Source organism: Natrinema sp. SYSU A 869, assembly GCF_019879105.1.
Taxonomy (GTDB): Archaea; Halobacteriota; Halobacteria; order Halobacteriales; family Natrialbaceae; genus Natrinema.
In genome coordinates this window covers 1,414,697-1,527,028 of the sequence record NZ_CP082249.1, presented here as the reverse complement: position 1 = coordinate 1,527,028, position 112,332 = coordinate 1,414,697, and the positions used below count along the sequence as shown (strand labels likewise).

Sequence of the window (112,332 nt, the reverse complement as noted above, 5' to 3'; positions counted from 1 at the left end):
TCGGCACGACGATGCTCACCGGGCCGAGCGCGAGCGCCCGATAGTAGGTCAGCAGCCCGACGGTCAGCAACACGCCCATCGCGGCGATATGGGGCGTTCGCGGATGCCGGAGGTACGGCCGCACTGACAGCCCGCGATAGCGGATCACCAGCCCGACGGTCACGAACATGACGGCGTTCGAAAGGAAGACCGCCACGGTACTGGGGAGGTCAATCATCGCGATCGAGAGCAGCGGCGCGACGAGACTGTATGTCAAACAGGCGACGATCGACAGGCCGAGATACCGCCGCATCACTCCTCACCCCCGGCGGCGAGATAGATCGCGACTGCCGCGACGACGATACCGGCGGCTCGAGTCGCCGTCAGCTCCTCACCGAGAAACACGATCCCGATGATCGAACTCCCGACGATGAAGAGGCCGTAGATCGGCACGACGACGCTCACCGGCCCGTTCTCGAGGGCCTGATAGTAGGCGAGAATGCCGGACGACAGGAACAGACCGGCGACGTAGACGATTCCCGCGGACGGCGTCACCGCGTCGGCGGGGTGGCCATTTCCCGTCGCGACGAGGACGATCGCCGTCAGGCCGAGAAAGATCGTCGTTGATAGGAAGAGCGCAACCGCGGGCGGCACATCCGATGTCACGACGCTCGTCAGCGGTGCCATCAGCCCGTAGGCCACGAGGGCGACGATCACCCAGAGGAGATACTCCATACCCACTCTTCGGGTCAACGACGACTTTTACTGCCCGGATCGGTCTCGCTCCCATCCCGTTTCCATCCCGTCCGCGTTACCGGCGGCGTCGAGCGGCGAGCCGTCCGCGCTCAGTCTCCGAACGGTTGACCGCACTTTTTTACCGGTCTGCCGTCTGTCTCGAGATGAACCGTGGTCGTTACGAACATCGCCCTCACTGCCCCGATACGCACGGTCGCCGTGACGCCAGCGAGCGCTTTCGATACGCTCGTCGGATCGCCGCTCTCACAAGCGGCGTCCGTTACGCTCGTCTGGACGGCTATTACCCTGCTCGTCGCTCCCGTCCTGTTAGCCGGGCTCCCACAGTCTATGCGGGGACTTCGTGATGACCTCATTACTGAGCCGGACACGACGTTCGCCGTCGGGTTCGTCGCCCTCTTCGGCCTGCTCATCTGTTCCGTACTGCCGCTGTTCGTCGGCACGTCGCTCGAGCACTCGGCACTGATCACGCTCGGCCTGATCGTGGCCACGCCGGGGCTGATCGCGTGTATCGCGTTGCTGATAGTCGGCGGCTGTGTCGGGACCGTCGCGGTTGGTGATCGACTCGGCGACCGACTCGGATCGGGGTCGCCGTCATCGCGGCGGTCGCTCGCGCTCGGACTCCTCGCGCTGGGTGGGAGTCAACTCGTGCCGATCGTCGGGACGATTGCGACGATCGCGGTGGCGAGCGTCGGCAGCGGCGCGATCGTCAACCGCGGCAACGAAGCATGGCGCGGCGAGCCGTTGCTGGCGGCGTCGTCAGACGTCAGCGTTGACCAAGGGACGGCCGATCGGTCGACGGCGCCACTGGGACGAGACCGACCGGAACGGCACATCTCGAGTGGGCCCCGCGACGACGGTGAGACGGGTCCGATCCCGACCGTCCCCGGGACTCGAGTGGGAGGCGAAGACAAGGAGGGCGCAGACCGCCTCGAGGATGCGACGTGGCGTCTCGAGGGTGACTATCTTGACCTCGAGACCGACGAGCAGTCGTCCGACGAGCGCGTGCAGAGCGCTGACGAGGCATCGCAGGAAGACAGGAAAAGCGATCGCCGGGACGAGATGAACTGAGTTTCGACCGGCACCCAGGCGTCTCGTGTATCGGATGATCGTTACGCGTATGTCAGATAGTTCGTGAGATAGACGGTCGCGTTGAAGCAGCCGTGGATCAGCGCGGGGACGACCAGATTACTGCTGCATTCGTAGAGAACACCGAAGTACAGCCCCAGCGTCGTTACCGTGCCGAGACTGACGACGACCGCACTGGGTTCGGAACCCATGTAGACGGGCAGGTGGACCGCCCCGAAGACGAGCCCGGTCAGCGCCACCGCGGCCACCGTCGGAAACGTCTCTTTGAGCCGCGATTGGAGGACGCCCCGAAACAGGAGTTCCTCACCGGGCCCTGTCAACAGGAGCGCGAGCGGAATCCCGAGGAGGAGTAAGGCAGGATACTCCCGGCCGGCCTCGATCCCGGAGTGTGTCGTCCCCTCGCTGCCGCCGAGCGGTTCAATCAGGTCGACCATCATTTGATAGGCGACGACCACGATGAACGCGCCGACGAGACCGGCGACGATCCAGCCGAGATCCCAGCGGTCCGGCCGCCGGATCCGGAGGAAGTCGACGATGAACTCCCGATCGAACCCGTGACGGCGGACGATCAGATAGGACAGCGCCGTCCCGCCGGCCCCAACGACGTTGAACGCCACCGAAAGCCCGATCTCGTCGATCGTTTCCGTACTGTACCCCAGGACGGAGAGGTGGCTGATCGTCCCCAGTCCCGCGGCCGTGCCGCTGAGATAGCCCAGCAGCCCAACCGCGAGACAGACGCCGATCGCTCGGCCGCCGCGCTTGACTCGCGACCCGATCTGTCGGCTCCGTTGGCTCGAGGACACACGATCACGTTGCCGGGAGACACAAAATAGGTACTGACACGTCCGGAACATCGACGATCGCCGCAGTAGCGGCCCTACTCAAGGTCGTCGACCAGTTCGCTCGCGACGCCGGTGTAGTCCGCCGGCGTCAGTGCGTGGAGTTCCTCGCGCACGCCCTCGTCAACGTCGAGGTCGTCGAACATCTCGCGGAAGTCCGCGATGGTGACGTCCTTGCCGCGGGTGACGGCCTTGACGCGCTCGTAGGCGTCTTCCTGTCCCTCGCGTCGGAGGATCGTCTGGACGGCCTCGCCGATGATCTCGGGGGTGTCCGCGAGGTCGTCGCGCATGACCTGCTCGTTGGGGACGACTTTGGAGAGCCCTGAGGCGGTCTTCCCGTAGGCGATCAGGCAGTGGGCGAAGGCGCCGCCGATGTTGCGCTTGACCGTCGAGTCCGAGAGGTCTCGTTGGAGTCGGGAGGTGGTGACGTAGTCCGCGAGGAAGGTCAGATCCGAGTTCGCCTTCGAGAGGTTGCCTTCGCTGTTTTCGAAGTCGATCGGGTTGACCTTGTGGGGCATCGTCGACGAGCCTGTCTCGCCCTCGACGGCCTCCTGTCCGAGATAGCGGTCGGAGACGTAGAGCCACACGTCCAGATCGAGGTCGAGCAGGACAGTGTTCGCCCCGCGGAACGCGTCGAACAGCGCCGCGAGGTCGTCACAGGGGTTGACCTGCGTCGTCAGCGGTTCGAACTCGAGACCCAAGCCCGTGACGAAGTCCCGTGCGAAGGTCTGCCAGTCGACGTCGGGGTAGGCGGCGGCGTGGGCCGCGTATGTTCCGGATGCACCACCGAGCTTGCCTCGTAGTTCGTCGGTCGCCTGCCGGATGCGACCGGTCGCTCTGCCCAATCGCGATGCATAGACGGCCATCTCCTTGCCGAAGGTAGTCGGCGTCGCGGGCTGGCCGTGGGTGCGGGCAAGCATCGGGAGATCGCGGTGCTCGCGAGCCATGTCGGCCAGCGTGTCCCGCACGTCGTACAGTTCGGGGAGAAGCACGTCGTTGACGGCATCGCGGACGAGTAGTCGGTGAGCGAGGTTGTTCACGTCCTCGCTCGTCAGCCCGAAGTGGATCCAGGGCGAGGCGTCGCTGCTCTCGGGGAGCCGGTGACGGACGAAGTACTCGACGGCCTTGACGTCGTGGTTCGTCGCCTCGAACTCGGCGTGGCCCTCCGTCTCGAGTTTCTTGATCAGCCGGGCGTCCTCCTCGGCGAAATGCTGGTAGAGCCCTCGCAGGTGGTTGCGCTCGTCGAGATCGAGTTCGAGGGGCGTCGCCTCGAGTTCGGCCAGCGCGACGAGGTACTCGACTTCGACGCGAACGCGGGCGCGCATGAGCGCTGCCTCGCTCGCGTACGGCGACAGCGGTGCGGTCCGGCCGTCGTACCGGCCGTCCAGCGGCGAGACGGCGTACAGGGCGTCGGTCTCGGTCATGGTTCGAGCCTGTCCAGCGCGGTGCAAAAGCGTATCGAAACCCGGAGCGGCCGACGCCACGAGCGTGCATACCTCCGGGTATCAGGTCGCGAATACCACCATATCAATGCACACATATGCATACTTTCCCCACCGAGACCGCAACCACTTTGCCGCTCGCGGTCGGGAGTCCGATCATGACGCGAATCGCCGGGATGGCCGGCAACCGAGGGCGCAACCTGTTGAACATCGCCGACCGCGAACCGGGCGGAGCCGAGTTCGCCGTCGTCTTGACGACCGACGCGGACGCGCCGGTGCTCGAGGCCGCCGCCGAGCGCGGGATCCCGACCGAAGTCGTCCCGCTTGAGGACGAGATGAGCCGTAGCGAGCACGAGGAGGCAGTGCTCGAGGCCCTCTCGAGCTACGAGTTCGACCTCGTCTGTCTGGACGGCTACATGCGGATCCTCTCCGACACCTTCCTCGACGAGGCTCCAACCACGCTGAACGTCCACCCTGCACTGCTGCCCGCGTTCCCCGGGATGGACGCCTGGGGCGACGCGCTCGAGGCGGGCGTCTCGGTGACAGGCTGTACGGTCCACGTCGTCACGGACGCGACCGACGAGGACGGGAACGTGGTCGAGGAGGACGTCGACGCTGGCCCGATCGTCACGCAGGAGCCGATCCCCGTCTACGAGGGCGACGACGAGGAGACCCTCAAAGAACGAGTCCTCTACAAGTGCGAGTTCTGCGCCTATCCGCGGGCCGTCAAGTGGTTCGCCGAGGGCGCGATCGATGTCGACCTTGAGGCGGACGAAGTGACAATTGACGCGGATGTCGCGACGGTTGGAGACGACGACCACGACGGACTGCCGACGCGCAGACTCGTTTCGGACGACCGCGCGGACACGCTCCGGTACGGGGAGAACCCTCATCAGGACGCCGCAGTCTACACGGATTACACTACGGACGAGGCTAGCGTCGTCCACGCCGACCAACTCAACGAGGGCGCGAAGGCGCTGTCGTACAACAACTACAACGACGCCGACGGTGCGCTCAACCTAATCAAAGAGTTCGACGAGCCCGCAGCGGCGGTCATCAAGCACACCAACCCCGCGGGCTGTGCGACCGCCGATTCGCTCGCCGACGCCTATGAGAAGGCCCTCTCGACGGACCCAATGAGCGCCTTCGGCGGCATCGTCGCCCTCAACCGCGAGTGCGACGCCGAGACCGCCGAACAGGTCATCGACTCGTTCAAAGAGGTCGTCGTCGCGCCCGGGTACACGGAGGACGCCCTCGAGGTGCTCTTCGAGAAGGACAACCTGCGCGTGCTCAATGTAGGCGAACTCGGCGAGCGGACCGAGCGCTTCACCGAGAAACCGCTCGTCGGCGGGCGACTCGTACAGGAACGTGACCTGCAATCGATTTCTGCCGACGATCTCGAGGTCGTTACCGAGCGTGAGCCGACCGACGAAGAACTCGAGACGATGGTCTTCGCGTGGCAGACGCTCAAGCACGTCAAGTCGAACGGGATCTGCTTCGCGGACGGCACCGAGACGGTCGGCATCGGGATGGGACAGGTCTCCCGCGTCGACGCGGTTCGACTGGCTGCGATGAAGGCCGACGAGCACGCCGAGGGGAAGGACTCCCAGGGTGCGGTCATGGCCTCCGACGCGTTCTTCCCGTTCCCGGACGGCATCGAGGAGGCCGCCGAGGCGGGCATCGAGGCAGTGATCCAGCCTGGCGGCTCGGTCAACGACGAGGACGTGATCGAGGCCGCGAACGAACATGGGATGGCGATGGCGTTCACGGGTCAGCGGTCTTTCAAACACGACTGAGCGAGAGCGAAGGCGTGTCTGAAACTCGAAAGACGAGCGAAGTGACGTCTTTCGTTGCTTCCGACACGATTAGGACCGCGAGCGAACGCAGTGAGCGAGCGGCTTTTTGGTCCAGATTTTTGCGTGAAGGGTGAACGAACACAGTGAGTGAACCCGAGCGGAAAAAGGTGGATGCCGCGATAGCGTTCACGGGCCAGCGGTCCTTCCGGCACGACTGAACGAAACGACGACGTGGCTGAAACTCGAACGACGAGCGAGGCGAGACGGCTCGCTATTTCGAAACGGCGACCAGCGAAGCCGTGAGCGGCGCGCCGTCTCTTGTTGGGCCCACACGACTATGCTGCGAGGACGATCGCGGGCACGGTCGCCGGCGTTCCGTGGGACAGCGGTTCAGTGCGCGACGCCGGGCACTTGAATTCGACCGAACTTCCCGGCCAGCCAGTCGCCGACCCACGCACCGATCATCGCGACGATGACGGCCAGCCCGAAGCTGAGCGCCGCGAACCCGGCCGCGATCGCGACGGCGAACGCACGAAACCACGGCGACGAGACCGTTTCGGTGACGACGTACAGCACCATATCGCCGAACTGCCAGAGGACCGGCAACGCACCGATAATCCCGACTCGAGTAGCGACTCGAGAGCGATCGGTCGAGCCCGATCCGTAGAGGTAGCCCACGAGGAGGCCGGCGTAAAACACCGGTCCGAAATCGATCTCGCTCCCCGTCTGCACGTAGCTGGCGGTCGTAAACGGCAGCGCGGCGATACCGGCGACGAGCGCGACTCGCCATGCGTCGTCTTCGAGCAGGGATCGGAGGATCGGAGTGCGACTCACGGCCGACCGTTGTGTGAGACGGACTATAAATACAAGCGGTTAACAGTTCGTCCGTCGGCGACGGCGAGTTCACTGAACCGCGAGCGCGAGCGCACGGTAGCGAGCGAGCGGCCGCCGTTCGAACGCGGCAGCTTTCGGAGAGAGATGCCATAAAACTATCAGAACCGTCCCCGTTCGTAGGGACATGATAGAGGACCGCGACCGTCTCGCCTCGAGTGAAGCCCGCGAGACCGCACTCGACTGTCTCGAAGCCGGCATCGAGGCCGGACATCCACGAACGGTCGTCCGCGATGCCGTGACGCTCGAGGACGACACCCTCCGCGTTGCGGACGCGACGTACGATCTCACCGCGTACGACGAGGTCGTCGTCCTCGGCGGCGGAAACGCCGCGGCACACGTCGCCACAGCGCTCGAGGACATCCTGGGCGACCGAATCGACCGCGGCGTCGTCGTCACGGATGATCCCGTCGAAACGGAGCGCGTAACGGTCCGCAAGGGCGATCATCCGGTGCCGAGCAAGCGCGGCGTCGACGGCACGCACGCGGTCCTCGAGGCGGCGGACGCGGCCGACGAGGACACGCTCGTGCTGGCGGCGATTACCGGCGGCGGCAGCGCGCTCATGCCCGCGCCTGCGGGGGACATCTCCCTCGCCGATCTGCAGTCGACGACCGACGCCTTGCTCGCGAGCGGGGCCGACATCCACGAGATCAACGCGGTCCGCAAGCACCTTTCGGCGCTGAAAGGTGGCCGACTGGCGCGCCGTGTCGCTCCCGCGACGGTCGTCTCGCTGATCTTGAGCGACGTCATCGGAAACGACCTGAGCGTGATCGCGAGCGGCCCGGTCGCACCCGACGCGTCGACGTTCGACGACGCGCTCGCGGTCCTCGATCGATACGGGATCGACACATCCAAAGCCGTCGCGGACCGCCTCGATCGCGGCGCTGCCGGCGAGATCGACGAGACGCCCGGGCTCAACGACACAGTGTTCGAGAGCGTCTCGAATCACATCGTCGCCGACGGGATGACCGTGCTCGAGGCGGCCAGCGACGCGGCGGCCGAGCGGGGCTACGAACCGCTCGTGCTCTCCTCGCGCGTTCGCGGCGAGGCCCGCGACGCGGCCGCGATCCACGTCGCGATTGCGGAGGAGGCTCGAGCCACCGGAACGCCGGTTTCGCCGCCGGCTGTGATCCTCTCCGGCGGGGAGACGACGGTGACGGTCCGGGGCGACGGGACGGGCGGACCGAATCAGGAGTTCGCGACGAGCGCGGCGCTCGAGATCGAGGCTGACGGAGGAGACGAGGACAGGGCCGAAAGCGGAATCGAGAGCGGAATCACGGTCGCCGCGGTCGACACCGACGGCATCGACGGCGCGACCGATGCGGCCGGTGCGCTCGTCGACGAAACGACCGTCGCTGACCCCGACGCGGCGCGCGAGGCCCTCGCCGAAAACGACGTCTATCCGTATCTCGAGTCCCGGGACGGCCTGCTTTTCACGGGACCAACGGGGACGAACCTGAACGATCTGCGGGTACTGGTCGTCGACTAGAAGACTCTTCACCAACGTACTCCAAGATTGTCTCCGCGACAACGATCGCCGCACCTTCTCGAGTGGCTCGAGGCAAATTCCGTCTCGACGGGACGTTCCGACGGTACACTCGTGACCTCACGCCGGGGTGATTCAGACGTATATGCGCAATTCGGCGCCTATATCGGGTGGTGTGTTTGTAAGGCGCTCCTTGAGGCGGGCTACTCGCTGCTGATCATCGGCATGGATGGCGAGTACTACGGCCAGAGGGAACAGTACGAGATCCATCAGCTATCACCGACGAATAGGCGGATATCCGCAAGTTCTTGCTGATTCCTTCTTACTCTGGGCATTGTGGCATGAGCCAGCGCGTAATACGGCCTGGATTGTTTTGCTGCCGTATCTGGACGAGTGCCCATTCCATTGTCAGTTTTGCAGTGATGAATAGTGTGAGTACCCTTAGTTCAGTAAATCTGGTTGGAGTAAGTTCTCCTCCCAATGGCCCCGTTATGAGTAACACAAATTGCATGAATACTGTGACTAAGAACCAGTATATTCCTATACGGCATGGAATTTCAGCCAACATTGGGGCCGAAACCCCCTCATAACTCTGGCTAAGAAATTGATATCCGAGGAGTAATTGTACTCCGATTAGTAGCATAGCTAATCCGAGTGCTTTAGGAGAGTAGGCGTATCCAATTACCTCAATAGCTTCTGAGAATGGCCCACGCGAACTGAGAGCGGTCTCAGTAGTAACGAAATCTAGGAGTCGTATCCCAGACGCAAACCAGGCGGCGAGTCCGAATAGAAGGGCCCCAGTAGCATGTGGGGTGTTCTGTCTGTTGATTGGCGGGAGCCACTTAACTAACCGTAGTGAACCGGTACGGCTGGACACAAAAGGAACTGCTATCTCTATTTCATTCTAAAGTAGAGTAATAAATGATGTTGAAACAATCTATGTTATATATCATCTGTGTTATTATATTTTTATAATTGAATTATTCAAAACCATCAGTATATCTCTTAAATCCTCGCTGGTTTTCTTGACGATCTCCCGAATCTGTCGGTTGTTGTCGTCCAAGACGCGCTCGAGGCAGGTACCGATGATGGTGTCAGCGATACGTCGGCCCGATCGAGACGATCGCTGAAGCAGCCCACGAACTAGCGACCGCGGCGTGGTCCATGCGATTTCAGTTCCAGTGATCGACCTCGGGCGCGAGCGCCTCGATCACGCGGCAAGCATTTTTCGAGAACGAGCGTCGAAGCAGGTCCTCCGAGACGTCGAGGGTCAGGATTTCCATGACCGCGACGTTCGGATGGCAGGCGGGTGCGCCGCTGCCGAAGAAGACGCGATCGGGGTGTTCCATGAGTGCCCGCTCGAGTTGCTCGCGATACCGGACGAAACTCGTCTCGAGGTAGCAGTCGTCGTACTCGTCGAGCAGGTCGATCATCTCGTTCATGAACGATTGATTGAGCGGGTGACCGCCGAAGCGGCCGACGACGACCGGGAACGAGCGCTCGAGGAGCACGTCCGCGAGCGTCGCGGGCGGTGCGTCGACGCCGCCGCGAACGATCACCGGCAGGCCGACGTCGTCGAGGGCCGCGAGGACGTCGTCGTCGGGATAGTCGTCGATGGCGGGATCGAGAACGAACCCATGAAAGCGGCCGTCGTACGCGTACTTCTCGATATCACCGGGGGTGGTGTGGCGCTCCTCACGGCTGCTCACTGCATTGCGGAGCCGCCCCGTCGTGTTCTGGCCCGGCGTCTGGGTGCCGTTAATCCGGGCGAAGGCGACGAACGGCCGATCGACGCTGCGCCTGGCGACGCCGTTGTTCGGCGCGAGATAGCTCGTCTCCGCCAGTGCCGGCGGGAAGACGATCGATCTCGTGATTCCCGCCTGATGCATCTCCCGCTCGAGCCGTTCCGCCGTCATCGCTCGGACCTGATGGTCCCCACTGCCGTCAGTCGGCGGTAGTCGCGTCGAGACGTCGACGACGCGGAACCCGTGTTCCAGCTCCAGCATCTCCTACGTTGTTTCGAGCCGGCCCATATTTCCCTACCGGCTCCACCGCTGTCAGCCATGGCGGCCGTTCACATGCGCAATCGCAAGACGGGGAGGCGGTTGGAGGGAAAGAATTATATAGAAGTGCTGACGACATGGTTAGTGAGGATCAACGATGGCACAACAGCGACGCATGGGTGGGCAGCCCATGTTCATTATGAGCGAGGATAGTCAGCGAACGCAGGGTCGCGACGCGCAGTCGTCCAACATCATGGCCGGCAAGGCCGTGGCCGAGTCGGTACGCACGACGCTCGGGCCCCGCGGTATGGACAAGATGCTCGTCGACTCCGGCGGGGACGTCGTGATCACCAACGATGGCGCGACCATCCTCAACGAGATGGACATCGAGCATCCCGCGGCCCAGATGATCGTCGAAGTCGCCGACTCTCAGGAAGAGGAAGTCGGTGACGGGACGACCACGGCGGCGGTACTCGCCGGCAACCTGCTGGGCGAGGCCGAGGATCTCATCGAGCAGGACGTCCACGCGACGACCATCGTCGAGGGCTATCACGAGGCCGCCGGTATCGCTCTCGAGGCGATCGACGAGCAGGTCAACGAGGCCGACATCGACGACGAAATCCTGCGTCAGGTCGCGGAGTCGTGCATGACCGGCAAAGGAACCGGCGGACTCACCGCCGAGTCGCTGGCCGAGACGGTCGTCGAAGCGATCCGTCACGTCGATACTGACGAGGGCATCGCACGCGATCACGTCACCGTCCACACCCAGATCGGTGCGTCCTCGAACGCGACCGAACTCGTTCCCGGAATCATCGTCGACGAGGAGCCCGCCCACGACGGCATGCCGAGCGAGGTTGAGGACGCGTCGATCGCCATTCTGGACGTCGAACTCGGCGTCCGAACCGGCGATGTCGACGCTGAGTACGCCATCGACTCGATCGACCAGCTCAACGCCGCCATCGACGCCGAGGAAGGCGAACTCGAGGGCTACGCTCAGACCGTCGCCGAGAGTGGTGCTGACGTCGTCTTCACGACCGAAGACGTCGCCGACCGCGTCGCCAACGCCCTCGCCAACGAGGGAGTCCTCGTCTTCGAGGGCCTCGGCGACAGCGACGCCCGACAGGTCGCCTCCGCGACCGGCGCACGCCGCGTCGGCGACCTCGACGATCTCGAGGAGTCCGACTTCGGCTCGGCCGACCGCATCCACACCGAGACCTACGGCGACGACGACCTCGCGTTCGTCGAGGGCGGCGCAGCGGCCGAGACGGTCACCGTCTTCGTCCGCGGCGGCACCGAACACATCGTCGACGAACTCGAGCGCGCCATCGGTGACGCGCTCGACGTCGTCGCGACGGCGCTGGAATCCGGCGAAGTCGTCCCCGGCGCGGGCGCGACCGAGATCGCGATCGCGGACAAGATCCGCGAGGAAGCCGCCGGCATCGAGGGCCGCAAGCAACTCGCCGTGACGGCCTTCGCCGACGCGGTCGACATCGTCCCCCGAACGCTTGCGGCCAACACCGGCCGCGACCCCATCGACGTGCTTGTGGATCTTCGTGCCGCCCACGAGTCCAAGGGCCGAGCCGGCCTGATCACCAAGGGCGACGAGGTCACGATCGACGATCCCTTCGACTACGGCGTTGTCGACCCTGCCGACGTCAAGCGCGAAGCCGTCGAGAGCGCGACCGAAGCCGCCACGATGATCGCCCGCATCGACGACGTCATCGCCGCCGAATAACGTCGCTGTTTGCGGCTTTCGTTTCGAACCGCTGCATTTTTGCGGAGTGCGATTTCGACGAACCGGTGGTCATATCGATCGGCCAATAGTGTTAAGTGTTAACACACCTCATTTAGAGGCATTATGTCCGGAACCGCTCCGCGAGAGACACTGACGCCGATCGCCGCCACTGACGGTCGAACGGTCTACTACGACGATGGCCGTGGTACCTACCACACGTGGTGTGACGACGGCACGTACGAACCGGTGAGTACGGCACTCCTCATGACCGTCTCGTCAGTACTCGGTGTCGAACCCGACGATCTCGAGGTCCTCTCGGAGTGTATCGAACCGGACGCGTTGAATGCTCTCTTCGTTCACTGGCGCAGTGAAGAGCCTCGCGTCGGTGACGGATCGATCACCTTCACATTCTCACAGTGTACCGTTACAGTGCGTGCCGACGGTGAGATCGTGATCGATCCGACGCGAACACACGCCGAGCAGGCCGGCGATTGAGGCGGCCTCGGTGCCACCCCCGCGGTTCGCCCGCACACAGTAATGACTACTCGGCCGGTTCGAGGACAACCCGATCGCCGGGCTCGAGGCCGAAGGCCTCGTCGCCGCAGCCCCGATTGACGTCGAGTTCCACGTAGCCGTGGCTCCCGACGGTCGCGAGTCGTTCTCCTACGGAAACGGCCGCGAACGTCTCCCCGACTGGAGCCTGGTCGCTGTTTACCAGCACTTGCTCCCGGCCCTCGAGAAACGACCCGGGGACATTCGTGATTGCGTTTCCGAAGCCATCGACCACCAGCACCTCGCCCGCTGCTCGCTCACCCTCGAGTTCGGCTGCAGGAAGTTCGAGGTCGACGGCGACCGCACCCGGCTCGAGACACGCAAGCGAGCCGAGCGCGTCGGGATCGGCGTCGTGGACGGCGGCAGCGGCGGGGGCAAAGATGTCTCGGCCATGGAAGGTGTTACTCCGCAGTGATCGACGTTCGCTCGGGTTAGCGGCCGGATTCGGCGACGTCGTCGGTTCGACGGGACCGATCGCCTCCTCGTCGATCACGTATGTCTCGAGCCGACTCCCGTCGCCGCCCGCGAGTCGCCGCGCCGCGGGGCACAAGACACCGTTGTCTGGGCCGACGAGCACATGATTACCGGCACGGAGTGCGAGCGCGTCTCTCTCGGTGCCGACGCCGGGATCGATTACGACGAGGTGAGTCGCCGGCGGGAAATACGGCAATACCTCGCGGAGCCAGAACGCGGCCGTCCGAACGTCCTGCCGCGGGAAATCGTGGGCCACGTCAACCAGTCTGGCGTCCGTCCGCTGTAACAGTACGCCCTTCATGGCCGCCGGATACGGCGTGCCGAAGTCGGACGCAAGCGTGATCATGTGTGGCGGTACGACACGAACGGTGAAAGTTGATACGTCTCACGAGGCTACCGGTCGACGCCGCCCTGGCCCCCATACGCGACGCTATCGACTCTCACTTTCGTAATACCGTGTCATAGACAACAGACAGTAGACGATGCTTCCATGATGCGCTCTCAGACGTGAGATGGGCAATCGGATGTGAGGAGACATAACGGCCCATCCGGCGAGAATCGAGACGGCTCGGTATCGTGTGGGCGGCCGTCAGGACTCGACCCCTTACCCCCCGTTCGAATCCGAGTCGCTGACCATCTGAATGCGTTCGATGCCGCCGATCTCCTCGACGACCTCGACGACGGGTTCGGGAACGAGCGATTCCCAGTCGCCACCCGTTATCATCCGCTCGCGAACTTCCGACCCCTCGAGGACCTCACGGTTGAACATCGGCGATTGGCGGATCTCGATGCCAGCCTCGCGAAAGAGCTGGATTACGAGCGGGTTGTTCGAGTAGGCGACGTCGAAGTCGGGACTCATGCTCTGGACGTGGCTGACCCACACCGAGTTCCGTTCTAAGTCCTCGATCGGAACGGCGTAGGTGACGAGATCGGAGTCGACGAGCGACTTCGTGATCATCATAATTCGTTCGCCCGCCGTAAACGGGTTGCGGACGGTATGTGAGTCATCGGCGCTCCCGATCCCGAGGACGAGTTCGTCGACGTCCTCGGCGATTTGCTCGACCATGCTTCGGTGGCCGTTGTGAAAGGGCTGAAAGCGACCGATGTAGAACCCCCGAGTCATGCCGGACACTGCTCGGGCACAGCGCTTAAGCGTGGCGAGTTTACCTCAAGCCGACCGGTCGAACGGCGGTGACACCAACTCCCCGTTCGCTCTGACACTGTTCGATCACGACTGGTCACGCAACTATATATTCCGCTAGTGGTAAATATGGATTAAAGAAACTGTCTCCATCGGCTGATTTCCGCTGTCGACCGCTGTTCCACCCGGTATCAGCGACTGACACCATCCTCCGCATGGAGAAAGTATATCAGTCGCAATCCCTTCGAATCAGGTACCGAACAGAGTTCTATGAGTAACGATACGAACGTTGACGACCCTCCCGAAGACGCTTCGGACACTGCTCCCGACGGGGACGACCCCGCCGAGCAACCCGAGCGTCAGGGAGACCGGTCGCCGCTCGAGGAGGACGGTGACCGTCGTAACGACGTCGACGATCCAATCGACGAGTTCGAGCCGTCATCCGACGAGGAGGAGGACGACATCGAGACCGTCGAGGACCTCGGCAGTACGGTCGAGGTCGATCCCGGCGTCGAGGTCGACGATGAGATCGCCGAGGATGATCTGCTGGGCGGTCTGAAAATTGATTCGACGGCGGACATCGAAGTCCCCGATCGGCTCGTCGATCAGGTCATCGGCCAGGACGAAGCGCGAGATATCATTATCAAGGCGGCGAAGCAGCGACGGCACGTCATGATGATCGGCTCGCCGGGGACTGGCAAGTCGATGCTGGCGAAGGCGATGAGCCAACTGCTTCCCAAGGAGGATCTCCAGGACGTTTTAGTCTACCACAATCCCGACGACGGCAACGAGCCGAAGGTCCGAACCGTTCCCGCCGGAAAGGGCGAACAGATCATCGACGCCCACAAGGAAGAAGCCCGCAAGCGCAACCAGATGCGATCGATTCTGATGTGGATCATTATCGCCGTCGTCATCGGGTATGCGCTTCTGGTAGGCGGACAAATCCTGCTCGGCATTCTCGCAGCAGGGATCATCTGGCTGATCTTCCGCTACACCTCTCGTGGCACGGATGCGATGGTGCCCAACATGATCGTCAACAACGGCGATCAGCGCGTCGCGCCCTTCGAGGACGCGACCGGTGCCCACGCTGGCGCACTGCTGGGCGACGTTCGCCACGACCCCTTCCAGTCCGGTGGCATGGAGACGCCGTCTCACGACCGCGTCGAACCCGGTTCGATCCACAAATCCAACAAGGGCGTGCTGTTCGTCGACGAGATCAACACGCTCGACATCCGGACACAGCAGAAGCTGATGACGGCCATTCAGGAAGGCGAGTTCTCCATCACAGGCCAGTCCGAGCGCTCCTCGGGCGCGATGGTCCAGACCGAACCCGTCCCCTGTGACTTCATCATGGTCGCTGCCGGGAACCTCGACGCCATGGAGAACATGCACCCCGCGCTCCGCAACCGGATCAAGGGCTACGGGTACGAGGTCTACATGGACGACACCATCGAGGACACCCCCGAGATGCGGCGCAAGTACGCCCGCTTCATCGCTCAGGAGGTCGAACGCGACGGCCGCCTGCCACACTTCACCGACGACGCCGTCGAGGAAGTCATCCTCGAGGCGAAACGTCGCTCGGGCCGGAAGAACCACCTCACGCTGCTGTTCCGCAGCCTCGGTGGGCTGGTTCGCGTTGCGGGAGACATCGCTCGCGCCGAGGACCGCGAGAACACTACCCGCGACGACGTCTTGCAGGCCAAGCGCCGCTCGCGATCGATCGAACAGCAACTCGCCGACGACTACATCGAGCGCCGCAAGGACTACGAACTGCAGGTCAACGAAGGCGGTGTCGAGGGACGCGTCAACGGCCTCGCCGTCATGGGCGAGGACTCCGGGATCATGCTCCCCGTCATGGCCGAGATTGCGCCCGCGCAGGGTGGCGGTCAGGTGATCGCTACCGGCCAACTCAAGGAGATGGCCGAGGAGTCAGTCCAGAACGTCTCCGCGATCATCAAGAAGTTCTCCGACGTGGATCTCTCGGAGAAGGACATCCACATCCAGTTCGTCCAGGCCGGTCAACAGGGCGTCGACGGCGACTCTGCCTCCATCACGGTGGCGACCGCCGTCATCAGTGCCCTCGAGAACATCCCGGTCGACCAGTCGGTTGCGATGACCGGCTCGCTGTCAGTACGGGGCGACGTGCTCCCGGTCGGTGGGGTCACCCACAAGATCGAAGCCGCCGCGAAGGCCGGCTGTACGAAGGTCATCATCCCCGAAGCGAACGAACAGGACGTGATGATCGAAGACGAGTACGAAGAGATGGTCGAAATCATCCCCTGCTCGAATATCAGCGAGGTCTTGGACGTCGCCCTGATGGGCGAACCCAAGAAGGACTCGCTGGTCGACCGCCTCAAGTCGATCACCGGCACGGCGTTCGACCAGGGCACTGTCGGCTCCGCCGGCGGCTCGAATCCGAGCCCACAGTAAATGCCCCAGTGGACGACGTTCGTCGGCATAACGGGCGTCGTCCTCGTATTACTGCTCGTTTTATCGCATCTGACGCAATCCGCATTCACCGACGGTGAAACCGATACCAGCGACGGTGCCAGCGGGCCAGTCGACGGTCAGGCCAACGCCGATTCTACTGACCAGACGTCCGACTTCAGCGACCAGACGTCCGACTCGAGCCCGCAGACCCACGAGCCGGCATCTGATTCAGACGGCAACTCTGCCGCACCGACGGGTCACGATTCGCTCCGAGACGCGCGGGCGGCTGACGATCCGCTGAACCCTAACCCGGAGCCAAACGCGGGCACTGCAGGTACCGCCGACGATGACGGGAGCGGCGTCGAACCCACGACCTCGAGCGAAGCGCACGACGCGGCCATCGAGGACGATCGCGAGCGCGTCGATCGGCGACGGCCGACCGACCGCGGCGTCGATCCGGACTCGCTGTCGACCGGGATGGTCCTCGCGAACGTCGCCTTCTCACAGGGCTTATTCGCGCTCGTGTTGCTCGGTGCGGCAGTCTATACGGCGATTCCGCCGTCGGCGCTCGGAATTGAGTTCTCCATCGCGTCCTTCCGAACGGGACTGCTCTGGGGGACGGCCGCCGGGGTCGCCTTTTACGTCGCGAACGAACTCGCCGCAGCGGCCGCGACCCACTTCGGGTTCGACCACGATGAGGACCTCCGGGAACTGTTATCGCCCGACTCGCTCGAGGGGTGGCTCATCCTGTTACTGGGTGTCCTCCCGATCATCGCCTTCTTCGAGGAGTTCCTCTTCCGGGCTGCGCTGATCGGCGTCCCCGCCGCTGGTTACGGGCTCTCGCCCTGGCTGCTCGCGGTCGTTTCGTCCGTCGCGTTTGCGCTCGGCCACGGCATGCAGGGTTCGGTCGGTATCGTCGTCACCGGCCTCCTCGGATTCATCCTCGCGGCCGTCTTCATCGTCACCGGGAGCCTGCTGGTCGTCGTCATCGCTCACTACCTCATCAACGCTCTCGAGTTCGTCGTCCACGAGGGACTGGGTTTCGAGTGGGCGGAAACCCTCGAAGGCTAAGGGTTGGGAGCGGCTGCGTGGGGTATGGACATGACTGCCGGGTCGACGGCCCGCTCTCGAGCGATCACTGCGCTGATTCTGGGCTACTTCGCCGTGTTAGCCTACGCGACGATCACGAACGATCCACTTGCGGCGACTGTCACAGAATTCGGCTTTGGAATCATCGCGATCGCCGTGGGAGCGATGCTGTATGAGCAGCGGTCAGAACCGCGATCTGCGCTGACCGTGGCCGCGGGCTGTCTCGTCGCGGGCGGCGTGTTGACCTTCGGTGCCGTCCTCACGCGATCGGCCGCCGTCGACAGGCTCTCGTCACTGCTGGTCTTTCTCGGGGTCGGCTGCTACATCTATGCGGTCTGGCGTGCGAACTGAACGAGTATGGCAACCTATGGGCTACCGGTCGTCGATCACGCGCTCGTCCGAAGCACCTGTGCTGGGGGAAGCGTCCAGCCGTAGGTGACGGCGACGATGCGCGTTCCGACTGTCACCGCTGCACAGACCGCTGCGGCGACGCTCCCGGAGCCGCCGAGGAGGACGACGGCCCAGTACGTCCCACCGCCGAGCACCGTGCAACTCGCATAGAAGTCCTCGAGCAGAATGAACGGCGATCGGTCCAGCAGGATGTCCGCGAACGCCCCGCCACCGACCGCATTGATCGTTGCGATCGTAACGACGCCGAAGCCCGAGACGCCGACGTCGGTTGCGACGATGGCACCGGCCGTGGTGAACGCGGCGAGTCCGACGGCGTCGAAAAGCAGCGTAATCGGATGGTCGTCCGCCGATTCGAGGGCGACGCTCACTCCGATTGCCAGGGCCACGCCGAACAGTCCGAGGCCGATCTCGATCGGCGATTGGAGCGCTAACGGAACCCGATTGACGAGGATATCTCGCGTCGCTCCGCCGGCGAACGCCGTGACAAGCCCAACGACGGTGACGCCGAACAGGTCGAACTCCTCGCGGATCGCCTTGGTCGCCCCGACCAGGGCGAAGGCGACGAGTCCAATCGCGTTCATCGCGGCGAACGGATCGACGACCGCCGCCACGGCCAACCCTTCTTTCACTGGTTTCGTCCAGACCTGCGAGCGCCTTGAGCGCTACGCATCGAACCGACTCACCGCTAAAATTGCTCGAGCCCGGTCTGTTCGGCCGCGGCGAGCGCGTCTTCACAGGTCGACCACGATTCTCGCGCAAACGGTGGGAGATCGCCGTGTTCGTCGACGTAGGACGCGAGGAACTCGCGGGTAGTCGAATCACCCGGATAGCCGCTACCGATCTCCCCGTACTCGTCGGCGAGGGCGGCGACGTGGGCATCGCGTTCGACCTTGGCAACGATACTGGCCGCTCCGACGAGCGGCGAGTCGTCGTCGGCACCGTGGCGTGCGTCGACGGAGAGGGCCTCGAGCGAGCAGGCGTCGGTAACCCGCCGAGCGAAGCGCTCGGCGTCGGTATCGCAGGCGTCACAGAGTCCTGAAAGCGAATCGGTCGTGTCAGCAGCACGCTTGAGGTCGTCGGCCGCCCCCTCAATCGCCTCGGCGTGGGCCGCGACCGCGAGCGAGTTCATGTCGGTCTCGGGGGCGTCGATCCGCGCCGGTGTAATTTCGGCGATGCCGACCGCAACCCGATCGTCGCTCTGCAGGATCGCCGCCAGTTCTTCGCGACGCTCCGGCGCGAGCCGCTTCGAATCCCGAATTCCGTCGGGGAGTTCGTCGGGTTCCTCGAGATAGACAGCCGCCGCGAACATCGACCCCAGTGCGGGCCCCTTGCCGGCCTCGTCGACGCCGAATGGCATACGCTGTGGGTCGGATGCCGGGAGGAAAGCCGTTGCGACTCGGTTCGATCAGTCGGCCGTCTCCGCGACCTCGTCGTCGCGAGCCGCTCGCGGCTCGTCCAGGAAGAACTCCTCGAGTTCGAACGGCTCAGATTCCCCTTCGACGGCGGTCACGTCCAGCGACGTCACCTCGGCATCGGTCTCGAGCAGGCCCGCCAAGCTCGGCTCGGTTCGGCCGTCGTCGCTGCTGATGAGTTCCTTCACGTAGAGCCCGCCTTCGCCGTGGAGCCGCACTTCGGCCTCGGTCGGTGAGTGCAGGTCGCCGTCGATGCCGTAAACGGTCCGCTCGCGGGTCAGCCCCGCCCGCCGGTGATCGACCCGTTCGGGCGTGTACTGGTCGACGGTCGTCCCCTCGAGTTCGGCGAACGCCGCTTCAAAGGCGTCCTCGTCGACCGGCTCCGCGAATTCGACATCGGCCCGGTACCGTTTGCTCGCGTCGTGTTCCTTGACGCGCTCGACCATCTCGTAGGTTGCCAGACGGAGACTGTCGACCTCGACGGAGCCCTCGGCGGCCTCGTTGATCTCCATCTCGAGCGTTTCGGGGTCGGGGTCGCGCATACGGGGTCGTTTCACTTCGAGGACGAACGGCCGCCCGCCCTCGAGCATGCGGGCATCGACGTCCTCGCGGCCCGCGCCGTGGAAGGTGCCCTCGTCGCCGTCCATGGCCTCGACGACGTGCGGGCGGACGACCTGTTCGACGCTGGTGTCGTACAGATAGCCGGAGCCGCCGCAGTAGTCACAGGGCTCCTCGCCGTCGTCGCCCAGCTGGATCCCGCTGCCGCCACATTCCCGGCAGGGCCACTCCGTCTGGGGGATGTCGCGCTCAAGCTTGCGGTAGCGGCCGTAGACGAACGCGGGGTTGATCTGGACGTCGACCGCGTGGCCCGTGACGCTGCCCGACTCGAGGGTCTCGAGTGGGTCGAACCCCTTGAGATCGACGACAGCAAGCACGTCGGGTCGGTCGAAGTCGACCTCGGTTTCGGTCATCGCGCCGACGCGCCGTCCCACTTCGCGGTTGACCTCGCGCTTCATCGATTCGCCGACATCCGGTTCGAGATCCGCGTCCTCTCGGAGCAGTCGTTCGTTCTCCTCGACCAGCGGCGGGACGCGGCTTCCGACCTGGTAGGTGGCGAAGTCGACGCCCTCGAGGGCATCGACGATCGTCTCGGCGATGGTATCGAATGTGCCGCAGTACCCCTCACAGACCCAGCAGTCCGCGGGGTCGGTGGACTCAAAGTCCTCATCGTCGGCCAGCGCGACCGTCGTCCGCAGCGCTCGGCCACGTTCGGCGTTGGTCAGCCCGAAGCTCCGCTCGGCGAAGGGCCGCCCCAGACAGGAGTCACAGACAGCTCCGGTCGCCAGCAACGCGCGGGCGTCTTCCGTGATCATGTCTCGAGCATCGGGGAGCCGCGGGTAACACGTTTCCCTTCGCGGGGACGATCGATCGTGCTCAAACGCGCCCGCTGTCGGTCCGGAGGTTCAAATGGGACGGGTCCCATCCCCCGGTCATGCACGATTTCCGACTGGATCGACGCTCCGTTCTCGTCGCTGCGAGCGCCGGACTTGCTAGTGCTGCCGCCGGCTGTATCGAGCCACGGGCCGAGAGTTCGATCGAAGGTGACTCCTCGTACAATATTGACCATGAGAACCTCGCGGCTGGCTCGGCCTTCACCGATCTCTACGACGCGATCATCGAATCAGTCACGCAGGTCCGCGTCTTCGGTATCGAGGACCCAAACACTGGTGCCGAGGGTCGTGGCCAGGGCTCTGGCTTCCTCTATGACGACTGCCACGTCGTCACTAACGACCACGTCATCGCGACCGGCCGGGCGGCCGACATCCAGTACATCAACGGCGACTGGACGAGCGCCACGCTCGTCGGTCGTGACTACCACAGCGACCTGGCTGTCCTCGAGGTCGATCACGTTCCGAAAGGAGTGACGCCGCTTTCCCTGACTGAACAGCGTCCCGTCGTCGGACAGCAGGTTGCCGCGATCGGCAACCCCTACGGACTCGACGGCTCGATGTCGACGGGTATCGTCAGCGGCGTTGACCGAACGCTCCATTTCCCCGACCGGGGCTTCTCGTTCCCGAACGTCATTCAGACCGACGCCGCCGTCAATCCAGGCAACAGCGGTGGCCCGCTCGTCGATCTCGAGGGGAACGTTATCGGGGTGATCAACTCCCATGGGGGCGACAATATCGGATTCGCCATCTCGGCAGCACTCGCTGACCGCGTCGTCCCGTCGCTCGTTGACGACGGCTCGTATGACCACTCATACATGGGAATCAGGCTCAGGACCGTCGACCGACTCGTCGCTGAGGCGAATGACCTCTCCGAGGCGACCGGTGTCCTCGTCACGAACGTCTTCGACGGCTCGGCTGCTGAGGATGTCCTAAAACCCCCTCGCGGACTGTCCAGCGCCGCGGCGAATCGATCCCCATCGGCGGCGACGTCATCCTCGCGATGGACGGCGAGCCGATCCCCGATCGCCACGCCCTCTCGACGTATCTCGCGCTCGAGACCAGCCCCGGCGACACGCTCGCAATTCGGCTTCGGCGGGACGGTGAGACGATCACTCGAAAGGTCGTCCTCGGTGCCCGTCCGCCGATCTCGAGGTAGCGGGTGCACCGTGTTTTGAGGGCGGATCTCGTCGGCCGTTGATCCGGATACAAACCGTTCAAAACAAGTCGTTACACTGTCGGTTTCCCGTCTGCAGCCCCGATATGAGCTGTAGCGAGGTCGTACACGTCACCATCTGTTATGTTCTTCTTCGAGTGATTGAACGGTCTGAATCGATTCGAACTCCAACGCTATCGACCGTATTCGCTCCGTTAGCAACTCGATAACAATAGTAGCAGAACCGGTAGCAGTCGTCGACGCGAGTACCCGTCGCCTGATACACCATGACCGACGCTGACTTCCACGCAGCAGACAGCGAGGAATCGACTGCCGAGCTCGATCACGTCACCATCGAGAACGACGATGCACCGAATGAGTGTGCTATCTTCCCCCATGAGGCGAGCGAGGACGAACTGATGAATGCCTGGATCGCGGCTCACGACGACTCCTTCATCTCACTCGAGTCGATGCGCTAGTCAGCCAATGCATCTGAGCCAAACCGTCACGGCCGTTGGCTTCTGGCTCGGTACCCTGTTGCCTATCGTCTATCTGCCCGTCATCGTTGCCGGGATCGACTCGATGGGCCGCTTCTCACTGTTCGTCGGCCTCATGGTGATTCACGCGCTCGCCCTCGTTATCGGCCACGACTATTCGGGGTCGCGATCGCGGTGACGTCCCGCCCTCCCTTTTCCTCGGATCGTCGAACGTCGTGCTCTGAAATCGGTCGAGTCGGTCGTCCGTCTCGATTCGAAACGAGTTAGCGACCGACAACAAAGCTCTAAGTAATGAATTATGGTGGCAATTCACATGAAAGCTCGCTGTCCGCTCTGTCACCGATCGGTTCCCAGCGACGCACAGCACTGGTGTCGCTGCGGAAAGGCGATGGATCCGCGATGTTACGACGCACACGGCGACTGGTGTGCCGTCCGGGGCGACGATAGCTGGATCGGCGCGCTCGAGCGGTAGTGTCGGTTCCGCCCTGACTGATAGCGGGAGCCAAGAGCCGTACACGGGTTTCGTCAGCAGTCAGCAATAGACGAGCGACTAGTCGAGCGGGGGCGACCAGACCTGGACCCGTGGTGTTCCGCAACTGTCACAGAGAAGCGCTCGCTTGTCCTTGTAGCGGCCTTGCTCGAGTTCACCGTCCGGGCAGTGGTGACAGGACCGCCCCTCGAGCATCGTGAGCAACTGCTGGTGACCGCTGGCGTCCGATGACTCTGATTTCGCCATGTAGTCATCCCATACCCGATATCGAGGAAACGGTTTGCCATGCCTATGCAGTGTCGGGACGTGATTCGAGTCGAAGCGCCTATGCCCGTCTCCGGTGTACCACCGCGGGATGTGGCCTTGGGGACACCTCGCCGTCGCCTACCTGTTGTACACCGTCGGTATCCACCGGCGATTCGACCGACCGCCGCGTGCCGCCCCGGCGATTGCGCTCGCCATCGGCTCGCAGACGCCGGATATGATCGACAAACCCCTCGCGTGGAATTTCGGAATCTTACCCGGCGGCCGAACCCTCGCACACTCGTTGTTCGTCGTCGCCCTCCTCGTGCCGGCCGTCCTCCTCGTCGTGGATCGACTCGAGGCCCGCGCGATCGGCGTCGGCTTCCTCATCGGTTACTGCTCGCATCTCCTCGCGGACATCCCGCCAGCAGTCCTCTCCGGGGAGTTCGCTGCCGCCGCCTACTTCCTGTGGCCGGTCCTCGAGCAGCCTCCCGAAGCGCCCGTCGCCGGCATCCTCGATGCGTTCCTTCACTACTACGCGCTGGGGCCCTACGAGTGGATCCAGTTCGGACTGTTTGCCGTCGCCGTCCTCGCCTGGTATCGCGACGGCATGCCCGGTCTCGGACTGATGTACACCTCACTCGAGCGGCGATTCGGGACCAAATCATGATCGACGGGCAGCGGTGAGACGAGGTCGCCGCCGAATCGTGGCGGCTATCCCGTCGGCCACCGTTCCACCGGTATGCGCCAGTTCGTACTCATCGGTCACGACGTGCCCACGGAGCCCGACTTCTCGCTGGACGACCTCGCAGGCGGGGCCGGTCGCCTCGATGCGCTTTGCCGGTCGATCACCGCCGCGTTCGTCACCTCCCACGGCATTCGCGAGGACGTCCGCGTCCACCTGATCGCCCAAGACGAACTCACCATCACCTTCAACGGGAGCGACCTCCAGCGGCTCAACCCCGACGAGCGAAGCACCGCTGCACTGGTCCGTAAGGCCCTCGAGCACCGCGACGAGGCTATCGGCGCGCTCCCCGCGGAGCCGAGTCCGGGAATCGAGGTGTACCGCCGTGGCTTCGAGGGCACGCTCGAGGAAATCGCGGACGACGGCCCGATCGTCCAACTCCACGAGGATGGCGAGGCAGTCGTCGACGTGGGCGCTGACGCGCTTGAGGACGGGATTTTCGTGCTGTCCGATCACCACGACTTCACTGCCGAGGAGGCGGAGTTGCTCGAGGAGTTCGCCGACCAGCGACTTCGATTGGGGCCCGAACTGCTGCACGCTGATCAGGCGATCACCGTCGCACACCACGTTCTGGATACGGACGGCTACGAGCGGTTCTGAAGCCGATTTCGGTGGGGGATGTCTCGAACGATCGGATTCCCGTCGGGCGGTTCGACGCCCGATCCGGAAGCGTTAAACGACCGGACGCGTACACTCAGAATGCGGGCCGGTGGGGTAGCTTGGTATCCTTCGGCCTTCGGGTGGCCGTAACCGCGATTCGAATTCGCGCCGGCCCACTTTTCCCGCATTTCGACTCGAGGGGGAGTGGCGAGTCTGTAGTACTTCTCGAAGAGAATTAGTCAATCTCGCGTCGCCGACTATAGCTTCTTGTCCAGAAAGGAACTGATTCTCGGAAGCTACTTTTCCAAATCGTCGGCATCGAGTTTACCCTCGAGATATGCACAGCCTTGGTCAGTGATTCGGTAGAGGCCACGGTCCTTGTCATCGTACTCGACGAGTCCACCCTCCTGTAGCGCCCGCAACCGTCGTCTTACGTGTGATATCTTGTAGTCGATGTTGGCCTCGACGGTGGACGGATTTGCGATGAGGGGCCGGTTTCCCTCGTTGAGAAGAAACTCGAGGATCGCATCGTCGGCCCGTGTCATCCAGTCCACCCGTGGCCGTCGCATTCGACCGTGAATACACGAAACACCGTGTTAGAACACCCGGTTCGGCAGCATTTGTGCGCTGTTTACTCTTCTAGTACTGTATATGATGCACTAGTTCTACCTGCTGTCTACTCTTTGGTCACATAACGGAGGCCGGACGGAACCGACGCTACCCAGTCGGTCCTTCGAGAGAAATGCGGACCTGGTGCCTGAAACACCGGTCCGATCGGCTTCCGTAACCCCTAGAAGCCATGCACGACGACGATTCGCGGGGCCTTGAAAGCCCTGCTCGAGCAGACGCATCACCCCCGACAGCCGATGGCAGTCGCGCCTGGATCGAACTCACCGGGTTCCAGCGCGACTGTCTCGAGGCCATCGCTCGCCGCGAGCGCGACGATAAGCCGTGCAATAATCAGGGAATTGTCTGGACGCTCGAGCGCCGGTATCCCAGGGTCAGCCGGAACCGAGTGGACCCGAACCTGTCCATGCTTGTCGGGCACGGCCTCCTCGAGACGACCGAACGGTCCACTGAGCCGACCAGGTACGGTCTCACGGACGCCGGGCGCGCGCTCCTGGTGCAACGCGTCGAACGCCTCGCGGACGCCTGCGGAATCAGCGCGATCGACGGCACGTGAACGGCTGCAGCGATCACTCGAGGGGCTGGCGATGGACACAGATAGCGGGCTTGAGGAGTCGACGGTACTCGAGTCTCCGTCTACTGAAATTCGCGAGAACTGTTCGTCTCCGTCGTCGCGTTCCCCTGTACAGTCTCGTTCGACGCGTTTTCCGGCGGCGTCACCGTCGAGACCTCGCTGGGGCCCGTCGTCCACATCGCTGATGTGCCGTTGTACGTGATCGTCACCTGCGGGGTCTCTTCCGCGCCGATGGTACCGATCACCCAGCCCGAGATCGTCTCGTTCGCGTCGATGCTCGGCCGGCTCTTCCCGGCGGGGTAGGTCTCGAAGTCTCGATCGCCCACGCGAAGCGCGTACCGTCCGTTGTCGACCGCCATTCCCAGCCCCATTCCCACGGACGGGAAGTACCCGCTGTCGCCGGAGCCGTCGACCCTGATGTCGTTGAGACCGGTCGTCGTGACCACGTCGGGACCGTCTTCCAAGGCGTCGTAGTTGGACGGATTGATCGTGGGGCCGTCACGGGACGTCTCGTCCGTATTGCGGGCTTCGACCCAGAACAGTGCGTACACCGAATCCGACGGATGAGTGACCGTCTTGCTGTCATCCATCGACGTTCCGACGATCGTGACCTGTCCGGTGCGCATCGCGTCCGTGACGGTGACGTCAACGCTGCCGTAGCTGACCGTGTCTCCGAGCGACTGCGTCTCGTTCGACGTTGACAGCGGCAGTCCCGAGCAACCCGCTCCTAGTATCGTGCCGGCGACCGCCACGAACGTCCGTCGATCCATTGTATTGTCCATTAATATGTAGACAAATAAATGTCTTTTCAGTATCAGTCCGTGGCCGGACCATCGAGTCGATGACCGACCCAATCAAACGTCGGAGTAGCCCTCTTCGCCCGCTCCGACGGACTCGTCTCCGTTGTCGAAGACTTCGTCCTCGTCGACGACTCGGTACGACGGGTCGTCGCATGGACAGGCGTTGTAAGGACTCACCGGTCGAACTGTTCCATCCCGGCGTGCCCATACCGTAAAGAGTTCGCCGCAGTTGTCACAAAGACCGGCCGCCTTCTCTCTGTCTCCATCGGATTGGGTCACTGAAATAAATCCACTCGCAGTACACTGTCAACGACACCCAAACGGAAAGTACCCGGGTTACACAGACCGACGATCGGTCAGCATCAGTCCCGAGACGGTCTGCCTCTCGTCTCGAGACTGCGATCGAACCAGTTAGCGTGGACGACCTCGACACCGACAGTCTACTGCTCCCCGACCCTGAACCCGGCGGCCCGATACCGCCGTTAGAGTTTCTCGGCCCGCCGTGCCTGCTCGGAGCGCCGATTGGCCTGCTCGAGTCGTTTCCCCGTCGCGTTCGAGAGCGAATCCGGAACGTCCTCTCGTGCCTCAGCAAGTCGCTCCTCCGCCCGCTGGAGGCGCTCGAGAACGTTCTGTAGTTGCTTGTCGGTATTTCCATGCTCGTTCGCGCGCGCCCGCTCGGCGGCTCGCTGGGCGGCATCGACGACGGCCGCGAGGGAGCGCTCGAGGCCGGTAACAGCGTTTGACGAGCCGCGACCCTCGCGCTCCGTCTCGTCATCGTCGTCATCGCTATCACTGCCATCATCGTCACCGAGCGCCGCGATATCCGCTCTGGTCTCCTCGGCGACCTCGGCCACGTACTCCGCGAGCGACGCTTTGCCGGTCTCCGGGCGCTCGATGCGGACCGTCGATTCGGATCCTGGGTCCGGGTTGACCCGATAGGCACCGATGGTGTCGTCCCCGTCTCGAACCTCGGTCGTGTAGGCCCCGCCGCGATCGACGTAGACGGCGTCGCTCCCGCCGACCGACGACTCGTAGAGTCGACCGGCGAAGTCGTCTTCGACGGCCACCCTCGAGAGGTCGCTCGCCCCGTTTTCATCGCCGAGTTCCAGTTTCGTCGCACGATTGCGGGCGATCAGCGGAATTTCGCCATCGACGCCTGCCGCCGTTGGGGTCCCGTCGTCCGAGACAGTGACCCGCTCGCTGTGTGGCGCTCGTCCCGCACCGTTGACCGTCAGCCGGTGATCGCCGGCGGGGACGTCCCGTGCGATGGCGACGCCCCCGAACGTCGGGACCGCCTCGGGCTCGCTTTCGAGCAGGACGATCGCCTCAAGGTCGATCTCGGTCGTGGTCAGCCCTTCGTTTTCCGGTGCGTCGTCGCTCGCGATCACGTCCGTGACGCGGCTGACGACGGTATTGATCGGTGCCGCCTCGCCGATGGCATCGTAGCGCTCGGCCAGCGCCGTCCGATGATTGGGCACGGAGATGTCTGCGGCCGGGTTATCGTAGCGGGGCTGACTCCACGGCGTCCCCGTCGCCGTGAGATGGCCGGCGGCGGCGTCCTCGACCGGCTCCGGCACGGAGAACTCGAAGCTCAACTGCGGTCCGGTGAAGTCCGTGATGTGCTCGAGGTCGCTACTCGGAACGAGGTCGTACTCGATGTCAGCGTCGGCCTCGTCCGTCCGCTCGCGGTGCCGGAAGACGAGCCCCGTTTCGCGCGACGGGAGGTCCGTCGGCGGCGACGTCAGCGCGTCGAACGACCGAACGGTCAGGTCGTCGTCGATCAGCGACTCTCGAGTGACAGAGGGCAGCCGTTCGTGCTCGTATATCGGCTCGCCTTCGTACTCCGGGATAAGATAGGGGAGCCGCGAGCCTTCGTCGCGGGGCAGGCCGTACGCCAGCGGCACGTCGGCGAGGTCCTCGATGCCCTCGATTGCCGTGTTCGTGATGTCCGCGAGCAGGTTCCCGGCAGCGACCCGCTGGAAGTGATCGGCCACGTCGTTGACGGAGAGCGCACTCGAGTGCGAGCCGAGTTCCGAGAGGATGCGGGGGATCATGTCGGGGTCCGGATCCAGGAACTCGTTGTTCGGGACCGTCCGCGAGTGGGAACTGGCGACGTACAACTGGGTCTCGTCGGTCTCCGTATCGATGAAGACGTGCAACACTTCCCAGTCGTGCCAGTGGAAGTTAGTCGTGAACTGGTCGAACGCCGAGTAACACCAGAACTGGACGACGGCGAGCGGCGACTCCTCGTACTCGACGGCGTGATAAAAGACGGTCGGGTTCGGCGGGCTCCCCTCGCTGTATCGCTCGTGGTAGCCGTCGACGGCGTCGAAGCCGGTGACGACCGCCTCACCGTCCTGTTCGCTGGTGTACGGCCGCGGATCCGTCGGAAACCACGGCTCGCGGCTATCGAAGTACAGCGTCGGCGCGAACCGTGTCGCCAGCGCTCGAGCCGTCTCGTCGTCGACCTGACTCGTCCGACCGTCGGCCTCCCGTTCGAACGCCGAACAGCCGGCGAGCGCGGCCCCGCCGACGCCGGCGAGCGCGCCGAGGACCGTTCGCCGGTCCACGTCGGCCGCCGTTTCGTCGGTCACGGGGTATCACGATCCGTCGTCGAACCAACGCCTACGACCCGCACGGCCGTTCCTGTTTCGGACATACCCCTCCATGAGCGTATCCGCTCAAGAAACCTTCCGTCCGCGCCCGGTTCTTGTTGTCTGTCGATTGACGTTTCAGACCGGCTCGGTCGATTGCTGTGGATCTCGCGACGAACCCGCACTCGCTCGTCATGCGTGGGCCGGCCACTCGAACATGCGAGCGGCGATCCGCGGCCACCGACGCCGTCCTCACTCGAGTCCGATCTCGATCAGCGCTAACTCGTCAGACGGCACCGCCTCCTCGAACGCCGACTCGATCTCACCCCACGTGTCGGGACGATAGGCGTTGATCCCGAAGCTTTTGGCGAACGTCACCAGATCCGGTGTCGTCAGCTCGGTCCCCGTGTGTTCGCCGCGATGGTCCTCTTGTTTCTCCGAGATCAAACCGTAGTCCTCGTCATTGAACACGACGGTCGTAAAGCTACAATCCAGCCGCGTCGCGGTCTCGAGTTCGGCCGCGTTCATCATGAACCCGCCGTCGCCGGTGCCTGCGACGACGTTCGAATCGACCGCCAGATCGGCTGCGAGCGCGCCCGGGACGGCGATTCCCATGCTTGCCAGCCCGTTCGAGATCACGCACGTGTTCGGCTCGTAGGTCGGGAACGACTGGGCGATCGCCATCTTGTGACTGCCCACGTCCGAGACGAGCACGTCCGAATCGGCCATCGCCTCGCGCAACAGGGGCAGGGCGTTTCTCACCGTGATCGGATCGTCCTCGGCCGGGTGTTCGGTCACCGACTCGAGCAGGCGATCGTGGAGGTCGTCACACCACAGTGAACACGCGCCCTCCGACAGGCGCTCGCCGATGGCCCCGAGCGCCGCGCCGACGTCCGCGACGATCTCCACGTCCGGGTTGTAATGGCGATAGACCTCCGCGGGTTCGTAATCGACGTGGACGATGGTCTTCTCGAGGTCGGAATTCCATCCCGCCGGATCGTGCTCGGCGATGTCATAGCCGACCGCGACGACGCAGTCGGCCCGCTCGATCGCCCGTGCGGCCTCGCCAGCTGGTCCCGAGTCGAGCGTCATCAGCGAGGCTGACTCGCGGTCGGAGATCGCCCCCTTGCCCATGTACGTCTCGACGACCGGGAAACCGACGCTGTCGACGATGGCGCGGATGTTCTCCGAGGCGCGGGTCCGGACCGCGCCGTTGCCCGCGAGGACGATCGGCTGCTCGGCCTCGGCGATCAGCCGCGCCGCGCGCTCGGCCGATTCGTCGTCCGGGTCCGGCCGGCGAACCGGATCGCGGCGCTCGATTGGTTCGGCGTCGACGGTCGCCGCGGCGACGTCCTCGGGGAACTCGAGGTGGGTCGCTCCCGGTTTCTCGTACTCGGCGAGCTTGAACGCCTTACGGACGGATTCGGGCGTGATCTCGGGCTCGGCGATCTGCGTGTTCCACGTGACGATCGGCTCGAAGATGTCGACGACGTCGAGGGCCTGATGGCTCTCCTTGTGGAGGCGCTCACGATCGCCCTGGCCGGTGATGGCGACTACCGGGCTCTTATCGAGTTGCGCATCAGCCACGCCGGTCATCAAGTTCGTCGCGCCGGGGCCGAGCGTGGAACAGCAGACGCCCGCCTCGCCGGTCAAGCGGCCGTGGACGTCGGCCATGAACGCCGCCCCCTGTTCGTGGCGGGTCGGCACGAACCGGATCGAGGAGTCCCGCAGCGAGAACAGTAGGTCCTCGATCTCCTCGCCCGGAACCCCGAAGACGCGGTCGACGTCTTCGGCCTCGAGACAGCTGACGAGCAGGTCGGATGCCGTCTGCATGGTCGTCCCGTCTACACCGCTGTGCATTAATCGCTCGCCATTCAGGAATCCGATACATACGGTGGAGTGGTTCAAGCCGTCAGCGACGATATCGGCTTGTATCGGCCTTCTCTAGCCGGTTCTCGAGGACTGTCGGGACGGCCCCGGGTCGGGTTTCGTATCGCCCATTTCAATTTATGACGGTGAAATCGGCTGACAACGGAGCGCCGGTGCGGCAACGACGGTATTCGCTGGCGAATCGCGGCACGTTGGATGGTCTCGGTTGGAGACTCTCGTACTAGGGCGACCGCTGGTGGCCGGCCGACTGCGAACCCCCTCGAGTCCGATTACAGGACCTGGTCCGCCCGGATCCGAAGAATCACGCGCTCGGTTTCGATCTGCGGCTGATACTCATCGACGTCCTGATATCGCCGGGCGAGTTCATCGATGTGTTCGCGAGCGCCCTCGGTGGTGATCTCCTCGACTTCGCCGATCACCGAGAGGAACCGGTAGGGATCGTCGGGATCGGTCATGCTGACGCCGACGCCGGGGTTGTTCTGGGCGTTGCGTTCCTTCTGACGGCCGCGCTCGGTGTTGACCAGGAGTCGGTCGTCGTCCTCGTCGTAGTCGATCCACACCGGTGTGACGTGCGGGAGTCCATCCTCCGTCAGCGTCGCGACGTGAGCGAACGTGCCCTTCTCGAACAGATCGTGGAAGTCGTTGGGTATCGAGGCCATGTGCATCGCGTTCGTTCGCCGGCCCCGTTCTTGTGTGTGATGCCTACACCCACTGGGAGTGACCGATCTTGATGTCGGCTGGTCCGATCGCTTGCAGACGAGCGTGTTCGCGGCTAAGAGCGCCAGAGACCACGCAAATGTCGGCTGACGGCTTATGCATCTCGACGCTGATTAGTTCCGTATGACTGATCGACAGCCGTCGACCCGTCGGCGAGTGCTGAAACTAACAGGTGCAGCGGCCTCAACAGCTCTCGTTGCCGGCTGTGGCGGACCAGGTGGCGGTGGAGAGGAGGAAGACAACGAAACCGAAGCGGAAGAGGGGACGGGTAACGGACAAGATATGGAAGACGAGCCGACTGGGGAGAACGAGACGAACGAAACCGAAGGCAACGAAACGAACGCAACTGAGAACGAGACGAACGAAACCGGAAACGCGACGAACGAAACCGAAGGCAATGAGACGAACGAGACTGGGAACGCGACAAACGAGAGCGAGTAGCCTCGCTGCAGTCGGCGGAACCGAGTCCGTCGCCGTCTAGCGCAAATGGTCGGATAGCCGTGATCGGGTACCTCCATCACGTTTTCTCGGCCACTGTCGGCGGTGCGTAACCGTTACCGGTCCCCGACCCCTGCCTCGAGTAATGACCGAGGGACTCGAGACGGACGTCGAGGAGATGGACGAGATCGCCGAGCGACGGGATGAACTGGCGGCCCGTGTTCGGACACACGCTGGCGAGATCGCGCGGGAACTCGCCGTCTTGCAGGGCGGGGACTACGGCCAGGAAACGTTCAACACCGACGCCGGCAGTTGGACGCTCAAGTACGAGGCCGGCGACGTGCAATACCTCCGATTCGACCCCAAATCTGGCTCGGAGATCTACGTCGTCTCGAGCAAGCAGCCGCCCGAACCCGATCCCCTCGAGCGGGCGATGGCCGACTACGGCGCGTTCGTCAAGGCCTACAACGAGTACGTCCGCTCGTTCGACGGTATGCTGACGGACGTCACCGACGAGTTCCCCGAGGCCGAATCGACGGCGGAACTGGTCGCCGAACGGGATCGGATCGTCGATCGCATCCGCGATGTCTGCAACGCGATGGCGAGCCAGCTCCACCGCTACGACGGCGAGTACGGTACCTATTCGACGACGATCTCGGGTACCCGCTGGGAGCTGAAATGGGAGGAGGGCCGCGCCTCCTACCTGCGGGTCGGCGGCTCCGACGGCGTCTACCTCCTCTCGCAGTACGGTCCGCCGGCAGCCCCCGAAGTCCGCCGGCTGGCCGATGACGTTCCCGCCTTCGTCGCCGACTTCAACGACCACGTCGCCGACCTCGAGGCGGATCTCGAGGGCATCAGCTTCGACGACGTCTAGACGCCACGCCGCAGCAGCGCCGTCTCAGCGTCTCGGTCGGACTGTACGGTGCCCCTTCTATCGTTTGTCGGCCCCTACACGGACAGCAACCGCGATCGCGTCTCGATTGATGGCACGGAACCGAACCGGGTTCAGCGGCCACCGATCGGAACCATGCCGGGTCAGTACGGGCGGGAATTTCGGAGCAGTACCGAGCGAACCCGAACGCTCTATACCGAAACTAGTAGTCGTTTTGTACCGTCTCGGCCTATCGGACGGTGGCGACGACGCTCGCCTGGACTATCATGGATGGCTCTACCCACGCCGACGAGGGAACTGCCCACGAGTACACGGCCGATACCGACGAGACCGATCCCGCGGGCCCGGTACTGTTCGATGCGATCGTCGTCCGCTACCAGTCCGATAGCGATCGCTGTACGCTCGTCCCCCGCGACGGGACTACCGAAATGAAACTGAACGCCTGGCTCACTGCGAATCTGGAGACGGTCGTCGATCTCGACGACGCCCGCTGATGGTGGCTGCGGGTCCGTCGATGCGGTCGAAGCGAGACGCTCCCGAGCTGGTCGTTCTTGCGAGAGAATACGGCCAGGAGCTACACGTCGACGTACTGGTCGACCCACTCCTGACGGCGCTGCAGTGCGCGTCGGCCTTTCGGCGTCAACGCGTAGTAGTTCGTCCGCCGGTCGAGCTCGCCTTTCTCGACGAGTTCCTTCTCGACGAGCGTGTCGAGATTCGGATACAGCCGGCCATGTGTGACCGGCTGCTCGATGTAGCTATTGATGTCGTCGAGAATTTCCTGCCCTGACGGCCGGTCTTTCCCTGCGATCACGTACAACAAATCACGCTGGAAGCCAGTTAGCTGGTCCATGGATCACCCTCTGAGTAAGGACGTTCACCGTTCCGTGGCTTTGTTATAGAGCTTGTACGGTCGTCTCGCGACTCGGAACGCACCGCGTAGAACCGCGCTGGCCACGGCGCTAGCTCCGCGGCTCGAGGAAGTCCCGATCGTCATCGCTCTCAGTCGACCCTGTCCGCGTGACGCGGCGTTTTTGACAGTGACCGCCGTACCGGCCGGTATGCCAACCGATCCACTCGCCTGGGAGACGCGCGAGCGACGGGTAGCCTACTCCTGTCCGGGGTTCGACGTCGTTAACGAGTCCGTTCGGCTTCCCGACGGGACCGACACCGAGTTCGATTACCTCTCGGAGCCGGCAAGCGTCTGCATTCTGCCGTTTACCCCCGATGGCGACGTCGTCTGCATCGACGAGTGGCGACAGGCCGTCTCGCGGATCAGCCACGGATTCCCCGTCGGCGGCACCGAACCCGAAGACACCGATCTCGAGGCGTCAGCCCGTCGAGAACTCGCCGAGGAGACCGGCTATGAGGCCGAGGAATTGGAACCGCTCACGACCGTCGAACCGGCCAACGGGATCGCGGACGCCGTCTTGCACTTCTTCGTCGCTCGCGGCTGCCGGCCGACCGCCGAGCAGCGACTCGATCACAACGAGAGCATTCGGGTACGGGAGCGCTCGCTCGCGGACCTGACTGACGCGGTGGCCGACGGCGAGATCCGTGACGGCCGGACGGTGCTCGCCCTCTCGTACTATCGGCTGTTCGACGAGGGAGACGGCTCGAGTCAAAAATAGCGAGTCGAAACGCGAAACCGGTGTTATACCGGCAGTAGTCTCGTAATGCCCCGGATCGTCACCCTGTCTCGTTGGTTGCGTTCGTCTCGTTCGTTTCGTTCCCCTGCGATTGCTGCAGCGATTCCTGGAGTCCCTGAGTTTCGCCGAGGGTGACGGTCTGGGCGGAACTGCTCTCGATGGTCATCGAACCCGCGTCGACCGACGAGACCGTCTCGCCCGTCGCCGTTTCGTTCATCGATGTCTCATTGTCGGTCGCGTTATCAGCCGTTACGTTGCCAGTAGCGTTGTCGGTCGCGTTATCAGCTGTTTCGTTGTTAGTAGCGTTGTCAGCCGTTTCGTTACTGGCCTGCGTCTCGAGGCTCCCGACGGTCATGGATTCGAACGTGAGATCGCCGACGTCGAACTGTTCGATGGTGAGCGACTCGATCTCCTGGGTGCTGGCGTTCTCGTCGGTAGCGTTCTGGCCGTCACCGTCACCGCCGTCGCCGCCGAACAGTCCACCGACGAAGTCGGAGATTCCCGAGAGGATTCCACCGTCGCCCTCGTCGACGGTGAGGTCCTCGATCGCCAGCCGATCGGCGTTCATCGTCTCGATCGTCATATTCTGTACCGTCACGTTGTTGGCGTCCTCGTTGATCACGTCCTGAAGCCCTGACGACGCGTTCCCGCCGGCGGCGCTCTCATTGCCGGTCGCGTTGGCACCGCCGATGTCGTCGATCGAGATGTTCCCGAGCGCGAGCGATTCGAAGGCGACGTCCGAGATCACGACCTCTTCGGAGGTCTGGTTGGCCGCAGATTCGTTGGCCGCCGACTGGTTCGCTTCGGACTGGTTCGATTCGCTCTCGTTCAGTTGCTGCTGGAGCTCGTCACCGCCCTGGATATCCAGTTGCTGAACGCTGAGTTCTTCGATCGTGGCATTCTCGATTGTGATGTTCTCGAGTTCGAGTGTGCCGACCTGTACGTTCTCGAGCGTTGCGCTCGTGTCGCCCATGTCTCCGGCGTCGTCCGCGGCTGTGTTCGTGGTCGCTCCACCGACGAGGGCGGGACCCCCGAGAGCAGGACCAACAGCGCGACGAAAGCGACGCCGATTGTTCGCGGTCGTGAAACCATACGCGCCGAGGTAGGGCCGTCGCGGGGCTAAAACGGGCCGACTGTTACGGAATTACCGCGGAGAAAACAGATGTTTCGGGCACGGGAGCGATCGCTTATGGCCAATCCGGTTTTTCCCTGCTCGACGGAAACCCCGACCAGCGCCGGTACCGTGTGGAAACGATGCGCCGGTACCACGGCGTACAGTCCTCACACGGCCGTCTGGCACTCTGGAATACGGCGGCCCGTCCTCTCAGCGATTCGTTACCGTCCTCCCGCCGCGCAAAGCAGCGATTTCCGTGACGAAACGGGAGAACCGTGCGGACGACCGAGGCCGTCTCCGTGGCGGCGGCCCGGAGTACGACCGTCACTGCCGATCGATCGCCAACGCAGTCGCTCGAGAAGGCGTCAAGAGCGCGACCCTGTTTCGTTACCTGAGTCGGAGCTCTCTCGTCTCGACGGCGTCGCAGGTGGGACAGACGAACTGGTAGCGGACTCGCCCACCCGAGGTGGTGACGCGCCAGCCGCCGTCGGTGTCGACGTAGCCACAGGCCGGACAGCGCAGCTCCGACTCGTCGAACTTCTCGCGAAGTCGCTCGAAGGGTGATCGATGCGCTGACATGTGTTATCGTATGTCGTGGTTGTATATAACACTGTCCTTGCTTGTGCCGGCTCGACCGTCAACCGATCACAACGGTTCTTAGGGATCCTTCCGTAGGGTACATATGGACGATGTCGACACGGACCATGGTGGCTCCGTCGGCGACGCCACGGCAGCGGCCCATGCTCTCGAGCACGTGGTCGATCCGGTCGTGGCGGTCGCCGACGGGACGATCACGTACGCGAACGAGGCCGCCCGCGACGCGTTCGAACTCGGCGACGCCGACCGCGAGGCGGCGACCGCACTCGGTGCGAGCTGGGATCGACTCGCAGCAGCGATTGACGAGACAACCGTCGGTACCGCCCGGCGAGTCGACTTCGAGGGCGACCGAGAGAGCGCGCGTCTCCACCGCGGGGCGAGCGGTGCGACGATTACGTTCGACCGCGGTGACGCGGGGTTCGACGCCGACACCGATAGCGCGGCCGACTCGCGATCGGGCGCGAGCGACCGGATAGTGAAAGACCGCGCGCTCAAGGAGGCCCCCGTCGGGGTCACCATCTCCGATCCGGACCGCGAGGACAACCCGCTGGTGTACATCAACGAGGCCTACGAGGAAATTACGGGCTACGGGTACGACGAGGTCGTCGGCCGGAACTGTCGGTTCCTGCAGGGCGAGGACTCCGACGAGACGGCGATCGCCGAGATGGCGGCGGCCATCGACGAGGAGAGACCCGTCACCGTCGAACTCAAGAATTACCGCAAGGACGGCACCGAGTTCTGGAACGAGGTGACTATCGCCCCCGTCCGCGACGGGGACGGCCGCGTGACCAACTACGTCGGCTTCCAGAACGACATTACCGCGCGCAAGGAGGCCGAACTCGCCCTCGAACGCCGAACCGAGGAACTCGAGTACATCCTCGATCGCGTTGAGGGGCTGATTCACGATGTCACCGCTGTCGTCGCGGGCTCGACCGACCGCTCGCAACTCGAGAATGAAGTCTGTGCGCGGATCGCCGCGGAGGACGCCTACGACGGGGTCTGGATCGGCGAGCGCAATCCTGCGACCGGGATGATCGATAGCCGCTCGAGCGCCGGCGACGGGCCGGACGACGAATCCGTCGCGACCGATGCCGACCACCCCGCTGCTGAGGCGCTCGCGACGACCGAACCCGCCGTCGATACCGTCGACGGACGGACCCGAGCTGCGTTCCCGCTGTCGTACAACGGGATCGAATACGGCGTGGTGACGATACGGACGGATCGTGCGATCGACGACCGCGAAACGGTGATCCTCTCCGCGCTCGCCCGCGCGATCGCTAGCGGCGTCAACGCCCGCGAGACCAGCCGCATGCTCGCAACCGACGCCGTCGTCGCCGTCGAACTCACGGTGACCGATCGCGCCCTCGCGCCGGTCACCCTCTCCGCCGACGCCGACTGTCAACTCGAGTACCGCCGGTCGGTCCACCGCACTGACGACGAGACAGCGTCGCTGTTTACCGTTACCGGCGCGAGCGCCGACGAGATCGCCGCCGTTGCCGACGAACTGGCCGACGTGGACTGCCGGATCGTCGTCGAGCGCGACGAGGAGTGTCTCGTGGAACTGACTGGCGGGATCGACCTCGTCGGGTGGCTCTCCGAGCGCGGTGCCCGCACGAAGACGATCGAAACCGAGGCCGGCCGCGCGCGGATCACCCTCGAGATTCCCCGTTCGGCGAACGTCCGCTCGGTCGTCGAGGCCGTCGAGGACCGGTACGACGGGACTGACGTCGTCTCCTTCCAGCAACGCGAACGCAACGGCGAGACTCGCCAGGAGTTCGCCGCTCGTCTCGAAGAGGCGCTGACCGACCGCCAGCTCGGCGCGTTACAGCGGGCTTATCTCGGCGGCTACTTCGAGTGGCCCCGGCCAACGACCGGCGAGGAACTCGCCCAGTCGATGGGCGTCTCGCGGCCGACGTTCCACGAACACCTGCGGACGGCCGAGGCGAAACTCTGTCGCGCCTTCTTCGGGGACGCGTAGCCATCCCATCGCAGTGAATTTCACGGCCTGAGACCTGTAGCCCCAGCTTAGCACCGAGAACGGTCGCGGACGGTCGCCGAGGTTTATGTGGCTCGTCGTGGGAGCCGTTGCTATGTTCGCGTTCGCAACTCCGCTGCAGATGGGCGGCGGTGGGTTCCTGTACTGGGCGATCATCTTCTTCGTCCTCGCAATCGTCGCCGCAGCCGTCGGTGCCCGCGGCGTCGCCGGGATCTCGATGGAGATCGCACGGATCTTCGTCCTGATCTTCATCATCCTCGCGGTGGTCGCGCTGCTGTTATGACCGCTGCGACGCCGAGCGCCGCTGGGGACCGGCCCGCGGACCGTCCGTCTGGACTCCCCGTCGCTCGCCCGCGCAAACGAGAGTACTGACGGTTACGTTTTCGCAGTGCTTGCCAGCGCAGCCGACTGTTCGCCTCGAGTCGCCGTCGGTTCCGTCGAGCGATGAGTAACGTGTCTCCGCCCTAAATAACGTAACCTTTTTTGGTTACGATTGGCTGAGAACGCCTAACATGATAGAGGTTGTATACAAGGGAGAACGGTTACTATGACAGAACTCGGCGGATTTCAAGATAGGGTCGCTCGCATTGATCTCTCGGACGGGGAGGTCGCGTACGAGTCAATCGACGACGAGGACGCGAAGCAGTATATCGGTGCGCGAGGACTCGGGGTAAAGTACGTCTTCGATCAGGGGCCGGATGTCGAGCCGCTCGGACCCGACAACCTGCTCGCGTTCATGAACGGGCCGCTGTCGGGCACGCAGGTAACGATGAGCGGCCGGATCGCCGTCTGTACGAAGTCGCCGCTGACCGGGACCGTCACCGACAGTCACCACGGCGGCTGGTCGGGCGCTCGGCTCAAGTGGTCCGGCTTCGATGGGCTGCTGTTCGAGGGACAGGCCGACGACCCGGTCTATGCCGTCATCGAGGACGGCGAGGTCGAGCTTCGAGACGCCTCCCACCTCTGGGGAGAGGGATTCCACGATACGCGCGACGCGATCGAAGAGGAGGTAGAGGGCTCCTACGGAAAGAACCTCAGCATCATGGGAATCGGCCCCGGTGGCGAGAACGAGGTCAAGTTCGCCTCGATCATGAACGAGGACGACCGGGCCTCCGGCCGCGGTGGCACCGGCTGCGTGATGGGGTCGAAGAACCTCAAGGCCGTCGTCGTCAAGTCTACGACGAAGATGCCGAAACCGGCCGACTCGGAGACCTTCAAGGAGGGCCACCAGCAGGCGATGCAAGCCATCACAGAATCCGAGGTCACCGCACCCAACGAGGGCGGCCTCTCGATGTACGGGACGAACGTCCTGATGAACATCGGCGAGGAGATGGACGGCCTCCCGACGAAAAACGGGCGATACACGTCGACCGAAAGCATGCGCGACGCGGAGGACGTCGACATCGACGCCGAGCGCGTCTCCGGCGAGAACGTCCGCGAGAACATCCTCGTCGACGAACCAACCTGTCACTCCTGTCCCGTCGCCTGCAAGAAGGAAGTCGAGGTACAGAAGATGCACAAGGGCGAGGAGATGAACGTCCGGACCGAGTCCTACGAGTACGAGTCAGCGTACGCGCTCGGACCGAACTCCGGCCACACCGACCGCGACGCCGTCGCGCTCATGATCGACCGCTGTAACGACATGGGCGTTGACACCATCGACGCTGGCAATATGATGGCGATGGCCATGGAGATGACCGAGGAAGGCAAACTCGAGGGTGTCGGCGAACTCGAGTGGGGCGACGCCGAGACGATGATCGACATGATCGAGCGGATCGCCCACCGCGAGGACGACCTCGCGGATCTGCTGGCCGAGGGGCCGCGTCGGGTCGCCGACCGCAAGGAGGCCCACGAGAACTCGCTTGCAGTCAAGGGCCAGACGATCGCGGCCTACGACCCGCGCTGTCTGAAGGGCATGGGCATCGGTTACGCCACCTCGAACCGCGGGGCCTGCCACCTGCGGGGGTACACCCCCGCCGCCGAAATCCTCGGCATCCCCGAGAAGGTCGATCCTTACGAGTACGAGGGCAAGGGCGAACTCACCGCCCAATTCCAGGATCTCCACGCGATCTCGGACTCCTTCGACATCTGCAAGTTCAACGCGTTCGCCGAAGGGATCGAGGAGTATGTCCTCCAGTACAACGGCATGACCGGCCGCGACGTCACCGAAGACGAACTCCTTGAGGCCGGCGAACGAGTCTACAACTTAGAGCGCTACTACAACAATCTCAACGGCTTCGATGGCAGCGACGACTCGCTCCCAGCACGCTTCCTCGAGGACGGTATCCCGGGTCAGGGCGCTTCGGAGGGCGAGTACTGCGAACTCGACGAGATGAAAGCAGAGTATTACGACCACCGCGGCTGGGTCGACGGCGTCGTTCCCGATGAGAAACTCGACGAACTCGGCATCGACCTCGGTCCGGGCACGGGCGTCAGCAGCGAAGGCAGCGCAGCAGCACCAAGCGACGACTGAGCGGGAACGTCGGATTCGTTTTTTCGCGTCCGGTTCGGCAGTGTCCGGCGTACAGGTCGGTACTTGTCGATCGGAAGCCGTGCGGAGGCCGTCAGGCTGTACCGGAGCCCGCGACGAGTTCGCCATCGTCGTTCCACTCGCAGACCGCCTGTAGCCCGACATCCGTATAGCCGCCGACGTGATCTACGTCCCCGTCAGCAGTGAGTCGAATCTCGCCGTTCGACTCCCGTTCTTCCGACATGACCCACGTCACGACCGCGGTTACGCTCGACTCCTCGACCGCCACCGTCTTGATCTCCGCGTCTCACTCCTCGCGGTCGACTTCTGTCCGCCGCCCGTTGAGTGTCGCCGGCGCGAGTCGGTAGAGTTCGATGTTCAGCGCGTCCTTTCCTTCGGCCCAGATCTCGAACAGCGGCCGCTTTGCGTCCCCGTACTGGGCGATTTCGTCGGGCGTCAGCGCCGACGGCTCGATTCTCTGGAGATCTCCCGTCGCGATGACGCTTCGGTAGGCCGAATTGACTTCGTCGTACACGACGAGACGCGCTTCGGGTTTGGACTCGAGGAACTGGCGTTTTTCGCTCTCCGGCGTCGATACCATCCGATCGGCTCGGCTACTCGATGCCGTTCTCGTCGCCATCGCTGGCGGTTTCGTCCCCGTCAGACCCGATAACCACCGGTTCCCGAATCTCGAGCGCTGTGTCGAACTCGTCTTCGCGATCCGTCCGCCGGCCGATCCGCAGTAACTGTTCCTCGTGTGCTCGGCGGACGGCGGACAGATCGCGATCGGTCACGCCGATCTCGTCGCCGATCTCCTCCCAGTGGCCCCAGTCGACGAGGAATATCTCGAGGTCGTCGGCCGCATAGAGCCGCTCGTACTCGCGGCGGTATCGCTCGATAGCTGGGCCCAGGACCGCCTGTGCACGTTCGACCAAGTCAGGCAGCCGGGTCGGCGGGACGCTCGCCTTAGCCGCCGTGAGCACGAGCACCTGCCCCTCGATCGGCTGGCCCGCCATCTATCCACCCGCGCGCATCGCTTTCTGGGCGAACTGCTCGACGAGCGGCTCGAGAGTTTCTTCGTCACCGTCGAAGACGATCGTTACCTCGGTCAGTTTCAGTGAGGGACCGACGTCGACCGTCTCGGAGGAAAATGTCGCCGTCCAGTCGTCACCCGCGACGGTGTCCTCGTCGACCCGTTCACCGCCCAGATTCGTCAGGTAGCGAACGACGAGCCGTTCGGAAATACCGCGAAAGGAGCGCTCGAGACGAGTTTCCATACCACACGTTTGACGGCCGAACGGATAAATTCACGTTCGTCTGTACCGAGTGTAACTCGAATTACACGATTGCCCGGAACAGGACCACAGTCCCGACGCCGCTACACAGCGAGAGCAGGATGCTCTCCGTTCGCCACATGACTAGCAAGACGACGCCCGCAGCGCCCCACTCCGCCGGACCACCGGCGGCCAGTTCCGGCCCGAGGATCGCGATCACGATCGCACCCGGCAGGACCGAAAGCCCCGCCTCGAGGCGCTCGCTCACCTCAATCCGGCGCAGGAGCCAGAGCCCGCCGATTTTCGTGAGCGCGGTCACGAGCGCCATCGCGAGGACGACGCCGACGACGAGCGGGTCGAGTTCGAGCGCCCCCTCACCGATCATGGCGGACCACCTCCACTGCGGCGGCCGCGAAGCCGCCCAGCAGGATGTACCACTGGCCCGGGATCAGTTCCGCCGCGACGACGGCGGTTGCGAGCGCGACGAGCCACGGAACGAGCGTCGAACGGCCCTCCCAGAGTTCGGCCGCGAGCGCGACGAAGACCGCCGCGAGGACGAAGTCGATGCCGTACTGAGCCGGATCGCCGATCACGCCGCCGGCGGCCGCTCCGACGATCGTCGACGCGACCCAGAAGACCCACATCACAATGCCGGTCCCCAGCAGAAACGCGCCCCGACCGCTGCCGGATTGGAGATCGCGCATCGTCAGCGCCCAGTTCTCGTCGGCCATCAACAGGAGGCTCCCGTAGCTTCGCAGTGCCGAGAGCCGCTCGAACCAGGGCCCTAGCGCCGCGCCCATCAGGGAGTACCGCAGGTTGATCGCGAGCGTTGCGAGGATAATCGTCGCGGCCGGGAGCGGCTCCGCCCAGAGCTCCACGGCGACGATCTGGGCGGCACCGGCGAGGACGGTCGCGCTCATCAGCGCCGCCTCGGCGACGCTCAGCCCGGCCTGGCGCGCAAGCATGCCGAAGGCGACCCCGTAACCGCCGACGCCGAGCGCGACCGGGAGACAGGTGAGAAAGCCGGCCCGGATCCCCGCTCGGTCGAACGTGACCGTCTCGCTCCCGTCGCTCGCGGAGACCGGAGTATCGCCGACCGACGCGTCGTCCGTCCGATCAACGGCCGCACTGGAACGCTCATCCGCGTCGCTGCCGTCAGTTCCCGTCACGGTTTTCTCGAGTCGAACGAGGCGTAAAGCGTTCTCGAAATCGCCGGCAGACGTAACGCCGGATATCGTTGTGTCATGTGCCAACGTATGGCTTATGCACCGTACAAGAGCAGTGCCAGTCCGACGACTCCCGCTGCGAATCCGTACAGCGGACCGCTGACGACTGCGAGGGCGATCGCGAGCAACACGAAGACGACGCCGAGGAATAGACAGACCTGTTGGATCGGCGTTCGCTCGTCGTTGTGGCCGATGAGCCGGTCGAACCCCAGGTCCAGTATCAGTTCCGCAACTGCGTCGAGCATACGCGATACTCTTACGGAATTGATAAAAAATACTGGGGTGAGGCCCCTCGCGGGCTGGCGTGGATTTCCGCCGCCGTTACCCGCCGGCGACCGGCGGAAACACCGACACCACGTCACCCTCCTCGAGCGACGTGTCGACGCCCGCCATGTGCACCACGTTGCGGCCGTTTTTCAGCACGCTCAGTTGCGGTCGGACCGCTCCGTCCTCGAGCAACTGCCCCTCGAGCCCGTCGTACTCGGTCTCGAGGCCGGAGAGGACGTCGCCGACGGTCGCATCGTCGTCGACCGCACGTGTTCGCTCCTTCTCCCCAACGGCTTCTCGAAAGGTAGCGAAGAACCGGAGATCGATTTCCATACGCCACAATCGTGTTCGGACGACATAAGTCCGGGCGATGAGTCGGTCGATTTTCGTGACTGCTCCCCGAACGATCGGGATCGGGTCCGACTTAGGCCGCTGACGCTGTTGGCGACGACGTGTACGAGACAGCGTCGACATCGGCGTTGGCGAGCGCCTCGTCGATCGTACTCGCACCGATCTCGGCCGCCTCGTCGGCGTCGTCGGCCTCGACGGTCACCGTCACCGCGAACTCGAGCGTGATCGTGTACGGGTCGAATGGGCCAGTCGGATGTTCGTAGACGGTCGCGTCCCCGATTTCCCAGTCGGTGACCGTCTCCTCGTCGGCGAGGGTCTCGAAGGTATCCGCGAGCGTCGTCGTCGCCTCGTCACGGGCGGTTGTATCGGAGCCACCATGAAGGGTGACGAGCGTCGTCCCCGTTCGGGACACAGCGAATTCCATATCACCTCTAGTCTGGCCCGGAAGTTCAACGCTTGGCATGACGGTGAGTGGCTTGAGCAGTCGATACCGTCGCGACGCTACTCGATCGAAAACGGAACGCCGTGTGTCGACAGCAGTGATCGCATCCGTTTGACACCGCCGCGGACGTCCCACCCCGCCTGCGTATAGTGTTTGTAGGGGTGGCGGAGCCACGAATACTCGCGGTGGGCGAACACCTCGACGACTCCCTCGTCCGTCCGAAACAGCGTGACATGGAGTTGCCACGTCGCCAGCGGTGACTCGCGTCGAACCCAACTGCCCGCCGAGAGCCGCCCGTCGTCGTGGATCTTCAGCGATGCGATCGGCTCTGACTCGAAGGCCAGATCCGCGAGCGCTGTCCGAACCGCGTCCAGGCCGTGTCTGATGGTCCCGACGTACTCCGCCGGGTGTTGCCGACAGATCGCGTAGCCACCGAACGGTTCCTTGAGCCGATGGAGCGCCGGGAGGACGCGACGGCGCACGCGCGTCGTCAGATCAACCGCGCCGGTCTCGTCCGAAGCCGTCCCGTCGGTCGTCGTTGCCACACGTCCATCTCTCGAGTGTGACTACAAAACTGTTTCTCTACTATACATTTCAGTTACTATTGAATCAGTTGGTTAATCGCGATTGCAGGGCTTCCTCGCTCCGGTAGGGCTATTTAGGGATACATAGAGATCTGATATGACGCTCGAGGGACGATCGACGAGTCGCTGACCGGCGACCCTTACAGATCTTGCAATCGAATCCCGTCCTCGACCAGCCGCGCGTTCCGCTCCCGATCGAGGTGCTCGCCCAGTTCGTCGTGGTCGTGCAGCTGTGCGATCACGTCGGCGTACAGGGTCCGCCACGCGATGGCGTAGATCGGTGACTGTCCCCACGCTCGCAACTCGGGGACGAACGCGTCGTACGTCTCGTAGCGCTCCTCGAACCGGTCGATCGCTTCGAGCACCGTCCCGGCGGCCTCGCGCTCGTCGTCGGCCTCCTCGAGGATCCGATTGAACTGCTCCTCCCAGCCCGCGACCGCCTTCTGCATGTCCGCCGCCACGGTCTCGTCGTCGGCCGGCAGTCGATCGAGTATCGGTTCCGGAACACCGAGGGAAATTTCTTCCATACGGTCCGGTATGGGATAGACTGACAAGAAAATGTTCCCGATTCGATCGGCGCTCCGACGGGGACAGCGAGACACAGGCGTTACAGTTGTGCGACAGCAGGCAAGGCAGACTATCAGGCTATACGACGCGTTTCCGATACGACTCGGGGATTAGGGCCACGTCGCCAGCATGATCTCGTCGACGAACTCGCCCTCGAGACGGTACTGTCCCTCGTGCTCGCCCTCTCGCTGCCAGCCGTTTTCCTCGAGGAACTCGATCGCGGCCTCGTTGGTCGCGGGCACGTTCTGGTAGCACTTCCGGTAGCCCGCGTCGGTTGCCCACTCGAGGCCGTACTCGAGCAGTTCGGAGCCGATCCCCTGCCGCCGGTAGTCGGGATCGACGCCGACGGTCACCTCCGCAGTGTGGCGCAGTGACGGGAGCTCGGGTGCATCGAAGTGGAGCCAACCGACGACATCGTCGTCGTCCGACTCTGACGAACCAGCCGCCGTATCACTCTCCGCCGCGTCCTCGTCCGCCGACCGCTCTCCGCGGACCGCGACGAAGAAGACCCGCGATCGCTCCTCGTTGGCCCGGACGAGCGCCGACTCGCGCTCGAGTTCCGTCGCGACGGTCTCGGCGACGACATACGTGCCGTCGGCGACCGTCCGCATCGTCTCGACGACGCCCTCCCGGTCCTCCTCGCGGGCTGGCCGGATGGTGACGACGCAGTCCTCGCAGTCCAGATCAGTCGTCGTCGCCGAGAGCGCAATCCGGTACTTCCCGTCGACTTCGGTCAGATAGCCCTCCGCTTGCAGCGCCTCGAGACACGACTGGAGTTCGTCCGGTTCCGGCGCGACAGTTTCGGTGTAAGTCCCCGATCGGGCGGGTTTCGAGTGCGCGCGGCCGTCGTCGATCTCGATCGAGCGGGCCAACTCGGCCGGCGTGACGGCACCGTTACGCTCGACGTACTCGTAGACACGGCGCTGGATGTCGTTCTCGAGCGAGCCCGTCGGATGCATGCTCATACGACCCTGCCACCGACTGCCGGCATTAGTATGCGATCCGTATCGACCGCCGCTCGCGACCCACCACACCGAAGCGATCGATTGCTCTCGATCTCGAACCGTTTCGGGACACGCTCGTACCCGCCGCGTCCGGCCAATATCCGATTAGTTCGATCCGCCGGTGCGATCGGTGTCGTGATCGAGCTCGGACGGAATTCATATATCGACATATAATTCATGGTGAGGTATGACGGCGGACGGGGATTCGGCTCTCAATCCCCGAATCGGCGGGTAGACCGAATTACGGGCCACATCACACGTCGGTCGCCTCGCTCTCTGCCATGACCACTCGGTATCGTCTCACGTGGTACTCCCGGACGGTCCGAGGGAGGGCTGAACCGAGTCAGCTCCGAAGACCACCGAGTGAGCGGTCGACTCCGATGGGTATGGGAGCGATTGCAAGTACAGTACTACTCAAGGTTCAATCGCGCTCGTGAGTCGGGACCCGATGACTGGATGATCAACGAGACCGAGCGGGAGTGACCGAATCGATTCGAGAGATACAGGTTCCTCGCCGACCGCTCTGGTCTATTGATCGTCATTCCGTTCCCGAGTCTCCTGTCCCCAGTCGTGTCGCGGGACTGGCCTCGGTTCGGGTATCCGGAGTGACGGCAGCAAATCACTATTTCCCCACCGCAAACCCCTGGAGTGAGATGTCAGATTCCCGGTTCCCGTTCGATTTCCAACCGACGCGGTTCTGGTTTTCGGCAGCGCTCAACGGAGCGTGTCGATGGCAGGCGAATTCGCGTCGATCCGCAGTCATCGCTGTTGACTCGGACGGCGACTCAACCGCCTGCGGTCGTGCGGAGTGCTACCACAGACGATCCCAGGCACGGATGAGTCGAACGGGATCGGCGTTGACTTCACGACCGCCGGCTCGAGTGCAAGGGAAGGCGACCGTCCGGACGGCGGAGTGCGGTCCAATCCAGGCCCGTTGGTTGCCGAGCGGGTCGACACAAGCCCGAATCGACGACAGCGGAACCGGGTGGGACCGATGCCAGGGTACCGTCTCGTGAAATCGGCAGCGAACTCGAGTCGGATCGAACGGCTGCCGAAATACGGGTATCCGATGTTCCGTCGTCTGCACAGATTGCTCGTCCAGAAATCTCGGTGCGGTTTCCGATACCCCGTCGCTCTCCCGCGTTGCACGACCCACCCGAGATTGTGCCGTCATTCCGGACGAAACAGGCCCGGTTGTAAACGATAAATTGAATATCGCGATATCGAATTGGGCCGATGTTTCGGAAGTATTGGAACCGCCCCGGCGTCGTTTAATAGCATCGAGACCGAACCGGTCCGGTGTGATCGTCGATGGCCGCGTCCTGCGTGAGGACTTCGTGCCCACCGAGGTGGTCCACCGCCACGACGAGGTGACCCATCTCTCGGAGACCCTCGAGCCACTGCTGTACGACGGACGGCCGGATCCGGCCTTCCTCTTCGGGCCGACGGGCGTCGGCAAGACCTGTATCGCCCGTTACACGCTCGCCCAGTTGTGCGAACAGGAACCAACGGTCCGTGTCGCCTACGTCAACTGCTGGCAGGAGTACACGCGGTTTCGCGTGCTCTATAGCGTTCTCGAGGCGATCGATCGGGCGGTTAACGTCCACCGCTCGACGCCGAAAGACGAACTGTTCGAGCGGCTCTCCCGGGCGGACGAGGGGCCGATCGTCGCCATCTTGGATGAGGTCGACCAGTTAGAGGAGACGGCCGCGTTATACGACCTCCATCGGTTGCCCCACGTCTCACCCGTGTTGATCGCCAACCGCGAGGTGGAACTGTTCGCAGGCTTCGACGACCGCGTTAGATCGCGGCTCCACGCTGGCACCCGCGTCCGCTTCGATCGCTACGGCACCGACGAACTCACCGCAATCCTCGCTGAGCGGGCGGCAAAGGCGCTCGAGCCGGCGGTCGTGGCTGACTCGCAGTTGCGAACAATCGCCGACGCCGCGTCGGGGGATGCCCGCGTGGGAATCGGCATCCTCCGGTCGGCGGCCCGCCGCGCGGAGCGACGGGGGGTGGAATCGATCACCGACAAGACGGTCGAGGCGGCGATCCCGGACGCGCGGACGGCGATCCGTCGGAAGACCGTCGAGGGGCTGATCGAACACCAGCGGGTGCTGTACGATGTGATTGACGAGGCGGGCGAGATCGAACCGGGCGAACTCTACGACGAGTACGAGCGTCGCGTCGAGGAGCCGAAGACGAACCGGACGCTACGGAACTACCTGACGAAGATGGTCCACTACGACCTGATCGAGGCCGTCGGCGAGCGCCGGGGACGGACCTATCGGCTTGTCGACGGGCCCGACGAGGACAGCGATTCGAAGTAACGGCGACGCGCCCCTCGTATTCCCGCATGGCCAAAAGAGCCACTTACGAGGGTCGCTCCCATAGGGAACGTATGAGTCGAGCCCCGGCGCTTCCGGACGACACTCGTCCCGGTCGGACTGCACTCTCCGTCGCCGACCGGGCGGCGATGATCGAGTTCTATTGCGACGTCGTCGGACTCCGCGTCCAGAACCGAGGCGAGACGAGGGCGACGCTCGGCGTCAGTGAGACGCCGCTACTCGTGTTGCGCGAGGACCTGGACGCCGAGCCGCGCGGCGAGCAAGAGACGGGGCTCTATCACAACGCGTTCAGGGTCCCCTCGCGCGAGGCGCTGGGGTGTGCATTAGAGCGGGTTCGCGACCGCTGGACCCTCGATGGAGCCTCCGATCACGGCGTCAGCGAGGCGCTGTACTGTACCGACCCCGAGGGCAACGGCGTCGAGATTTACTGTGACCGACCGCGGGATGTGTGGCCGCGGACTAAGGACGGTTCAGTTCAGGCTGCCGGCGGTCCGCTCGATCTCGCCGCCCTCACGGCTGCGGCCGACGACGCGACGGTTTCGAACGGCCCGCAACTGGTCCCCGACGGAACGACTCTCGGTCACGTCCATCTCGAGGTGTCCTCGCTCGAGGCGGCGCGCTCGTTCTACGTGGAGACGCTGGGTTTCGACGTCTCGATGTCGTTCGCGCCGGGTGCGTGCTTTTTCGCGGCGGGCGGCTATCACCATCATATCGGGGTAAACACGTGGAACCAGCGGTCGACACCGGCCGACGGACTGGGACTAGAGTGGTTCGAACTCCTCGTTCCAGACGCGGACGCGATCGATACGATTCGGGAGCGGCTGGTCGGCGACGACGTATCGGTCACTACAGCCGACGACGGTATCGAGTTCACGGACCCAGACGGGATCACGATTCGACTGCGGGCGGCCGAGTAACGCTGTACGTTCGACTGTGGACGGTCGAGTAACGCTGCACGCTCCGCTCGGAACCGGTTGCGGAAATTCGGACTTAGTTCGAGAGCGTTGTCGCGCTGCTCGGCTGGGACCGAAACTGGATCGCTGAGCGCTTCGCGACGGTCGGACGATTCGGCTATCGACGGAAACGGCTGAGCCACGACCGGTCGTTGACCGCGACCGTCATTGCGACGCGAGCGTTCGCTTCGAGAGAGTCCGGCGCTAGGTTTACACCGTCTGATCGCATTTTGAATCGTACTATGGCTGCCGCCGATCCTTCGTCAGATGCTTCCTGCTCTCGGATCCGGTGTCAGGAAGCCGTCGCCGACCTCGGCCGGATCGCTCTGGAGTCGACCGATCTCGACGATCTGCTGACCGACGCGGCCAGGACTGTCCGGGACGTCCTCGAGGTCGACGGCTGCTCGGTCCTCGAACTGCGTCCGGACGGTGACACGGCGGTGCGACGTTTGGGCGTCGGTCGGGACGGGGACACTGTGGGTTCGGCAACGCTCCCTGCTGACGCCGATTCGTGGGTCGGCCGCGTGCTCGAATCCGCGGAGCCGGTCGTCACCACCCGTGACCGCGACGACTGGAACTGCAACGCGCCAGCGCTCGCGTCGCTCGCCGGTCACGGTGGTGCCGGCGTGCTCGGCGTCAGTATCGGCCCTCCTGCCAGTCCCTGGGGGATGCTCGGCGTTCAGACGACGGACAACCGAGAGTTCGCCGAGCACGAGGTCGAATTCGCTGTGAGCGTCGCGGACCTCCTCGCAGCGGCGATTGAGAACCACCGAGCGCGGCGACAGGAGCCGGCGACCGACACGGTCGCGGACGGCATCGTCGAGACGAGTCCGACGGGAATCGTCGCCGTCGACGCTGACGGGGGCGTCGCGTTCGCCAACGAGCGTGCCGCGGAAATCTTCGGCCGAACGCGGGCAGAGATCACCGCACTCTCCGACGACGATTCCTGCTGGGACGCCAGAACCGAGGGCGGTGAGCTCATTTCGGCGGACGAGTTGCCGTTCGATCGAGTCGTCGACGCCGGGACGGACATCTTTGACCACGAGATGAACGTCCGGCGGCCGGACGGGAGCCGCGTCTGGCTATCAATCAACGGCTCGCCATTGGAGACCGAGGACGGCGAGGTGACCAGTGCCGTCTTCGCCATCGAAGATATCACCGACCGCAAACGCCTCGAGAGCGAACTCGAGACGACGTTCGACCGAGTCGCGGACGCCTTCTTCGGGCTCGATGTGGAGTGGAAGTTCACGTACGTCAACGAGCGAGCGCGAGCGCTGATCGACCCCGAAGACAAGGGACTGCTCGGGGAGAACGTCTGGGATGTGTTTCCGGCCGCCGTGGATTCGACGTTCGAGACGGAGTATCGGCGGGCGATGGAAACGCAGGAACCGACCAGTTTCGAGGAGTACTTCCCGCCGCTCGATGCGTGGTACGAGGTCCACGCCTATCCCTCCGAGACGGGACTATCGATCTACTTTCAGGACGTTACCGAACGCAACGAGACCGAACGAGAACTGGCGGAGACGAACCGCACCTTACAGCGCCTTTACGCGATCACCGCCGATAGCGAACTGAGCTTCGACGAGAAGATCGACGACCTGCTCGCGCTCGGCCGCGAGCGGCTCGGTCTCGAGGGCGGCTTTCTGGCCCGGACCGACGCGGCCAATGACCGCTTCGCGGTGACACACGCAAGCGGCGGTGATGATCGATTCCGACCGGGCTCGGTCACGTCGTTGTCGACCGCCTACTGCAAGCGAACGATCGAATCGGATGACCTGTTCGCGTTTACTGACTCACCGCTCGAGCACGGGGTCAGTGAGGACGCCTACGATGAGTGGGATCTCGATTCGTATCTCGGCGGCCGGGTGGTCGTCGACGGTGACTCCTACGGGACCCTCTGTTTTGAGGACGAGTCGTCCCGTTCGGAACCGTTCACCCCGGCGGAGCGGTCCTTCGTCGAACTCGCGACCCAGTGGGTCAGCTACGAACTCGAGCGCCAGGCTCGCCAGCGTGACCTCGCGGAGAGCGAACAGCGCTACCGGACGCTGGTCGAGCAGTTCCCCAACGGACTCGTCGCGTTGTTCGACGAGGATCTGGAGTACACGCTCGCCGGTGGGCAAATCCTTGATGAGATCGATCTCTCCGTCTCGGAGTTCGTCGGACAAACGGTCCGAGAGCGCTACGAAAGTGAGACGCGCGAGACGTTCGAATCGAACTTTCGGGCCGCGATCGCGGGCGAGCATCGCTCGTTCGAGTTCGCCATGCACGACCGCGAGTGGACGGCCCACGCGCTGCCGGTCGAAGACGACCGAGGCGACGTGTTCGCCGGGATGCTCATGGTGCAGGACGTCACCGAGGCCAAGGCGAAACAGCGCCAACTGCGCGAGCGGGAAGCGCGCCTCGAGCGGTTCAAGGAGTTCACCGACGATGTTCTCGACGCAGTCGACGACGTGTTCTACGTACTCGACGAGACGGGGGACCTCAAACGGTGGAACGAGACTCTCACCGAGGTGACGGGCTATACGGACGCCGAGGTCGAGTCGATGCACGCACTGGAGTTTTCGAGGGCGAGGACGCGAACAGGATCGCGACCGCGATCGCAGACGCCTTCGAGACGGGCCATACGCGCGTGGAAGCGATAATACAGACGAAAGACGGGACTGAAATCCCCTACGAGTTCGTCGCGTCGACGCTCGAGAACCCCGACGGCGACCCCGTCGTGACCGGGATCGGCCGGGACGTGACCGACCAGCGAAAATCCCAGCGCAAACTCGAGGAGTTGGTCGACAACCTCGAGGAGTCCAACCAGCGCCTCGAGCAGTTCGCCTACGCGGCCTCCCATGACCTGCAGGAGCCATTAAGGATGATCTCGAGCTATCTCACGCTCGTCGAGCGACGGTACACCGACGTGCTCGACGACGACGGCGAGGAGTTCATCGAGTTCGCGGTCGACGGTGCCAACCGGATGCAGGAGATGATCGACGGCCTGCTCCAGTACTCGCGGGTCGACACGCAGGGCAATTCGTTCCGGCCCGTCGACTGCGAAGCCGTCCTCGCGGACGTGCTGGCCGACCTCGAGGTGCGGATCGACGAGACCGACGCCGAGATCACGGTCGACTCGCTGCCACAGGTGTACGGCGACCCGGGACAGCTCCGCCAGCTGTTCCAGAACTTACTCGATAACGCGATTACCTATTCGGGCGACGGAACCCCACGTATATCCGTATTCGCCGAGAAAACAGATGCAAAATGGATCGTTTCAGTTCGCGATCGGGGGATCGGGATCGAGTCGGACGATACGGATCGCATCTTCCAGGTGTTCGATCGACTCCACAGCCACGAGGAGTACGCCGGAACCGGTATCGGACTCGCGCTCTGTCAACGCATCGCCGAGCGCCACGACGGCGAGATTACCGTCGTCTCCGACCCCGGCGAGGGATCGACGTTCACGGTCGAACTGCCAGCCATCCCGGAGACGGCGACACCCCTCGAGGGCGATACGGCAACCGATACGGACTTCCCAACCGATGAGTGACTCAGACAGCTTTCGGGCCGAACCGGCACAGATCTTGCTCGTCGAGGACAACCCTGGCGACGTCCGCCTGACCAAGGAGGCGTTCAAACAGGGCCGGATCGAGAACGACTTGCACGTCGTCTCCAACGGTGCCGAGGCACTGGACTTCCTGTCCCAGCGCGAACCGTACGCCGACGTACCGCGGCCGGACCTCGTCCTCTTGGATCTCAATCTGCCCGGCAAGGACGGCGAAGAGGTCCTCGAGGAACTCAAGGAGGATCCGGCGCTGCGATCGATTCCAATCATCGTGTTGACGAGTTCGCGGGCAGAGGAAGACATCGTCAAATCCTACGAACTCCACGCCAACGCCTACCTTACGAAGCCGGTCGATCCCGACGAGTTCATCGAGACGGTCCGTGCCTTTGAGAAGTTCTGGTTCTCGGTCGTGCGGCTCCCGCCGGAGGTCGATAAGTGATGAGCGAGACGAACGCCGAGACCGAGACTGAGCAGAACGCTGAAACCGCCGACACGCTTCGCATCCTCCTCATCGAGGATAACCCCGGCGACGCCCGGCTGATTCAGGAGATGCTCCGGGACACCGAAGAGCTCGCCCAGCGGGTCAGTCCCGTCGAATCGACCGGGCGAACACCGGAGATTTCGCGGGAAACTCGCCTCGAAGAGGGCCTTGAGACGGCCGAGTCCGAGCCCACCGACATCGTCTTGCTCGACCTAAACCTCCCCGACAGCGAGGGGCTGACGACCCTCGAACGGGTCCACGAGGAGATGGGCGAGACGCCGATCGTCGTCCTGACGGGCGTCCGCGACCAGCAGGTCGGCGTCGAGGCAATTCAACGCGGTGCACAGGACTTCCTCGTGAAAGACGAGGTGACGAGCGAGTTGCTGGTGCGGACGATTCACCACGCAATCGAGCGCGCTCGCCAGGAGCAAGAACGCCGCCAGCAGCGCGAACACCTCGAGGCGCTCAACCGACTCAACCGGATCGTCCACGACATCACCCACGCGGTGATCACGACCGAAACGCAGGCGGAACTCGAACAGGAGGTCTGCGATCGACTCGCCGAGTCGGACGCCTACCGGTTCGCGTGGATCGGCGGGGTCAATCCGGGCAGCGACCGCGTCGTCCCGAAGGCAGCGGCCGGCTTCGAGGACGGCTATCTCGACGAGATCGATATCTCCGCCGATGAGAGCAACGAAGCCGGGCGGGGACCTTCGGGAACGGCGATCCGGACCGGGCAGGTCCAGGTCATGAGCGATATCCAGACGAACCCCGAGTTCGAGCCGTGGCAGGAGCAGGCACGCGCTCGCAACTACCGGTCGTCGGCGGCGATCCCGATCGTCCACGAGGACCTCGTCTACGGCGTATTGAACGTGTACTCGTCGTCGCCACGGGCGTTCGAGGGGCCGGAGACCGGCGTCCTCGCCCGGATCGGCGACGTCATCGCCCACGCGATCACGGCGATCGAACGCAGGGACGCACTGGTCAGCGACGCCGTCGTCGAACTCGAGTTCCGCGTCGAGGCGATGGCCGAGGAACTGGTCGAACTCTCTGCGACCGAATCGTGTACGATCGAGGTCGAACAACTGGTCGGTGGTGACGAGGCGCTGCTGGCCTACGGCTCGGCACAGGGCGTCTCGCAGGAAGCATTTGCCGAGGCCATCGACCACACCGACGGGATCGGCGACGTCCGATTCCTCTCGGTCAGACGCGACGAACTCGAGTTCGAACTCGTCGCGCCCGCGGCGGTCTCCCTGTTCGAGGCGATCGCCACCCACGGCGGCCGCGTCGCGTCGGCGACGATCTCTGACGGTGAGTTCCGGTTCGTCGTCGAACTCCCGCGTGGCCGGGACACTCGCCAGATGATCGAACTCATCAGGTCCCAGCGCGACGATATCACCTACCTCGCCCAGCGAACCACCGAACGCAGCGAGCGTAGCGACACCGGCTCGTCGTCGGTCCTTGAGGAGGAACTGACCGAGAAACAGCGAGCGGCACTCGAGACGGCTTACTTCGCGGGCTACTTCGACTGGCCGCGGGGCAGCACCGGCGAGGAGATCGCTGAGCGCCTCGGGATCGCGCCGGCGACGTTCAACCAGCACCTCCGGACGGCCGAACGAAAGTTCTTCACCTCCGTCTTCGGCGAGTGACGAGTTCCGCGTTTTTGCAGCTCCACGCCCCGAGTCAGCCTTAACGCGGGAGCGCCGTTCGAATTCTATCGCTCGATGATGTATTCCGATCACTAATGGGGGAGTCCAGCGGCCGGTGGTAGATCCGAATCATCGCTGCAGGCGCGCATTCGACCGGACACCCCGTCATCGAGGCGACCGCGCTCGAGGTTTAGGTCACACGAAAAAATATAATTAAGTTGAAAAGTTATATGTGGGAGCAGGCCTATCTTTCTCTTGTGATGAACACGCAGAAGACCGTCCAACAGGAAGCCGGCACCGTCGAGGAGAACGCGCTCAGACTCGAGCCCGAGAAGGCCGAGCAGATCGTCGAGGCGCTAAACCGTGACCTCGCGGACGCATACGTCCTCTACCACCAGCTCCACAAACACCACTGGAACGTCGAAGGCGCGGAGTTCCTCGACGTGCACGTCTTCCTTCAGGAGGTCTACGAGGACGTCGAGGCAGCCGCCGACGAGGTCGCCGAACGGCTCCAGGCACTGGGCGGCGTTCCGCACGCGAGCATGACGACGCTGGCCGAGAACGCCACCGTCGAGCCCGAGGACGAGGACGTCTACGATATCCGGACATCGCTCGCGAACGACCTCGAGATGATGGGCGACATTATCGAGAGCTACCGTGACCACATCGAGCTCACGGCGGGGCTCGGCGATCACGCGACCGCACAAATGCTCCGCGAGCAACTCGAGACCATCGAGGAACACGCCCATCACATCGAACACTACCTCGAAGACGACACGCTCGTCCTCGAGTCGGCCACAAACTAACACGGCCGATCGCTCGATGCGAGGGCGCGTTCGCTGATCCGACTAAGATTTTCACTTCTCTCTCGACGGCGTTTGCCGCCTCGGTACTGTTCACCTCGTGAACCATCGTCTTTGACGGAGTTACAGGCCGCGAAACCGGACTAGCCTCGGGTAGAAACGGTCAGACACAGACGTCAACGGATTCCACGTCGGTGGCCTCGAGAAGCGTTTCAGCGACCCGTTCAGTGACGAGCGAGCTGACGTTCCCTGCAAGCGCCATCGCCTCCCGCTCGGGTTCCGCGAGGCCGAGCACATCATTGAAAAACGCCGACAGGACGACGTAGGTCTCATACAGGTCGGCGGCCGTCTCCCGCCCCTGAGCGGTGAGTGTCGCCCCCTCGTACGGTTCGTAGGTGAGATAGCCCTGCGTCTCGAGTCGCTGGAGGGTTTCCGTCGCGACCGCCGGCGATCGCTCGAGTTCGTCCGCGACGTACCCCGGGGAAACCGGCTCGCCACCGTCACGGGCGGCGAGATAGCAGACGAGCAGGTACTGGGACGCGTCCGTCATGCGTCTCGAGTGGGGTGATCGCAGCCGAGTCGCTGGTGGTCCTCGCGAAACGCGTTGAGATGGGAGACGAGCGACGACACGACGAGCGGCCGCATCGGCCTGCGATCCCCTAGCGGATCGTCTTCCATATGTTTTAGGTGGGCCTAAAACATTAAATAGTTGCGACTAGTCAGTTCCTCGGAATCAGTCTCCCGTCGACGGACCCGAAGGTTGTGACTCGATTGGCGCGGCCGGCGGCCGAAAAGAGATTACACACCGCGAGGTTTGGTCGCGGGCGAGGTCGCGTCATCGATCGGGCGGGCGGCTACGGCGACGGTCACCATCGAGAGGCCGGTCACGAGGAGGTTCGCGCCGACCAGAAGGCCGATCGCCCAGGCCGCGGTCGCCGGGAAGCCGACCCAGAGGAGTCCGGCGAGAACGATCGCGATGACGCCGCTGACGGCAATCGAGGTTCGACCGGCGGACCCGGGCATCCGCATCGCCATTGCGAGTTCGGCGAGACCGTGGACAGCCAGATACGCCACAAGTGCCAGTGTCAGGGTGACGAGCGCGACGGTGGGTGCCGCGAGCGCGGCCAGCCCGGCGAGCACCGAGACGATCGCGAGCGTCGTCTGCCAGACCGAGCCGCGCCAGCCGCGCGCGGCGAACGCGTGGATGCCGTGGACGAGTCCGCCCGCGACGAGGAAGATCCCGAGCATGAGTGATACCGACAGTCCGGTGACCACCGGCGCAGCCATCGCGAGTAGCCCGATCAGCCCGACGATCCCGCCCGCGATTGCGAGTGTTCGCCATTCGTTCTCAAGGGAGTAGCCCTCGGCGTGTGCAGTGTCTGCTGAAATACCGTTCATCGAACTCACCAGTACTACGTACGTCGTCTAGGTATATAATACAAATATACGATTTGACAGTAAGTCCCGGAAACGGACCGGTCCGAAACCGGGATGAACGGCGGCTCTCGGCCGTCAGAGACGGTTCAGAAGAGCAAAGCGCACAGATCAATCGGCAAATCGCGGCCGTTATTTCGGTGCAGGTGGCAGGTCCGCTCGTGACGGACGAGAGCGACGACCACCGCGACTGTGAACTCTGCGGGGAGCGGGTTCCGGCGGCCATCTATCACGAGCACCTGCTCAAGGAGTGTCCGGGTCGGTGACCCGGCCGTCGGTGCTCGGCGAAGAGCGGTCGACGCCCCGCTCGAACGAATCGGGACTCTGAGGGCGGACGGCGTCTCTCGCCCGCTACTGAGCGACACCTCGCGTTGCTTTCTCGCCTTGAGACACAGGGAAACACCTTTCAGCCTAGTCGGAATCACGGAGAGACAGTGATGGGTGGATTGCAATCGAGAATCTGGCAGTGTCCGGAGTGTGGGCGCTCGGTCAACGGGTTCGTGAACGGCTGTCGGTGTCCGTCCTGTCGGACGGACGTCTCAGAGGACTGTTCCTGCGACGTGGCGTGACCGGTCCTGGGGAGCCTCGTCGCGAGACGGTTTACGTCTCTTCGACGTGGCGGATCTCGCAGGCGATTCCGCGCGTGCTCTCGGCCATTTCGCGGCCGAACATCTCGGCGCGGCCGACGGCGAAGGCCTTCGGCCCCTCGACGACCACCTCGTCGCCGACGCGGATGTCCTCGTCGGCGTCGACGACTCCCGGCGCGAGCACGCTGCCGTGGGGGACGAACCCATCGATCTCGACGCGCTTCGTCGGTGCGTCGCTCTCGAGCCAACGGCGCGCGCCCGCGAGCGTGAACGACAGCGTGCCGTACTGCGGCACCATCGTCGCGAGCTGGGTGTCCTCGGAATCACGGACCTGGATCTTCGGGTAGCGGCTGGTCGTCTGGATATCCTCGAAGAGGTCGTCACCGGCCCCGTCGCCGAGCAGGTAGTCCGCGATTGCGCGGACGGTGTTATGCTCGCGCTCGCGCTTGGCGTACTTCAGTTCGCCAGACAGGGCACTTGAGAGGTTTGCGAGTGACTCGTCGTCGGTCGGGTGCTCAGCGACCGTGTAGGTAATATCGAGGTCGAGTCGCTCCTCGACGCGCTCGACGATGTCGCGGTAGCCTTCATCGGGGACGTGGGCGATGATCGACGGATACTCGTTGCGCTCAAGGTAGCGCTCTAAGACCGTGCTCACGAACTGTTTCTCGTCTTCCGACCAGCGACCCGTCACGACGGTATCGTAGTGCTGGGCGGGATAGGTCGTCTCGAGTTCCTGGGGGACGACGCCGATGGGACTCGTCATAGAGACGAGGTGGGCGCGCCACTGGATGGCGTCGTGGAACTGGCGGTGACTCTGGGACTCACTGTAGGGCTTGGCGGCCGAACAGGGGACGAGCACGAGCGGGTTCTGAAACCGGTTTCGGTACCGCGTCGTCACCCGATCGGCGAAGCGCTGAATCTCCACCCGACGGAGGGTGTCCGCGGTCGCGGCGTCGATCCGGGCGTCCCGCAGAATCGGCGTCCGCTCCTCGATATAGCCCCACTGTGAGTCGAGTTCGCGCATCGCGGCGGTTAACCACTGGTCGTGACGAGCCTGCCCTTCGACGTAATCGCGGAGGCGGCCGTCCCGGATCCGCCGGCGGACGATCGCCAGTTCAGACTCGAGGGCGTTGACGTTGTGTTCGGCGCAGTCCTCGCGAGTGAACTCCTCGCGGGGCGTTTGGCAGGCCGGGCACGAGCAGGGAAGTTCCTCGAGGTCCTCGAGGAAATACGCCTCGTCGGTCGTGAGATAGCGGCCTTCAGTGCCCTTCACAACAGCAGCCGTTTCGTCGAACAGGTCGACGCCGGCGTAGGCCAGCAGGGCGACGTTCCGCGGCGTTGCAACCCCGGAGAACAGCAGGGCGGTGTCTGCGGGAATGGCCTCGCGGACGTTCACGACGGCCTCGACGAGTGCTGCACCGTGGCCCATCACGGACTGGACGTTCGAGAGGGCGTAGGCGTCCGTTCCCTGCGATTCGACGCTCTCGCTCGAGACGACTGCGACGCTGGGGTAGTCGACATCGGGGGCGTCGACGGCGAACGATTCTTGAACTTCCTCGGCGGTGCCACCGGGGAACGCCCGGTGTGGAAGCACGGTCAGCTGTGAGTCGTCGCCTGCGGGGAGTTCGCGGTCCCCGCTCCAGAGCGAGCCTGCGTCCTCGAGGACATCGTCAACGAGTGCGGGCGTCGACCGCGGCGAGGAGAGGCGAAGTTCGCCCACGCGCGCGGCCCCGTCGCGCTCGTGCACTTCGAAATAGTCGGTCATACTCGATATGACCGGGGCGAGCGAAAGAGGTTGTCGATAGCAGGTGACTGGAATCTCGAGTCGGTTATCCCTCGTATATCGTGACTATTTTACGCTGTATTTCCCGATACTAGTAACCGAATCTATCGAGAGACACTTTGGAAAATTAATCTTTATACGGTAGCAGTTGGAAGTCAGAGTATGCCATCGGACAGAAGACCAGACTCGAGACAGCAACTGAAGAACGGCACGCGAGCGTTTCTCGTCGTTCTTCTTGTTGCAGCCGTCGGTGTAGCGACGATCGGACTGCCGGCCATCTACGGCGGTTCGACGACGACCGCCGAAGCGACGGAGGGATCCGTCGAATCGTACGAGACGATCTCGCAGGCTGAATCGGACCTCGATCCGGCCGACGAGATCTACCTCCGCGATGACGGCAGCGCCGTCCTCCGCTACGACGATGAATCGGACGTCAACCAGCTTGACCTAGGCATGAACGCCAGTGAAGGACTGGTCCACATGCTGGTCGCCGACGACCTCGAGGATGACTTCGACAGCGAGGAGTTCGAGGAAGGAAGCTTCTCGGCGATCCTCGACCAGCAGGGGTTCTCCGGTAACGGTTCCCTTATCATGCAACAGCCGGACGAGGTCACGGACCTCTCCGTTGATATCTCCGGTGAAGTCTCCGACGAGACGAACCAGTTCGATGCGACCGCGACCGGGACATTCGAGAGCGATTCCACGTCCTCCGGTGAGGTTACAACCGACGGACACGTGACTGCCTCGGCTGACAGACTCGAGACGGCCGGTACCGTCTCCGTCGAGGACTCGACGCTTTCCGCCGGTGACGGAACGTCCATGGACATCTCCCTCGAGGACACGAGTGACGGCTATACCCTCGACATGGCCCAGGAACAGGACATCTCCGACTGGGAGGCAGATCAGTGGGAGACTCGAGAAGCGGCTGAACAGACCCTGCAGGACGAGTACGGCATGATTGCGATGCAGATGGGCGGGACGAGCGACATCCAGATCTCTGAGTACGAGTTCGAGGAACGCTCCACCGGTCAACACCGACTCACGCTCGATTTCACCGTCGAATACACTGGGATCGACGCCGGTATCGAGCAGCAGCTCGCGGCTGCCTTGGCAAACGACCAGTCGGTTGATCTGAGTCAGGCAGAAGCCGAGGATGTCGCAGCGAGCGTCACCGAACTCGAGATCGAGACGTTCGAGTTCACGATGAGCGAGAGCGACGGTGCGATCGATATCGAGTGGGAAATCGCACTCGAGAACTACGACGAACTCACGCTCGCGATGCTCGATGTCGCCGAGTCGACCGACATGAACGGTGAGATCTCACAGGAAGATCTCGAGGACGCCCGCGCAGCGATCGAGGCACAGCAGGCGGCTGACCTCACGTGGGACATCCAGTGGGATGCCTCGGTCGAGCAGACCTCCACTAACGAGCTCGAACTCGACGCCGAACTCACGAGTGACACGGAAAACTGGGAGGCCTACATCACCGAACTCGAGGCGAACGACATCGAGACGCCGAACGACGTCACGTTCAGTCTGACGGCCGAAACCGACGGTGACCAGCTCGCGGTCGACGGACAGTTCGAGATCGATGGCGAGGATCTGGCCGGGCAGGCGATCGACGCGATGGCCCAGTCCGCCCAGAGCGGCCCGACGGGGTCGACGAACTCGGAAACCGACCAGTTCCTCACGGCGCTCTCCGAATCCGACCTCGAGGTCGCCCGGATCGACGGCAGCATTACCGGCGACTCGGTTCGAGTCGAAGCGGGAGCGAAGTTCGACAACATGAGCAAGGTCACTGAGACGTTCAGTGACACCGTCGGCATTAGCGGCGTCGCGACAGAAACCGACGGCAACACCACGTCCACGTACGTCTACGTCGACGACATGGATGATATCGACACCGCGTCGGCAAACAAATCGGATATCGAACACCTCAGTGTGATCAATTCCGAGACGACCGTCCACCAGGCCGGCGACTGGGACAAAGAGTTCCCCGAGGTCGACACTGACGGCATGCGCGACTACCTCGGTCTCGACACGGAGGCAAGTTCGGAAGAAACGGACAGCGAGGACGACTCCGACTCCGATAGCGTTCCCGGCTTCGGGCTCGGTGTCGGACTCGCTGCAGTCGCCGGATTGCTGACGACGCTCGCCCTCCGACGACACGAGTAACGTACCGAAATCAGGTCGACCGCCATCGACCCATCCGACGCGTTTTTCGGCTGGTATCGATATCTCACCGACAGCGTCGGCTCACGCCGTCTAGACGGTCTCGAGGTACGTTGCCGTCGCCGATGTGTGGCCGCGGTTAAATGAGAGGACCTTGGCCCGGATCGTATCCGTTGGCTCGCAGCTATCGGGCACGTCCTCGACGAAGATAACGAACCCCTCGACTTTGGTGACTGCCTGTCGCTCGCCGGTGTGGTGGTCGGTGAACTCGCGAATCGCCACCGTTTCGATATCACCGATATCGACCGGCGGGTCGCGTTTCTGAGCCTCTCTGTGACGTTTCCGTGACTGTTGTTCATCCGCGGAGCCACCGCGAACGCGTTTGAACAGCCACAATACGAGTACCAGAGCGACGAGGACGCCACCGCCGACTACTGTTGGGCCGAGCATACCGCAACCGGATGCCGCCTGGGTCTTCGATGTTCCGATCCGGGCGAGTCGATCGGGTCCCCGACCGCGTGGGCAGTCATGACGAGGCTCGTCTGCCAGAATCAGCAAGCGCTTGTTGCCGGGAGACCGCCGGTCGGGGATGTTTCTCAAGCGCAACGCAGTCGCCGAGGGGCCTTGCACTATCCAGGGGAGGCTCGATACGACACGGTATGGGCGGCAGCCTTTTATTTACTCGAGCGATGAGATACGTCGTGAATAATTCATTCAACGGGTCATTCAGCGACGGGGTCCACGAGTCAGTGAGCATTGCCGTCGTCGCTGCAGTCGCGACACACCGGGGAATGGATCCGACCCGACTTCCGCCCTTCTACGAGTGGATCGATCCGGACGCACTTGATTCTCTCTTCGCGCCAACCCAGGGTGGTGGCCCCCTCAGCGGCCGACTCGAGTTCACGTACGACGGTCACGCGGTCACCGTGGACTGTACCGATGGCGGCTCGATCTCGGTCGATGGCTCGCTGGTCGCTGAGTCGGTTCCGGTCGGTCCTGGGAACACGGCGCAGACTGACGCATAACCGACGGCTTCGCTGTGACCCAGCTGGATCACGTGACGAGGGTTGATTTTTCGATGGGAGGTGGCAGGTCCGATCAGTTCGCGGTGAGATCCATGACCGCGACGTCGTCGGGGACATGCTCGAGGACGTCCATTGGCCACCCCTCGTGGGCGAGGGTAAACGCCGTCTCCGGATTCGTCGCGACGAGTCGAGCGACGCCGTCAGCCGCGGCCTCGCGGGCGGCCCGATCGGTCCGTTCGGGGATTTCCGCGGTGAGCGGGTAGCTCTTCGAGAGCGCTCGCGGGAAGGGGCCGAACGGCGGTTCGACTCGCCAGGAATCGTCAAACTCGTCGCTCCGCGGTGCGTTCCCCTCCGTCAGGAGCAGGGAGTCGGGGACGGACAACCGCTCGAGGCGCTGGTGGTGACGGACGACTTCGGGACGGCGAGCGCTCTCGTGGGAGGTATAGAAGAACGATCCCTTCGAGACGGGATCCGAGCGCTCGAGTTGGGCGGTGTGATCGAGCAGCGTTCGGTAGCCGTCGAGCATCGTCGGGTGAGCACGGGCGCGCTGTTCGACGAGTTCCAGCAGGTCGCCTGCACGGATTGCCTGCTTGATCCGGCGAATCTCGGCGAAGGTGACGTGGAGGTTGTGAGCGGCGAGTTCGGACTCACGCTCGGCGTCGGGGAGCGCGCGCAGCTCATCCGGCGAGTGGTCGGTACAGACGGCACAGGAACAGGGGAGGTACTCGAGATCGTCGAGCGCACGGGTCCCCCGGACCGTCAGGTAGCGGTCGTCGCGAGCGTACAGCGCGTAGGCCGCGGAGTCGAATAGATCACAGCCCATCGCGACGGCGAGGGCGAACATCATGGGGTGGCCGGCACCGAAGAGGTGCACGGGCGCGTCGGTCCCCAGTCCCCGCTTGGCGGCGGCGACGACGTCGATCATATCGTCGTATCGGTACTCGTTCATCAGCGGAACGACCGCGCCGACCGGGAAGACGTCGAGGTCGGTTCCATCGGCGTGGCGACCGGCCTGCTCGCGTAGCTCCGGATACGTCGACCCTTGGACGGGCGCGCTGACGAGCATCTCGCCCGTGTCGGCGGCCTCGGCAACCTCGAGTCGGTCCTGGGTGGTCTCGAGATCCGACTCGGCGCGTTCGCGGGAGACATCTGGTGGGGTCGGAATGTCGACAGGAGTGGCGATGTCGGAGCCGATATCGCGCTGGAAGGCGAGGATTTCCTCGGTCGTGACGTCGATTTCGCCGTACTCCGAGAGCTGGAAGGAGCCGGAGTCGGTCATGATCGCGCCAGGGAAATCGAGCAGTTCGTGGAGCCCCTCCTCGAGCGCACGCTCGTGGAGCTCGTCGTCGCTGTGGATGATATAGGAGTTCGTGATGAGGATCTCCGCGCCGAACTCGTCGGCGAGCCGGCGAGGGCTGATCGTGTCGAGATTCGGATTGATAACTGGCAGCAGGGCCGGGGTTTCGACGGTTGTCTCGGCGCGGGGCACGGTGAGTTCACCGATGCGACCGCCGGCGTCAGTGTCCCGGACTTCGAAGGACTCGCGCATTGCTCGAGGGTTGGACCGTCGGACGTAAGTCGTGACGGTTTTCGACCGGTGGTCAGTCGAACGTTTGTGCACCGCTCTGGCCGATGAAACTGTGAGCGGGCCGGTAAACGTCTCGTTCCGTCCCGTCGACGGTGTGCTCCCAGCAGTCACGAGCACGACAGTCGTCTTCGCGACGAGCGATCATCGCAGCATGAAAATGCTTCTCTGTGACGACTGTGACCATCATCGGTCTCGATAGATGAATCAAAGATTAGAGACCAGTGCGCGGTTCTAACGCTGATTTTCTCTAAGATAATCCCGTAACAGTCGCCTCGTTTTAGCCCGCATCCGGGGTAGAGAATCGCGTATGGTTTCACAACCACAGAAAATCGGTGTTGCACTCGTTGCGCTGCTGGTCGCACTTTCGGGGGGTCCTGCCCTCGCCGGTGCGACAGGGGCCGCGGGCGACGACGCCGGAGACATGGGCGAATCGGAATCGAGCGCGACGCTCGAGAACGTACAGGTCAGTACACTCGAGCTCGACAACGTCACCGTCGAGAACGCGACGATCGAGGAACTGAACGTCGAACAGCTCGACGCTGACGTCGAAGAACTCCAGAACGAACTCGACAGCAACGACACCGAGGAGAACGAAACTGACACCGAGAGCATCGAGACCAACGAAAGCAGCGAGGAAGTGACCCTCTCGGACATCCAGCTCGAGCAACTCGAGCTCGAGGGCGTCTCGGTCGAGGACCTCGAGCGTGACGGCGGAGACAACGCGTCGGACCACGTGGAGCGGACGGAGTCCCCCGACGCGGAGACGAACGAGTCGGACGACGGTGAAAACGAGACGGAAACCGACATCGAGGTCGAAGACGACGAGAACGAGACGGAAACCGACGTCGAGGTCGAAGACGACGAGAACGAGACGGAAACCGACGTCGAGGTCGAAGACGACGAGAACGACACCGCGACGGAGACCGAAACCGCCAGCAACGAATCGTTGATCGACGAGAACGCCAGCGAGGTGACGATCCAGAACCTGACCATCGAGACGATGGACGTCCAGACGCTGACCATCGAAGAGCTGACCGCCGGTGAGGACGCTGGTGAAACCGAGATGGTCGACAATGAGTCGGACGAGAATGTGACTAACGAGAGTGACGACCTCGACGTCTCCGACAACGAGACAGACGAAAGCGACGAACTCGAGATCTCCGATGAGGAAGACAACGAGACGAACGAAAGTGACGATCTCGAGATCTCCGATGAGGACAACGAGACGAACGAAAGCGACGAACTCGATGTCTCCGAGAACGAGACGACCGACGATGAGCCGATCGAAACCGAAAACGAGTCTCAGGAGATCGAGAACCTCACGATCGAACAGTTCGACGTCGACGAGGTCACGATCGAATCGATGAGCGTCGACTCGGTCGAGGAAGCGGATGACAGCGTCGGCATGGATGCAGACGAAAACGCGACGGAAAACGAGAGTACGGACCTCGAGATTACTGACGAGGAAGACAACGAGACGAACGAAAGTGACGATCTCGAGATCACCGATGAGGAAGACAACGAGACGGAATCGAACGTAACGGAGAGCGACGCCAGTTCCGGTGAAACCATCTCCACCCTCTCCGCGTCATCGATCACGATCGAGAACGCGACCAGTGACACCCTCACGCTCGGGGACGCGAGCGAACTCGAGGGCATCAGTAGCGAGAACGCGACGATGGAGTCGGACGACGAGATGACTGAGACGAACGAGTCGGACGAAGATGACGACCTCGAGATCACGACGGACGAGGACGACAACGAGACCGAATCCTAATCCGCAATCCGAGTGCAGCGACTATTCCATTTTTCAGTACATACGTATCGCGGCGGAGCCGCCAGCTACTTTCTGTGAAAGTCAACCGTTCCTAGCACTGCACTGAGCGGACTGGGGAGCCAGTCGCAGTCTTCACAACATGTTGACGGGAGGGGCACCGCTGACGGGTCACGACAGTTCTCGGACAGAACTGACCATGGCCATACATCAGCAGCTACGGATCCTTGAAAATGGACACTTTGGTGACTGCTACAGCAACTGGGCCGATGATGAATACAGCGGTCGTACTCGAGTAACGGTTTCTCGAAGTGTCCGGATCGGTGGTACAGGGTCGGTGTGACGTGATATACCGGATCGAAAAGAACAGGGAGTAGTTGCTAAGCGAGTGCAGCGGCCAATTACTGTTCTGGAACATTGTCGGCGTCGGGCCAGAACGTTGGTCCGAGTTCTGTGTCTTCTTTGCCAACCTCGTCGACGACGGTCAACTGGACACGGTGTTGCACTTCAGGTTCGAGTTGCTTTGTGACGACTTCACCGCTCTCGTGGTATGTTTCGTCAGTATCGACGGTGGTAATCTTCCAGTTGTATTCGACAATACTGCCGTTCGGACTCGTCGACCCGCTGGCATCGAACTCGACTGGATTCGACGGAAGATATTCGTTTTCTTCACCGTCAATGAGTACTTCCGCACTCGGCGTATTCGGATTCTCCTCAGGAGTGAACTTTACCGTCGCCTGGTCAGTATTGCCGGCCGTGTTTGTAACCTCCAGCCCGACTTTGAACGTGGTTCCGGTACTGAACCCCTGTTCGAACGTCTCTCCAGAACCGTTCGGGGAGCCATCGAAGACCGGCTCATCCGGAGTGTAGGATACGTTCTGCCAGTACCAATCATAGCTCTCGATCTCGCCGGCAGGGGTAGTGGATCCGCTTGCGTCGAACATGATGGGGTTGTACACCGGGTCCTGTGGCGAGAACTTGATGGTTGCAGTTGGGTCAACATCGCGAGATTCCAGAACCTGTCCGCTCGTGGTCACGTACGTAGACTCCCCATCGGACTGGTTGATTGTGAGGTGCGCCGTGTACTCTCCGGCCTCCTCGAACGTGGTCGAGACTGTCCGCCCGGTATACAACTCGAAACCGCTCGGGCCAACGATAGCCCACTCGTACTCTGCAAACGCGACCGAGCTAGTGAACGACGTTTCTTCTCCGATTACCGGCTGGTCAGGATCGACCAAAATCGACGCGTCGTCGCTCGCTGCGCTGACTGCGCCACTCGTGCCGATCAACGCACCTGCAGCCGCCTCGATGTCGCGAGCGCACCTCGCCGAGTCGTCAATTGTTTCTTGATACCATTGCCAGCCGTGTTATCCTTCGACATCAACTAGCGTCTGTCGCCCACGAGTAATAATATTAATTATTATATACTTATATATTAAACAGTAGTTATGGGTCAAGCATATTTTTGCGATGGAAAATATCTTCGAGTAGAAGTGGCCCCGGTAGTGGCCGTGTGAGGGCGACGGGTCTTTACCGATTGGGCGGCTACCGGGCGGTAATGAGTAAACCCACGCCCGAGGTCTACGAGCAGGGCAAGGGCATGGACGCCCACAATCAAGCGATGCGGGAGATCCGCTCGCGAAAGGAGGCCAGCTACGACCCCCACGAGCCGACCCGTGTCTGGCTCGACGAGGACAACACTCCCGACGGCGTCAAGTCGAGTCTGACGATCATTCTCAACACCGGCGGCTGCCGGTGGGCCCGCGCCGGTGGCTGTACGATGTGTGGCTACGTCGCCGAGAGCGTCGACGGCGGCTCCGTCTCCCACGACGCGCTGATGGACCAGATCGACGTCTGTCTCGCCCACGAGGCGGACAACGCTGACGACCCCGCCGACCTCATCAAGATCTACACCTCTGGATCGTTCCTCGACGAGCGCGAGGTCGGCGCGGAGAGCCGTCAGGCGATCGCCGACACCTTCGCTGACCGCGACCGGATCGTCGTCGAGTCCTTACCCGATTTCGTCGACCGCGAGAAAATCGGCGACTTCACCGGACACGGGCTTGATACCGACGTCGCGATTGGCCTCGAGACGGCGACCGATCGCGTGCGTCACGACTGCGTGAACAAGTACTTTGACTTCGCTGACTTCGAGGACGCCTGCGCGGAAGCCGCCGCTGCAGACGAGGACGCGGGCAGCGACGCGAAGGCCGGCATTAAGGCCTACCTTCTGATGAAACCGCCCTTCCTCACCGAATCCGAAGCCGTCGACGACATGATCTCGTCGGTCGAGCGCTGTGCCGACGTTGCCGGCTGTCACACCGTTTCGATGAACCCGTGTAACGTCCAGCGCTACACGATGGTCGACGACCTCTACTTCGAGGACGGCTATCGCCCGCCGTGGCTCTGGTCGGTCGCACAGGTCTTAGAGGAAACGGCCGATGTCGACGCCATCGTCGTCTCGGATCCGGTCGGTCACGGCTCCGATCGGGGGCCTCACAACTGTCAGGAGTGTGATGATCTCGTCCAGAAGGCGATCAAGGACTTCGATCTACGTCAGGATCCGTCGGTCTTCGAGCAGGTCTCTTGCGAGTGCGAACTGACCTGGGAGACGGTCATCGAGCGCGAGCGGAGCTTCAATCAGCCGCTGACCCGGTGAGCGGTTCGACCGACCGGCAATCACACAGCGGGTTCAGGGCGACGTACTTTACTGCGAGCCGGTGACGGATCACTATGGCACTCCCGTCGTTCTCGAGCTACTGGAACGAACTCGAGCCAGCGGTATTGATCGTTGTCGGCTTCCTGTTGTTCGTGTTTCCCGAGCCCGCGACTTCCGCGCTGGGTGCAGGGCTCATGCTCCTCGGCGGTAGCTGGTGGTTCTACGAGTGGGGCCGATAGGATGTTGGCAAACGGCTAATCACTGGCGGCCGTACCGTCCGACGCGGAGCAAACCGACTCCGCGTCCGCACGGGGCACCGCGAGCGTGACAACGGTGCCGCGGGGCTCGTTGTCTTCGAAGGAAAGCTGGCCGCCGGCCTGCGTGACGACCCAGTTGACCAGCCAGAGTCCGAGACCGCTGGCGTGGCGCAGCTGAGTGATCTCTCGATCGCCCTCGAGCAGTTCTCGTTCCTCGGCGGGTATGCCGGGGCCGTCGTCGGCGATCGACAGCGTCAATACCTCGTCATCCGGCCGGTCGCGCAGCGTCACATCGACGGTTGGCCGCGATCGGTCGTTGTGTTCGACGGCGTTCTCGAGCACCTGAAAGATGGCGGTCCGGAGGTACTCGTCGGCGCGAGCGAAGGTCCGGTCCGGCAGCGAGCAGGTGACCTCGACGTCGGAGTGGGCGCTCTCGAGGCGGTCGACCGCTCCCTCGACGGCCTCGGAGAGGTCGACGGGGCCAGCCGCAACCGTCTCGCGGTCAAGAATGCGTTCGACGGCTCGGGTCTTCTCCGCGAGGCCAGTGAGTTCGCTTGTCCGGTTTCTGATGGTCTCGACGTACTCGCGGTCTGCGTCATCGACGGCGTCCGCGAGCATCTCCGCACAGCCGTTAATGATGTTCATGCCATTGCGCAGGTCATGGCGGAGGACCCGATTGAGTATCTCGAGGCGCTTCTGTCGCTGTTTCTGGGCAGTAATATCGGTATAGAGTCCGAAGGCGCGATCTGACGACCCGTCCATCTCCATCGGGACGACCCGCAGCCGGAAATCGCGCAATCCGTCCGCAGTTTGGCGTTTGACTTCCGCCTCGCCGACTTCACCGTGGCTGCCCCGTCGGTTGAGGGTATCGGATTCAGTCATCTGAGCGGGTGGCACGATGACCTCGTCGAGCGGTGTCCCGACGAGTTCCGTCTCGTCGTAGCCGAATATCCGTTCGAAGGCCGGATTGACTTCCTCAACAGTCGGGCCATCCTTGAGTCGCGTGACGCTGACGACGGCGTCGGGAACGTTCTCGAACAGCGCCGCGAACCGGTCGCGTTCGGCCCGCAGTCGCTCCGCAAACGCGATCCGATCGAGCGCGTCGGTGACGTGAGACAGCAACAGTTCCGTTAGTTCCTCGTCAGCCGCCGTAAAGGCGTTCAGCTCCGCCGAAACGGCTTGAAACACGCCGTGGTCGCCGATCGGAACGCTCAGTACCGACTGGCAGTCGTCGACGCAGGGCGTGATCCCGTCGTCCGAATCGATTTCGTCGATGCGGTACGGTCGCCGCGTCCGATAGGACCGTCCGGCGATCCCCTCCTCAATTGGGCGTCGCTCCCCGCGGCCGATCTCGAGACCGGATGACGCGGCTTCCGTGACGAGGGACTCCCCGCTGACCTTGTCGACGAAACAGCCGTCGAAATCAAGGACGTCTTCGGCCGCTTCGACGGCCACATCGTAGATCGCCGCCCGACTCTCACAGCCCTCAAGCCGAGAGGAGACGGTGTGGAGCCCTTCGATTTTCGCCTTCCGATCGACCAGTTTCCGCTCCATTCGCTTGCGGTCACCGATGTCACGGGTGATGCCGACCGTTCCCTCGGCGCTGCCGTCGGATCGCAGCAGCGACATACTGACTTCGGCGGGGATCTGTTTGCCGTCAGACCCGGTCAACGTGACTTCGTACGTCGTGATACGCCGCTCGTCGTCGGCCATGAGTTCCCGGATGTGTCGCTGCCCGCGTTCGACGCTCTCGTCGGTGAGTATCCGCGAGACGTGTTCGCCGAGAAGTTCCTCTCGCTCGTATCCGGTCTTGTCTTTCATCCCGTCGTTGACCGTGACGAACCGGCCGTCACGGTCGAGTTGGTAAACGCAGTCGCCGACCGTCTCAACGATGGTCCTCGTCCGCTCGAGTTCGCGCTCGCGTGCCGACCGATCGAGCGCCGCTTCGACCGTCGTAGCGAGGATGTGGATCAGATGGATCTCAGCGTCATCGAGCTCGTCCACTCCCGATGCTGCCACCGCCAACATGCCGTGGTCGCCGAGTGGCTGGAGGACTACGTCCCCGACATCCGTCTCGATATCGTACGGGAGCTGGTCCGCCGAGACGGTCTCGACGACGGTCGGATCGCCGTCGGTATAGGCGTCCCAGAGGACGGTGTTGTCTGCGTTGATCGATGAGATATCGCCAGTATGGTCGTCGAGTGTCGCCGTTGCCCCAGCGAGTTCGAGCGTCTCGCGTTCCTCGTCGAAGAACCGGATCGCGGCCAGCGGCCGGTCAATCATGTCTTCGGTCGCCGCCATCACGATGTCGGCGATCTCGTCGGTTGACTCGGCTCGCAGTAGCTCCTGGGACGTCTCCTGCAGTGCCTCGAGCGCGTTCGCACGCTTGCGCTCGGCAGTAACGTCCCGTGCGAACGAAAGGACGCTGACGACCTCGCCCTCGTTATTGACCAGCGGCGCGTTCAACCACTCACAGGTGACCGTCGTCCCGTCCTTGCGGACGTTCGGGTTGATCCGATAGAACGAACCGCTGTCGAATTCACCGTCGGCGATCCGTTCTCGTAACTCGAGAATAGTGTCACGGTCCGATTCCGGGACGACCAGTCCGACGGCGGATTCGCCGATCGCCTCGTCGGCGGTATAGCCGAACAGCTCGGTCGCCGCCGGGTTCCAGTCTCGGACCTCGTACTCGAGCGTCCACTCGATGACTGCAAGCGGCGACTGTTCGATGAGTGACTCGAGCCGATCCGCGGTGGCGTCCGCAGATGCCGGCGGTGTAGCGTCGGTTGCGGTCGCATTCGCGGAGCAGTCGTCGAGAACCGATTGATCGGCGAGCAACGCGTCAAGTCGTTCGACGAGCGTCTCAACTCCTTGCGATTGGGGGACGTAGCCGTCGGCTCCCGCGGCGACGACCGCGCCCGCGAGCGCTTCGCTGCCGTCGTCGGGAAAGACGACGATCGGGACGTCGGACCGGCGATCCCGGATTTCCCTGCAGCAGTCCACGGGATCGGCGTCCGGGGGCGATCCAACGATTACGAGGCAGTCGACACTCGAGAGGCGTTCGAGACACGCATCGATCGTCCGAACCGCTTCGGTCGCCACACCGCGCTCCTCGAAGGCGCGTTCGATAACGGTTCCGGCGTCGGAACCGACCGCGACGACTCGAGCGTACGGTCCGATATTCGTGCCCATCCCCTGTATTCCGATCGACCACAACGCACCCCGGCACTATTACTCTTCGACTCGACTCACAAACTGAGTCGTCGCACTCGTCAAGCAGTCAGCACTCGAAAACGGGATCTCTCGCGCCTAAACGCCGCCTTCTACCGATTCGAACCCTCGGAGGACGCCCTGCCCGTCGGTCGGGCCGATATCGGGAAGCGTCGCGCGTTCGGGGTGTGGCATCAACACCGCGACGGACTCGCGCTCACCGAGGACGCCGGCGACGTTGTGCTTGGACCCGTTCGGATTCACGTCGGGGCCCGTCTCGCCGTTCTCATCGCAGTAGCGAAAGAGGACTCGACCCTCGTCCTCGAGCTCGGCCAATCGGTCGTCGTCGATCTCGTAGCGGCCCTCGCCGTGGGCGATCGGGATCTCGATGACCTCGCCCTCGTCGTAGGCGGCGGTCCAGGGCGTGTCCGCGCGCTCGACGCGCAGATAGACGTGTTCACACTGGAAGCATGCGCTCTCGTTAGTCGTGAACGCACCCTCGGTCAGTCCGGACTCGCAGCCGATCTGGGCTCCGTTACAGACCCCGAGAACGGGAACGCCGTCGGATGCGGCCTCGCGGACCTCGGCCATGATCGGCGAGCGGGCCGCCATCGCACCCGCTCGAAGATAGTCGCCGTAGGAGAAGCCACCCGGGAGGACGACGCCCGTCGTGTCCTCGGGGAGGCCGTCCTCGTGCCAAACGATCTCGGCGTCGATGTCGAGGTGTGCCAGCGCGCGGTCGGCATCGCGGTCGCAGTTCGAGCCGCCGAACCGAATTATTGCAACGGTCATCTACCGTTCGACGACCTCCACGTCGTAGTCGTGGATGGTCGGGTTCGCCAGCAGCCGTTCGGCCATCTCGTCTGCGCGCTCGCGCGCGTCGTCCGCGGAGTCGGCCTCGAGGTCGACCTCGAAGCGGTCGGCCGACCGCAGGTCCTCGAGGTCGAAGCCCAGTCGCTCGAGGGCTTGCTTCGTGGTCTCGGCCTCGGGGTCCAGCACGCCCCGTTTGAGTCGAACCGTCACCGTCGCGGTGTAGGCGGTCATTACCTGTTACCCCGTAACCGTGCTCAAAAACGCTTTCGCCTTGACTCCGTAATGCACGTTCGTGGATACCGGTAGGCTACGCGGTGATCGGTCACGGCTCACTCGGTCGGCCCGAGAAGGCAGTCGCCCGATGGCCGATCACGTCGATCGGACGACAACGATATCGCCCGTCGCGTGGACGGTGATCGTGTACGCGTCCAGCCGGAACGAAACCTGGCCGGTATTCCGGGCGGCAGCGCCGCTCGTCGGTGCGAAGAGCGTCTCGAGGCTCTCGGGGTCGATCTGGTCGTAGAGCCGGTCGACCTCGATCGGGTCGCTGTTCGAGAGCGCCGCAATCGTCGAGACGATCGTCGTCGTCAGCGAGTCGTTGCCGGTCCAGTCGTGGGAGACAAACGCTGTCTTCCGTTCGCGATCGATTCGTGATCGGCCGTGATCGTCGGATGTTACCGTCATTGTGTTCACCTATCGGCTGGCGACTGTCACTGTCCGTGACTAGAAACGCCTATTACAGATTGCCGTATAAAACCCTGTCAGACATCTTACGATCTATTGTACGACAAAATAAAATCGTCTGCGGGACGGGGAAGGGGTCCGATCAGGGCGTCCGTCATACGTCCGCTGGGAGGCCGCGAATGAACGATTGTCGCGAGCGTTCGTCCCGGTCGGACCGTGTTCCGATATCGATACCCGGAGGCTGTCTCGTTACACGTGAACTGATCATCACCTTCATTGCTCCCTCTGTAGGATTTTTCCGATAGCTATGTCGGACAACGAACGGAGTGCGGGTAATTCGCACGCCCCTCGCCGGAAAGCAGGACTTTTAGCCGCCCGTAGACTGCAATCCGTCGTGATAGATCGCAATTCGCTCGATCGGAGGTGGCAGCGATGACGACCGACGTAACCGAAATTACGGTAATCGGAGACGACGACGCCGGACTGGTCGCGAACGTGACCAGCCTCCTGTTCGAGCGCGGGATCAACATCGAGGACCTCGATCAGGCGGTTCGCGACGGCGTCTTCCGGATGTATCTCGCCGTCGATACCTCCGAGATGGTCTGTACGGAGGAGACGCTTCGGGAAGACCTCCAGACACTCGGCGACGACCTCGGACTCGACGCTCAGGTCCGGTTCCCCGCCGACCGCGAGACTCAGCAGATCGCCGTCCTCGTCACAAAGGAGAGCCACTGCCTCGAGGCCCTGTTCGAGGCATGGGCCAACGACGAACTCGGCGCGGACATCGGCGTCGTCATCGGGAACCACGACGACCTCCAACCGCTGGCCGAACACTATGACGTTCCCTTCCACGACATCGGCGACGAGGGCGGCCAGCAAAACGAGGACGAACTGCTCGAACTCCTCGCGGAGTACGACGTCGACCTGATCGTCCTCGCGCGATACATGCGCATTCTCAGCCCCAACGTCGTCTTCCGCTACGAGGACCGCATCATCAACGTTCATCCCTCCCTGCTGCCGGCGTTCCCCGGCGCGGAGGCCTACCGCCAGGCCGTCGAGGAGGGCGTTCGGGTCGCGGGCGTCACGGCCCACTACGTCACGACCGACCTCGATCAGGGGCCGATCATCACCCAGCGCGCGTTCGATGTCCCCGACGACGCCGACATCGCGGAGATGAAACACCGCGGCCAGCCCTTGGAGGCCGACGCCTTGCTCGAGGCCGTCCAGCTTCACTTGAACGGCGACGTTTCGGTTCACCGCGGTCGGACGTCAGTTCGAGAGAACGGTACGCACTACCAGCTCGGCCTGCCCGACGAAATCGGGGAGTTCACGCCGGATCGGCCGGTCGACGGAATCGGCAGCGCCGTCGCCGACGATTCGTAAGTGCCGTCGCCGAACTGATTTTCCTCCTGTTTCGACAGCGGACGGTCCCCGCTGTTCGAGACGCCCTCGCGCAGTTTCGTTCCGTGTTCACTCATCGTTCATCGCGGAACAGCGCGCGCCACTGCGCACGAATCGGTCGATACCAGTCACCGCGGCGCTGCCGATGGTATCCCGCTCACTCGAGGTGCGTCGTGAACCAGTCGGCAGCGTGGTCGGCGACCGCCTCGAGTTCGCCCTCGCCTTCGAAGAGGTGGCCTGCGCCCTCGATGATTCGGAGGTCGCGTTCGACGGCGAGGGCCTCGTAGACCTCCCGGTTTACCGTCCGAACCGACTCGTCATCGCCGCCGACGACGAGCAGGGTCGGCGCGGTCACGTCGTCGACGACGTCGGCCGCCATGTCGACCCGGCCGCCGCGCGAGACCACTGCGTCGATCGTTGTTTCCGGTCGGGCCGCGCTGCGAAGTGCCGCTGCGGCTCCCGTACTGGAACCGAAGTAGCCGATCGAGTGCGTACTCGTTTCCGGCTGCTCGCGGACCCACTCGGTCGTCGCAACGAGCCGGTCGGTCAGCAAGGGGATGTCGAACCGGTTCTCCCGATGCCGGTCTTCGGCCTCGGTCAGTAAATCGAACAGGAGCGTCCCGAGGCCCCGTTCTCGCAGCGTCTCCGCGACGAAGTTGTTTCGCGGACTGTGCCGACTACTCCCGCTCCCGTGAGCGAAGACGACGAGCCCACTCGATTCCGGCGGCACGATCAGTTCGCCCTCGAGCGTCACGTCCTCGAGAGCAATGTCGGTCACGGTCTGGATTCCGTCGGACGCCATGTCTGGCGGTCCGCGTCGCGCGCGGTTGACTGTTCGGATCGGTAGCGAGTTTGACGGGTTTGGCCGGCTCGAGAATCAGGGCGAGGTCGTCGTCGCACGATTCCACGGACGACGCGATACGAGGCGGTGTGCCAGTTAGGCCGCGTTCGACGACTCCCACTGCTCGCGGCAGTCGTCGCTACAGAAGTGACGATGGACGGCGGTTCCGTCCTCGACCGTCGTCACGACGCGCTGTTCGGAAGACGGTCCAACGGGGCTATCACACTGTCGACACTCGGGCGAATCTTCGTCCGTCGAATCAGTCATCGGTTGACAGGTGGAACGAGACCCACTTGAACGAATCCATTGCGGCGTATTCGGCCACGGCCGTCCGAACTGGACGCGTACCCGGTATAGGACGGCAAACCCATCGAACGACGTTCGGGTTCGGCTGGTCGGCAAAGCCGATTCCGCCGTCGGTCCGCGCGGTCCGATCAGACGTTTTCTCGGTCGGCTGTGACGCCCTCGAACAGCGGATCGAGTTCGTCATCGAGCTGGGACTTTAGATCCTGCAACTCGCCGTCCGTCAGCGCGACCGCGAGGGCGTCGGTGACCGCGTCGGCGTACTGTCCGGCGTCGTCGGGTTCGATGTCCGTGCCCCGAAGCTGGTCGCCCACCCGTTCGACGAAGTCCGTTCGGTCGTAGCCGGCACCGTCGTGGTCGGCGTCTTCGACGATTCCGGCCAGTTCGTCGGGGAGCTGTGCAGCGACGTTCTCGGCCTCGCCGCCGGTCACCGTCTCGCCGAGCGTCTCGAGGACTGCCGCGGTCGCGGCCTGTGCGTCATCCATCGTGTCGAGGTGGCCCGCTTCCTGTACCAGTCTGTAGAACTCGTCTTCTTGCATGTGCGGGCCTTCACCCGTGAGCGGTATCGGAGTTAGGCACTCAGTTGCAAGCCATTACCGCCCCCTCGCCATCAGCGACGCACTGTTCGTCGACTCTCGCACATTCGTTCTACGGTTCACCGACGGCAAACCGCGCCACAGCGCGCCACCGCGACCGGTTCATTGATCTGGTATGAGACATGAGCGCTATATCTCTCGCCCATCGTAGGCCGCGAGCAACTCCTGTAGGTGCGCGTTGACCGCGTTCGCTCGTTTGGGCGTCTCGCAGGGCACTGCTTGCGGGGGATCGTACAGTTTGTCCATGAACCACGAGAGCAACTTCCCGACGGAATCGTTCGGAAGTTCCCCCGCTTTCCAGGTGAGACCGAGAACCGTCCCGTCGTCAGCAATCGTCGCCTGCTCGAGGCCAGTCAGTCCGTAACAACTCGCTTTTCGACCGTCGAGCGTCTCAACACAGAGGGAGCCGCCCTGTATCTTCCACCGGCGATCCTCGGCGACCCAATCGAACTGTGTCTCAGTCGGGACCAAACACGCGTCGTGTCCACTGAGTCCGACGATTTCGTTTGCCCGGATCTCTCCTTCGAGCAGTGTCGCATCGACCCCCGCGTCCGAGTGATGCGGGATCGACTCAAGAACGGGAGCGCCGCTGTTACGAAGTTCGATTTGAAAGACGAAGTGCGCTCCGGCGATCCCATCCGTGAGTGTAATCAGGTCGAACAGCGCTTCCTGTCCCGTTTCAGTAGTCGTCGGAATGCGCCATGCAGTGGCCTCGTTCCGGTCCTGCTCGGGGACCCGCTCTCCTCGATGTCAAAGAGCGTTCCACGTCCGACGACAGTCGTCGCCGTCCGGTTCCATCTCCATCTCGTCTTCGTGAAGCCGGACGATAGCAGCAGTCGTGTCGGGGAGGACCATCTCGACGAGGGACCGGAACTCTTCGGCGAACCCCTCGCACTCGAGGTGATGTGTTCGATGGAGTTCGGCGGCCATATACGATGTAACGAGTCAGCTGCGTATTATCGGTTCTCCCTGTGCTCGTCTTCAGTACGGCCACCCACCATAGAGCTGCCCTGAACCGCTGGAACGACCGCCAACGACACGTCATCCGGAACCGACCCTCGAGCCCTGCCCTCCCGCCGATCGAATCCCGTCGCCGTCGGAGAGGTGCAGTTCTGCTCGCGGAGACGCCTCGACGATGGCCGCGATGGCGTCGGCGACGGTGTCGCCCCCACTCGGGCGTCACAGTTTCCCGCCGGCCGCACTCGGAGCGAATCATACACCGTCCCTGCCGCTTCATGGTCGGTAGTCGTCGCGAATGGACGAGAGAGTGGCTACGCTTGCGACCGATGAACGGGAGTCGAGAAAAGCCCGCGACTTAGTCGTCGCTCGGCTCGGCGTGGGACGTGGCGGTCGACGTCACGTCCTGCTGGCCGATCCACGTCGACGAGAACAGCGGTGCGACGGCGAACAGCACCATCGCGAGTATGAACACTGCCAGCATGACGCTCGCGACGGCCGTGATCCCGGTAGTGAGGTTGAACAGGACGATACCCGCTGTGACTCCACTGGTGGCGAGGCTCATTTGCGGTCGTCCGACTATACCCAGTCCCTCAATATGAGGGTTACTTTGTCCAACCGAGGTTGCGAAACGATACCATTCGACAGCATGTGCGTCTCCAAATTCGTGTCCGATCGAACTGAGTTCGCGAAACAAGTCGGTCGCTACAGCCGCTGGACCGCACCGATCGCGCTCGAGAGCGGCGGTGCGTCGAAGAACTCCCGCCCGATGTAGGCGTTGGCCCCAGCGCAGTACAGGTTGCTGGCGGTCTCGAGGACCGATTCCTCGAGCGACTCGGGCTCCACGTCGCAGAGCGATTTCCAGTCGGCGACGTTCTCCCGTTTCGCCTCGGCCTTGGCGGCGTCGACAGCTTGTACCCACTCGGGCTGAGTGCGCTTGTGGTACTGGCGGAGGACCTCCTTCGAGAGCTGGGTGCCCTCGTAACTGAAGCGGTTCTCGTCGAAGGTACCGACGACATCCGCGACGTAGAGTTCGCCCTGATAGTAGCAACACTCGATCTTGCCGTCCTCGTGGACTAATCCGGTTGAGTCGGCTCGCTCGGTGACGATCCGGTTGACCTCGCGGGCGAGCGACTCGAGGTCCTCGATCGCCGCCTTTCCGGCGATCGAGTCGGCCGCCGCGCGCTCAAGATAGCGGTCGCCCTCCTCGTACTTCGTGGAGAACTCGACGATCGGCTCCTCGAGGTCGACGGCTTCGTCGGGCCAGCTCTCGAACTCGAGTCCGTGGTCGGCCGGGTCGGTCCGGCTCCGCAGGCTCGAGCCGACGGGAACCCGGTTGCGGAAGACGATCTCGAGGGGGATTAGGTAGTTCTCGCCGGCCGCGTCGTGGTAGTGGTCGTAGTCGTACTCCCGACCCTCGTGGGGCAGGTCGGGCACCTGCGTGAGATCGATGGCCATCTCCCAGGGCGGGTGGGAGGCGTCCTCGAGGTCGACGACATTGCCGTTCTCGACGACCCCGCGGTAGTGGGTCGAGACGCCCTCGCTCTCGAGCAGTTCGAAGTTGAACGCGCCCATCGTACAGAGGCTTGCGCCTTTCTGGGGGATCTGGTCGGGCATCTTTCCCCAGTCGAACACTGAGTAGTCGTCGGTGAAGACGAACGCCCCGCGGCCGAACTCCTCGTCGGTCGCCGCTTCCTCGATGCGGAACTCTTTGACGCTCGTCACGTGTGACACCTCAGGACATATTCGCCGCCGTCACTCATACTTCAGTTGCCGTGGCCGGAGCGTAAGAAGGTTTCAATATCGTGCAGGTAACCCGCAATCGGTGACTCTCCTTCGGCCCGGTCCCATACAAGATCCCTTGCCCTCAGTCGTCCTCGACGGTCGCCAGCAGTTCTTCGGCCTCCTCGCCAAGCGCCCCCTCGAGCGGCCCCTTATTGACGAGTTTGCGGAGCGCCGAATCGCATTGGGGCGTCGCTAACGCTTCGAGAGCTTGGTGTCGATACTGATCGGCGATGCGCTCTTCGCGGACGAGCGCGGCGAGTTCGTCGCACTCGTTCGCCGTTTTCAGTTCGCGAATCGCACCTGCTCTGTTCTCCTCGTCGGCCCCCTCGTCGAGGGCGAGATCCACGCACTCCGCCGGCGTTCGTGAGCTCATGGGCGACCGTTCGTGTCCCGCGCCGATAGTTCCGGGACCTGCGTTCGACGAGTCCGGTATCGAAGCGTCGACGGCGAAAGCGAGAGGCGTACGCCGGACCGAGCGTTTTCCGCCTCGAGGCCGAATTCGACAGTGTGCTCACACTGGTTTCGGACCGGAACGTCGCACTGACGACGATGGCTACTTGCCCGGGGATAGTCGCTCTCGACGAACCGATCCCCCGTTTGATCTCGAGGTGGCGATGAAATGGAGTTCATCCCGCTCGTTCTCGGGATACTCCTGCTCGTCATCGTCGTCGTGGATCTCCTGTGGACGACGCTCTGGGTGGAGGGGAGTGCCGGTCCGCTCACCTCGTGGCTGATGGCGGTGACGTGGCGCGTGTTCCGACAGGTCGGCGATCGGCGCTCCCGACTGCTCACCCTCTCCGGGCCGTCGATCCTCGTGATCGGCCTCCTCGTCTGGATCATCCTCCTCTGGACCGGCTGGACGCTCGTCTTCGCGAGCGCCGAGTACCCGCTTATCGATACGGTCAACGGGGGGTCGATCTCCTGGTCGGATCGCTTCTACGTCACCGGATACACGATCTTCACGCTGGGGAACGGCGACTTCGCTCCGCGAGAGGGACCGTGGCAGATCGCGATGATACTCACGACGGCCAGCGGGATGCTCTTTGTCACCCTGACCGTCACCTACGTACTCTCCGTCCTCGACGCCGTCACGCAGAAACGATCCTTCGCGAGCAGCGTGAGCGGGCTCGGGACGCGGAGCGACGAGATCGTCCGGACGAGTTGGAACGGCGACGAATTCGACGGACTGGAGCTGTCCCTGAACGCGCTCGCGTCGCAGTTGAACACGCTCACGGCGAACCACAAGGCGTACCCGATTCTTCACTACTTCCACAGCGGACAGACGGAACGAGCACCGGTGACGAGCGTCGCTCTCCTCGACGAAACGCTCACGCTGCTGCGATTCGGCGTCCCCGAACCGGACCGTCCGAGCGACACGATCGTGAAAAACGTACGGGCGAGCGTCCACAGCTATCTCGAGACGCTTCACAACGGGTTCATCGAACCCGCAGATCGAACCCCGCCCGCACAGGACCTTGAGCCTCTTCGCGATGCGGGCGTCCCGACCGTTCCCGACGAGATGTTCGACGAGTCCGTCGAGAATCTGTCCGAACGTCGACGACTGTTGCTCGGCCTCGTCGAATCGGACGTCCGACAGTGGCCGACCGGAGAAACGACGTAATTCGTTCGTCTCACGCCGATAACAGTGGCGTCCGACCGCGACGGTCCCCTCGCGATCGGGATCGACGCGGACCGACACGCCGGCATGTCCCCGCGAGTCAGCGAATCCACCATGCTTTTCTCGCTGTACGGGTATCGTTACGTCGATGGAGCGACCGGTGACCGAGGCCGACCTCACGTTCGATTACGTTCCCGAGACCGACCAGTCCTTCGAGAACGCACTGGCAAAGGCACGCGACGGCGACCGACTCACGGTCGACGACGCGATCGAGTTATTCACCACGGGAACGGACAGCGAGGGGATCGACCGGAAACGCAAGGAGCGCGTGCTCGAGGCGGCCGACCGCCGCCGCGCCGAGCAGGTCGGCGAGGAGGTCACCTTCATCGCGAACCTGAACAACAACGTCACGACGGCCTGTAACGTGGGCTGTCTCTTCTGTAACTTCAAGGACGCCGCTCACACCTTCGAAAGTGAGACGGAGATCGAGACGGCCGGCTTCACGAAGACGCCCGCGGAGTCCCGCGAAATCGTCGCTGACGCCGTCGATCGAGGCATCTACGAGGTCACCTCGGTCTCCGGCCTCCACCCCGCGTTCGCACTCGACGAGGAACACCGGGAGATCCTCGACGAGCATCCGAACCCGAAGGAGGTCAACTACAAACCGCCCGAACGGTACGACACCAGCCCCGGTACCTATACGGACCAGCTCTCGGCAATGAGCGTCGACGGGACCCACGTCCACTCGATGACGCCCGAAGAGGCCTACCACGCCCGGCGGGGCACCGACTGGTCCTACGAGGACGTCTACCGACGGCTGCAGGAGGCCGGACTGGATACCGTTCCCGGCACCGCCGCCGAGATCCTCGTCGAAGAGGTCCGCGAAGTGATCTGTCCCGGCAAGATCAGTACTGACGGCTGGCTCGAGGCTATGGAGGCCGCCGCGAACGTCGGCCTCGGAATGACGGCAACGATCATGTACGGCCACGTCGAGAACGAAGCTCACCGCGCGATGCACCTCAAGCGGATTCGGGACTTGCAGGATCGGACCGGTAACATCACGGAGTTCGTCCCACTCTCGTTCATCCACCAGAACACGCCGCTGTTCGAACACGACGTGGTCTCGAGCGGCCCGAGCATCGACGAGGACGAACTGATGATCGCCGTCTCGAGACTGTTCCTCGACAACATCGATCACATTCAGTCCTCCTGGGTGAAGTACGGCGACGAGCAGGGTCTGAAGATGCTCAACTGTGGGGCCGACGACTACATGGGGACGATCCTCTCCGAGGAGATTACGACCCGTGCCGGCGGCGAGCACGGCGAGTTCCGCTCGTTCGAGGACTACGTCGAGATGATCGCCTCGATTGGTCGCGTGCCGGTCGAGCGCTCGACCGACTACGAGAAGCGCCGCGTCATCGACCCCGACGAGCCACCCTTTGGCCCTCGACTCGGACCGAGGGCCGACGGCACGCCGCTTTTGACTCGAGCGGAGCGCGAGGAGCGCGTTCCCGCCGACAATTGATCGGCGAGCCGCGTCGATCAGTGACGGAGGATATCTGTCGATTCAGTTCCGTTGACTCGCTCGAAGCGTGACGTGCTCGAACGCCGATATCAACTCGCCTCGCTCGCGTCGCCGGTGGAATCCGTTTCGTCCGTGTGACCCAGCCGACCGGCAGCCGCCTCCCGCTGGTCGGCTGCTGGCACGATCTCCGTCCCGTCGCATGCGGCGAGTCCGTGCGGCGGCATGTTGTTGTATACGGTTTCGTACTCGTCGGCCTGCACGAGATACGTTTCGTGCCAGATGCCGACGGCAGCGTCTGATTTGGTTCCACTCTGGTAGTAGTCTTGCCAGGTAGGGACGTGCAATCGGTCACTGTCACGGGCATACTCTCGCAGGGCATCGAACGACTCCCAGTACTGGACGAATCCGATATGGTGGATTCCCGGACCGACCACCGTTCGACTCTCGAGCAACCCTGACTCCGAATCAGCGACCAGTTCACGAACCATCCGCGGTGCGATGAGCAACAACGGGAGCCATTGGTGAACCTTCCAGAACGCGTTAATACGGAGTCCGATGTGGAAGACGACGAACGCCTCGTCGCGGTCGGCGGTCACTTTCTGTTCGATCACTCCGTCGGCGCTGCGATGCTGTTCTGGCATCACGCTAATGATCGCGGGGAGCGTCCGTGCCGATTACCCCAACATGTTGGTGTCGAACCCGATCGGCCGCTATCCGAACGGCGGAGACCGGTGCGAGTCCAGCGTCCGACGGCTCCCGGCTCTCACCGGCAACGGGCCATGATTCGCGCACAGTTTCGGATCCGTCTTCCGGAGGGCATCTGGGTGAGAGAGATCTCACAGACGTTCCCCGACGCAACGTTTACGCTCCTGACGGGATACCGAACTGGCGAACGAGCGATCGAACTCGGTGAGATTCGTACGGAGAACCCGGACGCGAGCGTCGACGCGTTACGTTCTCATCCCGCAATCTCCCAGTTCGAACTGCTCGAGTCGGCCGACGGACGCGCACTCGGCAAGTACGAGACGACCGACACCGGCCTTTACGATTTCGTCGAACGGTCAGCACTCCCCGTCGAGTTCCCGGTTACCGCTCGAAACGGCTGGTTCGAATTCGACCTGACCGGGACGCGTGACGAACTCGACCGACTTCGGGCGACGCTCGAGGCTTCGGACGCGGCGTACGAACTGCAGTCGCTGGTGAGCACCACGGACGCGGACACGCTGGTGACTGATCGCCAGCGCGAACTCCTCGAAACTGCGATACGGGAGGGCTATTACGAAATCCCACGGGAGTGTACGCTCGCGGAACTCGCCGAGACGGTCGGGATCGATAAAGGGACGGCGAGTACGATTCTCCGCCGCGGCGAAGCGACTCTCCTCAAATGGTTTCTGTCCGGTCCGGAAACGAACGGCAGACGCGTTCGGTAGCACTCACCGGGATTCCACTGCGGCCCTGGGTGAGATCGCACGAGTCTGGCGTTACTCTGCGGTACTCTCGACGCCGACGGCTCGCACCGGCGCACCGTCGCTCGAGAGCGCGATCGGGTACGCTCGGAGTTCGAACCGTTCTCCGACTGCCTCGAGGCTCGTCAGGTTCTCGAGGATCAGCAGATCGTTGCCCAACAGCGCGTGGTGTGCCTGGAACCCCTCGGGCTCGTCCTCGCCGGCGCTCTCCGTCGGCGTCGGGTCGGGATTGAGCGCGTCGACGGCCACGTCGAACCCTCGTTCGACGCAGGTCTCGGCCGCTGCCGGCGAGAGGTAGGGGTGCTCGAGGTACCGGTCGGTCCCCCAGTGAGTGTCCCAACCGGTCCAGAACGCTGCGAGGTCGGCGTCGGCGTCGGGAACTCGAGCGGCGGGAATCGGCTCGCGGTCCCCGAGATCGCGGCAATCGATCCGGACGGCATCGAAGACGAACCGCTCGAGCGGGTACGCCTCGAGGGTCTTCCCGTCCGGATCGACGTGTGCGGGCGCATCGACGTGGGTTCCGGTGTGGCTTCCGCACCCGAGGGCATCAACGCGGACGCCATGGTCTTCGTGGGTCGCGTGTCGCCGGACGGTGACCGCGGGATCGTCGGGATACGTCTGCATCCCGGTCTCGATCGGCTGGCTCAGATCGACGTGCATACGCGGTATCGTGGGGCCGAGGCGGATAACGCTGTGTTCTCCCGAGACACTGCCGCGCTCGAGCCCCGATCTCGGGACGATAATTTATAATGGCTCTTGATAACGTGTGTGTATGCGACTCGAAGGCAAGACAGCGTTTATCACAGGTTCAGGGTCCGGTCTCGGCCGAGAAGCGGCCGAACTGTTCGCCGAGGAGGGCGCGACGATCATCGCGGCCGACGTCGATCTCGAGGGAGCCGAGGAGACGATCGATCGCGTCGAGAGCATGGATCGGGACGGGACCGCACTCGAGTTGGACGTTCGCGACGCGGACGCAGTCCATGCGGCCGTCGACGAGGCAGTCTCGGAGTTCGGCCTCGATATCATGCTCAACAACGCGGGGGTTAGCCACCAGCGCTCGAAGATCGAGGCGATCGACGAGGGCGAGCGCGACCGCGTCATCGACGTGAACGTCAAGGGGGTCTGGAACGGTTGCCACGCCGTGATTCCGCACTTCAAGGAGCAGGGATCGGGCGCGATTGTCAACACCGCGTCGCTGGCCGGGGTCATCGGCGCGCCGAAACTGGGTGCATACTCGCTGTCGAAGGGTGCGGTCGTCAACTTCACGCGGACGGTTGCGGCAGAGATCGGGCCGGCTGGCGTCCGGGCAAACGCGGTCTGTCCGGGCGTCACGGACACGGCGATGCCCCGCAAAAATCGAACCGAAGAGGAGTGGCAACAGGCCAAAGAAGAGTTGGCCAGGTACTATCCGCTCAAGCGACTCGGGGAACCGGAAGACATCGCCAACGCGATGCTGTTTCTGGCCAGCGACGAAGCGGACTGGATCACCGGGCAGGCGCTGATCGTCGACGGCGGCTTCTCCTGCTCGTAGTCGGCGGATCGGACGCGTTCGATCGGCGATCGGCGACCGCCGCCGCTCGAGCGAGGAGAAGCGTTTCGGTGGCGGCGATGGAATCGGCTGGTATGGCGACCGACGAATCCTACGTTCGACAGGCAATCGAACTCGCCGAATCGGCGGTCGAAGGCGGCAACACTCCCTTTGGCTCCTTGCTGGTCGTCGACGACGAACTCGTCCGGACGGCCGAGAACACCACGCTCACCGACGACGACATTTCGGCCCATCCGGAGTTCAAACTGGCCCGGTGGGCCGCGAGCGAACTCGAGCCGAGCGAGCGAGCGGCGTGTACGATGTACACCAGCACTGAACCGTGTCCCATGTGTGCGAGCGCGATCGTCTACGCGGGACTCGGCCGGGTCGTCTACAGCGTTACTGGCGACTCGCTCGCGGAACTCCGGGGCGACGGCGTGATCGAAATCCCCTGCGAGGAGGTCGTCGACCGGGCCGACGGTGAGACGACGGTCGAGGGACCGGTGCTCGAGGACGATGGACTCGCGGTCCACGACGCGTATTTTTCGCCGTAACGGCGAGACGGACCGGGTCGTCGGCGCTTCCACTGACTCTGCTTTCCACCATGCGGTGGCACGCGCTGTGTCGCGGTGAGTGCGAGGCGCGATGGGCGGAGCGCCTCGAAAGCGGAACGGGGAACGAAGTGACGCGTAAGTCATAGACGAACCGCGACACAACCTTGCGCGAGTGAATCGGCTAGGGAGGGCGTGGCGATTCCCTGTTGCCAGCATGAGCAAGACGCTCGTCGCCGGTCGTATCACTCTCAACCGAACCGCTTCATTCGAGAACTTCAGCGAAGAAACCACCTGTACTCGAGCCGCATCGAATAGATATCACAGTACTCTCCAGTAATTATAAGTCACGCCGTGCGAACATTCAAGCGGAAGCCGGTCTCCGAACGCACACGCAATGGGGCACGCATCGAAATGCCCCGGGTGCTAGAGCCACCCGAGACGTGGCTTCCAACCCGAGAGGGTCCGAAAGCCATGAACGCGTACATTCTACCGGGATATAAACGTCCCGCACGACAGTGGAATCAACTCCAACGACCAGCGACGACTCCGGACGCTCGAGACCGGCCGCGCCGACCGCGGAGGTCGCGATGACTGACGACGACGAGTCGTTCGAGACGTTTGAATCGTCGCTCCCCGACTGCCCCACCTGCGGTCGCTCCGTCTGGGTGGTATCCGTGAGCGGGCCGCTCGAGGCGACCGCCTCTCCCTGTGGCTGTGCTGTCGCTCCGGGCCGCCTCGAGCGCGAGTAACTGGGAATCGCAACCCGAACATTTTTATATTTTAGAAGTAGCTCTTGGTACAATGGCAGACGATGGGGTAATACACCGCCTTAACGCCATCATCATACTACTGGTCTGTATCCTCGCACTACTGCTGCTATCCGTTCTCCCAATGGCATTCGTTCCGTTCGGCATCATCGCGTTCATCATCACCTCGCCAGTGATTCTTCTGGCCATCTTGCGATTCTACAACTAAGCTCTGCAGCGGCGGGCAGGATGGGTCGTCGGTACTCGCGTACCAGTCGACTCAGTTCGCCCGTTTCACCGACCGATGCGTCGATTTGTCCCAGAACGTTGTCATCGGTGAGCCTGAACCAGCGGTCGAGAAGGGTGACGGCGGCTACGCTGACTGGGAGATCGTTTCGATTCACTGCCTCGGAGAAGACCTGATCAACCGTACCGTCGGCGTGCGTCCAGTGATCGAACACTGTGAGTTTCATCGCTCGACAAAGCGCACGACGCTCGGCACGATGTGAGCATCTCTCATCGCCCATCGATCGTCGAAGGGAGACTCTGAACCTGGCACCAAATCTTGTTAACACGCACCACGAATTGGGAGTATGCGAAATGGGGACGATGCAATTCCGATCGAGGCATTGGAGGACATCGAGTATCTTTCGCGATCTCCCAATCGCGTTATTATACTTGATACCCTTACTAAAGGGCCATATTCGCGCCGGGATGTGGCGGATCTGACCGACATCTCACGGACAACGCTTGATCGGATCGTCAACGAACTGGAAGAGCGTGACTGGGTACGACGAACCAAGGACGGCAACTACGTTGGAACGCCGATGGGGACACATCTCATGGCGCAGGTACGGCCGTTCATAGATTCGGTCAAAGCCATTCGGCGGCTTGATGAAGCAGTGGCTTGGCTCCCAGCCGACGAGTTGTCCATCGGGTTGCACCACTTCAGTGATGCATCCGTCCTGCGACCAGAACAGGACGATCCGATGGAGACGGTCGACTACTTCACCGATCTGATTCGAGAGACCACCGAGTTCCGCGTCTTAACGCATCTCGCACCGCCGGGACCGCTTGCACGGGCGATGCGTGACCGCATCACAGCAGGTCAATTGAACGCAGAGTACGTGCTCACCGACGAACTCATCGAGTACCTCCATGATCAGCCCGAGCGACGGGAACGCTGGAGGGACATTCTCGACGGAGGTGGCGACGTGGTCCGGGTCCAAGGTCCCATCCCTTGCAACCTGTGGATCTTCGACGATACCGTGTTGATCAAGAAGAGCGGTCCCGAACCCATCGAGGACTCATACGGCGTTCCAATCCAGAGCAAGAACGAGACCGTTCGGTTGTGGGCCCACAACGTAATTGACAGCCAACGGGCTGACGCAACTCACGTCAATATCGAGGCCTTCGAAGACGAATAATTAGGTAGATGAACTTCCCGCGACGAGACGTAGCTGTGTAAGAACACAGCCGGTTCCGACCGCGTTTACTCGACGTATCCGTTCACACCGTGGGCATTTACTTATCGGGTAATGGGATAGCAGTCGCCAACCTATCCATCAGTGTGCACTCGGAGTGAGTCTCGTCGTCCCATGACGCAATCTAGTCAGTGCACTCGACTGAACACGAGGGACCATACCGATGGTGATTCCACCAACCGATCGTCCGAATCCCGTTGAGAACAGCGAGATCCAGAATAAACACGGGGGGCGCTCGTCATGACGCTCGCAACCGTTCCCTGCTATGACCCCGAGAGCGTTCGCGATACGGGCTGCCGAGCGGTCGTCGTGGGAAGCAGTGTCGCCGGTCTGCTCGCCGCCAGAGTCCTCGCAGACCGGTTCGCCGCCGTCACGATCATCGATCGCGATCAACTCGCCGACGAGCCGGAGCCCCGACCTGGAGTTCCCCAATCAAGCCAACCGCACGGATTACTGGAAGGCGGCCGCGCAACCATCGAAGACCTGTTCCCCGGCTACTGTGACGCCCTCATTGACGCCGGCGGGGTTGCGGTCGATACCGGGTCAGACGTGGAGTTCTACGACGATGACATCGAACTCGCCCAGTCCGGGGTGGAACGTTCGATGTATTGTGCCACCCGGCCGCTGTTGGAACTGATCATGCGCCGCCGCTTCGCCGCCATTGAGGGCGTCGAGTTCCGGGGCGGATGCACCTTCCTCGACTACCGCCACGACGACCATCGGGGCGTCGTCGAGGGCGTCCGGATTCGAAACGAGTCCGGCAAGACGACCACGCTCGAAGCGAACCTCGTCGTCGACGCGACCGGTCGAACCAGTCGTACTCCCAACTGGCTGGCCGAGCACGGGTACCAGAAACCGCCGCTCGATGAGGTCCGCGTCGACCTGCAGTACGGGACCGTGCAGATCGAGCGACCCCCGGCAACCGGCGGACAGTGTTCCTCCCGGCGTCCCATCCCTACCGCCGAGGGGCGCTAGTCGTGCCGATTGAGGGCGGCCGCTGGATCGTGAACCTCCACGGGTTTCACGGCGATCACCCACCCGACGATATCGACGGATTCCGACAGTTCGCGGAGGGTCTGGCGACTCCGGCGGTGGCGGAACTGCTCGACGAGGCACGAGTCACCTCTGAGACCGTCGACAGGTATCCGATTCCGAGCAGCCGCCGGTACCGGTACGAGTATCTCGAGCGGTTCCCGGAGGGCCTCCTCGTCGTCGGCGATGCCATCGCCAGTTTCAACCCGATCTACGCGCAGGGGATGACCGTTGCCGCATTCGAGGCCCTGGTTCTTCACCACACGCTCGCAGACGGCGAGGACGCCCTCGCGGCGAGGTTCTTCGAGGCCGCGACATCCGTTATCGACATCGCGTGGTCAATGGGCGTCGGTCCGGACTTCGAATTCCCGGAGACCGAGGGACCACGGCCCAGCGGAAGCCGCTTCGCCGGGTGGTACGTAGGTCGGCTTAAGCGACGGGCCCGCCGAGACCCCGTCCTGACGGAAGCGCTCACCCGGGTGATCCAGTTCGAACGACCGCCGTCCTCGTTATTTCGTCCACATGTGATGTGGCGCGTGCTCTCGCCACTCTCCGGGTTGTTCAGCAGTGCGGAGGCCGAATCACAACCAGCTGAAGTTGCCAGCTCATCAAGCGAAAAATAAGGAATCTATAGCTATCGCTCCGCTGAACTCATGCTCTGTATTCATCAGGTGGGCTTTGATAGATCTCAGAAATGTCGATAGCTGCTCCGGTAACTGCTTGATATGTACGTATCGTGAGTTTCGTGACCAATTTTGAATAACAAAACGTATTACCAACTACTGGTAATGTCAAATATTGAGAACAGTCCGATTGACATCCGACCGGTAGCGTACCGCTGGCCTCGCTCAGCGCGGGGCGGTCGCCGTTTCGTCCTGAAGCACTGCCCGATAGCGCTCGCCCGCTGAATCGTCAGCCGCGAGCGCGTCCCGGATGGTCGGCGAAATCCAGTCGCGACTCCCGTCCGAACCGCCGCTCCCCGCACCGTCGGCGACCTGCCCGTCGAACCCGTCCGTTCGCAGGGCCGGCGGCAGGAACCGCTCGTAGACCGGGAGCCGTTCCCCGAGCGGGAGAGCCGCCGACGCGGCGATCTCCTCGAGTTCCCTGAGCGCGGGCCATTTGTAGTCGGGATTGATGTGGTCATCGGTGACCGGCGAGACGCCGCCCAGATCGTCGACGCCGCAGTCGATCAGATCTTTCGCGGGCGCGAGGTTCGGCGGCACCTGCACCGAAACCTCCTCGGGTAGGGCGACGCGGGCCATCGCCGTCACCTGTCGCATCGTCGCGAGATCGGGTGAGCCGTCCGACCAGCGTTCGTTATCCACCACGGGCTGGATGATCACCTCCTGGATGTGATCGTAGCGCTCGTGGAGTTCCCGAATCGCCAGCAGGCTCTCCGCGCGGTCCCGCCAGTTCTCGCCAATCCCGACGAGAATCCCGGTCGTGAAGGCAATGTCGAGTTCGCCCGCGTTTTTCAGGGTCCGTAGCCGCTGGCCGGGCACTTTGCGCCGCGGCCCGGCGTGGGCTCCGACCTCGGCAGTCGTCTCGAGCATCACGCCCATACTGGCGTTAACGTCTGCGACGGTCGCCATTTGCTCGCGGGTCTGATCGCCCGGGTTCGCGTGGGGGAGTAGCCCCTCCTCGAGTGCCACTTCACAGGCCTCGCGCAGGTAGCTGTGGATCGAGTCGTGGCCCCACTCCTCGAGCTTGGCGTGGATCTCGGTGTAGCGCTCGTCGGGGTCGTCACCGAAGGTAAATAGCGCCTCCGTACAGCCTGCGTCGGCTCCGCGTTGGCAGATTTCGCGAATCTCCTCGAGCGAGAGCAGGGAGGCCTGGCCCGGCGGGTCGAAATAGGTACAGTACGTACAGGTGTAGCGACAGGCCGTCGTGAGCGGAATGAACACGTTGCGCGAAAACGTCAGCGCCGACGGTGCGTCGACATCGTTCGGGCTGACCTGACGGAGCTCCTCGACGGCCGCATCGTCGACCGCGATATCGACGCCGTACTCACTCGCCCCGGGAAACATTACCTCCCAGTGTCGTCGCTCGGCACATAAGGGCTTCACTTCGCAGTGATATTCATGACAAGTAGACTTCACTCCGACGGTCGAGCATCGTCGCGAGCGACGCCGACCCGTCCGTCCCGATCGTCGAGTACGAGCCCGATTTCCCGGAGACGAGCGGGCGCACGATCGCTCTCGCGACCGTGGACGAGTACTTCGACGAGGTCCGCCGGCTCGTCGATGTCCGTGGCCAACCGGAACGAGTCGACCGTCTCGAGGCCGGCCCCGACCTCGCGAGCGATCTCGCGGTGGTCGAGATAGGAGGCTCCGTGGTAGTCCACGCGGAACGCGGGGTGGCGAACGACGAGCGCGTTCGTCCCACCGCCCCGCCCCGGTGCGATCGCGATGTCGGCCGACGTTGTGAGGAGCCGCTCGAGCGCATCGGGGGTCGCCAGTGCGAGGTCCGCCATGACGACGGCGACGGGGTCGCGGTCGGGATCGGGATCGCTGTCCGCGCTGTCTCCTTCGTTCCCGCCGTCGCTGCCGGGCAACCGTGCGTTGACCGCCTCACTCAGCGGCCGCTCGTCGACCGCGACTGCGGTGACCGCGGCGACCTCGCCCGGGAGCTTGAGGGCGTCGAGCTCGAGCGGTGCGGTCGAGACGACCGTCGGCTCGTGGCCCGCCGCGACGATCGCACGCAACACGTCGACGAGCATCGCGCGGGCGAACCGCGAGCGCTCACTCGGAGAGAGTACGGACTCGAGTCTAGTCTTCGGCGTCTCGGCGGCGAACGGGACCACGACGCGCATCTGAATCTGGTTGCGGTAGTCCGGGCGCGCTCAAAAGCACGTCGGAGTGCTATCGGTCGATAGCGGGCGATCTGCTCGCCGAAAAGCAGTATCGATCGTCGTCCCCCCTGACACTGACACGAGTGTGGCGCTCGCGCCGTCGAATACAAAAGAACGGCGGCCTAGAACAGCGGCTCGAGTTCGTCCTCGTCGTCCTCGACGAGTTCCTCGAGGTTCTCCTCGCTCTCCTGTTGGATGTCGTCGATGTTGTCCTGTGCCTCGATGGCGACCTGCTGGAGTCGCTTGATCCGCGGGACGTTCGTCACGCCCGACAGCAGGATCGCCGCGGACACCTCGGGCTCCTCTCGGGGGAAGTCGCCACCGCGAACTTCCATGCTGCCCGTTTCCTCCTCGAGCCACTTGCGGCCGCGTTCGATGCCTTTTCGATTCAGATACTCCGGTGGACCAGAGAGCACGAGCAGGGCGCGCTCCGTGCCTTCGATCTCACAGGGGAGTGTGAGCCGGCCGAGTGCGGCCTTGCGAACGAGGCTCGTAATGCGGTTGGTCGTGTTCGCAGCGTCGAGATCATCGTCCGTCCCGCCGCCACCGTCGCCGGTGAACCGCGAGAGCAGCCCGCCGCCCGAGTTCAGTTCGACTTCCTCGGAGGCGTAGCCGACGGTGGAGACGCCACCGCCGGAGAGCGTGTTGATGATCTCAGAGGAGTCGACGACGCTCTCGGCGACTTCCTGCCCGTCGCCGACCTCGCCGGCACCGAAGAGGACGCCAAAGCGGCGGACGATCTCCTCGTTGATCTGATCGTAGCCACCCTCGACGGACTCGCCGGTCTGTCGCCAGGAGTCGTTGTCGAAGACGAGTAGGTTGTCGACTTCGCGGACGAACGTCTGGAAGGACCGTGCCGCGTTGAGAGTGTAGATACCGCCTTCGTCCGTGCCCGGCAGGACGCCGAGCCCGTAGACGGGGATCGTGTAGATTCGCTTGAGGTGTTTGGCGAGGACCGGCGCGCCGCCCGATCCGGTGCCGCCGCCCATCCCGGAAACGATCAGGAAGGCGTCGACCTCGTGGGTCGGGATCTGGTCGATGGCGTTTTGAACCTCGTCGATGTCCTCCTCGGCGACTTCCGCGCCGAGTTCGTTGTCAGCACCCACGCCATGGCCCTTTACCCGGGCCTGGCCGATGAGTACGCGGTTCTCCTGTGGAATATTATCCAGACCCATGAGGTCCGCTTTCGCGGAGTTGACAGCGATCGCTGCCCGGACGATTCCGCTACCCGTCCGATCGTCGTAATCGAGGAATCGATCGACGATTTTGCCACCGGCCTGTCCGAATCCGATCATCGCCAACTTCATTGTTTGTTAGGGGCTCCGTTGAATTGGTAACAGTGCAATGGAGGATATAAATCTTGTGCAACCCTGACTTTCTCGATTAATTTACTATTGCACCTAACCGACGGAACAAGGCGGTATTCGGCCTATTCTCGTGCTCGAGAAAAAAGTAATTACTCCGCCTATAGGTATTTTTATATTACGTATGAGCAGAGAGTAGAACTATTGAGAGAGTGAGGCGGCGACAACGTCAGACCGCTTCCGGCCGTTTTTCCCGGTGACTGGTCCGCTCGAGGCCGAAATACGATCCGAGCGTCCGCAGGTCCGCCGGATCGCGGCCGAACACGGTCACGTCGTTGTCGTCGACCGTGTTGTCGAACTCGAGCGATCGGGCCTGATCAGAGCCGAAGGGGATGAACGGTAGCGAATCGGCCGCCGAGAGGCCGAGTTTCGCCAGCCCCATCGGGATCGTGACGATCGTGACGTCTTTTCCCTCGGCCGCGTAGACCAGTTTCGTGACGTCCGCGAGCGTGGCGATCTGTGGCCCGGCGAGTTCGTAGGTCTCACCGATGTGGGACTCGTCTTCGAGCGCATCGGCCAGCATCGGGGCGAGATCACCGATCCAGATGGGCTGGAACCGCGTTTTTCCGCCGCCCGGTAACCCAGTCACGTACGGCGTCGTCAGCGTCTTCGTGAACTCGACGAACTCCGCACCATCGCCGAAGACGACGGACGGACGGACGATCGTCCACTCGAGCGTGGACTCCCTGACCACTGTCTCGGCCTTGCCCTTGGCGCGGATGTAGGCCGTCTCACCGTTCGGATCGGCACCGAGCGCGCTTATCTGGAGGAATCGGGAGACGTCGCCGGCTTCGGCGGCCCGGACGAGGTTCTCGGTGCCCCCGAGGTGGACCGCCTCATGACCCGGGCTGCCGCGGGGCTTGTAGAGCGGCGAGAGCGAGACGAGGTTGACGACAGCGTCGTGGTCCGCCACCGTGTCAGTGATCGAATCGTAGGCGCTGACGTCGCCCATCGCCGACGCGACGCCGTCGGGGAGTCCCTCGCCGTCCGGGGATCGAGAGAGCGCCGTCACCTCGTGGCCGCGCTCGACCAGTTCCGAACACAGGTTCGTGCCGATGAAGCCGGTGCCACCAGCGACGAGGACGTTCATGGACGGAATATGACCCCGCAGCGATAAATAGGTGGGCGGCTACGTGAGAAGGCGACTCGAGGCTCGACGGATTGTGCTACATCTAAATAGTGCTCTCCACGAGGTGGGAACATGCTGGTCACGCTCGAGGGACTGGACGGCAGCGGCAAGACGACGATCTGGGAGTCCCTACAGGACCGGTACCCCGACACCGTGTTCACGCGCGAGCCGACGGACGACTCTTGGTACGGCGACGCCGTCTACCGCTCGATCGAGGACGACGACGCCGACCCGCTGGCAGAACTGTTCCTCTACACGGCCGACCACGCCGACCACCTCTCGCGGGTGATCGAACCCGCCCTCGAGCGCGGCGATCTCGTCATTTCCGATCGGTACTCGGACTCTCGCTTTGCATACCAGGGCGCGACGCTTGCGGCGGCCGACAGTCACAATCTCGACGACCCGCTCGAGTATGTCGTCGACATTCACCGGCCGTTTTCGATCGAACCGGATCTGACGATCTACCTCGATCTCGATCCCGAGACCGCCGCGACCCGCGCGGGAACAACGAACAAGTTCGAGCGAGCCGAGTACCTCGAGTCGGTCCGCACGAACTACGAGCGATTGATCGAACGCGACCCCGACCGCTTCGTCCGCGTCGACGCGACGCAGTCGCCGGATGCGGTGCTCGAAGCGGTGACGGACGCGCTTGCCGCGGCAGTGGCAGAGTCCAGATAGTTGCTCGTTGGCCTTTCATTTCCTCGACTACCCGCGTTCTCGAGCGGGATCTCGACGATCGATTCGGGCAAAGCCTTTAGTCGTGGCATGGTGTACCACACCGCCGATGGTTCACGCGTTCATCATGGTGAAGACGGCCGCCGGAAAGTCCGAGGGGCTGCTCGCGGAGATCAACGGCCTTGACTCGGTCACCGACGCACACATCGTCGCGGGCAACTACGACATCATCGCGGAGGTCGACGCGCCGGAGGTCTACGACATCCTCCAGACCGTTTCCTCGAGTATTCAAGGACTGGGGGGTATCACCGACACGAAGACGTACATTGCAATGGGGTGACGGACAGTGATACGGACTACTGTAAGTCAGTTCCGGCGCATTCGCGACCCGCCATGCGGGTGCGCCGGTACACAGTTACAGCAGACCGTATGACCCGTCCCCGCGGAGACGGATCGTCGCGGCCGTCGATCGGCGTTCGAACCCGCTTTTGCCGTCGAAATCACCCTTCGGGTTGCCCCGTCCGATCGAACCCCTCCCATGGTAATCGGGGACAAACTTATTCACCGGTGCCGATGTACTTCCGTTCATGCGGTTCGTGATTATCGGGGCTGGACGGGTCGGTCTGCGCACAGCACGCGTCTTGCGTGACGAAGACCACGAGGTGACGATGGTCGAACGCGACGAGCCGACGCTCAGACGCGCCCGCGATCAGGGATTTCCCGTCGTCGATGGCGACGGCTCCCGCGAAGACGTTCTCGAGGAGGCTGGTATCAGGGATGCCGACGCCATCGGTGCGCTGACCGGCGACCTTAACGTCAATTTCACCGCTTGCATGATCGGGAACCACTACGGCTGTCGAACCGTGATGCGGATCGACGAAGCCTATCGCGAGGGGATCTACCGCAAGTACGCGGATCAGGTCGACGAGATCATCTACCCCGAGCGCCTCGGCGCGATCGGCGCGAAAAACGCCCTGCTTGGCGGAACGATCCGCGCCATCGCCGACATCGCCCCCCACCTGCAGGTCGTCGAACTCACGATCACCGACGTGGCCCCCGTCAACGGCTACACGATCAGCGAACTGCACCTCCCCGCCGATGCGACAGTCCTCGCCTTCGGCAAGCGCGACCAGGACCTCGAGATTCCCACCGAAGACCTCTCGCTCGAGGACGATGACCGACTCGTCGTCCTCGCAGACTTCGATGTCCTGAGCGAGGTCCGCCAGCTCCTCGTTGGCGAGACGGCGCCGCGTGCTGCCGCGAACGCGGGCGAGAACTCGAGTTCGGCGGCGACGGAACTACTCGAGACGGAAACGGACCCTGATTCGGAGACTGACTCCGACACTGGAGGTGTTAACTGATGGTTACAGCGTTCATCATGATCAAGGCGAATACGGGCGAGGCGGATCGACTCAGAGACAACATCGAATCCATCGACGGCGTCCAGTCGGCCCACATCGTTGCCGGTGACGTCGATCTCATCGCGAAAGCGGTGGTCGAGACGCCCGCCGAAGTCAAGGAGATCGCGGCTACCCATATCCAGACTATTGCGGGCATCGAGGATACGCAGACGTACATCGCGATGGACTAGAGGACCGAACTTTTGCGCTGTCGTTCGAGAGAGCTTCGCTCTCTCGTGACTGAGCGAATCGAAGATTCGCGAGGTCCGCGAAACCGAAGGTTTCGCTTGATGACGAGACGCCGAAGGCGTCTCGAACCACGTGCGGTCGCTTCGCGACCGCACTCGGCAAAACTTCGATGAAAAGCACTCTTCTTTCCCCACCAGCCGCGCTCCGCGCGGCTTCTGGGTCAGTCGTCGGCCCGCTCGCTCACCCTTCGGGTTCGCTCGCGGTCGGTATCGGGTAGCGGCCTGCCCTCCCCCGAGTCGTGTGGCTCTCGCGTCTGCTCGAGCCCCGCTCCCGGCCATTAGAGTCGGTGACGCATCTGACGAGACGACCATACTCACCGCGAGCGACTGATGAGAGCGAGCGTGTTGATCGTGAACTGGTCATCAGGTGTTGTGTCAGCTAGCGAGTGGTTCGGCGGACCCGAGCGACGCTGTTCACCGAGCGCGAAGCGCTTGGGCCGACGAGCGACCGACGGGAGCGAGGAGTGCTTTTGATCGAAATTTTGCCGAGGGACGTCGCGCTGTGTGGCGAAGCCGCCAGCGCGACAGACCGCAGAGCAAAATTTCGGTTTACAGCGGCATGCCGCCACTGTTTCCGTCACCGTCTGCAGCCTCTTGGCCCCTGCCCTGGGCGTTCTCGAGCAGCGTCGCCGCCTCACCCTGGTACTCGTAGCCGGGGATGATCCCCTGTGCGAAGGTGCCCTCGACGAACTCGACCAGCGCTTTGGCGTCGTCGGCACCCTCGCCGGCGTCCCAGGCAGTGTACTCGAGGCGGACTCGAACTTCGTCGGCGTCGCGTTCGATGACCGGCTCGTCGTGGGTGCTCGTGTGGGCGACGGTGAAAACGTCCTGGAGGCGTCGCTCGAGGGTCTCGAACCAGCCGTCCTCGACTGGGGTCGCGACGACTTCGTCGGCGACGGCTGCGTCGAGCGTCGGAAGGGTAACGGTCACGTGAAACCGGCCGTCGCGTTTCCCGTCGGCGTCATCGGCCGTGATCGTCGTTTCGAAGACGGTCGTCGTGAGGCCGTAGCCGTCGTCGGTCCGATCGAACGCATCGTGGGACTCGAGTTCGCTGGCGACGGGGTCTGGAAGATCTGTCATTGGAGATACCCACGGGCGTGGCAGAAAAGGGTGTTACGCTGTGCCGACGCCACACGGTCCGGCTCGTAGAAAACTATTTACACGGCGGAAACCGCGGGGCGGCGATGGAATCGTTTCACGAGGGAAGTAACGAGTTTCTACCGAAAACGACCCATATTACTACAAGGGAAACCAACCTCTAGCAGTGGCATGAGTCTAGACAGACACGCTGCGGAACGTCGTCGCTTCGCTCGCCTCCTCGGAACGGACGGCGACCACGGCTCCGGCTTGCCGATCGGCGAGGCGGACGCCGACGACGAGGACGATCGAGACGCGGCCGATAGCGATGTCGACCGCTCGAGCTCGAGCGACGACCCCGCTACGAAATCTCGCGACTGTTGAGGAACGAGTCGAGCGCCGTCGCGACTTCTTCGAAGTCTTTGACCGTCAGCCCGTCGGTGGTGGCGAGGACGCCCTCGCTGTCGTTGGTCACGCGAATCAGAAAGCCGTTCTCGAAGACCCGAATCGTATAGTCGTACCCGCCGAGCTCCGACCCCTCATAGGCGGTTTGGGTGGTCTTGAAGCCGCGCCACTCGTGGCCGATGAACGTCGAGAGGTCAGCGTCGCGCTCTAAGTCCTCGCGGAGGTAGACCTGCTCGTAGTCGTTGCGCGTGAAGTAAGTGACCGAACGAAGACTGTCGCCGATGGCCGTTCGACAGGTCGTAACGATCTGTTCCGACGCGTCTGACGTGAGTAGCCCGGTCGGCATAGTCGACCAGTCGAACGCCGAGAACTTAACGACGAGGGCTAGTTACAGCGCGCTGGAATTGTCGTCCGGCCGTGGTCGCGGTCACTCCGAGCCACGGTCGGTCCGGGCCGCAGTCACTGCCGATTTACACCTTCTCGATCGCTTGATCGAGGTCTGCGATGACGTCGTCGACATCTTCGATCCCCACCGAAAGACGCACGAGGTCGTCGGTCACGCCGCCCGCCAGCTTCTCCTCCTCGGTGAGCTGCTGGTGGGTCGTGCTCGCGGGATGGATGATCAGCGTCTTCGCGTCACCGACGTTGGCCAGCAGGCTCGTCAGGTCGACCTCGTTACAGACCGTTTCCGCGGCGTCGTAGCCAGTTCGAGACGACGTCTCGCGAGCAGACGGGTCCGTGTCGGACCCGTCAGCGCCCTCGAGCCCGAAGGTGATCATGCCGCCGTAGCCCCCATCGAGGTACTCCGTCGCGTTCTCGTGGGTCTCGTGGCTCTCGAGGCCCGGGTAGTTGACCCACGATACGTTCGAGTGGTCCTCGAGATACTCTGCGACGACCATCGCGTTGTCACAGTGTTTCTCCATGCGCAGGGGTAGCGACTCGAGTTTCTGGAGCGTAACCCAGGCGTCGAAGGGGGCCTGCTGGTTCCCCAGATCGCGAAGCCCGCGCGTGCGGGCAACAACCGAGAATGCCATGTCGCCGAACGTCTCCCGGAAGTTCACGCCGTGGTAGGCCGGATTCGGCTCGGTGATCTCGGGATAGTTGCCCTCCTCCCATGGGAAGGAACCGCCGTCGACGAGGACTCCGCCGACAGTCGACCCCGCGCCGTGGATCCACTTGGTCGTCGAGTTCCAGACCAGGTCCGCACCGTGCTCGAGGGGCCGGCAGAGATACGGCGTCGCGAAGGTGTTGTCAACGAACAGCGGCACGTCGTGATCGTGGGCGATATCGGCGATTCGTTCGATGTCCGGCGTGACGAGTGCGGGGTTGCCGATCGTCTCGAGGTGAACGAACGCGGTGTCGTCGTCGATCGCCTCTTCGTAGGCGTCGTACTCTAGCGTGTCGACGAACTTCGTCTCGATGCCGCGCTTTTCGACGGTGTGGGTGAGGTAGGTGTATGTCCCGCCGTACAGCGACGACGAGGAGACGATGTTGTCGCCGACCTCCGCGAGGATGAACGTCGCGAGGTCGAAGGCGGCCATTCCCGACGAGGTGGCTAACGCGTCGACGCCGCCCTCGAGCGTCGCGATGCGCTCCTCGAGCATCGCGTTCGTCGGATTCATGATCCGTGAGTAGATGTTGCCCGCCTCCTCGAGGCCGAACAGGGCAGCGGCGTGCTCGGTGTCCTCGAACTGGTAGGAGGTGGTCTGGTACAGCGGCGGCGCGCGGGCTCCCGTGGTTGGATCGGGCTCCTGGCCGGCGTGGACGCTGTTCGTGGCGAATCGATGGTCGTCCGGATCGTCGATCATACTGAGACTATCAGACGGGATATAGTAAAATTACTAGGTGAACGTGTTCCGGCCAGCGACCATCAAGCGAGCCGAACCGGGGCACGAGCCCCGACTCGTAGGTCATCCTGGGGTTCGGACTGAGCACCCGGGGTTCGGACCGAGCACCCGGGGTTCGGACCGAGCGCGTCAGTGTCGCCGCACGAGCAGGCCGGCCGTGAGGACGGCGATTGCGGCGAGCGCGGCTCCAACGGCGAAGCCGGGGACCGTGTCGGACGAGTTGGAATCGTCTGCGTCCGTCTCCTCGACTTCCCCCGCTTCCTCGTCCGTATTTTGGGTCGAAGCAGCGAGCGCGTCGTCGGCGACGGTGAGCGTCCCCGCCTCGAGCGACGGCGCGATCTTGCTCCCGCCGTCGGCGTCGACCTGCGCGTCCGTCACTCGCAGGGCCGTCGACCTGGCGTCGGTCCCACGGACCTCGATCGTCGCGAGCGTGACGTTCGTCGCGCCCGACGTCACCTCATCGGTGAGATCGGCAGCCTCGACGGTGACTGATTGGCCGTCGGCGCTCATGATGGGATCGGTCGTCGGCCTATATTCCTCGGGATAGCTGGCGTTCGAGACGGTCGCGGTGTCGTCTGCGAACTCGAGCGTTGTCTCAAACCCGGCGAGGCCGTTCGGTGCCTCGGTGAGGACGAGCCGATGGGTCGCAGTGTCCCCGGGTTCGGTGGTCGCGTCGGTGACGACGAGGCTACTCTCGGCCGCTGTCGGCGCTGCGGTATCGACGCCCGCGATTTCGGGCGTCGCTTCCCCGCTTGCCGCTACGGCCGTCGTCGTGACCGGCATCGCCAGCGCGAGCGTCAAACCGACCGCGAGACAGCCGAGGGCCGCGAGCAACCGCCACGGATGTCCGTGATCGGTCCGACCGCCCGCGGTCTGCATGGTCGACCGGTCCGGTCGTCCCCGCGAGCTCGTCTCGGTCGCCACATCGTGATCGTGCCGTCCCATCGGACTCAGATCTCGCCGTACAGCTCTGTGACGTCGTCGTAGTCGATACGACCGTTCTCGTTGAAGTCGTAGGCGTCAACGTTGAGCTGGATCGAGTCGTCCTCGATATGTTTGAAGAGGAGAGTTACGTCGTCGTAGTCCAGCCGGCCGTTGCCGTTCACGTCCTCGAAGGTGCCGTCGCCGTCGGGGTCGGTCGGGGCCGCCCCGCCCGGGCCGCTGCCGATCGGCGGCGGGCCGGTCACGACGACGCCGGACCGGGTCTGGGGTTCGATCGCGTCGCCGTCGTCATCGTCCAGCGCGTGCACGTCGACCGTGATGTCGGTCGTCCCGCCGCCGACGCCCTCGAGTTCGAGCGTCGCCAGCGTGACCTCCTCGCGAGCGGACTGGATCTCGCCCTCGAGATCGGCAAAGCGGAACTCGACGGTCGACCGGTCGTCGCTGATCGTCGGGTCCGCGGTGAGCTCGAGTGCATCGTGATAGCTTGCGTCGGTGATCTCGGCGACGTTGGCGTGTTCGACGGAGGCGGTGATGCGACCCCCGCGAGACCGTTCGGTAGCGACGAGAGCGTCAGATCGACCTCGCTAGTCGCGTCCTGGCTGACCGCCACCGAATCGGCACGGAGGACCGCTGGCGGGTCGTACACCCAGAGAGCATCGTTCTCGTACGTGCGTCCGAATGTGCCTTTGTCCTCACAGAGGAGCACCCGGCCGTCGTCCATGACCATGACGTTGTCGACGTTGATGAGCGACTCGTCGAGCAGCGATTCGGGATCGCTCCCGTTCGGGCCGACGACAACCGGCTCGAGCCGGGAGACGTCGTAGTTCGCCTCGAGTTCGGCCCGATAGAGGACGCCGGTCTCGACCTCGTCGAAGCGGAGTTCGCCGCGCTCGTCGGTCATAGAGCCACCGAGCGAGGAGATACCGAAGTAGATGAAGTCGCCGGGCTCGGCCTCGTCGTGGGCGTCGATCCCCTCGGCCTTGTTGAACTCGATGCTGGCATTGATTTCCTTGGCGGCCGCGCGGGTCTCGAGGAAGGGGACGCGACGGAGTTCCTCGTCGACGCCGTCGGGGCCGCGTTCTTCGTACTGTTCGGCCCACTCAACGACCTCCTCGTCGGTGATGTAGTCCTGATTGCCGTTGATCGCGACTTCCTCGTCGGCTTCCGCCAGCGCGGTCTCGAGGTCGTCCTCCCAGTCGGTTTCGGCGTGGGTCTCAAGGTAGTCGACCTGCGTAACGTCGTCGTAGTCGGCGATCCAAGAGTCAATCTCGGCGTTGCTGGCCGTACCTAGTTCCAGCCACTCGACCTCGAGGTCGGTCTCTGCGACCGGTCCCTCGCCGATCTCGGCGGCCTTCATGGCGTACAGCGTGCCGCGGACGTCCATCCGGTTGTCGTACTCCGGAATCGACTCTTCGGCGACGAACTTGTAGATGCCCTTCGCGCCGCCGTCGGACGCGAGGTAGACCGTCCGCTCGTCGGGCAGCACTTCGGGACATTCCCACGCGGCACGGCCGAAGACGTGGTGCTTGACGGGTGTTGGCACCTCGGCGGTCGGCTCGGTGATCTCGACGATCTTCCCGTAGCGGTAGCGGTTCGGGAATTTCTCGTCGCCGATGGGACGGGGCGTGTTCACGGTCTTGAGGCCGTCCCCGTCTTCGACTTCTTCCTCGGCCAGATCGATCGGGTCGACGCCGAGGTGATAGGCGTGTTTCTCGGTGTTACGGTTGTTGTGCAGCCCCATCGGGTACTCGGTCTCGTCGCCGAAGATCTCCTGGAGCGAGGCGTCGACCTCGAGGATGTTAGGTCGGTTCCAGAACTCGCTGCCGCCGCGGAGGCCGACGCCACTGCCCCGTTCGACGATGTCGCTGACCGTCGCGAGCCCATTGACTCGCGGGTGACCGTATTCCTCTTCGGCCGACAGCGGCGTCTCCCACGGACTCAGATCGCCATAACAGTTGACCTTCGTCCCGCCGATCTCGCGGAACACCTCGGTGTTCTCGAGTTCCATCGCGTTCTCGAGGTCGGCCTGCCAGTAGCCGTCCTCGTCGCGGTAGAGGGGCGTTCGCGTGATCCCGCCCGGCCGGATCTCGTTGTTGGTAAAGAGGTAGCCCTCCGTTCCCTCCTCGTTCGTCGAGACGAAGAAGTTCATGTCGGCTTGCTCGCCGATCCCTTCGTACTCGTCTTCGCAGATCTCGACGAGTTCCTTCCCGTCGGGCGTCTGGGGGTGGCCGAACCGCTCTGTCCCGCCGTTAATCTCGTCGCCCGTCTGGACGAGGAGTCGGTACTGACCGACGGCGGACTGCACTTCTCCCTGTTCCGCGTTGGTCCGTGGCGGTTTGAGCTCGTCGAACTCGTCGTTCTTCCCGTTGAACGTGAACTGGAAGTCGTCGATGACGCCGACGCCACCCTTGTTAAACGGTTCGGGATTGTCGTTGCTCGGCCCTTGGAGGCTGTAGAGGAGTTCGCCTGTCTCGAAAACGAACGGACCGGTGACCTCCGCACCGAACGCCGTCGTCGAGAGTCGTTTTATCGATCCCTCGACGTACGGCGCTTCGAGCGTCTCGTGCTCTTCGGGCCCTTCGTCGGCGCTCGCGACACCGACCGTTCCGACGCCGATCGCCGTCGCTACTGACGATGCCATCAGCTTCCGCCTGGTGAATTCGACCATGCGAGCGGAGAACGCCACGGTTAACTGATGGTCTTTTATAATATGTATATTAAATCAAATATAGTGAATAGAGTGAGAAACGAACGTCCGGATGGCTATTTATCAGTACCGAGTGGTGGGGTCGAATATATCCCATAGCGAGAGCCCAACGACTCTCGGAATACGATCGGCGGCGGAAAAGAGAGTCCAGTTGCACTCGCGACTAGCGGCCGGTGCAGTGGTAGTAGTTACTCGAGGCCTCGTTCAGTCACTTCGGTCCGGATTTCCTCGGCACGGTCGCGGACCCACGAGCAGTAGCGCTCGATGTCGGTCGGTGTGACGCCGTAGAACGAGGCAACCCAATTGATGTCGGTCCACGGACAGGTGACGAGATACGCCGAGAGAGTGTCTTTGCCTGCCTGAACGATCTCCGGTGGGACGCCGCGTTCGCCGGTGCCGTCCTCAACGAAGCCGTTGACGTCGAAGTAGACATCGGCGTAGAGCCGGGCGTCCTCAAGATTGTCGAACGCGATTTCCGTGTGGTTAGGGGCCTCGAACTGGTACTGAACGTCGCCGTCGGCGGCAACGGATTCGACGATGCGAACGCCCAGCACGTAGTCATCGACTGGCGAACCGTCGGTTTGGGGGCCGGTATCGGAGCGAATCATACTGTAGCGCGACCTACTGAAACTCTTCAGATCGCCGTATTGAACGTTGATATGTCGTCTATACGCCCCTCGTGAGGAGATCATACTGCTATCGAGACGGTTCTCTCACTCCCACGCTGACCGACTCGGATCGTCGAGCGGTCTGCCGGATATTATTGTTCCGATACTGAAGATTATTATAGCCGGTCGGATAATTGAACGGTCATATGGGGGATACAATCGACATTTCTCTCGGATCGAATCGAACATGGGTGGTCTTCGTCGCGCTCGTCGCGGCGAGTACCGCGCTCGCAGCACCTGCGGCGGCCGCCGCGACCGGTGCCGATACGAGCACCGCGACCGACGGGGACGACGGCGGACCAACGGTTCGCACGTCGTGGTATGACGTCGTCAACGAGACGACTATCGTGGCCGCCGCGAACCTCACCGATCTCGGCAACGCGTCCGAGGCGAGCGTCCGACTCGAGTACCGCGAGAACGGGACGGATGGCTCGTGGACGGCCACGGAGCCGCGGACTGTAAACACCTCGGACGAGTTCGTCTCCGACCTGACTGGCCTCGAGCCGTCGACCGAGTACGAGTATCGCGCCGTCGCGGAGACGGCCGCCGGGACCGACCGCGGCGAGTCCCGACTCTTCGAGACGTCGTACGACCGGCCCGAGGTGACGACCGGTGATGCGGTCGAAGTGAGCGCTGACGGGGCGACGCTCTCGGCCACCGTGACCGACCTTGGCGACGGAGACGATGTCGAGGTGTGGTTCTCGTACAACCCGGCCGATTCTGACGCGTGGACGTCCGAGTGGGAGGAGACGGACCCGCAGACAGTCGAATCGATGGGGACCGTGACCCAGACGGTGACCGGCCTCGAGTCGGATACCGAATACGACTTCCGGGCGAACGTTCGCAACGACCGCGGCTACGGATACGGCGGCGGGACTGAGCAGTTCGCAACGACCGCGCCGTTTACTGTCGATACCGGTCCGGCGACGAACGTCTCGGAGACGAACGCGGTCCTGACCGGCAACCTCGGCGGGCTCGGCGGCACCGACGAGGCGACGGTCTGGTTCGAGTACAGCGCGACGGGGACCGACGGCGTGACTAAAAGCGAGCCGATCGAGCGGACCGCGGCCGGCGACCTCGCGGTCCGGGTGACCGACCTCGAGCCGGACACCGAATACATGTACCGCATCGTCAGGAAGACGACGGCTGGCGACGCGGACAACGGAACGCTCGAGTCGTTCGCGACGCCGAGCGAACTCGCTGTCGAGACCGGTTCAGCGGCGGACGTCACCGAGAGCGGAGCGACGCTGACCGGCGAGGTCACCGACTTTGGCGATAGCGACGCGGTGACGACCCGGTTCGAGTACCGATCGATCGATGCCGACCAGTGGCAGACGACCGAGCCGGTCGATCCGGACTCGACCGCACGGGTCGAAACAACCGTCGGCGGCCTCGAGCCGGGAACAGGGTATGAGTTCCGCCTCGTCGGCGAGACGGAACGTGGCGAATCGGACGTCGGTGCGACGCAGGCGTTCGAAACGGCCGTTGATCCCGTCGTCGAGACCGGTTCCGCGACCGCCGTTGGCGAGGAGTTGGCGACTGTTGGCATGACCCTCTCAGATCTTGGCGGTGCGGACGACGCGACCGTCGCCGTCGAGTACCGCGCGGTCGACGGCGGGACGTGGACCGAAGCGGCCGCCGAGACGCTGACCGAGCCCGGCACGCTCGAGACGACGCTGTCAGGCCTCGAGCCGGACACGACCTACGAGTACCGGGCCGTCGCGTATGCCGCCGACGAGACCGAGACGGGTGCGGTGGAGACACTGACCACGGAGCGTACGGACCACGATCCGACCGTCGAGGTCCTCTCCGGCAGCGAAGATAGCTCGCCGAACCCGCACGCAGAACTGTTCGTCGATTGGCGCGTTGCCGACACGGACAGCGACCTCTCGTCGGTGACAGTGACGATCGAGAACAGTGACGGACAGGCCATCAGCGGAAGCGATGAACGGGTCGCCGGGACGAGCGCCAGCGGGTCGCTCGACGAATCCGTGAAACACGGCGCTGGTGACACCTATACTGTGATTCTCGAAGTCGAGGACGGCACCGGCAACGTCGTCACTGAGCAGGTCGAAATCGACGCGTAACTCGATTGCGAATTTTTTGCCGCGACGTGTGAACCGTTACTCGAGCAGCGATTCGCCGGTCATCTCAGGAGGCTGATCGAGGTCAATTACCTCGAGAATCGTCGGTGCGATATCTGCGAGTGTGCCGCCCTCGCGGACCGTCCGGCCGCCGCTAGTCCCGGTAGGGCCTAGATAGATCAGCGGGACTTCGTTGTACGTGTGCGCGGTGTGGGGGTCCTCCTCAGTCCCCATGTCGTCGGCGTTGCCGTGGTCTGCGGTGATGAGGACGTGCGCACCAGCGTTCTCGAGTGCCTCGACGAGCCGGCCGAGTTGCGCATCGACGGCTTCGACGGCCTCGATCGCGGCCTCGTAATCGCCGGTGTGACCGACCATATCCGGGTTGGCGTAGTTGAGCACGAGCACGTCGGGATCGTCGCTCTGCTCGCGGGTCGTCCCTCCCCGCTCGCTTTCTCGAGGCGCTCGCTCCGCTCGGGCCTCGCCCTCGATCGTCTCGATAGCCGTATCGGTCACCTCTGGCGCGCTCATCTCGGGTTGCAGGTCGTAGGTCGGCACGTCGGGACTCTCGACGATCTTTCGGATCTCGCCGTCGAACTCGACCTCGCGGCCGCCGTTCAGGAAGTAGGTGACGTGGGCGTACTTCTCGGACTCGGCGATCCGGAGCTGCGTTCGTCCCGCGTCGGCCAGCACCTCGCCGAGCACCTGTTCGGGCTGGTTCGGCGGGTAGGCGACGGGGAGATCGAACGTCTCGTCGTACTGGGTCAGCATCACGACTTCGGCGTCCGGTGGGCTGGTCTCGAACTCGTCGGCCCAGTCCTCAGGCCGAATGTCGGCGAGCATCCGGGTCAACTGCCGGGCGCGGTCGGAGCGGAAGTTGAACCAGACGACCGAATCGCCGTCCTCGAGCGCCGGCTGGTCCCGAATCAGGGTCGGCTCGACGAACTCGTCGGTCACGTCACGGTCGTAGGAGTTCTCGACGGCGTCGACGGCCGAGTCGGCGGTCCACTCGGCCTCGCGGTTCGTAATGGCGTCGTAGGCCCGCTTTGTCCGCACCCAGTTCTGGTCGCGGTCCATCGCGTAGTACCGGCCCGAGACCGTCGCCACGTCGCCGGTTCCGTGGTCGGCGACGACCTCCTCGAGCCGGCCGAGGTAGTCCCGTCCGCCGGTCGGGGACGTATCGCGGCCGTCGGTGATCGCGTGGGTGACGGCCTCGACGTCGCGGTCGGCGGCCAGTTCGATCAGCGCGTGCAGGTGCTCCTGATCCGAGTGTACCCCGCCGTCGCTGACGAGGCCGACGAAGTGGACGCGGCCGTCGTTCTCGGTGGCCCGGTCGAAGGCCGTGTTGATCGCGTCATTCTCCCGGAAGGAGCCGTCCGCGATCGAGTCCGAAATCCGCGTGTACTCCTGATAGACGACCCGGCCGGCACCGATGTTGAGGTGGCCGACCTCGCTGTTGCCCATCTGTCCGTCCGGCAGGCCAACGCGCCGGCCCGCGACCTCGAGCCGTCCGTACGAACCCGATTCCGCGAGTCGATCGAAGACCGGCGTTTCGGCCGCCTGGACCGCATCTCTGCCGCCGTCACCGAGTCCCCAGCCGTCGAGGACGATCAGCGCAGCTTCCATACGTACCCGGTTTCCAGCGTGGCCTAACTAGCTGTCGTTGTCGGAGAGAATGGGGAGTCGAGCGCGGTCCATGTCGCCCTCGTTCGGGTGGGTTCGAGCCGGAGCCGTTGAGCGGAGTCATACTGTTGGACAGAACTAGTTGACTATCGATCGCTGAATTCGTCCGCCTCCAGAGTCGACGGACGATCTTTGGATCAAATCTGCAGTAACTTCTGTCCGACAGTGTCAGTCGTTCTGGATGAACTCGCCTGAACAGTCGTACTTGAGCAGTTCGTATTTGGCGATATCCGGGTCCTCATACGGGGCGGCCCGATCGGACAGGCCGTAGATGGTGACCCGTTCAACGCCCGTCTCGTGGGTGGCATTCCAGCGACTACACTGGTAGTTCGCGAAGTACGAGCGGTGGTTCTCGTTGTTGACGAATCGCATGTTTCTGATATACTTTCGCCATCGGGAACTCTCGTAAGTCTCATCGACTGACGGCGGTCTGTCCCAGTCGACGGCCGAGTCGTGATAGATGTCGGTTTCCATGCCGTCCTCGAGTTCGCCGGGAACCACGAGCCACTTGGCCCGCCAGATCGGATCCGGAGCGAACATCTGCCAGCTCTGTTCGGCCTTCGCCGTCTCGAGCACCTTCTCGCCGCGATCAGGCATTTCGTCGTATCCGACCGCTCCGGCGCTCGAGAGTATGACGAGAACGAGAAAGAGGCCGGGAAGGATCGTCGAGAACAGGACCTGTCCGCGGTTCGTGACCGCGGTCAGCGAGGGCACGATCGACCGAGCCGACGGAAGCAGTGGCACCGAGAGTGTCGGGACGTCCCGCTGCAGCCGCGTCAACCCGTCGCGGAGCCGCGGTGCGATTCCGACTCGAGTCGCGAGCCCGCTTAACCCATCCCAGATGATTGGCGGATAGAACGGGAGGAGTCCGGCGATGGCGATCAGCGGGAAGAGACCGACCTGAATCGTGACGACCATGCCGAGGTGCATGCCGACGAAAAGCGAGGCGAATATCGCCCGTCGATACCCGGTCAGGAGGACGAGCAAGGGCGAGAGCACGAGGAGGGCCACCCAGACGTAGGTGAACGCGCGCAACAGGAGTATCTGATCCGCGATGACGTTGCCGAGCAGGATAGTGAACTGATCGGCCCGAAAGGCCTCGACGACCGCATCGCCGGCCATCCACGTGTCGCCTCTGTGCTTGTGGATGGCGTTGCTCGCATACATGAGTAGCGGCTGCAGGAGGACGGCTATCGTTCCGGCAGAGAACGCTGTCGATCGGTTTCGATCGATCCGGCGGGCATCGATCGCCCAGCGCTCTCCGAGGGGAGAAAGATCCCCCAGAGGAGCAACATTCGAAACAGGGCGTCGCCGCCGTTGAGGATCATCGGATTCCGGGCGTGCAACGAGAGCAGCAGTAGCCACGAGACGATCGTCGCGAGCCTGGTTCGGTAGCCGACGATCATCGCGAGAGCGAAGAGTCCGGCGACGCAAAACAGGAGCGCCTGTACCCACGCCTCGCCGGAGACGGCGTGGAGGGAGTGGACCGACGAGTAGTCCGAAAACAGCGCCTCGAGCGGGAGGACTCCGTCGTCGGTGTAGAAGGCCGTGAGATGCCGCGATCGGAGCAGCAGATCGACGATCACCAGCGTCCCGATCGCGATACGGAACGCGGCGAGCGCTCGCAGATCGATCTCGAACCGTCGGGCGAACGATTCCGAGGCGGTATCCAGTGCGGTCAGTAATCGGTTCCATCCATTTGTGAGGAGGGCTTGATCCATTGGTTGCTCTCGATCGATTCTTCTGCTCGGCTTTCGTATCAACCGGCATAAGCTTGTTGTAATCTGAAACGATCCCGTTCCGCGGCTATTGACCGATTTCAGCTGGAACTAGTGTCGGAAAACGAGCGGTCGACGATCGCTTAGGACGACGGCCGGGTCGCGTCCCCGTCGTGTTCGAAGGTCGCTCCGCAGTCGCCACAGATGGTTTCCTTCCCGGGCTTTACTCGCTGTGCGAACACGGCACCACAGTCCTCACAGATCATGAAGAGGCGATGTTCCGGCGCGACACCGGCCTCGAACTCCGCGTGGATCCAGGCGTCGGGAGTTCCCTCCTCATAGAGCGTGATCCCGGAACTGGTCTGTCGCCAATTGATCGCACGGTCATCACGGGTGGTCGCAGCCGTTTCTCGCTCGGACATCGAGATATCTCGACTCTCGACCCGCTCATACATACGTTTTCTGATAGTAATTTACCCGTACCCGAGTTAACATCGTCTCGAGATGCGACCACTGGCTTTTTGCAGGTCGGGTGGGTGCCCCCAGCCATGACGCTCGACCCGGTCCATTTCGACGGTATCGCACGGCTCGCGAGGCGGATCGACCACGGGACCGACGAGCGAGACCGTCGCGCGTTCGCCGAAACCGTCTGGGAACAGTTTCTCGACCCGCTGGTGTATGACGGGCGGACAGTCCTCGAGCCGGTCGACGAGCAGGCGCGACGGGTTGTCGACTGCGAGGCAGTCGCTCTGCGCGACCGCGAGTTCCCGACCAAACACGGCCTCGACGCGGGGACGATCAATCCGACGACGTTCAAAAACGGGCTGGTCATCGACATCGCGCAGGCGGCCATGAGCGCGACTCCGAGCGACCTCGACCTCCACCGGTCGCGGACGACCGTGATGACGGTCCACTCGAACGACGAGACGATGATGGTCGATGAAACCTGGGGCAAATTCGACGAGGGCTACAGCCAGAGCCGGGCAGTCAAGATCCCGCCGCTGCCGCGGTTTGCCGAGGGCGTTGTCCACGCGCTCGCGCTCTATCTGGCCGAGAGCAAACACGCCCGCGACCACGCCGACACAGTTTCGAATCTGCTCGTCCTCGACGGCCCGCTCTATCCGCGGGGCCTGCTGCGCTGGGCCGACCAGCATCCCGAT

At 63.4% G+C, this 112,332-nt stretch carries 114 protein-coding genes, 1 tRNA gene and 6 pseudogenes (2 of these 121 only partly in view); 54 read left to right on the top strand and 67 right to left on the bottom strand.

Going from position 1 to position 112,332, the window contains the following annotated elements; translation table 11 throughout:
* Positions 1–292 carry the 5' portion of an EamA family transporter gene (locus tag K6I40_RS15695; RefSeq protein WP_222919952.1) on the bottom strand. Its footprint begins 125 nt before the window's first position, so only the first 292 of its 417 coding nucleotides appear in the window; the start codon lies at positions 290–292; its stop codon lies beyond the left edge, outside the window.
* The gene (locus K6I40_RS15690; RefSeq protein WP_222919951.1) at positions 292–714 is read right to left on the bottom strand and encodes an EamA family transporter; all 423 of its coding nucleotides are present in this window, start codon (positions 712–714) and stop codon (positions 292–294) included. The genes K6I40_RS15695 and K6I40_RS15690 overlap by 1 nt, the downstream gene beginning before the upstream one ends.
* Positions 715–885: 171 nt before the next feature.
* Between K6I40_RS15690 and K6I40_RS15685 the strand changes: the two genes are divergently transcribed.
* Entirely contained in the window at positions 886–1,803 is a 918-nt protein-coding gene (locus tag K6I40_RS15685; protein ID WP_222919950.1) for a hypothetical protein, read from the top strand.
* A gap of 41 nt (positions 1,804–1,844) precedes the next feature.
* On the opposite strand, the gene K6I40_RS15680 is transcribed toward K6I40_RS15685, so the two are convergent.
* Both K6I40_RS15680 and purB read right to left on the bottom strand, forming a co-directional pair.
* On the bottom strand, positions 1,845–2,624 hold the full coding sequence (locus K6I40_RS15680) for a CPBP family intramembrane glutamic endopeptidase (protein WP_222919949.1): 780 nt from the start codon (positions 2,622–2,624) through the stop codon (positions 1,845–1,847).
* Between the two features lie 74 nt (positions 2,625–2,698).
* The gene (gene purB, locus K6I40_RS15675) at positions 2,699–4,084 is read right to left on the bottom strand and encodes an adenylosuccinate lyase (RefSeq protein WP_222919948.1); all 1,386 of its coding nucleotides are present in this window, start codon (positions 4,082–4,084) and stop codon (positions 2,699–2,701) included.
* Positions 4,085–4,260: 176 nt separating this feature from the next.
* On the opposite strand from purB, the gene purH reads away from it, so the two are divergent.
* Positions 4,261–5,898 (top strand): bifunctional phosphoribosylaminoimidazolecarboxamide formyltransferase/IMP cyclohydrolase, encoded by a 1,638-nt coding sequence (gene purH / locus K6I40_RS15670; protein WP_222919947.1) that lies wholly within the window; start codon positions 4,261–4,263, stop codon positions 5,896–5,898.
* A 390-nt stretch (positions 5,899–6,288) separates the two neighbouring features.
* Here purH and K6I40_RS15665 read toward each other — a convergent pair whose 3' ends face one another.
* Positions 6,289–6,732, bottom strand: a complete 444-nt coding sequence (locus K6I40_RS15665) for a DUF5518 domain-containing protein (RefSeq protein WP_222919946.1) — start codon at positions 6,730–6,732, stop codon at positions 6,289–6,291.
* A 184-nt stretch (positions 6,733–6,916) separates the two neighbouring features.
* Here K6I40_RS15665 and K6I40_RS15660 point away from each other — a divergent pair, with 184 nt between their 5' ends.
* Positions 6,917–8,278 (top strand): DUF4147 domain-containing protein, encoded by a 1,362-nt coding sequence (locus tag K6I40_RS15660; RefSeq protein WP_222919945.1) that lies wholly within the window; start codon positions 6,917–6,919, stop codon positions 8,276–8,278.
* A gap of 1,169 nt (positions 8,279–9,447) precedes the next feature.
* Here the strand turns inward: K6I40_RS15660 and K6I40_RS15655 are convergent.
* Positions 9,448–10,281, bottom strand: a complete 834-nt coding sequence (locus tag K6I40_RS15655) for an amidohydrolase family protein (protein WP_222919944.1) — start codon at positions 10,279–10,281, stop codon at positions 9,448–9,450.
* 187 nt (positions 10,282–10,468) lie between these two features.
* Between K6I40_RS15655 and thsA the strand changes: the two genes are divergently transcribed.
* Both thsA and K6I40_RS15645 read left to right on the top strand, forming a co-directional pair.
* A complete protein-coding gene (gene thsA / locus K6I40_RS15650; RefSeq protein ID WP_222920385.1) occupies positions 10,469–12,013 on the top strand; it encodes a thermosome subunit alpha in 1,545 nt (514 codons plus the stop codon).
* A gap of 123 nt (positions 12,014–12,136) precedes the next feature.
* Positions 12,137–12,508: a HalOD1 output domain-containing protein gene (locus K6I40_RS15645; protein WP_222919943.1), complete on the top strand. Its 372-nt coding sequence runs from the start codon at positions 12,137–12,139 to the stop codon at positions 12,506–12,508.
* A gap of 46 nt (positions 12,509–12,554) precedes the next feature.
* Here K6I40_RS15645 and K6I40_RS15640 read toward each other — a convergent pair whose 3' ends face one another.
* Positions 12,555–13,385 (bottom strand): SAM-dependent chlorinase/fluorinase, encoded by an 831-nt coding sequence (locus K6I40_RS15640; RefSeq protein ID WP_222919942.1) that lies wholly within the window; start codon positions 13,383–13,385, stop codon positions 12,555–12,557.
* Positions 13,386–13,643: 258 nt separating this feature from the next.
* The gene (locus K6I40_RS15635; protein WP_222919941.1) at positions 13,644–14,162 is read right to left on the bottom strand and encodes a nicotinamide-nucleotide adenylyltransferase; all 519 of its coding nucleotides are present in this window, start codon (positions 14,160–14,162) and stop codon (positions 13,644–13,646) included.
* A 288-nt stretch (positions 14,163–14,450) separates the two neighbouring features.
* On the opposite strand from K6I40_RS15635, the gene lonB reads away from it, so the two are divergent.
* From lonB to K6I40_RS15620, 3 genes are read left to right on the top strand one after another with little or no spacing between them, the layout of a single operon-like run.
* The gene (gene lonB, locus K6I40_RS15630) at positions 14,451–16,610 is read left to right on the top strand and encodes an ATP-dependent protease LonB (RefSeq protein WP_222919940.1); all 2,160 of its coding nucleotides are present in this window, start codon (positions 14,451–14,453) and stop codon (positions 16,608–16,610) included.
* A complete protein-coding gene (locus K6I40_RS15625; RefSeq protein ID WP_222919939.1) occupies positions 16,611–17,681 on the top strand; it encodes a CPBP family intramembrane glutamic endopeptidase in 1,071 nt (356 codons plus the stop codon).
* A gap of 24 nt (positions 17,682–17,705) precedes the next feature.
* Positions 17,706–18,050 (top strand): hypothetical protein, encoded by a 345-nt coding sequence (locus K6I40_RS15620; protein ID WP_222919938.1) that lies wholly within the window; start codon positions 17,706–17,708, stop codon positions 18,048–18,050.
* A 35-nt stretch (positions 18,051–18,085) separates the two neighbouring features.
* Here K6I40_RS15620 and K6I40_RS15615 read toward each other — a convergent pair whose 3' ends face one another.
* The 3 genes from K6I40_RS15615 to K6I40_RS15605 form a co-directional block, all read right to left on the bottom strand.
* Entirely contained in the window at positions 18,086–18,691 is a 606-nt protein-coding gene (locus K6I40_RS15615; RefSeq protein ID WP_222920384.1) for a TRIC cation channel family protein, read from the bottom strand.
* Positions 18,692–18,795: 104 nt separating this feature from the next.
* A complete protein-coding gene (gene rnhB / locus K6I40_RS15610; RefSeq protein WP_222919937.1) occupies positions 18,796–19,467 on the bottom strand; it encodes a ribonuclease HII in 672 nt (223 codons plus the stop codon).
* Between the two features lie 48 nt (positions 19,468–19,515).
* Positions 19,516–20,895, bottom strand: coding sequence for a tRNA pseudouridine(54/55) synthase Pus10 (locus tag K6I40_RS15605; protein ID WP_222919936.1), 1,380 nt, complete (start codon positions 20,893–20,895; stop codon positions 19,516–19,518).
* A 119-nt stretch (positions 20,896–21,014) separates the two neighbouring features.
* Between K6I40_RS15605 and K6I40_RS15600 the strand changes: the two are divergent.
* The 4 genes and pseudogenes from K6I40_RS15600 (at position 21,015) to K6I40_RS15585 (ending at position 23,095) form a co-directional block, all read left to right on the top strand.
* Positions 21,015–22,129: pseudogene (locus K6I40_RS15600) on the top strand (trypsin-like peptidase domain-containing protein).
* A 284-nt stretch (positions 22,130–22,413) separates the two neighbouring features.
* Complete coding sequence (locus K6I40_RS15595) at positions 22,414–22,605, top strand: hypothetical protein (RefSeq protein ID WP_222919935.1); 192 nt, start codon at positions 22,414–22,416, stop codon at positions 22,603–22,605.
* 7 nt (positions 22,606–22,612) lie between these two features.
* Complete coding sequence (locus K6I40_RS15590; protein ID WP_222919934.1) at positions 22,613–22,801, top strand: hypothetical protein; 189 nt, start codon at positions 22,613–22,615, stop codon at positions 22,799–22,801.
* Between the two features lie 135 nt (positions 22,802–22,936).
* A complete protein-coding gene (locus tag K6I40_RS15585) occupies positions 22,937–23,095 on the top strand; it encodes a hypothetical protein (protein ID WP_222919933.1) in 159 nt (52 codons plus the stop codon).
* A 78-nt stretch (positions 23,096–23,173) separates the two neighbouring features.
* Here the strand turns inward: K6I40_RS15585 and K6I40_RS15580 are convergent, their stop codons facing one another.
* Positions 23,174–23,359, bottom strand: coding sequence for an HVO_A0556 family zinc finger protein (locus K6I40_RS15580; protein WP_222919932.1), 186 nt, complete (start codon positions 23,357–23,359; stop codon positions 23,174–23,176).
* Between the two features lie 109 nt (positions 23,360–23,468).
* Here K6I40_RS15580 and K6I40_RS15575 point away from each other — a divergent pair, with 109 nt between their 5' ends.
* The 3 genes from K6I40_RS15575 to K6I40_RS15565 all read left to right on the top strand — a co-directional run bounded on the left by K6I40_RS15575 (position 23,469) and on the right by K6I40_RS15565 (position 24,877).
* Positions 23,469–24,026 carry a metal-dependent hydrolase gene (locus K6I40_RS15575; RefSeq protein ID WP_222919931.1) on the top strand — a complete coding sequence of 186 codons (558 nt, stop codon included), beginning with the start codon at positions 23,469–23,471 and terminating at the stop codon, positions 24,024–24,026.
* Positions 24,027–24,098: 72 nt separating this feature from the next.
* Positions 24,099–24,701: a tRNA (pseudouridine(54)-N(1))-methyltransferase TrmY gene (trmY, locus tag K6I40_RS15570; protein ID WP_222919930.1), complete on the top strand. Its 603-nt coding sequence runs from the start codon at positions 24,099–24,101 to the stop codon at positions 24,699–24,701.
* Between the two features lie 103 nt (positions 24,702–24,804).
* Positions 24,805–24,877 (top strand) — tRNA-Pro (locus K6I40_RS15565).
* Between the two features lie 120 nt (positions 24,878–24,997).
* On the opposite strand, the gene K6I40_RS15560 is transcribed toward K6I40_RS15565, so the two are convergent.
* Entirely contained in the window at positions 24,998–25,246 is a 249-nt protein-coding gene (locus K6I40_RS15560) for an ArsR family transcriptional regulator (protein WP_222919929.1), read from the bottom strand.
* A 254-nt stretch (positions 25,247–25,500) separates the two neighbouring features.
* Here K6I40_RS15560 and K6I40_RS15555 point away from each other — a divergent pair, with 254 nt between their 5' ends.
* On the top strand, positions 25,501–25,884 hold the full coding sequence (locus tag K6I40_RS15555) for a PadR family transcriptional regulator (protein ID WP_222919928.1): 384 nt from the start codon (positions 25,501–25,503) through the stop codon (positions 25,882–25,884).
* Positions 25,885–25,964: 80 nt separating this feature from the next.
* On the opposite strand, the gene K6I40_RS15550 is transcribed toward K6I40_RS15555, so the two are convergent.
* The 5 genes from K6I40_RS15550 to K6I40_RS15530 all read right to left on the bottom strand — a co-directional run bounded on the left by K6I40_RS15550 (position 25,965) and on the right by K6I40_RS15530 (position 31,845).
* Positions 25,965–26,672 carry a hypothetical protein gene (locus K6I40_RS15550; RefSeq protein WP_222919927.1) on the bottom strand — a complete coding sequence of 236 codons (708 nt, stop codon included), beginning with the start codon at positions 26,670–26,672 and terminating at the stop codon, positions 25,965–25,967.
* 84 nt (positions 26,673–26,756) lie between these two features.
* Positions 26,757–26,981 (bottom strand): hypothetical protein, encoded by a 225-nt coding sequence (locus K6I40_RS15545; RefSeq protein ID WP_222919926.1) that lies wholly within the window; start codon positions 26,979–26,981, stop codon positions 26,757–26,759.
* Between the two features lie 203 nt (positions 26,982–27,184).
* Positions 27,185–29,296: a hypothetical protein gene (locus K6I40_RS15540; RefSeq protein WP_222919925.1), complete on the bottom strand. Its 2,112-nt coding sequence runs from the start codon at positions 29,294–29,296 to the stop codon at positions 27,185–27,187.
* A gap of 252 nt (positions 29,297–29,548) precedes the next feature.
* Entirely contained in the window at positions 29,549–31,129 is a 1,581-nt protein-coding gene (locus K6I40_RS15535; RefSeq protein ID WP_222920383.1) for an acetolactate synthase large subunit, read from the bottom strand.
* Between the two features lie 326 nt (positions 31,130–31,455).
* Positions 31,456–31,845, bottom strand: coding sequence for a PPOX class F420-dependent oxidoreductase (locus tag K6I40_RS15530; RefSeq protein ID WP_222919924.1), 390 nt, complete (start codon positions 31,843–31,845; stop codon positions 31,456–31,458).
* A 181-nt stretch (positions 31,846–32,026) separates the two neighbouring features.
* Here K6I40_RS15530 and K6I40_RS15525 point away from each other — a divergent pair, with 181 nt between their 5' ends.
* From K6I40_RS15525 to K6I40_RS15515, 3 genes are all read left to right on the top strand, one after another.
* Positions 32,027–32,344, top strand: coding sequence for a hypothetical protein (locus K6I40_RS15525; RefSeq protein ID WP_222919923.1), 318 nt, complete (start codon positions 32,027–32,029; stop codon positions 32,342–32,344).
* A gap of 142 nt (positions 32,345–32,486) precedes the next feature.
* Positions 32,487–33,215 carry a hypothetical protein gene (locus tag K6I40_RS15520; RefSeq protein ID WP_222919922.1) on the top strand — a complete coding sequence of 243 codons (729 nt, stop codon included), beginning with the start codon at positions 32,487–32,489 and terminating at the stop codon, positions 33,213–33,215.
* A gap of 257 nt (positions 33,216–33,472) precedes the next feature.
* Positions 33,473–33,727, top strand: a complete 255-nt coding sequence (locus K6I40_RS15515; RefSeq protein ID WP_222919921.1) for a hypothetical protein — start codon at positions 33,473–33,475, stop codon at positions 33,725–33,727.
* A gap of 80 nt (positions 33,728–33,807) precedes the next feature.
* Here K6I40_RS15515 and K6I40_RS15510 read toward each other — a convergent pair whose 3' ends face one another.
* A complete protein-coding gene (locus tag K6I40_RS15510) occupies positions 33,808–34,083 on the bottom strand; it encodes a PadR family transcriptional regulator (RefSeq protein WP_222919920.1) in 276 nt (91 codons plus the stop codon).
* A 208-nt stretch (positions 34,084–34,291) separates the two neighbouring features.
* Here K6I40_RS15510 and K6I40_RS15505 point away from each other — a divergent pair, with 208 nt between their 5' ends.
* Positions 34,292–34,861 (top strand): NUDIX hydrolase, encoded by a 570-nt coding sequence (locus K6I40_RS15505; RefSeq protein ID WP_222919919.1) that lies wholly within the window; start codon positions 34,292–34,294, stop codon positions 34,859–34,861.
* 58 nt (positions 34,862–34,919) lie between these two features.
* On the opposite strand, the gene K6I40_RS15500 is transcribed toward K6I40_RS15505, so the two are convergent.
* Together K6I40_RS15500 and K6I40_RS15495 are read right to left on the bottom strand one after the other, a co-directional pair.
* A complete protein-coding gene (locus tag K6I40_RS15500; protein WP_345779438.1) occupies positions 34,920–35,852 on the bottom strand; it encodes a hypothetical protein in 933 nt (310 codons plus the stop codon).
* A 528-nt stretch (positions 35,853–36,380) separates the two neighbouring features.
* Positions 36,381–36,572, bottom strand: coding sequence for an HVO_0649 family zinc finger protein (locus K6I40_RS15495; RefSeq protein ID WP_222919918.1), 192 nt, complete (start codon positions 36,570–36,572; stop codon positions 36,381–36,383).
* Between the two features lie 103 nt (positions 36,573–36,675).
* On the opposite strand from K6I40_RS15495, the gene K6I40_RS15490 reads away from it, so the two are divergent.
* The 3 genes from K6I40_RS15490 (at position 36,676) to K6I40_RS15480 (ending at position 41,059) form a co-directional block, all read left to right on the top strand.
* A complete protein-coding gene (locus tag K6I40_RS15490; RefSeq protein WP_222919917.1) occupies positions 36,676–38,568 on the top strand; it encodes a bacterio-opsin activator domain-containing protein in 1,893 nt (630 codons plus the stop codon).
* 112 nt (positions 38,569–38,680) lie between these two features.
* Positions 38,681–38,869 (top strand): DUF1328 family protein, encoded by a 189-nt coding sequence (locus K6I40_RS15485; RefSeq protein WP_006187118.1) that lies wholly within the window; start codon positions 38,681–38,683, stop codon positions 38,867–38,869.
* Positions 38,870–39,133: 264 nt separating this feature from the next.
* A complete protein-coding gene (locus K6I40_RS15480; protein WP_222919916.1) occupies positions 39,134–41,059 on the top strand; it encodes an aldehyde ferredoxin oxidoreductase family protein in 1,926 nt (641 codons plus the stop codon).
* A gap of 91 nt (positions 41,060–41,150) precedes the next feature.
* Here the strand turns inward: K6I40_RS15480 and K6I40_RS15475 are convergent, their stop codons facing one another.
* The 12 genes and pseudogenes from K6I40_RS15475 to K6I40_RS15420 all read right to left on the bottom strand — a co-directional run bounded on the left by K6I40_RS15475 (position 41,151) and on the right by K6I40_RS15420 (position 46,732).
* Positions 41,151–41,345 carry a hypothetical protein gene (locus tag K6I40_RS15475; RefSeq protein ID WP_222919915.1) on the bottom strand — a complete coding sequence of 65 codons (195 nt, stop codon included), beginning with the start codon at positions 41,343–41,345 and terminating at the stop codon, positions 41,151–41,153.
* A gap of 18 nt (positions 41,346–41,363) precedes the next feature.
* Positions 41,364–41,660, bottom strand: a pseudogene (locus K6I40_RS15470) (pyridoxamine 5'-phosphate oxidase family protein); the annotation flags it as partial.
* Between the two features lie 10 nt (positions 41,661–41,670).
* Positions 41,671–42,072, bottom strand: coding sequence for a hypothetical protein (locus K6I40_RS15465; RefSeq protein WP_222919914.1), 402 nt, complete (start codon positions 42,070–42,072; stop codon positions 41,671–41,673).
* Positions 42,073–42,333, bottom strand: a complete 261-nt coding sequence (locus K6I40_RS15460) for a hypothetical protein (protein WP_222919913.1) — start codon at positions 42,331–42,333, stop codon at positions 42,073–42,075.
* A gap of 61 nt (positions 42,334–42,394) precedes the next feature.
* Complete coding sequence (locus tag K6I40_RS15455; protein ID WP_222919912.1) at positions 42,395–42,715, bottom strand: AzlD domain-containing protein; 321 nt, start codon at positions 42,713–42,715, stop codon at positions 42,395–42,397.
* Positions 42,705–43,499 (bottom strand): AzlC family ABC transporter permease, encoded by a 795-nt coding sequence (locus K6I40_RS15450; protein ID WP_222919911.1) that lies wholly within the window; start codon positions 43,497–43,499, stop codon positions 42,705–42,707. The genes K6I40_RS15455 and K6I40_RS15450 overlap by 11 nt, the downstream gene beginning before the upstream one ends.
* Before the next feature lie 92 nt (positions 43,500–43,591).
* Positions 43,592–43,801: a hypothetical protein gene (locus tag K6I40_RS15445; RefSeq protein ID WP_222919910.1), complete on the bottom strand. Its 210-nt coding sequence runs from the start codon at positions 43,799–43,801 to the stop codon at positions 43,592–43,594.
* A 76-nt stretch (positions 43,802–43,877) separates the two neighbouring features.
* Positions 43,878–44,156, bottom strand: coding sequence for a ubiquitin-like small modifier protein 1 (locus tag K6I40_RS15440; protein ID WP_222919909.1), 279 nt, complete (start codon positions 44,154–44,156; stop codon positions 43,878–43,880).
* A gap of 91 nt (positions 44,157–44,247) precedes the next feature.
* Positions 44,248–44,598, bottom strand: coding sequence for a hypothetical protein (locus K6I40_RS15435; protein WP_222919908.1), 351 nt, complete (start codon positions 44,596–44,598; stop codon positions 44,248–44,250).
* A 77-nt stretch (positions 44,599–44,675) separates the two neighbouring features.
* The gene (locus tag K6I40_RS15430) at positions 44,676–45,161 is read right to left on the bottom strand and encodes a hypothetical protein (RefSeq protein WP_222919907.1); all 486 of its coding nucleotides are present in this window, start codon (positions 45,159–45,161) and stop codon (positions 44,676–44,678) included.
* Positions 45,162–45,340: 179 nt separating this feature from the next.
* Positions 45,341–45,727, bottom strand: a complete 387-nt coding sequence (locus K6I40_RS15425; protein ID WP_222919906.1) for a hypothetical protein — start codon at positions 45,725–45,727, stop codon at positions 45,341–45,343.
* A gap of 150 nt (positions 45,728–45,877) precedes the next feature.
* Complete coding sequence (locus K6I40_RS15420) at positions 45,878–46,732, bottom strand: GNAT family N-acetyltransferase (protein ID WP_222919905.1); 855 nt, start codon at positions 46,730–46,732, stop codon at positions 45,878–45,880.
* A 1,340-nt stretch (positions 46,733–48,072) separates the two neighbouring features.
* On the opposite strand from K6I40_RS15420, the gene K6I40_RS15415 reads away from it, so the two are divergent.
* The 6 genes and pseudogenes from K6I40_RS15415 to dpsA all read left to right on the top strand — a co-directional run bounded on the left by K6I40_RS15415 (position 48,073) and on the right by dpsA (position 56,558).
* Positions 48,073–49,101 (top strand): Cdc6/Cdc18 family protein, encoded by a 1,029-nt coding sequence (locus K6I40_RS15415; RefSeq protein ID WP_222919904.1) that lies wholly within the window; start codon positions 48,073–48,075, stop codon positions 49,099–49,101.
* A 71-nt stretch (positions 49,102–49,172) separates the two neighbouring features.
* On the top strand, positions 49,173–50,036 hold the full coding sequence (locus K6I40_RS15410) for a VOC family protein (protein ID WP_222919903.1): 864 nt from the start codon (positions 49,173–49,175) through the stop codon (positions 50,034–50,036).
* Between the two features lie 278 nt (positions 50,037–50,314).
* A pseudogene (locus K6I40_RS15405) lies at positions 50,315–53,607 on the top strand (PAS domain-containing protein).
* Positions 53,600–54,061, top strand: coding sequence for a response regulator (locus K6I40_RS15395; RefSeq protein ID WP_222919900.1), 462 nt, complete (start codon positions 53,600–53,602; stop codon positions 54,059–54,061). The pseudogene K6I40_RS15405 and the gene K6I40_RS15395 overlap by 8 nt, the downstream one beginning before the upstream one ends.
* Positions 54,061–55,752, top strand: a complete 1,692-nt coding sequence (locus K6I40_RS15390) for a bacterio-opsin activator domain-containing protein (protein ID WP_222919899.1) — start codon at positions 54,061–54,063, stop codon at positions 55,750–55,752. The genes K6I40_RS15395 and K6I40_RS15390 overlap by 1 nt, the downstream gene beginning before the upstream one ends.
* A gap of 260 nt (positions 55,753–56,012) precedes the next feature.
* Positions 56,013–56,558 carry a DNA starvation/stationary phase protection protein DpsA gene (dpsA, locus tag K6I40_RS15385; protein WP_222919898.1) on the top strand — a complete coding sequence of 182 codons (546 nt, stop codon included), beginning with the start codon at positions 56,013–56,015 and terminating at the stop codon, positions 56,556–56,558.
* Positions 56,559–56,718: 160 nt separating this feature from the next.
* On the opposite strand, the gene K6I40_RS15380 is transcribed toward dpsA, so the two are convergent.
* The 3 genes from K6I40_RS15380 to K6I40_RS15375 form a co-directional block, all read right to left on the bottom strand.
* A complete protein-coding gene (locus K6I40_RS15380; RefSeq protein WP_222919897.1) occupies positions 56,719–57,105 on the bottom strand; it encodes a metal-dependent transcriptional regulator in 387 nt (128 codons plus the stop codon).
* Positions 57,102–57,233, bottom strand: a complete 132-nt coding sequence (locus K6I40_RS28525; RefSeq protein WP_255682089.1) for a hypothetical protein — start codon at positions 57,231–57,233, stop codon at positions 57,102–57,104. Before K6I40_RS28525 ends, K6I40_RS15380 begins: the two co-directional genes overlap by 4 nt.
* 120 nt (positions 57,234–57,353) lie before the next feature.
* On the bottom strand, positions 57,354–57,953 hold the full coding sequence (locus K6I40_RS15375; protein ID WP_222919896.1) for a DUF308 domain-containing protein: 600 nt from the start codon (positions 57,951–57,953) through the stop codon (positions 57,354–57,356).
* Positions 57,954–58,006: 53 nt separating this feature from the next.
* On the opposite strand from K6I40_RS15375, the gene K6I40_RS15370 reads away from it, so the two are divergent.
* Entirely contained in the window at positions 58,007–58,255 is a 249-nt protein-coding gene (locus K6I40_RS15370; RefSeq protein ID WP_222919895.1) for a hypothetical protein, read from the top strand.
* A gap of 334 nt (positions 58,256–58,589) precedes the next feature.
* On the opposite strand, the gene arcS is transcribed toward K6I40_RS15370, so the two are convergent.
* Entirely contained in the window at positions 58,590–60,341 is a 1,752-nt protein-coding gene (gene arcS, locus K6I40_RS15365) for an archaeosine synthase subunit alpha (RefSeq protein ID WP_222919894.1), read from the bottom strand.
* A gap of 180 nt (positions 60,342–60,521) precedes the next feature.
* On the opposite strand from arcS, the gene K6I40_RS15360 reads away from it, so the two are divergent.
* On the top strand, positions 60,522–62,534 hold the full coding sequence (locus K6I40_RS15360; RefSeq protein WP_255682086.1) for a hypothetical protein: 2,013 nt from the start codon (positions 60,522–60,524) through the stop codon (positions 62,532–62,534).
* 90 nt (positions 62,535–62,624) lie between these two features.
* Here the strand turns inward: K6I40_RS15360 and K6I40_RS15355 are convergent, their stop codons facing one another.
* Positions 62,625–62,981, bottom strand: a complete 357-nt coding sequence (locus K6I40_RS15355; protein ID WP_222919893.1) for an RNA-binding protein — start codon at positions 62,979–62,981, stop codon at positions 62,625–62,627.
* A gap of 251 nt (positions 62,982–63,232) precedes the next feature.
* Between K6I40_RS15355 and K6I40_RS15350 the strand changes: the two genes are divergently transcribed.
* A complete protein-coding gene (locus tag K6I40_RS15350; RefSeq protein ID WP_255682083.1) occupies positions 63,233–63,556 on the top strand; it encodes a HalOD1 output domain-containing protein in 324 nt (107 codons plus the stop codon).
* A 73-nt stretch (positions 63,557–63,629) separates the two neighbouring features.
* Here the strand turns inward: K6I40_RS15350 and tgtA are convergent, their stop codons facing one another.
* Positions 63,630–65,105, bottom strand: a complete 1,476-nt coding sequence (gene tgtA, locus K6I40_RS15345) for a tRNA guanosine(15) transglycosylase TgtA (protein ID WP_222919891.1) — start codon at positions 65,103–65,105, stop codon at positions 63,630–63,632.
* Between the two features lie 346 nt (positions 65,106–65,451).
* Here tgtA and K6I40_RS15340 point away from each other — a divergent pair, with 346 nt between their 5' ends.
* Positions 65,452–66,921, top strand: a complete 1,470-nt coding sequence (locus K6I40_RS15340; RefSeq protein WP_222919890.1) for a hypothetical protein — start codon at positions 65,452–65,454, stop codon at positions 66,919–66,921.
* A 398-nt stretch (positions 66,922–67,319) separates the two neighbouring features.
* On the opposite strand, the gene K6I40_RS15335 is transcribed toward K6I40_RS15340, so the two are convergent.
* A complete protein-coding gene (locus K6I40_RS15335) occupies positions 67,320–68,207 on the bottom strand; it encodes a hypothetical protein (protein ID WP_222919889.1) in 888 nt (295 codons plus the stop codon).
* A gap of 269 nt (positions 68,208–68,476) precedes the next feature.
* On the opposite strand from K6I40_RS15335, the gene K6I40_RS15330 reads away from it, so the two are divergent.
* Together K6I40_RS15330 and K6I40_RS15325 are read left to right on the top strand one after the other, a co-directional pair.
* A complete protein-coding gene (locus K6I40_RS15330; protein ID WP_222919888.1) occupies positions 68,477–69,577 on the top strand; it encodes an archaeosine biosynthesis radical SAM protein RaSEA in 1,101 nt (366 codons plus the stop codon).
* A gap of 74 nt (positions 69,578–69,651) precedes the next feature.
* Entirely contained in the window at positions 69,652–69,816 is a 165-nt protein-coding gene (locus tag K6I40_RS15325) for a hypothetical protein (RefSeq protein ID WP_222919887.1), read from the top strand.
* Between the two features lie 15 nt (positions 69,817–69,831).
* On the opposite strand, the gene K6I40_RS15320 is transcribed toward K6I40_RS15325, so the two are convergent.
* The 4 genes from K6I40_RS15320 to K6I40_RS15305 form a co-directional block, all read right to left on the bottom strand.
* On the bottom strand, positions 69,832–73,026 hold the full coding sequence (locus K6I40_RS15320) for a PAS domain S-box protein (RefSeq protein WP_222919886.1): 3,195 nt from the start codon (positions 73,024–73,026) through the stop codon (positions 69,832–69,834).
* Between the two features lie 117 nt (positions 73,027–73,143).
* Positions 73,144–73,836 (bottom strand): phosphoribosylformylglycinamidine synthase I, encoded by a 693-nt coding sequence (gene purQ / locus K6I40_RS15315; RefSeq protein ID WP_222919885.1) that lies wholly within the window; start codon positions 73,834–73,836, stop codon positions 73,144–73,146.
* Positions 73,837–74,088 carry a phosphoribosylformylglycinamidine synthase subunit PurS gene (gene purS / locus K6I40_RS15310; RefSeq protein WP_222919884.1) on the bottom strand — a complete coding sequence of 84 codons (252 nt, stop codon included), beginning with the start codon at positions 74,086–74,088 and terminating at the stop codon, positions 73,837–73,839.
* 138 nt (positions 74,089–74,226) lie between these two features.
* Entirely contained in the window at positions 74,227–74,541 is a 315-nt protein-coding gene (locus K6I40_RS15305) for a HalOD1 output domain-containing protein (protein WP_222919883.1), read from the bottom strand.
* Positions 74,542–74,973: 432 nt separating this feature from the next.
* Between K6I40_RS15305 and K6I40_RS15300 the strand changes: the two genes are divergently transcribed.
* Positions 74,974–75,924, top strand: a complete 951-nt coding sequence (locus K6I40_RS15300) for a formyltetrahydrofolate deformylase (protein WP_222919882.1) — start codon at positions 74,974–74,976, stop codon at positions 75,922–75,924.
* A gap of 175 nt (positions 75,925–76,099) precedes the next feature.
* On the opposite strand, the gene K6I40_RS15295 is transcribed toward K6I40_RS15300, so the two are convergent.
* The 8 genes from K6I40_RS15295 to K6I40_RS15265 form a co-directional block, all read right to left on the bottom strand.
* Positions 76,100–76,744, bottom strand: coding sequence for a dienelactone hydrolase family protein (locus tag K6I40_RS15295; RefSeq protein WP_222919881.1), 645 nt, complete (start codon positions 76,742–76,744; stop codon positions 76,100–76,102).
* A gap of 135 nt (positions 76,745–76,879) precedes the next feature.
* Positions 76,880–77,050: a hypothetical protein gene (locus K6I40_RS15290; RefSeq protein WP_222919880.1), complete on the bottom strand. Its 171-nt coding sequence runs from the start codon at positions 77,048–77,050 to the stop codon at positions 76,880–76,882.
* Positions 77,051–77,217: 167 nt separating this feature from the next.
* Positions 77,218–77,625 (bottom strand): DUF2267 domain-containing protein, encoded by a 408-nt coding sequence (locus tag K6I40_RS15285; protein WP_222919879.1) that lies wholly within the window; start codon positions 77,623–77,625, stop codon positions 77,218–77,220.
* A 186-nt stretch (positions 77,626–77,811) separates the two neighbouring features.
* Positions 77,812–78,153, bottom strand: a complete 342-nt coding sequence (locus K6I40_RS28520; protein WP_255682077.1) for a hypothetical protein — start codon at positions 78,151–78,153, stop codon at positions 77,812–77,814.
* Between the two features lie 279 nt (positions 78,154–78,432).
* The gene (locus K6I40_RS28515) at positions 78,433–78,612 is read right to left on the bottom strand and encodes a hypothetical protein (protein ID WP_255682075.1); all 180 of its coding nucleotides are present in this window, start codon (positions 78,610–78,612) and stop codon (positions 78,433–78,435) included.
* Positions 78,613–78,997: 385 nt separating this feature from the next.
* Positions 78,998–79,204 (bottom strand): hypothetical protein, encoded by a 207-nt coding sequence (locus tag K6I40_RS15275; protein WP_222919878.1) that lies wholly within the window; start codon positions 79,202–79,204, stop codon positions 78,998–79,000.
* A 140-nt stretch (positions 79,205–79,344) separates the two neighbouring features.
* Positions 79,345–80,364 (bottom strand): phosphoribosylaminoimidazolesuccinocarboxamide synthase, encoded by a 1,020-nt coding sequence (locus K6I40_RS15270; RefSeq protein WP_222919877.1) that lies wholly within the window; start codon positions 80,362–80,364, stop codon positions 79,345–79,347.
* A 142-nt stretch (positions 80,365–80,506) separates the two neighbouring features.
* A complete protein-coding gene (locus K6I40_RS15265) occupies positions 80,507–80,797 on the bottom strand; it encodes a hypothetical protein (RefSeq protein ID WP_222919876.1) in 291 nt (96 codons plus the stop codon).
* Between the two features lie 246 nt (positions 80,798–81,043).
* On the opposite strand from K6I40_RS15265, the gene K6I40_RS15260 reads away from it, so the two are divergent.
* A complete protein-coding gene (locus K6I40_RS15260; RefSeq protein ID WP_222919875.1) occupies positions 81,044–82,045 on the top strand; it encodes a potassium channel family protein in 1,002 nt (333 codons plus the stop codon).
* 145 nt (positions 82,046–82,190) lie between these two features.
* A complete protein-coding gene (gene cofH / locus K6I40_RS15255; RefSeq protein WP_222919874.1) occupies positions 82,191–83,567 on the top strand; it encodes a 7,8-didemethyl-8-hydroxy-5-deazariboflavin synthase subunit CofH in 1,377 nt (458 codons plus the stop codon).
* A gap of 89 nt (positions 83,568–83,656) precedes the next feature.
* Here the strand turns inward: cofH and K6I40_RS15250 are convergent, their stop codons facing one another.
* On the bottom strand, positions 83,657–84,208 hold the full coding sequence (locus K6I40_RS15250) for a DUF4188 domain-containing protein (protein ID WP_222919873.1): 552 nt from the start codon (positions 84,206–84,208) through the stop codon (positions 83,657–83,659).
* A 138-nt stretch (positions 84,209–84,346) separates the two neighbouring features.
* Between K6I40_RS15250 and K6I40_RS15245 the strand changes: the two genes are divergently transcribed.
* Positions 84,347–84,997 (top strand): helix-turn-helix domain-containing protein, encoded by a 651-nt coding sequence (locus K6I40_RS15245; protein WP_222919872.1) that lies wholly within the window; start codon positions 84,347–84,349, stop codon positions 84,995–84,997.
* Positions 84,998–85,048: 51 nt separating this feature from the next.
* On the opposite strand, the gene K6I40_RS15240 is transcribed toward K6I40_RS15245, so the two are convergent.
* A complete protein-coding gene (locus tag K6I40_RS15240; protein WP_222919871.1) occupies positions 85,049–85,693 on the bottom strand; it encodes a cyclase family protein in 645 nt (214 codons plus the stop codon).
* Between the two features lie 112 nt (positions 85,694–85,805).
* Between K6I40_RS15240 and K6I40_RS15235 the strand changes: the two genes are divergently transcribed.
* From K6I40_RS15235 to K6I40_RS28505, 8 genes and pseudogenes are all read left to right on the top strand, one after another.
* Positions 85,806–86,564 carry an SDR family oxidoreductase gene (locus K6I40_RS15235; protein ID WP_222919870.1) on the top strand — a complete coding sequence of 253 codons (759 nt, stop codon included), beginning with the start codon at positions 85,806–85,808 and terminating at the stop codon, positions 86,562–86,564.
* 92 nt (positions 86,565–86,656) lie between these two features.
* A complete protein-coding gene (locus K6I40_RS15230) occupies positions 86,657–87,115 on the top strand; it encodes a nucleoside deaminase (protein ID WP_222919869.1) in 459 nt (152 codons plus the stop codon).
* A 515-nt stretch (positions 87,116–87,630) separates the two neighbouring features.
* Complete coding sequence (locus K6I40_RS15225) at positions 87,631–87,864, top strand: hypothetical protein (RefSeq protein WP_222920493.1); 234 nt, start codon at positions 87,631–87,633, stop codon at positions 87,862–87,864.
* Between the two features lie 52 nt (positions 87,865–87,916).
* The gene (locus tag K6I40_RS15220; RefSeq protein ID WP_222919868.1) at positions 87,917–88,090 is read left to right on the top strand and encodes a hypothetical protein; all 174 of its coding nucleotides are present in this window, start codon (positions 87,917–87,919) and stop codon (positions 88,088–88,090) included.
* Positions 88,091–88,175: 85 nt separating this feature from the next.
* Positions 88,176–88,297 (top strand): annotated as a pseudogene (locus K6I40_RS15215) (IS5/IS1182 family transposase); the annotation flags it as partial.
* A 280-nt stretch (positions 88,298–88,577) separates the two neighbouring features.
* Positions 88,578–89,288, top strand: a complete 711-nt coding sequence (locus K6I40_RS15210; RefSeq protein ID WP_222919867.1) for a hypothetical protein — start codon at positions 88,578–88,580, stop codon at positions 89,286–89,288.
* A gap of 297 nt (positions 89,289–89,585) precedes the next feature.
* A complete protein-coding gene (locus K6I40_RS28510; protein WP_255682073.1) occupies positions 89,586–90,320 on the top strand; it encodes a hypothetical protein in 735 nt (244 codons plus the stop codon).
* A gap of 2 nt (positions 90,321–90,322) precedes the next feature.
* Entirely contained in the window at positions 90,323–91,000 is a 678-nt protein-coding gene (locus tag K6I40_RS28505) for a hypothetical protein (protein ID WP_255682072.1), read from the top strand.
* A 225-nt stretch (positions 91,001–91,225) separates the two neighbouring features.
* Here the strand turns inward: K6I40_RS28505 and cofG are convergent, their stop codons facing one another.
* From cofG to K6I40_RS15185, 4 genes are all read right to left on the bottom strand, one after another.
* Positions 91,226–92,404: a 7,8-didemethyl-8-hydroxy-5-deazariboflavin synthase subunit CofG gene (cofG, locus tag K6I40_RS15200; RefSeq protein ID WP_222919866.1), complete on the bottom strand. Its 1,179-nt coding sequence runs from the start codon at positions 92,402–92,404 to the stop codon at positions 91,226–91,228.
* Positions 92,405–92,472: 68 nt separating this feature from the next.
* Positions 92,473–93,189, bottom strand: coding sequence for a 2-phospho-L-lactate guanylyltransferase (gene cofC, locus K6I40_RS15195; protein WP_222919865.1), 717 nt, complete (start codon positions 93,187–93,189; stop codon positions 92,473–92,475).
* Between the two features lie 161 nt (positions 93,190–93,350).
* On the bottom strand, positions 93,351–94,535 hold the full coding sequence (locus K6I40_RS15190) for a tubulin/FtsZ family protein (RefSeq protein WP_222919864.1): 1,185 nt from the start codon (positions 94,533–94,535) through the stop codon (positions 93,351–93,353).
* Between the two features lie 226 nt (positions 94,536–94,761).
* Positions 94,762–95,682 (bottom strand): complex I NDUFA9 subunit family protein, encoded by a 921-nt coding sequence (locus tag K6I40_RS15185; protein WP_222919863.1) that lies wholly within the window; start codon positions 95,680–95,682, stop codon positions 94,762–94,764.
* A 111-nt stretch (positions 95,683–95,793) separates the two neighbouring features.
* Here K6I40_RS15185 and tmk point away from each other — a divergent pair, with 111 nt between their 5' ends.
* The 4 genes from tmk (at position 95,794) to K6I40_RS15165 (ending at position 97,987) form a co-directional block, all read left to right on the top strand.
* Positions 95,794–96,399, top strand: a complete 606-nt coding sequence (gene tmk / locus K6I40_RS15180; protein WP_222919862.1) for a dTMP kinase — start codon at positions 95,794–95,796, stop codon at positions 96,397–96,399.
* A gap of 106 nt (positions 96,400–96,505) precedes the next feature.
* Positions 96,506–96,736 carry an Lrp/AsnC ligand binding domain-containing protein gene (locus K6I40_RS15175; protein ID WP_222919861.1) on the top strand — a complete coding sequence of 77 codons (231 nt, stop codon included), beginning with the start codon at positions 96,506–96,508 and terminating at the stop codon, positions 96,734–96,736.
* Between the two features lie 247 nt (positions 96,737–96,983).
* Complete coding sequence (locus K6I40_RS15170; protein ID WP_222919860.1) at positions 96,984–97,757, top strand: TrkA family potassium uptake protein; 774 nt, start codon at positions 96,984–96,986, stop codon at positions 97,755–97,757.
* The gene (locus K6I40_RS15165) at positions 97,757–97,987 is read left to right on the top strand and encodes an Lrp/AsnC ligand binding domain-containing protein (protein WP_222919859.1); all 231 of its coding nucleotides are present in this window, start codon (positions 97,757–97,759) and stop codon (positions 97,985–97,987) included. Before K6I40_RS15170 ends, K6I40_RS15165 begins: the two co-directional genes overlap by 1 nt.
* Before the next feature lie 606 nt (positions 97,988–98,593).
* Here the strand turns inward: K6I40_RS15165 and K6I40_RS15160 are convergent.
* Positions 98,594–99,124, bottom strand: coding sequence for a DUF5813 family protein (locus K6I40_RS15160; protein ID WP_222919858.1), 531 nt, complete (start codon positions 99,122–99,124; stop codon positions 98,594–98,596).
* Between the two features lie 189 nt (positions 99,125–99,313).
* On the opposite strand from K6I40_RS15160, the gene K6I40_RS15155 reads away from it, so the two are divergent.
* Positions 99,314–99,505, top strand: coding sequence for a hypothetical protein (locus tag K6I40_RS15155; RefSeq protein WP_222919857.1), 192 nt, complete (start codon positions 99,314–99,316; stop codon positions 99,503–99,505).
* On the opposite strand, the gene K6I40_RS15150 is transcribed toward K6I40_RS15155, so the two are convergent.
* The 5 genes and pseudogenes from K6I40_RS15150 to K6I40_RS15130 form a co-directional block, all read right to left on the bottom strand.
* Positions 99,483–99,872, bottom strand: coding sequence for a hypothetical protein (locus tag K6I40_RS15150; RefSeq protein WP_222919856.1), 390 nt, complete (start codon positions 99,870–99,872; stop codon positions 99,483–99,485). The genes K6I40_RS15155 and K6I40_RS15150 overlap by 23 nt on opposite strands.
* A 124-nt stretch (positions 99,873–99,996) precedes the next feature.
* Positions 99,997–101,334, bottom strand: coding sequence for an O-acetylhomoserine aminocarboxypropyltransferase/cysteine synthase family protein (locus tag K6I40_RS15145; protein WP_222919855.1), 1,338 nt, complete (start codon positions 101,332–101,334; stop codon positions 99,997–99,999).
* Between the two features lie 168 nt (positions 101,335–101,502).
* Positions 101,503–102,318 (bottom strand): hypothetical protein, encoded by an 816-nt coding sequence (locus K6I40_RS15140; RefSeq protein WP_222919854.1) that lies wholly within the window; start codon positions 102,316–102,318, stop codon positions 101,503–101,505.
* A gap of 5 nt (positions 102,319–102,323) precedes the next feature.
* Positions 102,324–104,983 (bottom strand): annotated as a pseudogene (locus K6I40_RS15135) (alkaline phosphatase PhoX).
* A 227-nt stretch (positions 104,984–105,210) separates the two neighbouring features.
* A complete protein-coding gene (locus tag K6I40_RS15130) occupies positions 105,211–105,630 on the bottom strand; it encodes a hypothetical protein (RefSeq protein ID WP_222919853.1) in 420 nt (139 codons plus the stop codon).
* 206 nt (positions 105,631–105,836) lie between these two features.
* On the opposite strand from K6I40_RS15130, the gene K6I40_RS15125 reads away from it, so the two are divergent.
* The gene (locus tag K6I40_RS15125; RefSeq protein WP_222919852.1) at positions 105,837–107,777 is read left to right on the top strand and encodes a fibronectin type III domain-containing protein; all 1,941 of its coding nucleotides are present in this window, start codon (positions 105,837–105,839) and stop codon (positions 107,775–107,777) included.
* A 36-nt stretch (positions 107,778–107,813) separates the two neighbouring features.
* On the opposite strand, the gene gpmI is transcribed toward K6I40_RS15125, so the two are convergent.
* The 3 genes and pseudogenes from gpmI to K6I40_RS15110 all read right to left on the bottom strand — a co-directional run bounded on the left by gpmI (position 107,814) and on the right by K6I40_RS15110 (position 111,594).
* The gene (gene gpmI / locus K6I40_RS15120; protein WP_222919851.1) at positions 107,814–109,397 is read right to left on the bottom strand and encodes a 2,3-bisphosphoglycerate-independent phosphoglycerate mutase; all 1,584 of its coding nucleotides are present in this window, start codon (positions 109,395–109,397) and stop codon (positions 107,814–107,816) included.
* Between the two features lie 225 nt (positions 109,398–109,622).
* A pseudogene (locus K6I40_RS15115) lies at positions 109,623–111,175 on the bottom strand (HTTM domain-containing protein).
* 140 nt (positions 111,176–111,315) lie between these two features.
* On the bottom strand, positions 111,316–111,594 hold the full coding sequence (locus tag K6I40_RS15110; protein ID WP_222919850.1) for a hypothetical protein: 279 nt from the start codon (positions 111,592–111,594) through the stop codon (positions 111,316–111,318).
* A gap of 126 nt (positions 111,595–111,720) precedes the next feature.
* Here K6I40_RS15110 and K6I40_RS15105 point away from each other — a divergent pair, with 126 nt between their 5' ends.
* A protein-coding gene (locus K6I40_RS15105) for a DNA double-strand break repair nuclease NurA (protein WP_222919849.1) crosses the window boundary here: on the top strand, positions 111,721–112,332 show its 5' end (the start). The gene runs 666 nt beyond the window's last position; only the first 612 of its 1,278 coding nucleotides appear in the window; its start codon is at positions 111,721–111,723; the stop codon falls past the right edge of the window.

Coding starts and splice junctions, on each gene's coding strand:
- K6I40_RS15690 (WP_222919951.1), bottom strand. CDS start 714: ATGGAGTATCTCCTCTGGGTGATCGTCGCCCTCGTGGCCTACGGGCTG.
- purB (WP_222919948.1), bottom strand. CDS start 4,084: ATGACCGAGACCGACGCCCTGTACGCCGTCTCGCCGCTGGACGGCCGG.
- purH (WP_222919947.1), top strand. CDS start 4,261: ATGACGCGAATCGCCGGGATGGCCGGCAACCGAGGGCGCAACCTGTTG.
- K6I40_RS15660 (WP_222919945.1), top strand. CDS start 6,917: ATGATAGAGGACCGCGACCGTCTCGCCTCGAGTGAAGCCCGCGAGACC.
- K6I40_RS15655 (WP_222919944.1), bottom strand. CDS start 10,281: ATGCTGGAGCTGGAACACGGGTTCCGCGTCGTCGACGTCTCGACGCGA.
- thsA (WP_222920385.1), top strand. CDS start 10,469: ATGTTCATTATGAGCGAGGATAGTCAGCGAACGCAGGGTCGCGACGCG.
- K6I40_RS15645 (WP_222919943.1), top strand. CDS start 12,137: ATGTCCGGAACCGCTCCGCGAGAGACACTGACGCCGATCGCCGCCACT.
- K6I40_RS15640 (WP_222919942.1), bottom strand. CDS start 13,385: ATGATCACGCTTGCGTCCGACTTCGGCACGCCGTATCCGGCGGCCATG.
- K6I40_RS15635 (WP_222919941.1), bottom strand. CDS start 14,162: ATGACTCGGGGGTTCTACATCGGTCGCTTTCAGCCCTTTCACAACGGC.
- lonB (WP_222919940.1), top strand. CDS start 14,451: ATGAGTAACGATACGAACGTTGACGACCCTCCCGAAGACGCTTCGGAC.
- K6I40_RS15625 (WP_222919939.1), top strand. CDS start 16,611: ATGCCCCAGTGGACGACGTTCGTCGGCATAACGGGCGTCGTCCTCGTA.
- K6I40_RS15620 (WP_222919938.1), top strand. CDS start 17,706: ATGGACATGACTGCCGGGTCGACGGCCCGCTCTCGAGCGATCACTGCG.
- K6I40_RS15615 (WP_222920384.1), bottom strand. CDS start 18,691: ATGAACGCGATTGGACTCGTCGCCTTCGCCCTGGTCGGGGCGACCAAG.
- rnhB (WP_222919937.1), bottom strand. CDS start 19,467: ATGCCATTCGGCGTCGACGAGGCCGGCAAGGGGCCCGCACTGGGGTCG.
- K6I40_RS15605 (WP_222919936.1), bottom strand. CDS start 20,895: ATGATCACGGAAGACGCCCGCGCGTTGCTGGCGACCGGAGCTGTCTGT.
- K6I40_RS15595 (WP_222919935.1), top strand. CDS start 22,414: ATGACCGACGCTGACTTCCACGCAGCAGACAGCGAGGAATCGACTGCC.
- K6I40_RS15590 (WP_222919934.1), top strand. CDS start 22,613: ATGCATCTGAGCCAAACCGTCACGGCCGTTGGCTTCTGGCTCGGTACC.
- K6I40_RS15585 (WP_222919933.1), top strand. CDS start 22,937: ATGAAAGCTCGCTGTCCGCTCTGTCACCGATCGGTTCCCAGCGACGCA.
- K6I40_RS15580 (WP_222919932.1), bottom strand. CDS start 23,359: ATGGCGAAATCAGAGTCATCGGACGCCAGCGGTCACCAGCAGTTGCTC.
- K6I40_RS15575 (WP_222919931.1), top strand. CDS start 23,469: ATGTGGCCTTGGGGACACCTCGCCGTCGCCTACCTGTTGTACACCGTC.
- trmY (WP_222919930.1), top strand. CDS start 24,099: ATGCGCCAGTTCGTACTCATCGGTCACGACGTGCCCACGGAGCCCGAC.
- K6I40_RS15560 (WP_222919929.1), bottom strand. CDS start 25,246: ATGACACGGGCCGACGATGCGATCCTCGAGTTTCTTCTCAACGAGGGA.
- K6I40_RS15555 (WP_222919928.1), top strand. CDS start 25,501: ATGCACGACGACGATTCGCGGGGCCTTGAAAGCCCTGCTCGAGCAGAC.
- K6I40_RS15550 (WP_222919927.1), bottom strand. CDS start 26,672: ATGGATCGACGGACGTTCGTGGCGGTCGCCGGCACGATACTAGGAGCG.
- K6I40_RS15535 (WP_222920383.1), bottom strand. CDS start 31,129: ATGCAGACGGCATCCGACCTGCTCGTCAGCTGTCTCGAGGCCGAAGAC.
- K6I40_RS15530 (WP_222919924.1), bottom strand. CDS start 31,845: ATGGCCTCGATACCCAACGACTTCCACGATCTGTTCGAGAAGGGCACG.
- K6I40_RS15525 (WP_222919923.1), top strand. CDS start 32,027: ATGACTGATCGACAGCCGTCGACCCGTCGGCGAGTGCTGAAACTAACA.
- K6I40_RS15520 (WP_222919922.1), top strand. CDS start 32,487: ATGACCGAGGGACTCGAGACGGACGTCGAGGAGATGGACGAGATCGCC.
- K6I40_RS15510 (WP_222919920.1), bottom strand. CDS start 34,083: ATGGACCAGCTAACTGGCTTCCAGCGTGATTTGTTGTACGTGATCGCA.
- K6I40_RS15505 (WP_222919919.1), top strand. CDS start 34,292: ATGCCAACCGATCCACTCGCCTGGGAGACGCGCGAGCGACGGGTAGCC.
- K6I40_RS15500 (WP_345779438.1), bottom strand. CDS start 35,852: ATGGGCGACACGAGCGCAACGCTCGAGAACGTACAGGTCGGCACACTC.
- K6I40_RS15495 (WP_222919918.1), bottom strand. CDS start 36,572: ATGTCAGCGCATCGATCACCCTTCGAGCGACTTCGCGAGAAGTTCGAC.
- K6I40_RS15490 (WP_222919917.1), top strand. CDS start 36,676: ATGGACGATGTCGACACGGACCATGGTGGCTCCGTCGGCGACGCCACG.
- K6I40_RS15485 (WP_006187118.1), top strand. CDS start 38,681: ATGTTCGCGTTCGCAACTCCGCTGCAGATGGGCGGCGGTGGGTTCCTG.
- K6I40_RS15480 (WP_222919916.1), top strand. CDS start 39,134: ATGACAGAACTCGGCGGATTTCAAGATAGGGTCGCTCGCATTGATCTC.
- K6I40_RS15465 (WP_222919914.1), bottom strand. CDS start 42,072: ATGGCGGGCCAGCCGATCGAGGGGCAGGTGCTCGTGCTCACGGCGGCT.
- K6I40_RS15460 (WP_222919913.1), bottom strand. CDS start 42,333: ATGGAAACTCGTCTCGAGCGCTCCTTTCGCGGTATTTCCGAACGGCTC.
- K6I40_RS15455 (WP_222919912.1), bottom strand. CDS start 42,715: ATGATCGGTGAGGGGGCGCTCGAACTCGACCCGCTCGTCGTCGGCGTC.
- K6I40_RS15445 (WP_222919910.1), bottom strand. CDS start 43,801: ATGCTCGACGCAGTTGCGGAACTGATACTGGACCTGGGGTTCGACCGG.
- K6I40_RS15440 (WP_222919909.1), bottom strand. CDS start 44,156: ATGGAAATCGATCTCCGGTTCTTCGCTACCTTTCGAGAAGCCGTTGGG.
- K6I40_RS15435 (WP_222919908.1), bottom strand. CDS start 44,598: ATGGAATTCGCTGTGTCCCGAACGGGGACGACGCTCGTCACCCTTCAT.
- K6I40_RS15425 (WP_222919906.1), bottom strand. CDS start 45,727: ATGGAAGAAATTTCCCTCGGTGTTCCGGAACCGATACTCGATCGACTG.
- K6I40_RS15420 (WP_222919905.1), bottom strand. CDS start 46,732: ATGAGCATGCATCCGACGGGCTCGCTCGAGAACGACATCCAGCGCCGT.
- K6I40_RS15410 (WP_222919903.1), top strand. CDS start 49,173: ATGAGTCGAGCCCCGGCGCTTCCGGACGACACTCGTCCCGGTCGGACT.
- K6I40_RS15395 (WP_222919900.1), top strand. CDS start 53,600: ATGAGTGACTCAGACAGCTTTCGGGCCGAACCGGCACAGATCTTGCTC.
- K6I40_RS15390 (WP_222919899.1), top strand. CDS start 54,061: ATGAGCGAGACGAACGCCGAGACCGAGACTGAGCAGAACGCTGAAACC.
- dpsA (WP_222919898.1), top strand. CDS start 56,013: ATGAACACGCAGAAGACCGTCCAACAGGAAGCCGGCACCGTCGAGGAG.
- K6I40_RS15380 (WP_222919897.1), bottom strand. CDS start 57,105: ATGACGGACGCGTCCCAGTACCTGCTCGTCTGCTATCTCGCCGCCCGT.
- K6I40_RS28525 (WP_255682089.1), bottom strand. CDS start 57,233: ATGGAAGACGATCCGCTAGGGGATCGCAGGCCGATGCGGCCGCTCGTC.
- K6I40_RS15375 (WP_222919896.1), bottom strand. CDS start 57,953: ATGAACGGTATTTCAGCAGACACTGCACACGCCGAGGGCTACTCCCTT.
- arcS (WP_222919894.1), bottom strand. CDS start 60,341: ATGACCGACTATTTCGAAGTGCACGAGCGCGACGGGGCCGCGCGCGTG.
- K6I40_RS15360 (WP_255682086.1), top strand. CDS start 60,522: ATGCCATCGGACAGAAGACCAGACTCGAGACAGCAACTGAAGAACGGC.
- K6I40_RS15355 (WP_222919893.1), bottom strand. CDS start 62,981: ATGCTCGGCCCAACAGTAGTCGGCGGTGGCGTCCTCGTCGCTCTGGTA.
- tgtA (WP_222919891.1), bottom strand. CDS start 65,105: ATGCGCGAGTCCTTCGAAGTCCGGGACACTGACGCCGGCGGTCGCATC.
- K6I40_RS15340 (WP_222919890.1), top strand. CDS start 65,452: ATGGTTTCACAACCACAGAAAATCGGTGTTGCACTCGTTGCGCTGCTG.
- K6I40_RS15330 (WP_222919888.1), top strand. CDS start 68,477: ATGAGTAAACCCACGCCCGAGGTCTACGAGCAGGGCAAGGGCATGGAC.
- K6I40_RS15325 (WP_222919887.1), top strand. CDS start 69,652: ATGGCACTCCCGTCGTTCTCGAGCTACTGGAACGAACTCGAGCCAGCG.
- K6I40_RS15320 (WP_222919886.1), bottom strand. CDS start 73,026: ATGGGCACGAATATCGGACCGTACGCTCGAGTCGTCGCGGTCGGTTCC.
- purQ (WP_222919885.1), bottom strand. CDS start 73,836: ATGACCGTTGCAATAATTCGGTTCGGCGGCTCGAACTGCGACCGCGAT.
- purS (WP_222919884.1), bottom strand. CDS start 74,088: ATGACCGCCTACACCGCGACGGTGACGGTTCGACTCAAACGGGGCGTG.
- K6I40_RS15305 (WP_222919883.1), bottom strand. CDS start 74,541: ATGACGGTAACATCCGACGATCACGGCCGATCACGAATCGATCGCGAA.
- K6I40_RS15300 (WP_222919882.1), top strand. CDS start 74,974: ATGACGACCGACGTAACCGAAATTACGGTAATCGGAGACGACGACGCC.
- K6I40_RS15295 (WP_222919881.1), bottom strand. CDS start 76,744: ATGGCGTCCGACGGAATCCAGACCGTGACCGACATTGCTCTCGAGGAC.
- K6I40_RS15290 (WP_222919880.1), bottom strand. CDS start 77,050: ATGACTGATTCGACGGACGAAGATTCGCCCGAGTGTCGACAGTGTGAT.
- K6I40_RS15285 (WP_222919879.1), bottom strand. CDS start 77,625: ATGCAAGAAGACGAGTTCTACAGACTGGTACAGGAAGCGGGCCACCTC.
- K6I40_RS28515 (WP_255682075.1), bottom strand. CDS start 78,612: ATGGCCGCCGAACTCCATCGAACACATCACCTCGAGTGCGAGGGGTTC.
- K6I40_RS15275 (WP_222919878.1), bottom strand. CDS start 79,204: ATGAGCCTCGCCACCAGTGGAGTCACAGCGGGTATCGTCCTGTTCAAC.
- K6I40_RS15265 (WP_222919876.1), bottom strand. CDS start 80,797: ATGAGCTCACGAACGCCGGCGGAGTGCGTGGATCTCGCCCTCGACGAG.
- K6I40_RS15260 (WP_222919875.1), top strand. CDS start 81,044: ATGGAGTTCATCCCGCTCGTTCTCGGGATACTCCTGCTCGTCATCGTC.
- cofH (WP_222919874.1), top strand. CDS start 82,191: ATGGAGCGACCGGTGACCGAGGCCGACCTCACGTTCGATTACGTTCCC.
- K6I40_RS15250 (WP_222919873.1), bottom strand. CDS start 84,208: ATGCCAGAACAGCATCGCAGCGCCGACGGAGTGATCGAACAGAAAGTG.
- K6I40_RS15245 (WP_222919872.1), top strand. CDS start 84,347: ATGATTCGCGCACAGTTTCGGATCCGTCTTCCGGAGGGCATCTGGGTG.
- K6I40_RS15240 (WP_222919871.1), bottom strand. CDS start 85,693: ATGCACGTCGATCTGAGCCAGCCGATCGAGACCGGGATGCAGACGTAT.
- K6I40_RS15235 (WP_222919870.1), top strand. CDS start 85,806: ATGCGACTCGAAGGCAAGACAGCGTTTATCACAGGTTCAGGGTCCGGT.
- K6I40_RS15230 (WP_222919869.1), top strand. CDS start 86,657: ATGGCGACCGACGAATCCTACGTTCGACAGGCAATCGAACTCGCCGAA.
- K6I40_RS15220 (WP_222919868.1), top strand. CDS start 87,917: ATGGCAGACGATGGGGTAATACACCGCCTTAACGCCATCATCATACTA.
- K6I40_RS28510 (WP_255682073.1), top strand. CDS start 89,586: ATGACGCTCGCAACCGTTCCCTGCTATGACCCCGAGAGCGTTCGCGAT.
- cofG (WP_222919866.1), bottom strand. CDS start 92,404: ATGTTTCCCGGGGCGAGTGAGTACGGCGTCGATATCGCGGTCGACGAT.
- cofC (WP_222919865.1), bottom strand. CDS start 93,189: ATGCGCGTCGTGGTCCCGTTCGCCGCCGAGACGCCGAAGACTAGACTC.
- K6I40_RS15190 (WP_222919864.1), bottom strand. CDS start 94,535: ATGAAGTTGGCGATGATCGGATTCGGACAGGCCGGTGGCAAAATCGTC.
- K6I40_RS15185 (WP_222919863.1), bottom strand. CDS start 95,682: ATGAACGTCCTCGTCGCTGGTGGCACCGGCTTCATCGGCACGAACCTG.
- tmk (WP_222919862.1), top strand. CDS start 95,794: ATGCTGGTCACGCTCGAGGGACTGGACGGCAGCGGCAAGACGACGATC.
- K6I40_RS15175 (WP_222919861.1), top strand. CDS start 96,506: ATGGTTCACGCGTTCATCATGGTGAAGACGGCCGCCGGAAAGTCCGAG.
- K6I40_RS15170 (WP_222919860.1), top strand. CDS start 96,984: ATGCGGTTCGTGATTATCGGGGCTGGACGGGTCGGTCTGCGCACAGCA.
- K6I40_RS15165 (WP_222919859.1), top strand. CDS start 97,757: ATGGTTACAGCGTTCATCATGATCAAGGCGAATACGGGCGAGGCGGAT.
- K6I40_RS15160 (WP_222919858.1), bottom strand. CDS start 99,124: ATGACAGATCTTCCAGACCCCGTCGCCAGCGAACTCGAGTCCCACGAT.
- K6I40_RS15155 (WP_222919857.1), top strand. CDS start 99,314: ATGAGTCTAGACAGACACGCTGCGGAACGTCGTCGCTTCGCTCGCCTC.
- K6I40_RS15150 (WP_222919856.1), bottom strand. CDS start 99,872: ATGCCGACCGGGCTACTCACGTCAGACGCGTCGGAACAGATCGTTACG.
- K6I40_RS15145 (WP_222919855.1), bottom strand. CDS start 101,334: ATGATCGACGATCCGGACGACCATCGATTCGCCACGAACAGCGTCCAC.
- K6I40_RS15140 (WP_222919854.1), bottom strand. CDS start 102,318: ATGGGACGGCACGATCACGATGTGGCGACCGAGACGAGCTCGCGGGGA.
- K6I40_RS15130 (WP_222919853.1), bottom strand. CDS start 105,630: ATGATTCGCTCCGATACCGGCCCCCAAACCGACGGTTCGCCAGTCGAT.
- K6I40_RS15125 (WP_222919852.1), top strand. CDS start 105,837: ATGGGGGATACAATCGACATTTCTCTCGGATCGAATCGAACATGGGTG.
- gpmI (WP_222919851.1), bottom strand. CDS start 109,397: ATGGAAGCTGCGCTGATCGTCCTCGACGGCTGGGGACTCGGTGACGGC.
- K6I40_RS15110 (WP_222919850.1), bottom strand. CDS start 111,594: ATGTCCGAGCGAGAAACGGCTGCGACCACCCGTGATGACCGTGCGATC.